Source organism: Bradyrhizobium sp. JR4.1 (genome assembly GCF_040548605.1).
GTDB lineage: Bacteria > Pseudomonadota > Alphaproteobacteria > Rhizobiales > Xanthobacteraceae > Bradyrhizobium > Bradyrhizobium canariense.
This window is the reverse complement of sequence record NZ_JBEPRY010000025.1, coordinates 1-114,266: the sequence shown is the minus strand read 5'-3', so window position 1 is coordinate 114,266 and position 114,266 is coordinate 1. Positions and strand designations below refer to the sequence as shown.

General features: G+C 64.1%; 102 protein-coding genes and 1 pseudogene (1 of these 103 running past the window's edge). 60 read left to right on the top strand and 43 right to left on the bottom strand.

Annotated elements, in window-relative coordinates:
• From ABIB90_RS33865 to ABIB90_RS33855, 3 genes are all read right to left on the bottom strand, one after another.
• Positions 1-848: the 5' portion of an ABC transporter permease gene (locus tag ABIB90_RS33865; RefSeq protein ID WP_007593845.1), read on the bottom strand. It extends 121 nt beyond the left edge of the window; only the first 848 of its 969 coding nucleotides appear in the window; it begins with the start codon at positions 846-848; its stop codon lies beyond the left edge, outside the window.
• On the bottom strand, positions 849-1,829 hold the full coding sequence (locus ABIB90_RS33860; protein WP_007593842.1) for an ABC transporter permease: 981 nt from the start codon (positions 1,827-1,829) through the stop codon (positions 849-851).
• A gap of 101 nt (positions 1,830-1,930) precedes the next feature.
• The gene (locus tag ABIB90_RS33855; RefSeq protein WP_219682695.1) at positions 1,931-3,532 is read right to left on the bottom strand and encodes an ABC transporter substrate-binding protein; all 1,602 of its coding nucleotides are present in this window, start codon (positions 3,530-3,532) and stop codon (positions 1,931-1,933) included.
• A gap of 306 nt (positions 3,533-3,838) precedes the next feature.
• On the opposite strand from ABIB90_RS33855, the gene ABIB90_RS33850 reads away from it, so the two are divergent.
• From ABIB90_RS33850 to ABIB90_RS33825, 6 genes are all read left to right on the top strand, one after another.
• The gene (locus ABIB90_RS33850) at positions 3,839-4,096 is read left to right on the top strand and encodes a DUF6489 family protein (RefSeq protein ID WP_007593837.1); all 258 of its coding nucleotides are present in this window, start codon (positions 3,839-3,841) and stop codon (positions 4,094-4,096) included.
• Positions 4,096-4,896, top strand: coding sequence for an esterase/lipase family protein (locus ABIB90_RS33845; RefSeq protein ID WP_354163023.1), 801 nt, complete (start codon positions 4,096-4,098; stop codon positions 4,894-4,896). Before ABIB90_RS33850 ends, ABIB90_RS33845 begins: the two co-directional genes overlap by 1 nt.
• Positions 4,897-4,942: 46 nt before the next feature.
• Positions 4,943-6,493, top strand: coding sequence for a WS/DGAT/MGAT family O-acyltransferase (locus ABIB90_RS33840; protein ID WP_354202239.1), 1,551 nt, complete (start codon positions 4,943-4,945; stop codon positions 6,491-6,493).
• Positions 6,494-6,503: 10 nt separating this feature from the next.
• Positions 6,504-7,499: an alpha/beta fold hydrolase gene (locus ABIB90_RS33835; RefSeq protein ID WP_354163016.1), complete on the top strand. Its 996-nt coding sequence runs from the start codon at positions 6,504-6,506 to the stop codon at positions 7,497-7,499.
• Positions 7,500-7,630: 131 nt separating this feature from the next.
• A complete protein-coding gene (locus ABIB90_RS33830) occupies positions 7,631-10,864 on the top strand; it encodes a bifunctional cytochrome P450/NADPH--P450 reductase (RefSeq protein WP_354202238.1) in 3,234 nt (1,077 codons plus the stop codon).
• A 127-nt stretch (positions 10,865-10,991) separates the two neighbouring features.
• Positions 10,992-11,666, top strand: a complete 675-nt coding sequence (locus ABIB90_RS33825; protein ID WP_354202237.1) for a spermidine synthase — start codon at positions 10,992-10,994, stop codon at positions 11,664-11,666.
• 100 nt (positions 11,667-11,766) lie between these two features.
• Here the strand turns inward: ABIB90_RS33825 and ABIB90_RS33820 are convergent, their stop codons facing one another.
• Positions 11,767-12,231: a nuclear transport factor 2 family protein gene (locus tag ABIB90_RS33820; protein WP_007593825.1), complete on the bottom strand. Its 465-nt coding sequence runs from the start codon at positions 12,229-12,231 to the stop codon at positions 11,767-11,769.
• A 149-nt stretch (positions 12,232-12,380) separates the two neighbouring features.
• Positions 12,381-13,295: an alpha/beta fold hydrolase gene (locus tag ABIB90_RS33815; RefSeq protein WP_354202236.1), complete on the bottom strand. Its 915-nt coding sequence runs from the start codon at positions 13,293-13,295 to the stop codon at positions 12,381-12,383.
• Between the two features lie 170 nt (positions 13,296-13,465).
• Here ABIB90_RS33815 and ABIB90_RS33810 point away from each other — a divergent pair, with 170 nt between their 5' ends.
• From ABIB90_RS33810 to ABIB90_RS33735, 16 genes are all read left to right on the top strand, one after another.
• Positions 13,466-13,849 carry a hypothetical protein gene (locus ABIB90_RS33810; RefSeq protein WP_354163004.1) on the top strand — a complete coding sequence of 128 codons (384 nt, stop codon included), beginning with the start codon at positions 13,466-13,468 and terminating at the stop codon, positions 13,847-13,849.
• Entirely contained in the window at positions 13,846-14,928 is a 1,083-nt protein-coding gene (locus ABIB90_RS33805) for a PHA/PHB synthase family protein (RefSeq protein ID WP_007593822.1), read from the top strand. The genes ABIB90_RS33810 and ABIB90_RS33805 overlap by 4 nt, the downstream gene beginning before the upstream one ends.
• Positions 14,925-15,518: a GNAT family N-acetyltransferase gene (locus tag ABIB90_RS33800; RefSeq protein WP_354163000.1), complete on the top strand. Its 594-nt coding sequence runs from the start codon at positions 14,925-14,927 to the stop codon at positions 15,516-15,518. Before ABIB90_RS33805 ends, ABIB90_RS33800 begins: the two co-directional genes overlap by 4 nt.
• A gap of 203 nt (positions 15,519-15,721) precedes the next feature.
• Entirely contained in the window at positions 15,722-16,177 is a 456-nt protein-coding gene (locus ABIB90_RS33795) for a phasin (RefSeq protein ID WP_354162997.1), read from the top strand.
• Positions 16,178-16,346: 169 nt separating this feature from the next.
• Positions 16,347-17,633 (top strand): DUF445 domain-containing protein, encoded by a 1,287-nt coding sequence (locus ABIB90_RS33790; RefSeq protein WP_354162994.1) that lies wholly within the window; start codon positions 16,347-16,349, stop codon positions 17,631-17,633.
• Between the two features lie 200 nt (positions 17,634-17,833).
• Entirely contained in the window at positions 17,834-18,604 is a 771-nt protein-coding gene (locus tag ABIB90_RS33785; RefSeq protein ID WP_354202235.1) for an esterase/lipase family protein, read from the top strand.
• Positions 18,605-18,830: 226 nt separating this feature from the next.
• The gene (gene paaX / locus ABIB90_RS33780) at positions 18,831-19,697 is read left to right on the top strand and encodes a phenylacetic acid degradation operon negative regulatory protein PaaX (protein WP_354162988.1); all 867 of its coding nucleotides are present in this window, start codon (positions 18,831-18,833) and stop codon (positions 19,695-19,697) included.
• Between the two features lie 76 nt (positions 19,698-19,773).
• A complete protein-coding gene (paaA, locus tag ABIB90_RS33775; protein ID WP_354202234.1) occupies positions 19,774-20,766 on the top strand; it encodes a 1,2-phenylacetyl-CoA epoxidase subunit PaaA in 993 nt (330 codons plus the stop codon).
• Positions 20,767-20,777: 11 nt separating this feature from the next.
• Complete coding sequence (paaB, locus tag ABIB90_RS33770) at positions 20,778-21,065, top strand: 1,2-phenylacetyl-CoA epoxidase subunit PaaB (RefSeq protein WP_007593808.1); 288 nt, start codon at positions 20,778-20,780, stop codon at positions 21,063-21,065.
• A gap of 130 nt (positions 21,066-21,195) precedes the next feature.
• Positions 21,196-21,972, top strand: a complete 777-nt coding sequence (gene paaC / locus ABIB90_RS33765; protein WP_354202233.1) for a 1,2-phenylacetyl-CoA epoxidase subunit PaaC — start codon at positions 21,196-21,198, stop codon at positions 21,970-21,972.
• Positions 21,966-22,469, top strand: coding sequence for a 1,2-phenylacetyl-CoA epoxidase subunit PaaD (paaD, locus tag ABIB90_RS33760; protein WP_219682680.1), 504 nt, complete (start codon positions 21,966-21,968; stop codon positions 22,467-22,469). The genes paaC and paaD overlap by 7 nt, the downstream gene beginning before the upstream one ends.
• A gap of 2 nt (positions 22,470-22,471) precedes the next feature.
• Positions 22,472-23,554: a 1,2-phenylacetyl-CoA epoxidase subunit PaaE gene (gene paaE, locus ABIB90_RS33755; RefSeq protein WP_354162978.1), complete on the top strand. Its 1,083-nt coding sequence runs from the start codon at positions 22,472-22,474 to the stop codon at positions 23,552-23,554.
• A gap of 55 nt (positions 23,555-23,609) precedes the next feature.
• Complete coding sequence (gene paaI, locus ABIB90_RS33750; protein ID WP_354162975.1) at positions 23,610-24,059, top strand: hydroxyphenylacetyl-CoA thioesterase PaaI; 450 nt, start codon at positions 23,610-23,612, stop codon at positions 24,057-24,059.
• Between the two features lie 28 nt (positions 24,060-24,087).
• The gene (gene paaK / locus ABIB90_RS33745; RefSeq protein WP_007593800.1) at positions 24,088-25,419 is read left to right on the top strand and encodes a phenylacetate--CoA ligase PaaK; all 1,332 of its coding nucleotides are present in this window, start codon (positions 24,088-24,090) and stop codon (positions 25,417-25,419) included.
• Between the two features lie 181 nt (positions 25,420-25,600).
• Entirely contained in the window at positions 25,601-26,605 is a 1,005-nt protein-coding gene (locus tag ABIB90_RS33740; protein ID WP_354162969.1) for a quinone oxidoreductase family protein, read from the top strand.
• Between the two features lie 2 nt (positions 26,606-26,607).
• On the top strand, positions 26,608-27,666 hold the full coding sequence (locus ABIB90_RS33735) for a YeeE/YedE family protein (protein ID WP_354202247.1): 1,059 nt from the start codon (positions 26,608-26,610) through the stop codon (positions 27,664-27,666).
• On the opposite strand, the gene ABIB90_RS33730 is transcribed toward ABIB90_RS33735, so the two are convergent.
• Positions 27,645-28,559, bottom strand: a complete 915-nt coding sequence (locus ABIB90_RS33730; protein WP_354202232.1) for a DMT family transporter — start codon at positions 28,557-28,559, stop codon at positions 27,645-27,647. The two genes, ABIB90_RS33735 and ABIB90_RS33730, sit on opposite strands and share 22 nt — an antisense overlap.
• Positions 28,560-28,660: 101 nt before the next feature.
• Here ABIB90_RS33730 and pdxR point away from each other — a divergent pair, with 101 nt between their 5' ends.
• A complete protein-coding gene (gene pdxR, locus ABIB90_RS33725) occupies positions 28,661-30,091 on the top strand; it encodes a MocR-like pyridoxine biosynthesis transcription factor PdxR (protein WP_354202231.1) in 1,431 nt (476 codons plus the stop codon).
• Positions 30,092-30,101: 10 nt separating this feature from the next.
• Here pdxR and ABIB90_RS33720 read toward each other — a convergent pair whose 3' ends face one another.
• From ABIB90_RS33720 to ABIB90_RS33700, 5 genes are read right to left on the bottom strand one after another with little or no spacing between them, the layout of a single operon-like run.
• Positions 30,102-31,325, bottom strand: a complete 1,224-nt coding sequence (locus ABIB90_RS33720; protein ID WP_354202230.1) for a bifunctional alpha/beta hydrolase/OsmC family protein — start codon at positions 31,323-31,325, stop codon at positions 30,102-30,104.
• A 26-nt stretch (positions 31,326-31,351) separates the two neighbouring features.
• Positions 31,352-32,014, bottom strand: coding sequence for a sulfite oxidase-like oxidoreductase (locus ABIB90_RS33715; protein WP_354162954.1), 663 nt, complete (start codon positions 32,012-32,014; stop codon positions 31,352-31,354).
• Between the two features lie 3 nt (positions 32,015-32,017).
• Positions 32,018-33,340 carry an MFS transporter gene (locus tag ABIB90_RS33710; protein WP_007593785.1) on the bottom strand — a complete coding sequence of 441 codons (1,323 nt, stop codon included), beginning with the start codon at positions 33,338-33,340 and terminating at the stop codon, positions 32,018-32,020.
• Positions 33,341-33,373: 33 nt separating this feature from the next.
• The gene (locus tag ABIB90_RS33705; protein WP_007593782.1) at positions 33,374-34,597 is read right to left on the bottom strand and encodes a cytochrome P450; all 1,224 of its coding nucleotides are present in this window, start codon (positions 34,595-34,597) and stop codon (positions 33,374-33,376) included.
• A gap of 57 nt (positions 34,598-34,654) precedes the next feature.
• Complete coding sequence (locus ABIB90_RS33700) at positions 34,655-34,864, bottom strand: ferredoxin (RefSeq protein ID WP_219682671.1); 210 nt, start codon at positions 34,862-34,864, stop codon at positions 34,655-34,657.
• A 135-nt stretch (positions 34,865-34,999) separates the two neighbouring features.
• Between ABIB90_RS33700 and ABIB90_RS33695 the strand changes: the two genes are divergently transcribed.
• Complete coding sequence (locus ABIB90_RS33695) at positions 35,000-35,647, top strand: TetR/AcrR family transcriptional regulator (protein ID WP_007593778.1); 648 nt, start codon at positions 35,000-35,002, stop codon at positions 35,645-35,647.
• Here ABIB90_RS33695 and ABIB90_RS33690 read toward each other — a convergent pair.
• From ABIB90_RS33690 to ABIB90_RS33675, 4 genes are all read right to left on the bottom strand, one after another.
• Positions 35,644-36,294, bottom strand: coding sequence for an aspartate/glutamate racemase family protein (locus ABIB90_RS33690; RefSeq protein WP_354202229.1), 651 nt, complete (start codon positions 36,292-36,294; stop codon positions 35,644-35,646). The two genes, ABIB90_RS33695 and ABIB90_RS33690, sit on opposite strands and share 4 nt — an antisense overlap.
• A 148-nt stretch (positions 36,295-36,442) precedes the next feature.
• Complete coding sequence (locus ABIB90_RS33685; RefSeq protein ID WP_007593774.1) at positions 36,443-37,456, bottom strand: amino acid ABC transporter substrate-binding protein; 1,014 nt, start codon at positions 37,454-37,456, stop codon at positions 36,443-36,445.
• Between the two features lie 12 nt (positions 37,457-37,468).
• The gene (locus ABIB90_RS33680) at positions 37,469-38,818 is read right to left on the bottom strand and encodes an aspartate aminotransferase family protein (protein ID WP_354202228.1); all 1,350 of its coding nucleotides are present in this window, start codon (positions 38,816-38,818) and stop codon (positions 37,469-37,471) included.
• Between the two features lie 3 nt (positions 38,819-38,821).
• On the bottom strand, positions 38,822-39,694 hold the full coding sequence (locus ABIB90_RS33675; protein ID WP_007593762.1) for a MurR/RpiR family transcriptional regulator: 873 nt from the start codon (positions 39,692-39,694) through the stop codon (positions 38,822-38,824).
• 86 nt (positions 39,695-39,780) lie between these two features.
• Here ABIB90_RS33675 and ABIB90_RS33670 point away from each other — a divergent pair, with 86 nt between their 5' ends.
• Both ABIB90_RS33670 and ABIB90_RS33665 read left to right on the top strand, forming a co-directional pair.
• Complete coding sequence (locus ABIB90_RS33670) at positions 39,781-40,968, top strand: amino acid ABC transporter permease (protein WP_219682667.1); 1,188 nt, start codon at positions 39,781-39,783, stop codon at positions 40,966-40,968.
• 2 nt (positions 40,969-40,970) lie between these two features.
• Positions 40,971-42,077 carry an amino acid ABC transporter permease gene (locus ABIB90_RS33665; RefSeq protein WP_354162940.1) on the top strand — a complete coding sequence of 369 codons (1,107 nt, stop codon included), beginning with the start codon at positions 40,971-40,973 and terminating at the stop codon, positions 42,075-42,077.
• Positions 42,078-42,156: 79 nt separating this feature from the next.
• Here the strand turns inward: ABIB90_RS33665 and ABIB90_RS33660 are convergent, their stop codons facing one another.
• The 3 genes from ABIB90_RS33660 to ABIB90_RS33650 all read right to left on the bottom strand — a co-directional run bounded on the left by ABIB90_RS33660 (position 42,157) and on the right by ABIB90_RS33650 (position 44,611).
• Positions 42,157-43,575, bottom strand: a complete 1,419-nt coding sequence (locus tag ABIB90_RS33660) for an amidase (protein WP_354162937.1) — start codon at positions 43,573-43,575, stop codon at positions 42,157-42,159.
• A gap of 113 nt (positions 43,576-43,688) precedes the next feature.
• On the bottom strand, positions 43,689-44,465 hold the full coding sequence (locus ABIB90_RS33655) for an SDR family oxidoreductase (RefSeq protein WP_027568933.1): 777 nt from the start codon (positions 44,463-44,465) through the stop codon (positions 43,689-43,691).
• A 5-nt stretch (positions 44,466-44,470) separates the two neighbouring features.
• Complete coding sequence (locus ABIB90_RS33650) at positions 44,471-44,611, bottom strand: hypothetical protein (protein WP_198288235.1); 141 nt, start codon at positions 44,609-44,611, stop codon at positions 44,471-44,473.
• 11 nt (positions 44,612-44,622) lie between these two features.
• Between ABIB90_RS33650 and ABIB90_RS33645 the strand changes: the two genes are divergently transcribed.
• Positions 44,623-45,696, top strand: a complete 1,074-nt coding sequence (locus ABIB90_RS33645) for a tartrate dehydrogenase (RefSeq protein WP_007593753.1) — start codon at positions 44,623-44,625, stop codon at positions 45,694-45,696.
• A gap of 167 nt (positions 45,697-45,863) precedes the next feature.
• On the opposite strand, the gene ABIB90_RS33640 is transcribed toward ABIB90_RS33645, so the two are convergent.
• The 4 genes from ABIB90_RS33640 to ABIB90_RS33625 form a co-directional block, all read right to left on the bottom strand.
• Entirely contained in the window at positions 45,864-46,937 is a 1,074-nt protein-coding gene (locus tag ABIB90_RS33640; protein ID WP_354202227.1) for a malate/lactate/ureidoglycolate dehydrogenase, read from the bottom strand.
• A 121-nt stretch (positions 46,938-47,058) separates the two neighbouring features.
• Positions 47,059-47,970 carry an NAD(P)-dependent oxidoreductase gene (locus ABIB90_RS33635; protein WP_354202226.1) on the bottom strand — a complete coding sequence of 304 codons (912 nt, stop codon included), beginning with the start codon at positions 47,968-47,970 and terminating at the stop codon, positions 47,059-47,061.
• Positions 47,971-47,982: 12 nt separating this feature from the next.
• Complete coding sequence (locus ABIB90_RS33630; RefSeq protein WP_354162921.1) at positions 47,983-49,233, bottom strand: Zn-dependent hydrolase; 1,251 nt, start codon at positions 49,231-49,233, stop codon at positions 47,983-47,985.
• 78 nt (positions 49,234-49,311) lie between these two features.
• Positions 49,312-50,229, bottom strand: coding sequence for a LysR family transcriptional regulator (locus ABIB90_RS33625; RefSeq protein ID WP_007593745.1), 918 nt, complete (start codon positions 50,227-50,229; stop codon positions 49,312-49,314).
• A gap of 120 nt (positions 50,230-50,349) precedes the next feature.
• On the opposite strand from ABIB90_RS33625, the gene ABIB90_RS33620 reads away from it, so the two are divergent.
• The 6 genes from ABIB90_RS33620 (at position 50,350) to ABIB90_RS33595 (ending at position 55,930) form a co-directional block, all read left to right on the top strand.
• The gene (locus ABIB90_RS33620) at positions 50,350-51,165 is read left to right on the top strand and encodes a putative hydro-lyase (RefSeq protein WP_354202225.1); all 816 of its coding nucleotides are present in this window, start codon (positions 50,350-50,352) and stop codon (positions 51,163-51,165) included.
• 89 nt (positions 51,166-51,254) lie between these two features.
• A complete protein-coding gene (locus tag ABIB90_RS33615; RefSeq protein WP_354202224.1) occupies positions 51,255-52,499 on the top strand; it encodes an ABC transporter substrate-binding protein in 1,245 nt (414 codons plus the stop codon).
• 153 nt (positions 52,500-52,652) lie between these two features.
• Positions 52,653-53,531, top strand: a complete 879-nt coding sequence (locus tag ABIB90_RS33610) for a branched-chain amino acid ABC transporter permease (RefSeq protein ID WP_007593739.1) — start codon at positions 52,653-52,655, stop codon at positions 53,529-53,531.
• Positions 53,531-54,514 (top strand): branched-chain amino acid ABC transporter permease, encoded by a 984-nt coding sequence (locus ABIB90_RS33605; RefSeq protein ID WP_007593738.1) that lies wholly within the window; start codon positions 53,531-53,533, stop codon positions 54,512-54,514. The genes ABIB90_RS33610 and ABIB90_RS33605 overlap by 1 nt, the downstream gene beginning before the upstream one ends.
• The gene (locus ABIB90_RS33600) at positions 54,511-55,242 is read left to right on the top strand and encodes an ABC transporter ATP-binding protein (protein WP_354162913.1); all 732 of its coding nucleotides are present in this window, start codon (positions 54,511-54,513) and stop codon (positions 55,240-55,242) included. The genes ABIB90_RS33605 and ABIB90_RS33600 overlap by 4 nt, the downstream gene beginning before the upstream one ends.
• Positions 55,226-55,930 carry an ABC transporter ATP-binding protein gene (locus tag ABIB90_RS33595; RefSeq protein ID WP_354162910.1) on the top strand — a complete coding sequence of 235 codons (705 nt, stop codon included), beginning with the start codon at positions 55,226-55,228 and terminating at the stop codon, positions 55,928-55,930. Before ABIB90_RS33600 ends, ABIB90_RS33595 begins: the two co-directional genes overlap by 17 nt.
• 204 nt (positions 55,931-56,134) lie before the next feature.
• Here the strand turns inward: ABIB90_RS33595 and otnC are convergent, their stop codons facing one another.
• Positions 56,135-56,803 carry a 3-oxo-tetronate 4-phosphate decarboxylase gene (gene otnC, locus ABIB90_RS33590; protein ID WP_007593729.1) on the bottom strand — a complete coding sequence of 223 codons (669 nt, stop codon included), beginning with the start codon at positions 56,801-56,803 and terminating at the stop codon, positions 56,135-56,137.
• A 103-nt stretch (positions 56,804-56,906) separates the two neighbouring features.
• Between otnC and ltnD the strand changes: the two genes are divergently transcribed.
• The 7 genes from ltnD (at position 56,907) to ABIB90_RS33555 (ending at position 68,268) form a co-directional block, all read left to right on the top strand.
• Positions 56,907-57,824, top strand: a complete 918-nt coding sequence (ltnD, locus tag ABIB90_RS33585) for an L-threonate dehydrogenase (protein WP_354162905.1) — start codon at positions 56,907-56,909, stop codon at positions 57,822-57,824.
• Positions 57,825-57,838: 14 nt separating this feature from the next.
• On the top strand, positions 57,839-58,621 hold the full coding sequence (gene otnI, locus ABIB90_RS33580) for a 2-oxo-tetronate isomerase (protein WP_354202223.1): 783 nt from the start codon (positions 57,839-57,841) through the stop codon (positions 58,619-58,621).
• The gene (otnK, locus tag ABIB90_RS33575) at positions 58,618-59,907 is read left to right on the top strand and encodes a 3-oxo-tetronate kinase (RefSeq protein ID WP_354202222.1); all 1,290 of its coding nucleotides are present in this window, start codon (positions 58,618-58,620) and stop codon (positions 59,905-59,907) included. Before otnI ends, otnK begins: the two co-directional genes overlap by 4 nt.
• Positions 59,908-60,075: 168 nt before the next feature.
• The gene (locus ABIB90_RS33570; protein ID WP_354202221.1) at positions 60,076-61,767 is read left to right on the top strand and encodes a methyl-accepting chemotaxis protein; all 1,692 of its coding nucleotides are present in this window, start codon (positions 60,076-60,078) and stop codon (positions 61,765-61,767) included.
• A 273-nt stretch (positions 61,768-62,040) separates the two neighbouring features.
• Complete coding sequence (locus ABIB90_RS33565; protein ID WP_354202220.1) at positions 62,041-63,735, top strand: methyl-accepting chemotaxis protein; 1,695 nt, start codon at positions 62,041-62,043, stop codon at positions 63,733-63,735.
• A 164-nt stretch (positions 63,736-63,899) separates the two neighbouring features.
• A complete protein-coding gene (locus tag ABIB90_RS33560) occupies positions 63,900-67,079 on the top strand; it encodes an efflux RND transporter permease subunit (protein WP_354202219.1) in 3,180 nt (1,059 codons plus the stop codon).
• A complete protein-coding gene (locus ABIB90_RS33555) occupies positions 67,066-68,268 on the top strand; it encodes an efflux RND transporter periplasmic adaptor subunit (protein WP_219682654.1) in 1,203 nt (400 codons plus the stop codon). Before ABIB90_RS33560 ends, ABIB90_RS33555 begins: the two co-directional genes overlap by 14 nt.
• Before the next feature lie 103 nt (positions 68,269-68,371).
• Here the strand turns inward: ABIB90_RS33555 and ABIB90_RS33550 are convergent, their stop codons facing one another.
• The gene (locus ABIB90_RS33550) at positions 68,372-69,889 is read right to left on the bottom strand and encodes an acetyl-CoA acetyltransferase (protein WP_354202218.1); all 1,518 of its coding nucleotides are present in this window, start codon (positions 69,887-69,889) and stop codon (positions 68,372-68,374) included.
• 117 nt (positions 69,890-70,006) lie between these two features.
• Positions 70,007-71,140 (bottom strand): nitronate monooxygenase, encoded by a 1,134-nt coding sequence (locus tag ABIB90_RS33545; protein WP_354202217.1) that lies wholly within the window; start codon positions 71,138-71,140, stop codon positions 70,007-70,009.
• Between the two features lie 304 nt (positions 71,141-71,444).
• Here ABIB90_RS33545 and yghU point away from each other — a divergent pair, with 304 nt between their 5' ends.
• Positions 71,445-72,326: a glutathione-dependent disulfide-bond oxidoreductase gene (yghU, locus tag ABIB90_RS33540; RefSeq protein WP_354202216.1), complete on the top strand. Its 882-nt coding sequence runs from the start codon at positions 71,445-71,447 to the stop codon at positions 72,324-72,326.
• Between the two features lie 137 nt (positions 72,327-72,463).
• On the opposite strand, the gene ABIB90_RS33535 is transcribed toward yghU, so the two are convergent.
• The 3 genes from ABIB90_RS33535 to ABIB90_RS33525 form a co-directional block, all read right to left on the bottom strand.
• On the bottom strand, positions 72,464-73,741 hold the full coding sequence (locus ABIB90_RS33535) for an acyl-CoA dehydrogenase family protein (protein ID WP_354202215.1): 1,278 nt from the start codon (positions 73,739-73,741) through the stop codon (positions 72,464-72,466).
• A gap of 274 nt (positions 73,742-74,015) precedes the next feature.
• A complete protein-coding gene (locus tag ABIB90_RS33530) occupies positions 74,016-74,396 on the bottom strand; it encodes a VOC family protein (protein ID WP_027516798.1) in 381 nt (126 codons plus the stop codon).
• A gap of 109 nt (positions 74,397-74,505) precedes the next feature.
• Positions 74,506-75,285, bottom strand: a complete 780-nt coding sequence (locus ABIB90_RS33525; protein ID WP_354202214.1) for an SDR family NAD(P)-dependent oxidoreductase — start codon at positions 75,283-75,285, stop codon at positions 74,506-74,508.
• Positions 75,286-75,452: 167 nt separating this feature from the next.
• Between ABIB90_RS33525 and ABIB90_RS33520 the strand changes: the two genes are divergently transcribed.
• Genes ABIB90_RS33520 through ABIB90_RS33510 form a run of 3 tightly spaced genes read left to right on the top strand, consistent with a single transcriptional unit; the run spans position 75,453 to position 77,618 of the window.
• Complete coding sequence (locus ABIB90_RS33520; protein ID WP_354202213.1) at positions 75,453-76,241, top strand: enoyl-CoA hydratase/isomerase; 789 nt, start codon at positions 75,453-75,455, stop codon at positions 76,239-76,241.
• A 10-nt stretch (positions 76,242-76,251) separates the two neighbouring features.
• Positions 76,252-77,238 carry a phosphotransferase family protein gene (locus ABIB90_RS33515; RefSeq protein ID WP_219683978.1) on the top strand — a complete coding sequence of 329 codons (987 nt, stop codon included), beginning with the start codon at positions 76,252-76,254 and terminating at the stop codon, positions 77,236-77,238.
• 2 nt (positions 77,239-77,240) lie between these two features.
• Positions 77,241-77,618 (top strand): DUF6285 domain-containing protein, encoded by a 378-nt coding sequence (locus tag ABIB90_RS33510; protein WP_354162868.1) that lies wholly within the window; start codon positions 77,241-77,243, stop codon positions 77,616-77,618.
• 161 nt (positions 77,619-77,779) lie between these two features.
• Here the strand turns inward: ABIB90_RS33510 and ABIB90_RS33505 are convergent, their stop codons facing one another.
• Entirely contained in the window at positions 77,780-78,559 is a 780-nt protein-coding gene (locus ABIB90_RS33505) for an enoyl-CoA hydratase-related protein (RefSeq protein ID WP_354202212.1), read from the bottom strand.
• A 209-nt stretch (positions 78,560-78,768) separates the two neighbouring features.
• Here ABIB90_RS33505 and ABIB90_RS33500 point away from each other — a divergent pair, with 209 nt between their 5' ends.
• Positions 78,769-80,043: an acyl-CoA dehydrogenase family protein gene (locus ABIB90_RS33500; RefSeq protein WP_247288630.1), complete on the top strand. Its 1,275-nt coding sequence runs from the start codon at positions 78,769-78,771 to the stop codon at positions 80,041-80,043.
• 196 nt (positions 80,044-80,239) lie between these two features.
• Here ABIB90_RS33500 and ABIB90_RS33495 read toward each other — a convergent pair whose 3' ends face one another.
• Together ABIB90_RS33495 and ABIB90_RS33490 are read right to left on the bottom strand one after the other, a co-directional pair.
• Positions 80,240-81,817: a fatty acid--CoA ligase gene (locus ABIB90_RS33495; RefSeq protein ID WP_354202211.1), complete on the bottom strand. Its 1,578-nt coding sequence runs from the start codon at positions 81,815-81,817 to the stop codon at positions 80,240-80,242.
• Between the two features lie 218 nt (positions 81,818-82,035).
• The gene (locus tag ABIB90_RS33490; protein WP_027516806.1) at positions 82,036-82,908 is read right to left on the bottom strand and encodes an SDR family oxidoreductase; all 873 of its coding nucleotides are present in this window, start codon (positions 82,906-82,908) and stop codon (positions 82,036-82,038) included.
• A 116-nt stretch (positions 82,909-83,024) separates the two neighbouring features.
• Here ABIB90_RS33490 and ABIB90_RS33485 point away from each other — a divergent pair, with 116 nt between their 5' ends.
• From ABIB90_RS33485 to ABIB90_RS33475, 3 genes and pseudogenes are all read left to right on the top strand, one after another.
• Complete coding sequence (locus tag ABIB90_RS33485; RefSeq protein WP_354202210.1) at positions 83,025-83,834, top strand: crotonase/enoyl-CoA hydratase family protein; 810 nt, start codon at positions 83,025-83,027, stop codon at positions 83,832-83,834.
• A gap of 140 nt (positions 83,835-83,974) precedes the next feature.
• Positions 83,975-85,518: pseudogene (locus ABIB90_RS33480) on the top strand (acyl-CoA synthetase).
• 171 nt (positions 85,519-85,689) lie between these two features.
• Positions 85,690-86,094 (top strand): YccF domain-containing protein, encoded by a 405-nt coding sequence (locus ABIB90_RS33475; RefSeq protein ID WP_007593693.1) that lies wholly within the window; start codon positions 85,690-85,692, stop codon positions 86,092-86,094.
• 899 nt (positions 86,095-86,993) lie between these two features.
• Here ABIB90_RS33475 and ABIB90_RS33470 read toward each other — a convergent pair.
• The gene (locus ABIB90_RS33470; RefSeq protein WP_354202209.1) at positions 86,994-87,911 is read right to left on the bottom strand and encodes an NADP-dependent oxidoreductase; all 918 of its coding nucleotides are present in this window, start codon (positions 87,909-87,911) and stop codon (positions 86,994-86,996) included.
• Positions 87,912-88,256: 345 nt separating this feature from the next.
• Entirely contained in the window at positions 88,257-88,880 is a 624-nt protein-coding gene (locus ABIB90_RS33465; protein WP_219683987.1) for a TetR/AcrR family transcriptional regulator, read from the bottom strand.
• A 125-nt stretch (positions 88,881-89,005) separates the two neighbouring features.
• On the opposite strand from ABIB90_RS33465, the gene ABIB90_RS33460 reads away from it, so the two are divergent.
• The 3 genes from ABIB90_RS33460 to ppc all read left to right on the top strand — a co-directional run bounded on the left by ABIB90_RS33460 (position 89,006) and on the right by ppc (position 94,315).
• On the top strand, positions 89,006-89,884 hold the full coding sequence (locus ABIB90_RS33460; protein ID WP_354202208.1) for an SDR family oxidoreductase: 879 nt from the start codon (positions 89,006-89,008) through the stop codon (positions 89,882-89,884).
• A 190-nt stretch (positions 89,885-90,074) separates the two neighbouring features.
• Positions 90,075-90,557, top strand: coding sequence for a cupin domain-containing protein (locus ABIB90_RS33455; RefSeq protein WP_007593682.1), 483 nt, complete (start codon positions 90,075-90,077; stop codon positions 90,555-90,557).
• Positions 90,558-91,525: 968 nt separating this feature from the next.
• Positions 91,526-94,315: a phosphoenolpyruvate carboxylase gene (ppc, locus tag ABIB90_RS33450; RefSeq protein ID WP_354202207.1), complete on the top strand. Its 2,790-nt coding sequence runs from the start codon at positions 91,526-91,528 to the stop codon at positions 94,313-94,315.
• A 117-nt stretch (positions 94,316-94,432) separates the two neighbouring features.
• On the opposite strand, the gene ABIB90_RS33445 is transcribed toward ppc, so the two are convergent.
• From ABIB90_RS33445 to ABIB90_RS33430, 4 genes are all read right to left on the bottom strand, one after another.
• The gene (locus ABIB90_RS33445) at positions 94,433-95,545 is read right to left on the bottom strand and encodes an SMP-30/gluconolactonase/LRE family protein (protein WP_354162842.1); all 1,113 of its coding nucleotides are present in this window, start codon (positions 95,543-95,545) and stop codon (positions 94,433-94,435) included.
• A gap of 131 nt (positions 95,546-95,676) precedes the next feature.
• On the bottom strand, positions 95,677-96,591 hold the full coding sequence (locus ABIB90_RS33440; RefSeq protein ID WP_007593675.1) for an SDR family oxidoreductase: 915 nt from the start codon (positions 96,589-96,591) through the stop codon (positions 95,677-95,679).
• A gap of 170 nt (positions 96,592-96,761) precedes the next feature.
• On the bottom strand, positions 96,762-97,901 hold the full coding sequence (locus tag ABIB90_RS33435; RefSeq protein WP_354127668.1) for a thiolase C-terminal domain-containing protein: 1,140 nt from the start codon (positions 97,899-97,901) through the stop codon (positions 96,762-96,764).
• A gap of 3 nt (positions 97,902-97,904) precedes the next feature.
• Positions 97,905-98,318 carry a Zn-ribbon domain-containing OB-fold protein gene (locus ABIB90_RS33430; protein ID WP_354162838.1) on the bottom strand — a complete coding sequence of 138 codons (414 nt, stop codon included), beginning with the start codon at positions 98,316-98,318 and terminating at the stop codon, positions 97,905-97,907.
• 173 nt (positions 98,319-98,491) lie between these two features.
• Here ABIB90_RS33430 and ABIB90_RS33425 point away from each other — a divergent pair, with 173 nt between their 5' ends.
• The 4 genes from ABIB90_RS33425 (at position 98,492) to alkB (ending at position 102,088) form a co-directional block, all read left to right on the top strand.
• Positions 98,492-99,841, top strand: a complete 1,350-nt coding sequence (locus tag ABIB90_RS33425) for an amidase (RefSeq protein ID WP_354202206.1) — start codon at positions 98,492-98,494, stop codon at positions 99,839-99,841.
• Positions 99,834-100,520: a DUF2848 domain-containing protein gene (locus ABIB90_RS33420; RefSeq protein WP_219684726.1), complete on the top strand. Its 687-nt coding sequence runs from the start codon at positions 99,834-99,836 to the stop codon at positions 100,518-100,520. Before ABIB90_RS33425 ends, ABIB90_RS33420 begins: the two co-directional genes overlap by 8 nt.
• 158 nt (positions 100,521-100,678) lie before the next feature.
• Positions 100,679-101,425, top strand: coding sequence for a 2OG-Fe(II) oxygenase (locus tag ABIB90_RS33415; protein WP_354202205.1), 747 nt, complete (start codon positions 100,679-100,681; stop codon positions 101,423-101,425).
• A 9-nt stretch (positions 101,426-101,434) separates the two neighbouring features.
• A complete protein-coding gene (gene alkB, locus ABIB90_RS33410; protein ID WP_198288297.1) occupies positions 101,435-102,088 on the top strand; it encodes a DNA oxidative demethylase AlkB in 654 nt (217 codons plus the stop codon).
• A 127-nt stretch (positions 102,089-102,215) separates the two neighbouring features.
• On the opposite strand, the gene ABIB90_RS33405 is transcribed toward alkB, so the two are convergent.
• The 6 genes from ABIB90_RS33405 to hpaH all read right to left on the bottom strand — a co-directional run bounded on the left by ABIB90_RS33405 (position 102,216) and on the right by hpaH (position 108,612).
• Positions 102,216-103,844 carry a thiamine pyrophosphate-dependent enzyme gene (locus ABIB90_RS33405; RefSeq protein WP_354202204.1) on the bottom strand — a complete coding sequence of 543 codons (1,629 nt, stop codon included), beginning with the start codon at positions 103,842-103,844 and terminating at the stop codon, positions 102,216-102,218.
• Between the two features lie 25 nt (positions 103,845-103,869).
• Positions 103,870-104,739: a fumarylacetoacetate hydrolase family protein gene (locus tag ABIB90_RS33400; RefSeq protein ID WP_354202203.1), complete on the bottom strand. Its 870-nt coding sequence runs from the start codon at positions 104,737-104,739 to the stop codon at positions 103,870-103,872.
• Between the two features lie 3 nt (positions 104,740-104,742).
• Entirely contained in the window at positions 104,743-105,726 is a 984-nt protein-coding gene (gene hpaD, locus ABIB90_RS33395; RefSeq protein ID WP_354202202.1) for a 3,4-dihydroxyphenylacetate 2,3-dioxygenase, read from the bottom strand.
• A 125-nt stretch (positions 105,727-105,851) separates the two neighbouring features.
• The gene (hpaE, locus tag ABIB90_RS33390) at positions 105,852-107,390 is read right to left on the bottom strand and encodes a 5-carboxymethyl-2-hydroxymuconate semialdehyde dehydrogenase (protein ID WP_354202201.1); all 1,539 of its coding nucleotides are present in this window, start codon (positions 107,388-107,390) and stop codon (positions 105,852-105,854) included.
• Positions 107,383-107,781: a 5-carboxymethyl-2-hydroxymuconate Delta-isomerase gene (locus tag ABIB90_RS33385; protein ID WP_354162823.1), complete on the bottom strand. Its 399-nt coding sequence runs from the start codon at positions 107,779-107,781 to the stop codon at positions 107,383-107,385. Before ABIB90_RS33385 ends, hpaE begins: the two co-directional genes overlap by 8 nt.
• Positions 107,782-107,811: 30 nt before the next feature.
• Positions 107,812-108,612 carry a 2-oxo-hept-4-ene-1,7-dioate hydratase gene (gene hpaH / locus ABIB90_RS33380; RefSeq protein WP_354202200.1) on the bottom strand — a complete coding sequence of 267 codons (801 nt, stop codon included), beginning with the start codon at positions 108,610-108,612 and terminating at the stop codon, positions 107,812-107,814.
• A 110-nt stretch (positions 108,613-108,722) separates the two neighbouring features.
• On the opposite strand from hpaH, the gene hpaR reads away from it, so the two are divergent.
• From hpaR to ABIB90_RS33355, 5 genes are all read left to right on the top strand, one after another.
• Positions 108,723-109,241, top strand: a complete 519-nt coding sequence (hpaR, locus tag ABIB90_RS33375; RefSeq protein WP_007593660.1) for a homoprotocatechuate degradation operon regulator HpaR — start codon at positions 108,723-108,725, stop codon at positions 109,239-109,241.
• A 242-nt stretch (positions 109,242-109,483) separates the two neighbouring features.
• Complete coding sequence (locus tag ABIB90_RS33370) at positions 109,484-110,260, top strand: HpcH/HpaI aldolase family protein (RefSeq protein ID WP_354202199.1); 777 nt, start codon at positions 109,484-109,486, stop codon at positions 110,258-110,260.
• Positions 110,261-110,430: 170 nt separating this feature from the next.
• The gene (locus tag ABIB90_RS33365; protein ID WP_354127661.1) at positions 110,431-111,954 is read left to right on the top strand and encodes a UxaA family hydrolase; all 1,524 of its coding nucleotides are present in this window, start codon (positions 110,431-110,433) and stop codon (positions 111,952-111,954) included.
• Positions 111,955-112,140: 186 nt separating this feature from the next.
• Positions 112,141-112,662 (top strand): PAS domain-containing protein, encoded by a 522-nt coding sequence (locus ABIB90_RS33360; protein WP_354202198.1) that lies wholly within the window; start codon positions 112,141-112,143, stop codon positions 112,660-112,662.
• Complete coding sequence (locus ABIB90_RS33355) at positions 112,640-113,944, top strand: methyl-accepting chemotaxis protein (RefSeq protein WP_354202197.1); 1,305 nt, start codon at positions 112,640-112,642, stop codon at positions 113,942-113,944. The genes ABIB90_RS33360 and ABIB90_RS33355 overlap by 23 nt, the downstream gene beginning before the upstream one ends.
• The last annotated feature ends 322 nt before the right edge of the window (positions 113,945-114,266 follow it).

Here is a 114,266-nt window from a genome sequence, read left to right as displayed (position 1 = left end):
TAGTTGTTGCCGATGCGGATCAGCGTGCCCAGCGATGGCATGGTCTCGGGCATCCCCGAGCCGAGGAACGACAGCGTCGCCTCGGTGATGATGGCGAGCGCGAGATTGATGGTGGCGATGACGAGAATCGGCCCCATCGTGTTCGGCAGCACGTGGCGCAACATGATCACCGGAGCGGGCAGGCCAATGAGCTGGGCGGCGGCGACATAGTCCTTGTTCTTCTCGACCATGACGGAGCCGCGCACGGTGCGGGCATATTGCACCCAAAAGCTCAACCCGATCGCGAAGACCAGGACAGCCAGCATGCTCATCTCGTCGAGCTTGTTGCCGAAGACCGATTTGGCGATGCCGTTGATCAGCAGCGCGATCAGGATCGCCGGGAATGAAAGCTGCACGTCGGCGATGCGCATGATCAGCCCGTCGACGGCACCGCCGAAATAGCCGGCCGTCAGCCCGAGCAGGATGCCGATCGCGCCGGAGAAGACGACGCCGAGCACGCCGACAAGAAGCGAGATGCGCATGCCGTAAAGGATCGCGGACAATACGTCCCGGCCTTGTTCGTCGGTGCCGAGCAGGAACGGACTCTGGCCGTCGGAGGTCCATAATGGCGAAATGCGCGAGTTCATCAGCTGGAGCTGCGCCGGGTCGAAGGGATTCTGGACCGACAGCACCGAGGCGAGGATCGCGACCAGGAAGAACAGCAGCGTCACCGCCGCTGCGACCATGGTGATCTTGGAGCGGCGAAATGAATAGAACAGATCGCTGTCGAGCGCACGTTTGAACCAACCCGGCGCGTCGGCGCGCGGGCCGCGTTCTTCGACCTTGTGCGGGACGACGGCTTCGCTCATTCAATGTGCCCGGCTGATCGTCGAGCGCAGCCGCGGATCGACGATGGTGTAGAGGATATCAACCACGAGATTGATGGTGACGAAGATCAGGGACACCATCATCAGATAGGCGGCCATGATCGGGATATCGACATTCTGCACGGCCTGCACGAACAGCAACCCCATGCCGGGCCACTGGAACACGGTCTCGGTGATGATCGCAAATGCAATTACCGAGCCAAATTGCAGGCCGGCCACCGTGATGACCGGGATCAGCGTGTTGCGCAGCGCATGACCGTAATGGATGGCGCGGGTGGTGAGGCCGCGGGCACGGGCGAAGCGGATGTAGTCGGTGCGCATGACTTCGAGCATCTCGGTGCGGACCAGGCGCATGATCAGCGTCATCTGGAACAAGCCCAGCGTGATCGAGGGCATGATCAGCGCCTTCAGTCCGGACAGCGTCAGCAGACCCGTCGTCCACCAGCCGATATGCACGACGTCGCCGCGCCCGAACGAGGGCAGCCAGCCGAGCGTCACCGAGAACAGGTAGATCATGAGAATGCCGATCAGGAAGGTCGGCAGCGAGATGCCGATCAGCGAGATCGCCTGGAACGCGTGTGTGAGCCAGCTGTCGCGGCGAAGCGCCGAATAGACGCCCATCAGGATGCCACAGAGCATCGCGAAGATGGTGGCGCAGATCGCGAGCTCCAGGGTCGCGGGCATCCGCTCCATCAGAAGATTGCTGACAGGCAGGCGGAATTGGTAGGAGACGCCGAACTTGAACTGCGCAGCGTTGCCGATATAGCGGCCGAACTGCACGATCACGGGATCGTCGAGGCCGAGCGATTTGCGGATCGCGGCACGTTCGGCGCCCGACGTGTCCATCCCGACCATCTGGTTCACGGGATCGCCGGCGAAACGAAACATCGAGAAGGAGATGATCCCGACGGCGATCATGACACCAATGGCCTGAATGGCCCGGCGCAGTGTGAAAGCGAGCATCTGTTCCTTTCACATTTCTTCAGTGGCACGCATCATTGCGTTAGCCCGAAATAGCAAGTCCCGGAAGCCAGGGCTTCCGGGACTTCACAACTTGTCGACACCTACTCGTCCTGCTTGGTCGCCCAGTAGAGCATGACCATGTTGTCCGCACGCTGGGTCAACTTCACCTTCTTCGAGACGCCCCAGGCGAGCGCCTGCTGGTGCAGCGGGACGTAGGCCCAGTCCTTCATCGAGACCTCGAAGGCCTGCTTGATCAGGAGATCGCGCTTGCCCGTATCGGGTTCCACGAGAACCTTGTCGGCGAGCTCGTCGAACTGCTTGTTGCAATAGCCGGCGAGATTGGCTTCGCCGCGGTTCGGATCCTTGGGATCGTCCCGGCAGCCCATGATGTCGTGCAGTACGTTATGGGAGTCGAGCGTATCCGGGGTCCAGCCCAGCATGAACAGCGAAGTCTTGTAGCCGCCGGGCTTCAGCACCTTGGCGAAATACTGGGCCTTCGGCTGCGCCAGCAGGTCTACCTTGATGTTGATGCGGGCGAGCATGCCGACGACCGCCTGACATATCGCGGCGTCATTGACGTAGCGATCGTTCGGGCAGTCCATCGTCACCTCGAAACCATCAGGATAGCCGGCATCCGCCAGGAGCTTCTTGGCGGCGTCAGGATCGAGCTTCGGCCGGGTGAAGTCCTTCGACAGCGAAAAGATCTCCGGCGCAACCATCAGCGCGGACGGTGTGGAGAGCCCGCGCATGACGCGATTCTTGATCAAATCGATATCGATTGCCCGGTAGACAGCTTCGCGGACGCGAACGTCCTTGAACGGGTTCTTGCCCTTGACGTTGGAGTACAACAGCTCGTCGCGCGCCTGATCCATGCCAACGAAGATGGTGCGGAGCTCGGGCCCCGTCAGCACGGTGGCGTTCGGACTCGCTTTCACGCGCTCGATATCTTGGACCGGAACCGGCTCGATCACGTCGACCTCGCCGGACAACAGCGCCGCGACACGCGTGGCCGGGTTGGCGATCGGCGTGAAGACGATCTCCTTCAGATTATGTTCCGGCTTGCGCCACCAGTTCGGATTGGCCTTGAAGACGGTCTTCACGCCCGGCTGATGGCTTTCGATCGTGAAGGCGCCGGTGCCGTTCTCATGGAGCGAGGCGTAGCTCGGGGTCGTCGCGGCGGCAGGCGTCGGTGCCGTCGCATCGTTCGCCTCTGCCCATTTCTTGTCCATGATGTACCAGGTCGCCCACAGCGCCGTCAGGATGGGATTGGGCGAGGTCAGGACGAAATCGACGGTGTAATCGTCGATCTTGACCACCTTGGCATCGGCGGGAACGCGGCTCTGGAAATTCGAACCTTTCGCCCGCACGCGCTCGGCCGAGAACACCACGTCGTCCGCGGTGAACGGGTCGCCGTTGTGGAATTTGACGTCCTTGCGGAGGTGAAAGCGCCAGCGTGTCGGCTCCGGCGTCTCCCAGCTTTCGGCGAGTGCCGGGACGATCTTCAGGTCCTTGCCGCGGGCAACCAGGCCCTCATAGACATGACCGAGATGCGCACTGGTGGTCGACTCGTTCAGCGTGTACGGGTCGAGCGACTTGAGCTCACCCTGGTTGGCGTAGCGCAGCGTCTGGCTCGACGCCGGCGAGACCGCCCACGCAAGCATACTGGCGAGCGTCGCCGCAAACAGACTTCGTCCGACTGACATTCTTGACCTCTCCACTCGCCCGCACCGTCATTTTTGATTGTTCGGCGGGGCTGATCGAACCATGTTGCCCAGAGTTCTCGACCCGTGCAAGCGCCATTCCAGCAAGGAACGCGCCAAGTTGCACCGCTGTGCAGCAATGCTGACCGGCATTGACGGGTGGATGGGCGCGGACGCGGCTGATTTTTTGATTGACCATATCCGCCGATCGGGGAAGCCGGTGGCTGGCACCGCCCTCAGGTCGCTTGCGTTGCACACCGTCTCGCGGCGATACTGCGGACGGCCGCTCGAATCTCATCTGGAGGGGACATGAAAGTTAACATCGAAATCGATTGCACCCCCCTCGAGGCCCGCCAGTTCATCGGATTGCCGGATCTGGCACCGATGCAGACGGCGGTGATGGACAAGCTGCAGCAGCAGGTTCTGAGCAACATCGACAAGGTCTCGCCGGAGTCGCTGATCCAGAGCTGGTTCACCTTCGATCCAAAGCTCGCCGAGCGGTTTCAGGACATGTTCGTCACCATGGCCGGCCTCGGCGGCACCCGCAGCGGCGACAAGAAGAAATAATGCCGCCCGGTCCAGACGGGCCGCAGACCCCGGGCCGGCTTCGTCCGCCCGGCCTTGCTTTGCTGCTCGCCGAAGCCCGTGGGTTGCTCGAACTCAACGCCAGCCTGCTGCTGTCGCCGGTCCTGATGCGGGCGCCCAAAGGCGATGGCCATCCGGTGCTGGCGCTGCCGGGCTTCCTCGCCAGCGACCTCTCGATGGCGCCGATGCGGCGCTATCTCAGCGAGCTCGGCTATGAGGCACATGCCTGGCGGATGGGCCGTAATTTCGGCGGGTTCGGACGGATGCGGGATTCGTTGCGCGCCCGTCTCGCCGAAATCCATGCTGCGAGCGGACGCAAGGTCAGCCTGGTCGGATGGAGTCTGGGCGGCGTCCATGCGCGCGATCTCGCGCTGCAGGCGCCCGACATGGTCCGCAATGTCATCACGCTCGGCAGCCCTTTTGCCAATGACATACGAGCGACCAATGCGACGCGGCTCTACGAGATGATGTCCGGCGAGCGTGTCGAGGATTTCGCCGAGCTGCGGGAGGCGATCGCGGGCGATCTTCCGGTGCCGGCGACGTCGATCTATTCGCGCGCCGACGGCATCGTGAACTGGCGGACCTGCCTGCTGCGTCCCTCCGACCGCGCCGAGAACATCGAGGTGCATCTGGCGAGCCATATCGGGCTTGGGGTGAACCCCGCGGCGCTGTGGGCCGTGGCAGACCGCCTTGCGCAACCGGAGGGAGAGTTCTGGCCATTTGACAGGGCAGGGCCGTTTGCCATTGCATATGCCCCGCCGGAACAGGCAGTATCGGCCTGACGAGAAGCGCCGCCTAAGGCGCCCGTCAAATACTCGGGAGGGAACCATGGCTGACGGTAAGAAACTGTCGTCGCTGGACGCGTCGTTTCTCTATCTGGAAACGCCGGAAATGCCGATGCATGTCGGGAGCATGGCGATCTTTCGCCTGCCGGACGACTACAAGGGCGACTTCTTCGAAGATTTCAAGGCGATGATCGTCTCGCGCCTGCACGTCGCGCCGATCCTCAAGGCGCGCCTGGAGAAGGCGCCGCTCGACATCGATCATCCCTCCTGGGTCGAGGACGAACAGTTCGACATCGATCGTCACATCTTTCGCGCCAGCCTGCCGCAGCCGCGCGACCGCGCCACGCTTGAGCGCATCGTGGGCTGGATGCACGCCAAGCTCTTGAACCGCGCCCGCCCGCTCTGGGAGTTCTACGTGTTCGAGGGCATGAAGGACAACGAAGTCGGGCTTTATTCGAAGATGCATCATGCCGCCATCGACGGCGGCGCCGGTGCGGCGCTGACCAACATGATCTACGATATCTCGCCGATCCCGCGGAAGGTCGATCCGCAGACCGCGGGAGCGAAGCCCGGGCAAGAGCCGCGCGACATCGCGGCGAACCTGGTCGATTCCTACCAGCAGCTCTTCACCCAGCCGCTCGATGCATCTGCGGCCGCGAAGAACCTGCAACTGCCGCGCACCGGCAAGAGTGACATCGGTTCAATCCTGTTCGACAATGCGATGTACCAGATCGAGAGTGCGGTACGCTTCGCCGGCAACATCCCGACCATGGTCAAGAGCGTCTCGGACGTGCTCGGCAAGATATCCGATCCAAAATCGCGCGAGAGCCTCGCCAGCATGGTGTCGCCACCGACCATGCTCAACAAATCGATCTCGTCCGAGCGCAGCTTCGCCGGCGTCTCGATCTCGCTGTCGCGATCCAAGGCGCTGGCCAAGCAGGCCGGCGGCAAGCTCAACGATGTCGTGCTGGCCCTCGCCTCCGGCGTGGTCCGGCGCTACCTGCAGCAACACGGAACGCTGCCGGCGAAGTCCTTGACCGCTGCCGTGCCGATCTCGCTGCGCGAGGAGGGCAACACCGAGGCCAACAACCAGGTGTTCGGCATGATCTGCTCGATCGCGACCAACATCGACGATCCCAAGGCGCGGCTGGAAACCATCATCGCGCAATCGACCAAGTCCAAGGAGATGTCGCATCCGCTGCGGGCACTGATGCCGCAGGTCTCCAATATCTCGATGCTGGGCGCGCCGATCATTGTTCAGATCATGGCGCTGCTCTACAGCCGCTCCGATTTGTCGAATGTGCTGCCGCCGGCTGCGAACATCACGGTGTCCAACGTGCCGGGGCCGAGGCAGACGCTCTACGCCGCGGGCGCGGAGCTGTTGCACATCTTCCCGGTGTCGATCTCGACGCACGGGCAGGCGCTCAACATTACGGTGCAGAGCTATCGCGACCAGCTCGATTTCGGCTTCATCGTCGGCGCCAACATCATTCCGCACGTGCAGGTGATGTGCGACATGCTGCCGGAGGAGTTTGCCGCGCTGGAGGCTGCCTATGCTTCGCCCGCGGCGGACATCAAGGGCGCCGCTGAGTAGGAATGTTCCGATGATTGAAATGCCACCGCTCAAGTTCGTGCAGACGAACGGAATCCGCATGGGCTATTACGAGGCGGGCCCGGTCACGGACAAGCCGCCGATCGTGCTGTGCCATGGCTGGCCCGAGCTTGCTTTCTCCTGGCGTCACCAGATCAAGGCGCTGAGCGAGGCCGGCATCCGCGTGATCGCGCCGGACCAGCGCGGCTACGGCGCGACCGACCGGCCAGAGCCGGTCGAGGACTACGACATCGAGCACCTGACCGGCGATCTGGTCGGATTGCTCGACCATCTTCAGATCGACAAGGCGATCTTCGTCGGCCATGACTGGGGTGGCTTCATCGTCTGGCAGATGCCGCTCCGGCACATCGACCGGGTCGCCGGCGTGGTCGGCATCAATACGCCTCATACCAACCGCGCCTGGGCTGATCCGATCGAGCTCCTGCGCGCGCGCTTCGGCGAAAAGATGTATATCGTGCAGTTCCAGGACCCGGCGCGTGAGCCTGACAGGATCTTTGGCAGCCGCGTCGAGCAGACCTTCGATGCCTTCATGCGCAAGCCCGTACCGCGCCCGGCAGATGCTCCGGCGGAGGAAGTCGTCGCGGGTGTCGGTGCTTCGCCGCGACTGAACCTGGCATTCCCGCAGATGATCGCAGGCTACGATGCGAAGCACGATCCGCGCACGCCGATCCTGTCGCCGGAAGAGAAAAAGGTGTTCGTCGACAATTTCACCAGGACAGGCTTCACCGGCGGCATCAACTGGTACCGCAATATGTCCCGCAACTGGACGCGCGCCGAAGGGCTCGATCATACGGTGCGCGTGCCGTCGCTGATGATCATGGCCGAGAACGACGCGGTGTTGCCACCGTCTTCTGCCGATGGCATGGACAAGCTGATCCCCGATCTGGAAAAATATCTGGTCCGCGACAGCGGCCATTGGACGCAGCAGGAGAAGCCGGAAGAGGTCAGTGCGAAGCTGATCGAATGGCGTAGAAGGCGGTTTGGCTAGCTGATCATTGCGAACTCGTCATTGCGAGGAGCGAAGCGACGAAGCCAATTCAGTCTGCCTCCGCGGACATATTTCTGGATTGCTTCGCTTCGCTTGCAATGACGACATTGAAGCAGGGGGACTACATTTCGATGTCATCCAAGAACCGTCTGGACCCGATCCCGCAGCCGCCGACCAAGCCGGTGGTCGGCAACATGCTGTCACTGGATTCGGCCGCGCCGGTGCAGCATCTGACCCGGCTTGCCAAGGAGCTGGGGCCGATCTTCTGGCTCGACATGATGGGCTCGCCGATCGTGGTCGTCTCCGGCCACGATCTCGTCGACGAGCTCTCGGACGAGAAGCGCTTCGACAAGACAGTGCGCGGTGCATTGCGGCGGGTGCGCGCGGTCGGCGGCGACGGCCTGTTCACCGCCGACACCAAGGAGCCAAACTGGAGCAAGGCGCACAACATCCTGCTCCAGCCCTTCGGCAACCGCGCCATGCAATCCTATCACCCGAGCATGGTCGACATCGCCGAGCAGCTCGTGGGCAAGTGGGAACGGCTCAATGCCGACGACGAGATCGACGTCGTCCATGACATGACGGCGCTGACGCTGGATACGATCGGCCTGTGCGGCTTCGACTACCGCTTCAATTCGTTCTACCGGCGCGACTACCATCCCTTCGTCGAGTCGCTGGTGCGCTCGCTCGAAACCATCATGATGACGCGCGGCCTGCCGTTCGAGCAGCTCTGGATGCAGAAGCGGCGCAAGACCATGGCCGAAGACGTCGACTTCATGAACAAGATGGTCGACGAGATCATTGCGGAGCGCCGCAAGGGAGGCGAGGCGACCGACGATAAGAAGGATATGCTTGCGGCGATGATGACCGGGGTCGATCGCTCGACCGGCGAGCAGCTCGACGACGTCAACATCCGCTATCAGATCAACACGTTCCTGATCGCGGGCCACGAGACCACCAGCGGCCTGTTGTCCTGCACGCTGTATGCGCTGCTCAAGCACCCCGACATTCTCAAGAAAGCCTATGACGAGGTCGATCGCGTCTTCGGTCCCGACGCCAACGCGAAGCCGACTTATCAGCAGGTGACGCAGCTGACCTACATCACCCAGATATTGAAGGAGGCGCTGCGGCTGTGGCCGCCGGCGCCGGCCTATGGCATCTCGCCGCTGAACGACGAGACCATCGGCGGCGGCAAGTACAAGCTCCGGAAAGGCACGTTCACCACCATCCTGGTGACCGCTCTGCATCGCGATCCCTCGGTCTGGGGTCCGAACCCCGACGCGTTCGATCCGGAGAATTTCAGCCGGGAGGCGGAAGCCAAACGGCCGATCAACGCCTGGAAGCCGTTCGGCAATGGCCAGCGCGCCTGCATCGGCCGCGGCTTCGCCATGCACGAGGCCGCGCTCGCGCTCGGCATGATCCTCCAGCGCTTCAAGCTGATCGACCACCAGCGCTACCAGATGCATCTGAAGGAAACGCTGACGATGAAGCCGGAAGGCTTCAAGATCAAGGTCCGTCCGCGCGCCGATCGCGAGCGCGGTGCCTATGGCGGACCTGTGGCGGTGTCGTCGGCACCGAAGGCACCGCGCCAGCCCACCGCGCGGCCCGGCCACAACACGCCGATGCTGGTACTCTACGGCTCCAATCTTGGGACCGCCGAGGAGCTGGCGACGCGGATGGCCGACCTGGCCGAGATCAACGGCTTTGCCGTGCATCTGGGGCCGCTCGACGATTACGTGGGCAAGCTGCCGCGGGAAGGTGGCGTGCTGATCATCTGCGCCTCCTATAACGGCGCGCCGCCGGACAATGCGACGCAATTCGTCAAATGGCTCGGCGACGAGCTGCCGAAAGATGCGTTTGCCAATGTGCGCTACGCCGTGTTCGGCTGCGGTAACAGCGACTGGGCTGCGACCTACCAGTCGGTGCCGCGCTTCATCGATGAGCAATTATCGGCGCATGGCGCGCGCGCGGTCTATCCGCGCGGCGAGGGCGATGCGCGCAGCGATCTCGACGGCCAGTTCCAGAAATGGTTCCCGGCGGCCGCCCAGGTCGCGACCAAGGAATTCGGCATCGACTGGAATTTCACCCGGACCGCGGAGGACGATCCGCTCTACGCGATCGAGCCGGTCGCGGTGACCGCCGTCAACACCATCGTCGCCCAGGGCGGCGCGGTGGCCATGAAGGTGCTGGGCAATGACGAGCTTCAGAACAAGGCCGGTTCCAATCCGTCAGAGCGTTCGACGCGCCACATCGAGGTGCAGCTGCCATCCAACATCAACTACCGCGTCGGCGATCATCTGAGCGTGGTTCCGCGCAACGACCCGACGCTGGTGGATTCGGTTGCCCGTCGCTTCGGCTTCCTGCCGGCCGACCAGATCAGGCTTCAGGTCGCCGAAGGCCGCCGCGCGCAATTGCCGGTCGGCGATGCCGTGTCGGTCGGCCGTCTGCTCAACGAGTTCGTCGAGCTCCAGCAAGTGGCGACGCGGAACCAGATCAAGATCATGGCCGAACACACCCGCTGCCCGGTGACCAAGCCGAAGCTGCTGGGCTTTGTCGGCGATGAGGCTGAGCCACTCGAGCACTATCGCGGCGAGATTCTGGCCAGGCGAAAATCGGTGTTCGATCTGCTGCTCGAATATCCGGCCTGCGAATTGCCGTTCCACGTCTATCTGGAAATGCTCTCACTACTGGCGCCGCGTTATTATTCGATCTCGTCCTCGCCGTCGGTCGACCCAGTTCGTTGCAGCGTCACGGTCGGCGTGGTTGAAGGACCGGCCGCCTCCGGCCGCGGCACCTACAAGGGTATCTGCTCGAACTACCTCGCCAATCGACGCGCGGGCGACGTGATCCATGCAACCGTGCGTGAGACCAAGGCCGGCTTCCGGCTCCCGGACGATCCATCCGTGCCGATTGTCATGATCGGCCCGGGCACGGGACTGGCGCCGTTCCGCGGCTTCCTCCAGGAGCGCGCTGCGCGCAAGGCCAAGGGCGCCGCGCTCGGCCCGGCCATGCTGTTTTTCGGCTGCCGGCATCCCGACCAGGATTTTCTCTACGCGAACGAGTTAAAGGCGTTGGCAGCAAGCGGCATCACCGAGCTGTTCACAGCGTTCTCACGAGCGGAGGGCCCGAAGACGTATGTGCAGCACGTCCTCGCGGCGCAGAAGGACAAGGTCTGGCTGCTGATCGGGCGGGGCGCGATCGTCTATGTCTGTGGCGACGGCAGCAAGATGGAGCCCGACGTGAAGGCGGCGTTGGTCGCGATCCATCGCGAGAAGAGCGGCAGCGATGCCGCCACGGCCGCGCGCTGGATCGAGGAGATGGGCGCGAAGAACCGGTATGTGCTGGACGTGTGGGCGGGAGGGTAGGCCGGTTCGTAGCCCGGATGGAGCGCAGCGAAATCCGGGGCGATTTTTCCTCACGCGCGCTTCCCGGATTGCGCTTCGCTCCATCCGGGCTACGAAGCTACGAAGGAAATCGTGTTAAAGGTTCCGCATGATTCCCTGGGAAAAGATCGACACCGCCAAAATCCCCGGCTCCGATGAAGAGCTTCGCCTGATGCGGCGAGGCAAGGAGTTTTCCATCAAGCTGGGCACCAACGAGTTGATGAACAACCGCCTCTCGGGCTCGGAAGCCGCGCTCGCCACGCTCGCAGCGAAGCAGATCGAGACGGTCGCAAAACCTGTCGTCCTCATCGGGGGCCTGGGCATGGGTTTTACTCTGCGTGCGGCGCTGACCGTGCTCGGAAGCAAGGCGAAGATTGTGGTCTCCGAGCTCGTGCCGGCGGTGGTCGCCTGGGCGCGGGGCCCGATGGCGGCGGTGTTTGGTGACAGTCTCGATGATGCCAGGGTGAGCATACGGGAAACCGACGTTGGCGAAATCATCCGGGCGCAGCGGTCGGCATTCGATGCCATCCTCCTCGACGTCGACAACGGGCCAGAAGGGCTGACCCGGAAGGGCAATGATGCGCTCTACAATGCGAGCGGATTGAAGGCAGCGAAGACGGCGCTGCGGCCGGGAGGCGTGCTCGCGGTCTGGTCCTCGGGGCCCAACCCGGCCTTCACCAAGCGGCTCGACAGCGCCGGCTTCGAGGTCAACGAAGTCAATATCCGCGCTACCGGAAGAGGCGGTGGCGCACGTCACGTGATCTGGATGGCCAGGAAGAGCTAGGCGGCTATTTGTAACCCGGATGAGCGCAGCGAAATCCGGGACGGTCGATCCGCGCAAGAACCCGGATTGCGCTGCGCTCCATCCGGGCTACGGCTCCGAGCTAGAACATCGTGTTGTTGTTCGCCGGATTTTCCGGGATCGGTTGAACGACGTCCCAGTGTTCGACGACCTTACCGTTCTCCAGCTTGAAGATGTCGACGATCGCGTTGCCCCTGCTGCCGGGCTCGCGAACCGCGTGAACGTGCAGGATCACGTAGTCGCCATCCACGAAGCTGCGCTTGATCTCGCTGTGCGAGTTCGGGAATTTCTCCCGGAGGAAGCCGATGAATTTTCGGAAGCCGTCCGGACCATCTGCCGCGTTTGGGTTGTGCTGGACGTAGCGGTCGCCGACATGGGCGAGGGCTGCATCGGCGTCCTTTTGGTTGAGCCCCTTCTCGTAGAACGCAAGCACAGTTTTGCGATTGGCTTCTTCTTGCGCGCTACCCGCCATCGCGACGCCACCGGCGAGGGACAGCGTGAGGACTGAAGCGGCGACGATTGCGGCTGACCGGACGATGAGATGCATGTGAACTCCGAGAGGCCGCAGCCTCTTTGTTGGCGAGTGAGGTTCTCGGCGATTGAAGGACGCCTGTATAGCTTTCGTTCCGGCACGCGTTAAGAGAGTAACCGGCAGCTCACATGGTCACCGCGAGGAGACCTTCTGTGCCGATCAATCTACGCCGCCTGCGCCGCTGCGCCATGCGCGTGCTTGGCGATGGCGCCGATGATCTCCGGCCAGAACCGCATCGGCAGCGCGTGGCCCATGCCGTCGATCATCAGCAGCTTGGCGCCCGGAATTGACTCTGCCGTGTCCCTGCCGCCCTCGGGGCGGACCAGCGGATCGACGGTGCCGTGGATCACGAGCGTCGGCGTCTTGACGCCGTGCAGCCGCTCCTTGCGGCTGCCGGAGGCGAGCACGGCGCGGAGTTGCCGGCCGACGCCGGCCGGATTGAGCCCCCGCGCGAACACGCGCTCGGCACGACCGGGATCGAGCGCCTCTTCCTCCGGAAAGGACCCGGCCCGCAACACGTTCCAGGTTTGGCCGTAACGGGCGATAAACTCCTCCTTGCTGCGCGGCGGCGGCGCCATCAGCATCGCGGCGGCCTCACGCGTCGGGGGCGGCACGCGCGGATTGCCGGTCGTCGACATGATCGATGTCAGTGAGCGCACGCGCTCGGGAAACGACAACGTCACTTCTTGCGCAATCATGCCGCCCATGGACGCCCCGACCAGATGCGCCGACTTGATGCCGAGTGCGTCCATCAGCCCGACCGTGTCTTTCGCCATGTCGATCAGCTTGTAGGTGGCCGCAACGGGAATCCTGAAGAAGCGGAGCTTCAACAGCTCGAGCGGCGTCAGACGCTTGCCGCCTGCGAGATGGCTCGACTTGCCGATGTCGCGATTATCGAACCGGATGACGCGAAAGCCGCGCGCGGCGAGCTGCTCGCAGAACGCATCGTCCCAGTGGATCATCTGGGCTCCTAACCCCATGATCAGCAGCAGCGGCTCGGCACTGTCGTTGCCGAAAGTCTCGTAACAGATGTCGATGCCGTTGGCGTGGACGGTTTGCGGCGGCTGATAGGCGTTCACGGGTGCGTTCCCTCGGCTTTTGATCAGTGCTGTATCGCACGGTTTCTCCTCGCGATGAAGCCGCGTCCGCGACACCGGACCCGCTGCTTGCCGGTTGACCGGCACCGCGCAACGGTGTGGTATGGCGAAAAAGGAAGGGCATCGAAGCTCTCGATCTCAGGAGGACGCCGATGACCGACAAGAGCAATGACCCCGTTGCCATGTGGCAGAAGATGATTGGCGAGATGGAGAAGGGGTTCAACTCCTTCGCCAATCAGGCCATGTCGTCGCCCGAGTTTTCGCAAGCCGTGAACCGAGCCGGCGGCGTTGCTGCAGGTGCTCAGAAGCAGCTCGGCGACCTCATGGAGAAATATCTGGTCTCCATGAATCTGCCGAGCCGGGACCAGGTCACCGGCCTTGCGGAACGGCTGCAGTCCATCGAAGGACAGATCGGTGAGATCAAGTCGATGCTGAGCCAGATGGCGGCAAGTTCCGGCATTTCTCAGGGCTCCGATACTGCATTGCGCCCGCCGCGCACCAAGCGGCCGCCATCAGAAGGCGGAGAGCAGACATGAATGCACCCGCCGGATTAGACTTCGCAGGGATCCCGGAGCGCATCCAGTCCGAGGTGCAACGCGCCATCCAGCGCAGCATCAAGGGCGTCGAATATTTCTCGACGTCCGGTCCCACGCTCGGCTCGACGCCGAAGGACGTGCTGCATTCGCGCGGGACGATGAGCCTCTACCATTATCGGCCGATGTCCGACGAGATCTATCGAATTCCGATCTTGATCGTGATGGCGACCACCAATCGCGGTTACATTCTCGACCTCGTGCCCGGCCAGAGTTTCATCGAGTTCCTGTTGAAGCGCGGCTACGACGTTTACATGCTCGACTGGAGCGCGCCACGGCCGGAGGAGAAGAGCCTCCGCATGGAGGACTATGTCCTCGACTTCATCCCGGACTGCATCCGCCGCGTGCAACAGGATTCCGGCGAACAGGACGTCTCCGTCATCGGCTATTGCTTCGGCGGCGTGCTGTCGCTGCTCTACGGCTCGATCCACAGAGACGGGCCGATGAAGAATTTGATCTGCTTCACCACGCCGATCGACTTTCGCGAGATGAAGCTGTTCTCGAACTTCTCCGACCGTCGCTATTTCGATGTCGATCGCCTCGTCGACAGCGTCGGCAACGTGCCGCCCGAGATGATCCTGTCGTCGTTCGAGATGCTGCGCCCAGCCTCGCGTACCGTCAGCCAGATCCAGCTCTGGGAAAACATCTGGAACGACGAGTTCGTCAAATCCTACCGGATGTTCGACCGCTGGGCGACCGACACGCTGCCGCTGGCCGGCGAGTATTTCCGCACCATCACCAAGGACCTGATGTGGGACAACAAGCTGTTCAACGACACCATGTCGGTCGGCGGCCGTGCGGCGAAGCTCGAGGACATCAAGGTGCCGTTCCTGCATGCGGTCGCCGAGCATGACCACATCGTGCCGTATGAGGCAGCAAAGCACCTGATCGCCAAGATCGGGTCCGAGGACAAGGAGGAGGTGATGCTGAAGGGCGGTCACGTCTCGCTCGTCGCCGGCGCCAATGCGGTGAAGCGGCTATGGCCGAAACTGGATTCCTGGCTGGGGAAGAGATCGACATGAGTGAGCAGCGTTCCTATCCGCGCCACGTGAAGACGGACGCCGGCGATATCGAGATCCGCCTGATGTCGCCGGCGGACGAAGCCGCGGTGCTCGCCTTCGGCAAGGGCCTGCCGACCCACGACCTGTTGTTCCTGCCGCGCAACATCAGTGAGCCGAAGGTGCTCTCCGCCTGGGTCAAGGAGATTGAGCGGGGCGCGATCACGAGCCTGCTCGCGGTCAGGGGCGGCGCGGTCGTCGGTTGCGGCACGCTGGTGCGCGACCCGCACTCCTGGTCGCCCCATGTCGGCGAGATCCGGATGGTGGTTTCGCTCGACGTGCGCGGAAAGGGGGTGGGACGGACGCTGTCGCAGGAGACCTTCGCACTCGCGCTCGGCGCCGGCCTCGAAAAGCTCTCGGTCCAGATGACGGTCGATCAGCAGGCGGCGATCACGCTGTTTGAGAGCCTCGGCTTCAAGGCCGAGGCACTGTTGCGCGATCATGTCCGCGACGTCGACGGCAAGACCCACGATATCGTCGTGCTCGGGCACAACATCGCGCAGGTCCAGGCCCAGATGGAGGCCTATGGGCTGCCTGGCGCCGTCCAGCACTGAGAACCTCTGAGCGGGTCCCCGGGAACCCGGATGGTCAGGGAGGCGCCAGATTGCCTCTCATTAAGGCCGTTCACAGTTTCGTGATATCGCAGTGCAATATGGATATTGCATCGCACAATTAACTATGCCATATAAGCCGTGCCCCGGGCCACAACCGGACGGGGTGAGCCCATAGCTCAACCAATGAGGATGGAGAGACCCCAATGACCACCGAAACCAACACCGCTTTCGAAGGCTTCAAGGACGCGTTCAAGAACATCCAGAACCTGGAAGTTCCCGAGGCCGCCCGCGAGTTCGTCAAGAAGTCCGCCAATACCGCCAAGGACCGTGCTGCCGAGGTGTTCGCGGGCTCCGAGCGCGTGACTGCCGCCGTCGAAAACGCGGTGACCGAGTCCGTCACCGAAGCCGGCAAGATCAGCCGCAACATCCAGCAGGCGATCTACGAGGACGCCGACGCGTTCTTCGCGGGCATCGACAAGCTCGCGTCCGCCAAGTCGTTCAGCGAAGCTGTCGAGATCCAGTCCGGCCTGCTCCGCGCCCGCGGCGAAGCGTTCGTCTCGCGCGCCAAGGCGACCACCGACTATTTCGGCAAGCTCGCCGCCAACGGTGCGAAGTCCGCTCAGGACAATTTCGCCAAGGTCTACAACAAGACCGCCTGATCTGCCTGAGACGAAAAACTGAATTTGAGGCCCGCTTCGGCGGGCCTTGTTTTTTGCGCCGCGTCATCATCGGTCGTCATTCCGGGGCGCCCAAAGAGCGAACCCGGAATCTCGAGATTCTGGGTCCGGTCCTGCGGACCGTCCCGGAATGACGTAACCTTGGTGAATCATGACTCCACCCGCCACCTTCTCCTTCGATTCCCCCGGCGACGCAGAACGCGCGGCCGAATTGCGCCGCGTGAAAGCGCTGGCGACGCTGGTGCTGGGCTCGACGCTTGTCCTGTTCGTCGTCGCGAAATGGCTGCTGCCCGTGCATCCCGTGTTCGGATTCATCGCAGCCTTCGCCGAAGCCGCGACCATCGGCGGGCTCGCCGACTGGTATGCGGTGGTCGCGTTGTTCAAGCGTCCACTCGGCCTACCGATCCCGCACACGGCGATCATCCAGAGCAACCAGGCCCGTATCGCCGACAAGCTCGGCGAATTCATCCAGGTGCATTTCCTCGAGGCTGCTCCCGTTGAGGCCAAGCTGAACGAGATCGATTTCGGCTCCTTCGTCGCCGACTGGCTGCGCGATCGCAAGCGTAGCGATGACCTCGCGCGCTTTGCGCTGCGCCTGCTGCCGGAGGCGGTTTCTGCGACGGAAAGCTCGGGCCTGATGACCTTCATCCTTCGCCGCATGTCATCGCAGCTCCAGGCGATCGACCTCGCGCCGCTCGCGGCCGGCACGTTGCGCGGCTTCGTTGCCGAGGGACGCCACCAAATCCTGTTCGACGATCTCCTGCGCGTGATGCACGAGACGCTGAACCAGACCGAGACGATGGCGATGATCCGCGAGAAGGTGCGCGCGGAATTGCCGACCCTGCTCAGGCTCTACCGGGCCGACAAATTTCTGGTGAACAAGATCGTGGCCTCCGCCACCGCGTTCTTCAATGAAGTGCGCAGCGATCCCAAACATCCGTTCCGCGGCGAGTTCGACCGCATGGTGCTGAGCTTCGTCGATCGGCTTGGCACCGACCAGGCCTATATCGACCGCATCGACGGTTTGAAGCGCGATCTGCTCGCGCGTCCCGAGCTCGCCGATCTCGCCCGCACCATCTGGGCCAACACGCGGTCCTTCATCGAGCGTAGTGCAAGCGGCGAGACGCAGGTGCTGCAGCATCATCTCGCCGGCATGTGTGTCGCGGCGGGCGAAGCGCTCGCCGGCGATGCCGAGCTTCGCGGCGAGATCAACAAGGGTCTGGTCGCGGTGCTGCGCAGTTTCGTCGCGGACCAGAAGAGCGGCGTTTCGACCTTCATCTCCGACCAGGTGAAATCGTGGGACATGGCGCAGCTGATTTCGCTGATCGAAATCAACATTGGCCGCGACCTGCAATACATCCGCTTCAACGGCTCGCTGATCGGCGGGCTCGCGGGCCTTGGGCTTTACTCCGTAGAATTCCTGCTTCGATTGTTGTGACTTTTGCGTCACGGACGCCAGCATTAACGCGCCGGCCTATTGTGGCCCCGGGTTTCACCCGCTTGAATGTCGGGAACCCGCTGCCTAGCTGATTCATGGTGCGCTGCGGAACGTTCGAAAAGCTGGCGTGTTGGAATTCATACGCATTTGCCGGCCTCGCAGCCGGTGATCTTTTCAGCATTTCTTCCGAGGGACCATTGATGACCGCTACCGCCCAGACGCTGAGCCCGCCGTCTCGTACCCTGATGTTCCTGGAAGGGCGAGCGATCCACGAGTTCGGCGCATTCCTCGGCGCGCTGCCGCTGCTCAGCCTCGCGCCGCGCGGCGATGGGCACCCGGTGCTGGTGCTGCCGGGCCTTGTGGCCTCCGACGGGTCGACGCGCGCGTTGCGCACGTTTCTGTCGGGCAAAGGCTATGCGGTGAGCGGCTGGCGCCAGGGCCGCAATTACGGCCTGCGCGAGGGCGTGCAGCACGCGATGGTGGATCTGGTTCAGGAGCTGAGCGACAGGCATGGCCGCAGGATCAGCCTGGTCGGCTGGAGCCTCGGCGGTCTCTATGCGCGCCAGCTCGCCAAGATGATGCCCGACCGCGTACGCCAGGTGATCACGCTCGGCAGCCCCTTTGCCGGCGATCCGCATTCGACCAATGCCTGGCGCGTCTATGAATGGGCGAGCGGACGGAAGTCCGACGAGGTCGATCCGCAGTTCGGCGGCGATCTCGCCGTTCCGCCGCCGGTGCCGACCACGGCGATCTTCAGCCGCACCGACGGCGTCTGCGCCTGGCAGGGCTGCATGGAGAAGACGGGCGCGCAGACCGAGAGCATCGAGATCGAGAGCAGCCATTGCGGCATGGGGCATCATCCCGCCGCTGTCTACGCGGTGGCTGACCGCCTCGCGCAGAAGGAAGGCCAGTGGCGGCCGTTCGACCGCAGCGGCTGGCGTAGCGTGGTCTATCCCGATCCGCACCGGTAGCGATTTTCTTCACCTCGCCCCGCTTGCGGGGAGAGGTCGGATCGTATCGGAGATGCGATGCGGGTGAGGGGGCTCTCCGCGAGTCCGTCTGTCACTGAGTTTGCCAATGCAGCCCCTCACCCCAACCCTCTCCCGTAAGAACGGGGAGAGGGAGAGGGCACAGCGGAATCGACAACGTCGTTCCCGTCCATTGTCGCAGCCGCATCAAACGCGCTATGCCTCGGGCATGGCGCATCCGCTCTCCCGCATCATCGAGCAGCTCAAGCGCGAGCCGTCGCGCACCGGCTCTATCGTCATCACCGTGTTCGGCGATGCCATCGTGCCGCGTGGCGGCTCGGTATGGCTCGGCACGCTGCTGGAATTCTTCGAGAGCTTGGACATCGACAGCGGCGTGGTGCGTACCGCGATGTCGCGGCTTGCCGCCGATGGCTGGCTGACGCGCGAAAAGGTCGGCCGCAATAGCTTCTACCGCTTGGCTGACAAGGGCCGCCAGATCTTCGGGGCTGCGACACGCCATATCTACGATCCGCCGCCATCCGACTGGACCGGGCGCTTCGAGCTGCTTCTGATCGGCAATGGCGAGGATCGCGACGCTTCGCGCGAGGCGCTCCGCAATGCCGGCTTCGGCAGCCCGCTGCCGGGTGTCTGGGTCGCCCCGTCAGGCGTGGCAGTGCCGGACGAGGCCGCCGGCGCGATCCGCCTTGAAGTCTCGGCCGAGGATGACAGCGGCCGCCGGCTACTTAGTGCGAGCTGGCCGCTGGATCGCACTGCGGACGCCTATCTCAAGTTCATGAAGACGTTCGAGCCGCTGCGCGCCGCAATCGCGCGCGGCAGCGACTTGTCCGAGGCCGACGCCTTCACGGCGCGCGTCCTCCTGATCCACCATTACCGCCGCGTCGTGCTGCGCGATCCGCTGCTGCCCGAAAGCCTGCTTCCGGCGAACTGGCCGGGCAGGGCCGCCCGCGCGCTGTGCGGCGAGATCTATCGCGCGCTGCTTGCCCCATCGGAACAATGGCTTGATGGCCACGGAACCAATGAGAAGGGGCCATTGCCGCCGGCGCGAAAACTGCTGGAACGAAGATTTGAGGCTTGACCGTTATGTTACAGAAATATCTTGCATGAGATAATTCTTGTTATATATTGCCTCTCAATAAAACGGGAGGATGCGCATGTATACCCAGGCGCTGAACACGGCCGAGACCGATGATCGCGGCCTCGAGGATGCGGCCAAGGCTGCGCAGTTCCAGACGCGCATCGATGCCGAGGAGCGCATCGAGCCGAACGACTGGATGCCGGCGGCCTATCGCAAGACGCTGACGCGCCAGATCTCCCAGCACGCTCATTCCGAAATCGTCGGCATGCTGCCCGAAGGCAACTGGATCACGCGCGCGCCAAACTTGCGCCGCAAGGCTGCGCTGCTCGCCAAGGTGCAGGACGAGTGCGGCCATGGGCTTTACCTCTATGCCGCGGCCGAGACCCTCGGCACGTCGCGCGAAGAGCTGGTCGACGCCATGCTCGCGGGCAAAGCCAAATATTCCTCGATCTTCAACTATCCGACGCTGACCTGGGCCGACATCGGCACCATCGGGTGGTTGGTCGACGGCGCCGCGATCATGAACCAGATCCCGCTGTGCCGCTGCTCCTACGGTCCCTATGCCCGCGCGATGATCCGCGTCTGCAAGGAGGAATCGTTCCATCAGCGCCAGGGCTACGAGATCATGCTGACGCTGTGCCGCGGCTCGGACAAACAGAAAGCGATGGCGCAGGATGCCTTGAACAGGTGGTGGTGGCCGGTGCTGATGATGTTCGGCCCGCCGGATGCCACCAGCCAGCACAGCGACACCTCGACGAGATGGAAGATCAAGCGCTTCTCCAATGACGAGCTGCGCCAGAAATTCGTCGATGCCACCGTGCCGCAGGCGCAATATCTCGGCCTTACCATTCCCGATCCCGGCATGATTCAGGACGCCGACGGGCACTGGCGCTACAGCGAGATTGACTGGACAGAATTCAAGGAGGTGCTCGCCGGCAACGGACCGTGCAACCGTGACCGAATGGCCGCGCGCCGCAAGGCGCACGACGAAGGCGCCTGGGTACGCGAGGCGGCAGCTAGCTATGCCGCCAAGCGCGCGCAGCGTCGAACTGCACAAGCGGCAGAGTAGGGGAGATCACGATGGCCACGCCGAACACGCCGCTGTGGGAAGTCTTCATTCGCAGCCGCAACGGGCTCGCGCACAAGCATGTCGGATCGCTGCATGCGAGCGACGCCACCATGGCCCTGCAGGCCGCCCGCGACATCTACACCCGCCGCGGCGAGGGGCTGTCGATATGGGTCGTGCCATCCACCGAGATCACTGCGAGCGATCCCGCCGAGAAGGGCATGATGTTCGAGCCGGCGGAATCGAAGATCTACCGTCATCCGACGTTCTATGAAGTGCCTGAGGAAGTAGGACACATGTAGCTCTTTCTCCTCATGGTGAGGAGCCGCGAAGCGGCGTTGCGAACCATGAAGGCCCGTGACCCGCGGCCCATCCTTCGAGACGGCGCTTCGCGCCTCCTCAGGATGAGGTTGGAACAAGTGGATAGGACAGATGCCCGTCGCGAACATCCAGATCTCTGAAACGCCGCTGGTGCTCTACGCGCTGCGCCGCGCCGACGATGCGCTGATCCTCGGCCACCGGCTGTCGGAATGGTGCGGGCACGCGCCGATGCTGGAAGAGGACATGGCGCTCTCCAACATCGCGCTCGACCTGATCGGCCAGGCCCGCGAGCTCTACACCTACGCAGCCAAAGCCGAAGGCAAGGACAACGACGAAGACAAGCTCGCCTACCTTCGCGATGTCAGGCAGTATCGCAATCTGCTGCTCCTCGAGCAGCCGAACGGCGACTTTGCCCAGACGCTGGTGCGGCAGTTCTTCTATTCCGCCTTCGCCGATCTCTACTGGCGCGCCATGATGACCTCGCGCGATACGACACTCGCGGCCATTGCCGCCAAGTCGGAGAAGGAGAGCGCCTATCATTTGCGGCATTCCTCGGAGTGGATCATCCGGCTCGGCGACGGCACCGACGAGAGCCATGCCCGCGCGCAGGCTGCGATCGATCATCTCTGGGCGTTCACCGGCGAGATGTTTGCCGTCGACGACGGCGAGCGCGCCTTGATCCATGCCGGTATCGCCGTAGACCCAGGGACCTTGTGGGGTCGCTGGCTGACGACACTCTCGGATGTGATCGGCGAAGCAACGCTCAAGCTGCCGCAGAACGACTGGATGCAGCAGGGCGGCCGCGTGGGCCGGCACAGCGAGCATCTCGGCCATCTTCTCTCCCAGCTGCAATCGATACAGCGCACTTTCCCGGGGCAGACATGGTGACGGTGCTGGAGCCCCATAACGAACTGCGCCAACGGGCCTGGGACGCCGCGGCGAGCGTGGTCGATCCCGAAATTCCGGTTTTGACCATCGCCGATCTCGGCGTGCTCCGCGATGTCGTTGTCGACGGCGATCACGTCGAGATCGCTATCACCCCGACCTATTCGGGCTGCCCGGCCATGAATATGATTGCGCTCGAAATCGAGGTCGCGCTGGAGCGCGCCGGTTTCCATCGTCCAAAGGTCCGCACCGTGCTGTCCCCGGCCTGGACCACGGACTGGATGAGCGCAGAGGGCCGCCGCAAGCTTCACGCCTACGGGATCGCGCCGCCGCAGGCTTCGAATTCACGCCGCGCGCTGTTCGGCGAGCAAGCCGTTGTGTGCCCGCAATGCAGCTCGGCGGATACCGAGCTGCTGTCCGAATTCGGCTCCACCTCCTGCAAGGCGCTCTGGCGCTGCAGAGCCTGCCGCGAACCCTTCGATTATTTCAAGTGTCACTGATCATGTCAGCAGCCGCACCACGCTTCCATCGCCTGGCCGTCAACGACCTCCGCCGCGAGGCGTCGGACGCCATATCGCTGACATTCGCCATCCCGGCGGAGCTTGCGACCGACTACGCCTTCACACCCGGCCAATACCTCACACTCCGCACCATGCTGGATGGCGAAGAAGTGCGCCGCTCCTATTCGATCTGCTCCGGGCCCGACGACGGCGAGATACGCATCGCGGTCAAGAAGGTTGATGGTGGCGCGTTTTCGAGCTGGGCAGCGGACGATTTGAAGTGCGGCGACGCGCTGGACGTGATGACGCCCACGGGACGTTTCGGCGTGATCCCCCCGACGGGCGCTAGCCGCATCCATGTCGGCTTTGCCGCAGGCTCCGGCATCACGCCGATCCTTTCGATCGTCAAGGGCACGCTTGCGCGCGAGCCGGACAGCCAATTCTTCCTGTTCTACGGCAATCGCACGACGGACAACATCATGTTCCTCGAGGCGCTCGAAGAGCTCAAGGACCGGTTCATCGACCGGCTCTCGATCTTCCACGTCATCTCCGGCGAGGAACAGGACATTCCGATCCTGCACGGCCGGCTCGACGGCGACAAGGTGAGGGTGCTGCTGCGCTCGCTGGTACCAGCGGAAAGCGTCGACCACGTCTTCATCTGCGGTCCGTCCGGCATGAGCGAGGACATCGAGGCGACCTGCCGAGGGCTCGGCATCGCGGACGAGCGCATCCACGTCGAGCGCTTCGTATCGGAGTTCGGCGGCAAGCCGCGGCCGAAGAAGATCGTTGCGCCGGACGCGCCGCCGAAAGCGATCGCGTCGCTGATCATCGACGGCAAGCGCCGCGACGTGCCGGTCGCCGAGGACGAGGCGATCCTCGATGCCGCACTGCGCGCCGGAATCGATCTGCCCTTCGCCTGCAAGGGCGGCATGTGCTCGACCTGCCGTGCCAAACTGGTGGAGGGCGAGGCGCCGATGGACATCAACTACTCGCTGGAACCCTGGGAGCTGAAGGCTGGCTTTGTCCTGACCTGTCAGGCCAAGCCATCGTCGGAGCGGGTCGTGGTCGATTACGACCACGTTTGACAGTTTTAGCCAGGCAGCAGAACATCGTGTCCAAACAATCGGACGGGAGAAGCGCGTGAACGTCAAAGCCGCCTTGTCGCCCGAGGATGTTGCCCGCGCCTGCGCCAATGCGATGTGGGCGGAGGACGATGCCTCCAAAGGACTCGGCATGGAGATCGTCGAGATCGGACCAGGTTATGCGACGCTCGCCATGACTGTACGGCCGGACATGGTCAACGGCCAGCGCATCGCCCACGGTGGCTTCATCTTCACGCTGGCCGATTCCGCCTTCGCTTTCGCGTGCAACTCGCACAACGACCGCGTCGTGGCGGCGCAGGGCCAGATCACCTTCATCAAGCCGGGCAAGCTCGGCGATCGCCTCATCGCAAAGGCCCGCGAGGTTACGCGCGGCGGCCGCTCCGGCATCTATGACGTGCGAGTCACCGCCGGCGATACAGTCATCGCCGAATTTCGCGGGCATTCGCGGGTCATTCCCGGCAATTGGCTGCCGGCGCAGGATCAATAAAGAAAAGCAATGATACGGGGAAACGAGGATGGCTCTGACGAGGCTCAAGGAAGGTGGCAACACCTATAAGGCCGAGCTGGATGCGCAAGAGCGCGCATCGCGCGACGAGATCATGGCGCTGCAGACGGAGCGGCTGGCCTGGTCGCTGAAGCACGCCTACGACAACGTCGCGCATTATCGCAAGGCCTTCGACGCGGCCGGCGTGCATCCGTCGGACTTTCGAGAGCTCTCGGACCTTGCGAAATTTCCGTTCACGGTGAAGACGGATCTGCGCGACAATTATCCCTTCAACATGTTTGCCGTGCCCCGTGAGAAGCTGGTGCGCGTGCATGCGTCCTCCGGCACGACGGGCAAACCGATCGTGGTGGGTTACACGCAACGCGATATCGACACATGGTCGGACGTGATGGCGCGCTCGATCCGCGCCGCCGGTGGCCGCACCGGCATGATCATCCACAATGCCTATGGCTACGGCCTCTTCACCGGCGGGTTAGGGGTGCACTATGGCGCCGAAAAGCTCGGCTGCACCGTGGTGCCGATCTCCGGCGGGATGACAGAACGACAGGTGCAGCTCATCAACGACTTCCGGCCCGACATCATCACGGTTACGCCGAGCTACATGCTTGCGATCCTCGACGAGTTCAAGCGCCAAAAGCTCGATCCGCGCCAGTGCTCGCTCAAGGTCGGCATCTTCGGCGCGGAGCCCTGGACCAATGCCATGCGCGGCGAGATCGAAGACGCCTTCGACATGGACGCGACCGACATCTACGGTCTTTCCGAGGTGATCGGGCCCGGCGTTGCGCAGGAATGTATCGAGACCAAGGACGGACTGCACATCTGGGAGGATCATTTCTATCCCGAAGTGATCGACCCCGACACCGGTGCGGTGCTGCCCGACGGGGAGAAGGGCGAACTGGTCTTTACTTCGCTCACCAAGGAAGCTTTTCCAGTGATCCGCTATCGCACCCGCGACCTGACGCGGCTGTTGCCGGGCACGGCGCGACCGGGCATGCGGCGGATGGAGAAGGTCACGGGACGTTCCGACGACATGATCATCCTGCGCGGGGTCAATCTGTTCCCGACCCAGATCGAGGAGGTTCTCCTCGCCACCGACTGGTGCGGCGGACATTTCATTCTGGAGCTGACCCGGGAAGGCCGCATGGACGAGCTGACCATCATTGCCGAGGCGCGGCCGGAGAGTTGGGACGGCCGGGGTCTCCTCGACCATGCGAGTCGGATCTCGACGCACATCAAGAACACCATCGGCATCAGCTCCAGGGTGAGCGTGGTTGCGCCGGCCACGCTGGAGCGCTCGCTCGGCAAGGCCAAGCGCCTCTACGACAAGCGGCCGAAGGATTAGGTCTTACCCCTCATGGTGAGGAGGCGCGTAGCGCCGTCTCGAACCATGCAGGCCAGGATGCTGCAATGCGGGCCTTCATCCTTCGAGACGCCGCTGGCGCGGCTCCTCAGGATGAGGGGAGGCAGGTTGACTTGGGTCTCTTCAAGGGCGACAAGGCCCGCGAGAAATCGCGGGTCTTTCCATGTCAACAGCCGTTCCCAAAGCCGTCGACGCGCGCTGCGTGCGCCTCAATGCCAAGGCCGAAAGCGCGGCTATGATCGCGCCGGCGGTCGAGCGTCAGACGCTTGCTCGCGGTCCGAATGATCTGCTGATCGAGATCAAGGCCGCTGCCGTCAATCCCTCCGACGTCAAGGCCGCGACCGGGCTGATGCCCTATGCCGTGTTTCCGCGCACGCCCGGCCGCGATTACGCCGGGGTAGTGATGGACGGGCCGGCCGGTACGATCGGCCGCGAGGTGTTCGGCTCCTCCGGTGATCTCGGCATTCGTCGCGACGGCACTCACGCCAGCCATCTCGTCGTTGAATCCGACGCGGTGGTGGAGAAGCCGAAGACCGTGTCCTGGGAGGAGGCCGCCGGCATCGGCGTGCCCTTTGTCACCGCGATGGAGGGTTTTCGCCGCGTCGGCATTCCAAAGCCCGGCGAAACGGTGCTGGTGTTCGGCGTCAACGGCAAGGTCGGGCAAGCTGCGGTGCAGATCGCGACCTGGCAGGGCGCGCGTGTCATCGGCGTGGTGCGCAAGGCGGAACCTTATGAGGGCCACACCAACGCATCCGTCGAGGTGATCGACGCTTCCGCGACCGACGTCGCGCCACGCGTGCGCGAGTTGACCGACGGTAGAGGCGCCGACATCGTCTTCAACACGGTCGGCGATCCCTATTTCCAGGCGGCGCACAAATCGCTCGCGCTTCGCGGCCGCCAGATCCTGATCGCCGCGATCGACCGCATCGTGCAGTTCAACATCCTCGAATTCTACCGCGGGCAACACACCTATGTCGGCATCGACACGCTCGGCCTGTCGTCGATCGCGACGGGCGCTGTGCTGCGTGACCTCGGCCAGGGCTTCGCGAGCGGGCACCTGAAACCGTTCCCCATCAAGGCGAACGCCGTCTATCCGCTCGAACGCGCGAAGGAGGCCTATGTCGCCGTTGCCGGCTCGTCGCGGGATCGCGTGATCCTGAAGCCTTGATGATGGAATCGTCCACCCAGCTCGTCATCCTCGCCGGCCTCGTCATTGGCCTGGTTTACGGCGCCGTCGGCCTGCTCAGCGGCTTCTGCCTGATGAGCAGCATGCGCGGCTGGCTATCGGACGGGGATGGGCGGTTGGTACGAACCTATGCGCTGGCGATCGCGGTCGCGACCGCAGCGAGCCAATTCCTCGCCGGCAACGGCATGGTAGATCTCGGCAAATCGATCTACCTGCAACAGTCCTTTTCGGTGCCGGTGCTGTTTCTCGGCGGACTTCTGTTTGGCTACGGCATGGTGCTGTCGAACGGCTGCGGTTCGCGCGCGCTGGTGCTGCTCGGTCGCGGCAATCTCCGCTCCTTCGTCGTGGTGGTCGTGCTCGCCGTGGCCGCGCAGATGGCGCTCAAGGGCCTGATCGCGCCGGCGCGCATCGCGCTGGTCCAGGCCTCGCAAACCACGGTCAACGTGAATTCGCTGCCGTCACTGTTGGCCGTGTTCGGTCCGGCTGAAGCGGTTTCGCGCGCGACGGCTGCTGCTGTCGTCGTCGTTGTGCTGATCCTGTTTGCTTTCGCGCACCCAGCGTTCCGGCGTTCGCCCGGCCAGATTGCGGCCGGCGTCATCGTCGGTCTCCTCGTCGCCGGAGGCTGGTTCGTCACCGGCTATCTCGGCGCGGATGATTTCAACCCCGTGCCGGTGACATCGCTCACCTTCGTCGCGCCGATCGCGGACAGCCTGCAATATGCCATGCTCTCGACCGGCCTGACGCTGAACTTCGGCATCGCGACAGTTGCCGGCGTCTTCGCCGGCAGTCTGGTCACCGCGCTTGCGACGGGCCGTTTCCATCTCGAAGGCTATTCCTCGCCACGCCACATGCTGCGATCGGCGGGTGGCGCCGCGCTGATGGGCATCGGCGGCGTGATGGCGTTCGGTTGTTCGATCGGACAAGGGCTCACCGGCGTGTCGACGCTCGCGCTGGGGTCGTTCGTCGCCGTCGCCGGCATCCTGCTCGGCACGACGGCTGGCCTGCGCGGGATGCTGCGCGTTCAGCCTCTCGCGGTGGCCTGACCGCGCAGCAGACGATCGCCGAGCATTGCGAGACCGATGCCGGTAACGATCAGCGCGGCCGCAATCACAAGACTCATGTCGATCGGCTCACCCAGCAGGATTGCAGCGCTGGCGATGCCGACGAGTGGCGTCCCGGTGGTGCCGAGTGACGTCGTCAGCGCCGAGATGCTCTTGTTGACCATCGACATCGCCCAATAGGCCAGCGCCGTCCCGATTAAGCCGGAATACAGGAACAGCAGCACGAGCCTCCACGACCATTCCGCGTGCGGCAGGCCGTGCGTGACGGCCGCCGATCCCGTCAGCACGATCGTCGCCACGAGCACCTGCCAGATCAAAAGCTGGAGCGGGGACGCGATCCAGCGATGCGCGCGGATGTAGATGATGTTCGCGGCCCATGAAATCGCGGCCAGGATGATCATGCCGGCGCCGAGTACGACGTTGGTGTTGGTCCAGTCGATCGATGCCGGATTCAGGATCACGGCAAGGCCGATCAGCCCGAGCAAGGTGCCGGCCAGCTTTGGCGCGGTCAGCGTGTCCTTCCCGAGCAGCGGCGCGGCGATCGCGACCCAGAGCGGCGTGGTGTAGCCCAGCACGATGGCCTTGCTCGCCGGCAGGAAGCGCACACCAGTCGCAACCAGCACCGAGAACACCGTCATGTGCAGCAGTGCGACGCTGAGGATTACCGGAATGTCGCGCCGCTCCGGGATCACCAGATTGTTGCTCAATCCGAGGATCGCGAACAATCCGGCCAGCGCGATCCAGCTCCGGATTGCCGACGTCCACAGGGGCGGGAGGAACTGGACGAGCTGCTTCGTCACCGACCAGTTCACGCCCCAGGCCAGCACGACGATAAGGAACAGGCCGACGGCCGCGCGGGGGGAAAGGGAGTTCATCTCGGAGGTCCTTGAAGCAGTCCAGTCCAGCGAATAGCATCCCGCTTGGCACCTGAAAAAGTGCCAGATCGGAAAGGATTAAGGTGCCAGTTCCGGAAAGCATGATCTCCGCTCTAATCGACCTGAACCGGTCCGACGACGAGGTGCTGGTGGCTCAACTGACGAGCCAGCTCCGAAGCTTGATCGCGACGGGCCGTCTCGGCAAAGGCCGCACGCTGCCGTCGAGCCGCCGGCTTGCGAGCGATCTCGGCGTCTCGCGCAACACCGTCAGCTATGCGTTCGAGCAGCTCGCCGCCGAGGGATATCTCGAAGCCTCGCGCGGCCGCCGTCCGATGGTCACGGTCGACGGGGGCGAGCGCGTCGCAGAGGCGGGCGCCGTCGCATCTCGCATGCGCCCTGGCAAGCCGCGGCTTTCGCCCTGGGCGTCGAGCCTCACGCAGACCGACTGGCCGATGTCTTATCAGGCGCGACTAAGACCCTTGCGTCCCGGGCACGGCGATTTCAGGGAGTTTCCAAACGAGGTCTGGGCGCGTTGCCTGCGCCGCAGCGCCGTGCGCGCGGCGAAGCGCGAGCTCGGACCGGTCAACCGGACGCGCCTGCGCGAGGCGCTGGCGCATTATCTCGCGACCAGCAGGGGCGTGCGCGCGACGGCGGATCAGATCCTGATTCTGCCGAGCGCACAGGCTGCGCTGACCTTGATTGCGGCTGCCCTCATCACGCCCGGTGACGAGGTCTGGGTCGAGGATCCCGGCTATCCCGGCGCCGCCGCCGCCTTCCGCGCGTCCGGTGCGCGCGTGACCGGGATAGGGTTGGATGAGCAGGGCATGCAGCGGATTCCGGGGATGGCGACCCCGACATTGATCTTCATGACGCCGTCGCACCAGCACCCGACCGGTCGCCTGATGTCGCTCTCGCGCCGCACGGAATTTCTTGGCCTGAGCAGGCCCGGCAAGACCTGGATCGTGGAGGACGATTACGACGGCGAATTCCACTACGACAGCCGGCCGGTGCCGGCCTTGCAGGGACTCGATGCCCATGGCCGCGTGTTCTATGTCGGCACGTTCTCCAAAGTCATGACCGCGGACATCCGGCTCGGCTATCTCGTCGTACCGCGGGCCCTGGTCGGTACTCTCGAGATCGTACAGCGGCACATCGGACTGATCGCCGCGAGCCACATCCAGGAGGCGCTGGCCGAGTTCATTGCCGACGGGCATTTCCTGGCGCATCTGCGCCGGATGCGCCGGCTCTATCACGCCCGCCGCGATCACCTCGTGGAGGGACTAGACGGCCATTTGGGCGACGTGCTCTCTGCCGAAGTGCCCCCGGGCGGCATTCAGCTCGTTGCGCGCCTCAAGCGCGGTCGCGCCGATCACACGGCGGTCAGGCGGTTGGTCGAAGCAGGCGTTGAAACGCGTGCCCTGTCTGGCTTGGCGCTGGGCAGGCCGCTCGACCACGGTCTGTTGCTCGGCTTCGCGGCCTGGCGCGAGAGCGAGATCACCGCGGCGCTGCGGACGATGGCGTCGTGCTTCTAGCGCACTCGCGCTATTCCACGGCCTTGGTCACGATGCGGATTTCCGAGGTCAGCGTCCGGTGCACCGGGCACTTGTCGGCGATCTCCATCAATTTCTTGCGCTGCTCGGGATCGAGCGCGCCGTCCATCGCGATGTCGCGCTCGATCTGGTCGAGCATGCCATCGCGCGTCTCGCACTCCGCGCAATCTTTTGCATAGATCTTGGAATGCTTCAGTGAGACGGTAACACGATCGAGCGGCAGCGACTTGCGGTCGGCATAGAGGCGCATGGTCATCGAGGTACAGGCCCCGAGGCCAGCGAGCAGAAGATCATAAGGACCAGGGCCGGCATCCTCGCCGCCGGCGGCGACCGGCTCGTCCGCGACCAGACGGTGCGGTCCAACGGTGACGACCTGGTTGAATTTGCTCTTCCGGGTCTCCTGCACCACGACCCGGCGCGGTGCCTCGGGGAGATCCATCGCCTTCGCAGGTTTCGCCGTGTCGATGTACCGGCTCGCCCAGGCCGCGATCACGTCGGCTGCGTAGAGCGCGTCGGCCGGCTTGGTCAGGAGATGATCGGCATGATCGAGCGAGACGAAGCTCTTGGGATGCCGGGCGGAAACGAAGAGCTTCGTCGCATTATCGATGCCGACGGTATCGTCGAGCGGAGAATGCATGACCAACAGCGCCTTGTGCAGGCCGGTGACGTCCTTCATCAGCTCGTGCTCGGCGATATCGTCGAGGAATTCGCGTTTGATCCGGAACGGGCGTCCCGCAAGCGAGACTTCGACCTCACCTTGCGTGCGAATGTCGTCGAGATGTTCTTTGAACAGGCCGGTGACGTGGGCGGGATCGGATGGTGCCGCAATGGTCACAACCGCCTTGGCTTCCGGGATTTGTCCTGCTGCCGCAAGGATCGCGGCGCCGCCGAGGCTGTGACCGATCAGGATTGACGGCGCCTTGCGGACGCTACGCAGATGATCGGCCGCGCGCACGAGATCGGCCACGTTGGAGGAAAACGTCGAATTGGCGAAATCCCCTTCACTGGAGCCGAGCCCGGTGAAGTCGAAGCGCAGCACCGCGATGCCCTTGGCTGCGAGTGCGACCGAGATGCGTTTGGCGGCCAGCGTGTCCTTGCCGCAGGTGAAGCAATGCGCGAACAGCGCGAAGGCCCCGGGCTCGCCGTCCGGCAATTCGAGCGTGGCCGAAAGCTGATGGCCGCCTTCGCCCGTGAACTGAAAGCGTTCCGTCGACATGGGCTTTCCCCCGTCCTTGCTTGAACCTAATCGTCCGAATAGCGCTGCTCTGCCCAGGGATCGCCGCGATTATGATAGCCGCGGACCTCCCAGAAGCCCGGAGCGTCCTCGGTCAGGAATTCAATCGACTGAACCCATTTGGCGCTTTTCCAGAAATACAGATGCGGCACGACCAGCCGCACCGGGCCGCCATGTTCGTCCGACAATGGCTCACCGGACCAGCTATGGGCGAGCAATGCGTCCTCGGCGGCAAAGTCGTCCAGCGCGAGGTTGGTGGTGTAGCCGTCGTGAGAATGCAACACGACGAAGCGCGCGTCCTGGCGCGGCTGGCAGGCCGCGAGCAGCTCGCGCGTAGCGAGCCCCACCCACTCATTGTCGTAGCGCGACCAGGTGGTGACGCAGTGGATGTCGGAGGTGAACTGCGCCTGGTTCTGGGCGACGAACTCGGCAAAGGTCCAGAACACGGGGTTCTCGACCGCGCCATAGACATCGAGCCGCCAGCGCTCGCGCGAAACCGGCGGCACGACGCCGAGATCGAGCACCGGCCAGTCTTTTGTCAGATGCTGGCCGGGCGGCAGGCGCTGATCTTCCGGTCGCGCGATCTTGCCGGTCAAAAAACGGCCTTCGCGCGCCCATTTCTCCTTGGTGCGCGTCAGCTTGCTGTCGGGCGGCTCGTTGTCTTCGGCCATCGGCTACTCGTGGCGATGCATCGCGGAGGCGTGCTTGGTGTCGCGCATGGTGGAATAGATGATCAGTGACAGGCAGATGACGCCGGCGAGATAGTAGTAGAACCACTCCTCATGCCCGATGCTCTTGAAATAGAGCGCGATCGCGGGCGCCGTGCCGCCGAACATCGAGACGGTGATCGCATAGGGCAGGCCGACGCCGAGGGCGCGGACATTGGTCGGGAACAGCTCGGCCTTCACTACGGCGTTGATCGAGGTGTATCCGGCGACGAACAGCCAGGCCCCGCAGATCAGGATGAACGCGATGAAGGGCGACTTGGTCTCCTTCAGCGTCATCAGCAGCGGCACGGTTGCGAGCGTGCCGGCGACGCCGAAGAAGATCAGCAGCGGTTTGCGGCCGATCTTGTCGGAGATGGCGCCATAGATCGGCTGTAGGATGGTTGCGAAGATCAGCGTGCCGAAGATCACGAAAGTGGTCTGGTCCTCGGTCAGCCCCACCGAAAGCTTGACGAAGGTCTGCATGTAAGTGGTGAAGGTGTAGAACGCGGCGGTGCCGCCGGCGGTCAGGCCGACCACGAGCAAAAGCTCGCGCGGATACTTCAGCAGGTTCGTGATCGAGCCGGTCGGCTTCACCACCTTCTTGGCCTCTTCAAACGCTTCAGTCTCGTGCAGATTGCGCCGCATCACTGCAGCAAAGATCGCGAGCGCAGCACCGATCGCGAACGGGATGCGCCAGCCCCAGGCTCTCAGTTCCTCCGGCGTGAGGAAGATTTTTTGCAGAAGCAGCAGCACGATGATCGCGGTGAGCTGGCCGCCGATCAGGGTGACGTATTGAAAGCTCGAATAGAAGCCGCGGTGCTTGGGGTCGGCGACCTCGCTGAGATAGGTGGCGCTGGCGCCGTATTCGCCGCCGAGACTCAAGCCTTCGATGACGCGGGCGAGCGCCAGGATCACCGGCGCGGCGAAGCCGATCGTGGCGTAGGTCGGCGTCAACGCGATGATCAGGGAGCCGAAGCACATGAAGACGACCGACAGCGTCAGCGAGATGCGCCGCCCGTAATGATCGGCGATATAGCCGAACAGCCAGCCGCCCAACGGCCGCATCAGGAATGTCGCCGCGAATACGACGGCGACATTCAATTGTTGGACGACAGGATCGTTGCCGGGAAAGAAGGCGGGAGCGAAATAGAGCGCGAACGCGGTATAGGCGTAGAAGTCGTACCACTCGACGAGATTGCCGATCGAGCCGATGAAGATCGCCTTGATCCGGCGCTTGGCGTCGGCGACGTCAATATGGTCGGAAGCCGGTCGGGTTATTTGCTCAGTCACGTCCGGCCTCTCGGTATTGCTCTTTGGAGAGGTCTACATCGCCTTTCCAAGCAAAAATGGCAACTGGCGGGGGCCTCTGACGGTTCCCTGTGACCAGGTCACCGTGCCTGCCGGATCGAGGGCGAAGTCCGGAATTCGCTTCAGCCATTCCTCCAGCGCAACCTGCATCTCCATGCGCGCAAGGTTCGAGCCGACGCAGCGGTGGATGCCGAGGCCGAACGCGGCGTGGCGGTTCTCGCGGCGATCAATCACGACCTTGTCAGCATCCGGAAACATTTTCGGGTCACGGTTGGCGGCCGGGAAGGACAGCAGCACCATGTTGCCCGGCTTGACCGGGCAGCCCGAGACCGTTGTCTCCTTGACCACTTCGCGCGCCATCGTCACTGGCGAATAGGCCCGCAGCAGCTCTTCCACCGCGGTCGGGACCAGCCCGGGCTCGGCGACCAGGCGCTCGCGGTCGGCGGGCGTCCGGGCGAGGTGCCAGAGCGAGGAGCCGATCGCGCTCCAGGTGGTGTCGATGCCGGCAATCAGGAGCAGGCGCAACGAGCCCAGCACATGCGAATCCTCGAGCGGATTGCCGTCCTTGTCCCTGGCATTCATCAGGTAGGAAATAAGATCGTCGGTCGGCTTGGTCTTGCGCGCCTCGATGTGGGCGCTGAAATAGACGGTCATCTCCTGCACGGCCTGGAGCAGCGTGTTTTCATCCTTGATGCCAAGTTCCAGGATCATGTGGATCCAGCGGATGAAGAGATCGCTGTCTGTCTCGGGGATGCCGAGCATGTGTGCGATCGCGCGAACCGGAATGTGCTTGGTGTAGCGCTCTGCCGCGTCCAGTCGGTCTTCCGTGATGAAACCGTCGATCAACTCGTTGCAGATCGCGCGCACCCGCGGCTCCAGCTTCTTCATCGCGTCCGGCGTGAACGGCGGCAGCAGCAATTGCTTGGCTGGCTTGTGCACCGGCGGATCGGACGTGATCGGCGGGGCGGAGTTTCTGCTGGTGATCTCCGGTCGAACGTCACGGACGATGATGCGGCGTGAGGAGAAATGCTCACTGTCATTGGCGATCTCGCGCACCGCTTCATAGGTCGTCGGCAGGTAACAGCCGAGGAAGCGCTCGGTATGCACGACCGGGCTTGCGGCGCGCAGCTCGTCCCAGATCGGGAAGGGATCTTCCGTCCATTGCGGATCGGTGTGGTCGAAATCATGGACCCAGTCGGTCACGGGCGGATGGGCGGCGGGCTGGCTGATGTCGGACATCTCGAAATCCCTTGGGGCTCGTGGTCGCGGAAGGCACGCGGGCAGAAGCGAAGCGCGCTACTCCTCGATCACGTCGATTGCGATTTCCGGACAATTGGATTTGGCGAGCCAGGCCTTGTCTTCGAGGCCGGGTGGGACCGTGCCGTCGCCGGCCTCGTGGGCGTTGCCGTATTCGTCGAGCTCGAACAGCTCCGGCGCCAGCGCCTTGCAGCGCGCGTGCCCCTGGCATCTGTCGGGATCGACGTGAACCCTCAGTCGCTCTGTCATGGCGGCTTCCTCGGTCGTGTGCACTCCGGCCCGAAGGCGGCGCGCGCTCCCATTTGCGTTTTTGCTCAAGTTATAGGCTATTACATTCGCGGCAGGCTTCCCCTGTCAAGCGCAAACTTATAGGCTCTGCGCAACATGCGTTCACAACTTGCCCGCAAGCCCGAGAATACCTACCACCACGGCGATCTCCGCGACGCCTTGATCAAGGCCGCGCTGCGCGAAGCCGAGCAGGGCGGGACGGAGGCGATCAGCATCAAGGCGCTGGCAAAGCAGTTGGGTGTCTCGCAGCCGGCGCCCTACCGGCATTTCGCCGATCGCGAGGCGCTGCTTGCGGCGGTGACGGCGGAGGCGTTCCGGCAGCTCAGCGCGCTTCTGCGTGCGGCGATGGCAAAGCCGTCGAAGCGATCGAAGCTGTCGCTGCTGGCGCAGGCGACGCTGGATTTCGGCTTACGCCGCAATGGCATCTACCGCTTGATGTTCGCTTCGCGCACGGTGTCGTGTGCGGCGAAAGGCAGCGAGCTGCACGAAGCGACACGCGAAACGTTTGCGCTCGTGATCGAGGCACTGGAAGCTCCGGCAGTCGATTACCTGCGCGAGCGGCAGGCGCTCAAGATCTGGGCGGCGCTGCATGGGGTGGTGATGCTGGCCGAGCAGGGGCTGTTCACCGGCGAGGCGGCCCATGCCACGCGCGAGGACCTTGTCGAGGATTTTGTCAGCGAAACGAAGGCCGCGCTTGCGGCGGCGATCAAGGGCGCGCGACGCCGGAAAAAGGCCGGCGCTTAAGCCTTCGCCGCCAACAGCTTCATCAGCTTCTCGACGGCGCTGTCAGGCGTGGTCACGACAGGGCGACCGGTAGCTTCTGCAACGAGGGGCGCAGTTGCCGCGATGCTGAACTGCGCGAGCGCGATGACGTCGCAATCGCGCAGATCATGTGAGGCTTCCACGATCAGCTGGTCATGCGTAGCGCGGTCGCCGCGGTCGAGCGCGGCCAGCGCGCCTTCGGCAAGTTTCGGCACGATCTGGACAGAGGCAGGAAATTCCGGCGGCATCGAGGCCAGCGTCGGCGCGAACGTCGAGAGCAGGCCGATACGCCGGCCCATCGTCACTGCCCGCTCGATCATGGCTTCGTTCGGCTTGAGCACCGGCATCGGCGCATGCGCGCGCGCAACCGCCTCGATGCAGGGACCGAAGGCCGAGCAGGTGAACAGGATCGCATCCGCGCCTGTCGCCGCGGCGTAGCGACCGAGCACAAGAAAGCGTTCGGTCATGGCATCATTGAGCTTGCCCTCACGCGCGAGATCCGAAGACAGGCTGTCGTCGAGCAGGTTCATCAGCCGCGCTTCCGGCCACGCCTTCGCGAACGCAGCTTCGATCGGGGCGATGGAATGCTTGAGGGCGTGGATCAGGGCGATGCGAGGGGACGTCGGCATTGAACGTTACTACCTGGTAGATCTCGTGCCCCGGACGCGGCGCAATGCGGAGTATTGCGCCGCAGAGCCGGGGCCCATTGTGGCCGCTGGGTCCCGGCTCTGCGCAGCAGCGTTGCACGCTGCAGCGCGTCCGGGACACGAGAGGCGTTTACTTGAACGGCACCGCGTACATCAAGCCGCCCTTGCTCCAGAGGCCGTTGAGGCCGCGCTCGAGCTTGAGCGGGCTCGCCTTGCCGACATTGCGCTCGTAGATCTCGCCGTAATTGCCGGTGGCCTTGATGGCCGTGACCAGCCATTTGTTGTCGAGCCCGAGCCGGGAGCCGAGATCGCCGGAGGCACCGAGCAGGCGTTGGATCGCGGGCGTCTGCGACTTCGCCATCTCGTCGACATTGCCTTGTGTGACGCCAAGCTCTTCGGCCTCGATCAAGCCGTAATGCAGCCAGGTGATGATGTCGCTCCAGACTTCATCGCCATTGCGGGTGAAGGGGCCGAGCGGCTCCTTGCTGATGGTCTGCGGCAGCACGACGTAGTCGGCCGGGTTCGGCGCCGCGGTCGTCACGGCGCCTGCGAGCGCGGAAGCGTCTTGGGTCATGGCATCGCAACGGCCGCCGAAGAAGGTCTGGTACATGGTGTCGACGCGGTCGAACACCAGCGGCTTCCAGTCGATGCCGTTGGCGCGGCCGTAATCGCCGAGCGTGACCTCATGCGTGGTGCCCTGCGCGACGCAGACGGTGGCGCCCTTGAGGTCCTTGATCTCCTTCACGCCGAGGTCTTTCTTCACCACAAAGCCCTGACCGTCGTAGAAGTTGATTGGGCCTTGCCGCAGGCCCAGCGTGACGCCGCGCAGATAGGTCTGCGTCGAGTTGCGGTAGAGCACGTCGATCTCGCCGGACTGGAGCGCGGTGAAGCGGTTCTGCGCGGTCAGCGAGACGTAACGCACCTTGCTGGCATCGCCGAGCACGCCGGCGGCGAGCGCGCGGCAATAATCGACGTCGAGACCCTTGTAATTGCCTTGCGAGTCCGGCGCGGAGAAGCCGGCAAAACCGGCGCTGACGCCGCATATCAGCGTGCCGCGGCCCTTCACAGTGTCGAGCGTCGCCGCCGATGCGACTACCGTCGATGCCGCGAGCACGCCGGCTATGATAACCACTTTCCTCATCATGTTATTCTCCCCTCAGTGATTGACACGACGCAATACGTTGTCGACAGCCGTGCCGAGCTTGTCGACGATCAGATCGATCTCGTCAGCCGAAACGATATAGGGTGGCGCCAACAGCACGTGGTCGCCACGGACGCCGTCCACGGTGCCGCCGCCGGGATAGCAGCCGAGGCCGTCGGCGAGGGCCTCCGCCTTGATCTTCTGGTTCAGCTTCAGCGCGGGATCGAACGAGGTCCGGCTGCCGCGATCGGCGACAAGCTCGATCGCCCAGAACAGGCCGCGGCCCCTGATGTCGCCGATATGGCGGTGGTTACCGAAACGCTCGGTGAGCCGAAGTTCGAGCTGCTTGCCGCGCTCCTTGACCCGACTGAGCAGGCCGTCCTCGCGGATCACGTCCTGTACCGCGAGCGCAGCAGCGCAAGCGAGGGGATGTGCGAGATAGGTGTGGCCGTGCAGGAAGGCGCCCGAACCTGAGCGGATTGTGTCGATGATCCTGCCGCTTGCCAGCATCGCGCCGATCGGCTGGTAGCCGCCGCCGAGGCCCTTGGCGATCGCCTGGATGTCGGGTGCCACGCCTTCCTGCTCCCATGCATGCGTGGTGCCGGTGCGGCCCATGCCGCACATGACCTCGTCGAGGATGAGCAGGGCACCGTGTCGGTCGCAGATCTCGCGGACCGCCCTGAAATAACCGTCCGGCGCGGTCACGGCACCTGCGGTGGCGCCGACGACGGGCTCTGCGAGGAACGCGGCGACCGTATTGGGACCGAGGCGCTGAAACTCGGCTTCGAGTTCGGCCGCAAGCCGGGCGACGAATTGCGCATCGGATTCGCCATCGTGCTTCTCGTGATAGGCGAAGGCCGGGGTCACGTGGCTGAAGGCGTCGGAGAGCAGCGGCGCATAAGGCGCACGCCGCCAGGCATTGCCGCCGGCAGCCAGCGCGCCGAGCGTATTGCCGTGATAGCTCTGGCGCCGGGCGATGAAATGCTGCCGCTGCGGCTCGCCGCGCTCGATGAAATATTGCCGGGCGATCTTGATGCTGGCTTCGACCGCTTCCGACCCGCCGCTGACGAAATAGGCGTAGGCGAGGCCGCCGGGCTCATGGCCGACCAGCCTCTCGGCCAGCGCCTCGGCCGGCTCGGACGAGAAGAACGCCGTGTGGGCGTACGCCAGTGTCGAGGCCTGCTTCGTCAGCGCCGCGATGACGCGTGGATGCTGGTGGCCAAGGCAAGAGACCGCCGCGCCGCCGGAGGCATCGATCACGCGGCGTCCGTCCTCGGCAAAGAGATAGACGCCTTCGCCGCCGATTGCCTTGGGCGGCGTTTCGCGCAGCGAGCGATGCAGCACGCGGCTGGTGCGAGCGGCCATGGGTCAACCTTTCTCTGATACGTAAGTTGAAGCCGCGGCCAGCCGCGCCTCGGTATTCTCCAGGCGCTTCTTCGCGGCCGTGCCGCCGAGCGAGAACGTCACGGCCGCGAGCGATTGGGCGATCGCAATGGCGCCGGTCAGGCTCGGGAAAAAGCCGGGAGAGGAAGCCGCTTCGAACAGCAGCACGTGGTCGGCGCCTTCAGCCATCGGCGCCGAAGAGCTATCGGCGATCGCGATCAGGGCCGCGCCGGCACGATAGGCGGCCTGCGCGACCCGGACACTGGCATGTGTGTAGGGCATGAAGCCGATGACGATGACAGCTTCGCCGGGCCGGAATGCGCCGAGGTCGAGATCGTCGGGGCCGGACGCGCCGACGAGTTGCACCTGTTCGGGACGAAACAGCCGGAGCTCGTAATTCAGCAGTTCCGCGACGCTGCGGCAGCTTCGGTAGCCGGTGATCCAGATCCGCTTGGCGTCGTGGAGCGCGCGCGCCGCCTCGGCAATCGGCTGGGCCGGGATGCGCGGAAGGCCGGCGGCCTCGGCCTCGAGCTTGTCGGTGACGAGCGCGACATCGGCGTTCGGGCCGTGGCGGCGGCTCCTGGCGCGGCCGGAGAAGGGCGCGATCTGCGAGGGGCGCCGCGCCTCCGTCAACGCCGCGCGCAATTCATCCCAGCCCGAATAACCGATCGCTTTGGCAAGCCGCGTGAACGCGGCGGGATCGGCGCCGGCAACCGCCGCGAGATCGCGCATCGAACGCGTGGTGGCGTCGTAATCGTTGGCCGCGACGAAACGCCCGACCTCCTGCAACCGCATCGGAAGCGATGGCAATGCAATGCGCAGTTCGCTCAGCGGCGAGGATTTCGCGGGCTCGGCCATGAAACATTTGTTGCACAAAGTGGAGTTTGGTGCAACACTTGACGTACGCCGCCGGAAATCGTTGTCTTGAGAAGGATTTTTGTGCTGTGACGTCAGACGCTCCGAGACCGCCGCCGCGCCGTCGCTTCTTCGGCGCTTTCGGACGACGCGAGCTGAAAGGCCTGTTCTGGCAGGCCCTGGTGGTCGGGATCGCAGTCGCGGTCATCGCCTTTCTCTGGTCCAACACGGTCACCAATCTCTCCGCGCGCCGCATTACGACCGGTTTTGCCTTCCTCGGCCGTGAGGCCGGCATGCCCATCTCCGACAGCCTGCTCGCCTACAATCCGAGAGACTCATATCTCTGGGCCTTCGTCGTCGGCATCGCCAACACCCTGCGCGTTGCCGTGATCGGAATCGTGCTTGCAACCATCCTGGGCACGGTGATCGGCATCTCGCGGCTGTCGGCCAATTGGCTGCTGTCGCGGCTCGCCGCGGTGTATGTCGAAACGCTCCGCGACATCCCGCTGCTGCTCCAGCTCCTGTTCTGGTACGTGCTGATGCAGGCGCTGCCGGCAGCGCGCGCGGCATGGCGGCCGATCGAGGGCGTGTTCCTGTCCAATCGCGGGTTGATCCTGCCGGCGATTCCGATCGGGACGCCGCAGCTTTGCGTGCTCGGCGCGGCAGTGTTCGGGCTTGTCGTGTTCTACGTCATCCGGCGGCGGCTCATCGCGCAGCAAATGCGCGACGGCAAGCCGCGGCCGTCCTGGCCTTTTGGACTCGGCTTGCTTGTTGTGCTGCCTGCGGCGGTGTCCGTGCTTCTCGGCGTGTCCTGGACGATCGAATGGCCGGAGTTGCGCGGCTTCAACTTCGTCGGCGGGCTGACGCTCGCGCCGGAATATTTCGCGTTGCTGATCGCGCTCGTCACCTACACCTCGGCCTTCATCGCCGAGATCGTGCGCAGCGGCATCCAGTCGGTGCCGCGCGGCCAGTGGGATGCCGCCAATGCGCTGGGACTGCGCCGGAGCTTCATGCTGCGGCAGATCATCCTGCCACAGGCGCTACGCGTCATCGTGCCCCCAATGACGAGCCAGTACCTCAACCTGACCAAGAACTCCTCGCTCGCGGTGGCGATCGGCTATCAGGACGTGGTCTCGATCGCCAACACGACGTTGAACCAGACCGGGCAGGCGATCGAGGCCATTGCTTTGATCATGGCGGTGTTTCTCACCATCAGCCTCGGCATCAGCTTCTTCATGAACTGGTACAATTCGCGCATCGCGCTGGTGGAGCGCTGACCATGACGGCGATCGCCGACATTCCGGAAGTACCGCGCGCCGCCCGCCGCCCGCAGATCGGCAATCCGGTGCTGCGCTGGCTGCGCACCAATTTGTTCTCGTCTATCCCGAACGGCATTCTCTCGGTCGTGTTGCTGGCAGTGCTCGCAAAGGGCCTCTTTAGCTTCGCGCAGTGGGGCATCGCCAATGCGGTCTGGCTCACCCCGGCGAACGATTCCAGCGCCTGCCGCGCGGTACGCGGCGTCGGTGCATGCTGGGCGATCATCCCCGAGAAATACCGCTTCATCCTGTTTGGCACCTATCCGTTCGACGAGCAGTGGCGGCCGGCGCTGGCGGTGCTGCTGTTCATCGCCCTGTTCTATCTCTCCACCCGCCGCGCCTTATGGCGGCGCGAGCTGGCCTATCTCTGGATCGCCGCTCTCGCGCTGATCAGCATGCTGATGTGGGGCGGCATACTCGGCCTGTCGTTCGTCTCGCAGGACCGTTGGGGCGGCCTCCCGGTGACGCTGATCCTGGCGACCTTTGGTCTGGCTTTCGGCTTCCCGCTCGGCATCCTGGTCGCACTCGGCCGGCGCTCAAAACTGCCGGCGATCCGCTCGCTCAGCGTGCTCTATGTCGAGCTGATCCGCGGCGTGCCTCTGGTCAGTCTGCTGTTCATGGCGAGCGTGATGTTTCCGCTGTTCATGCCGAACGGATTCAACATCGACAAACTCCTGCGCGCGCAGGTCGCGATCATCTTGTTCGCGGGGGCTTATCTTGCCGAAGTCATTCGCGGCGGCCTCCAGGCCGTGCCCCGCGGGCAATACGAGGCCGCCGACGCGCTCGGCCTGTCCTACTGGCGCAAGAACCGGCTGATCGTCCTTCCGCAGGCGATCCGCCACGTCATCCCGCCGCTGGTCAACACCTTCATCGCCTTCTTCAAGGACACCAGCCTCGTCCTGATCATCGGTATCTTCGACCTGCTGACGACGGCCAAGACCGCGATCATCGATCCGGCATGGCAGCAATTCTCCGTCGAAGTCTACATCTTCGTCGCCGCCATCTATTTTGTCTTCTGCTTCGCGATGTCGCGGTATAGCCGGAGCCTGGAGGCGACAAGCGGAAGGTGAGTATCTCTCTTGTCCCGGACAAGGTGCAGCGCGCCGCCGAAGAGGCGCTGCGCCGCGTCCGGGGCACGAGAGTGGGGGCCTAGTTCTTCACCCGCGGATCAATCGGTGTTGTGCCACGCACGCCCAAGATATCCTCCAGCGTCTTCGCGCCGGCGATCACCTGCGCATCAGCGCGCGGAGCCCCGACGACCTGCAGTCCGACCGGCAGGCCCGACGCCGTGAAGCCGCAGGGCAGCGACAGCGCGGGACAGCAGGCGAGCGTGATCGCATAGACGATGCCGAGCCACTCGACGTAATTGTCGAACTTCTTGCCGGCGCATTCGGCGACATAGCGGTGCTCGATCGGGAAGGGCGGCACGATGGTGGTCGGTACCAGCAGCAGATCGTAGCTCTTGAAGAACTCGACCGCACGCGCGGTCATGCCGACGCGCTGCGCCTCGGCGCGTTCGAGTTGCTCGATCGTGAGCTTGAGGCCTTCCTCGATGTTCCAGATCACTTCGGGCTTGAGCAGGTCGCGCTTGGTGCGCAGCAGCTGTGCCTTGCTGATCGCGAAGTCGAACGCGCGCAGCACGTGGAAGCACTCATGCGCCTCGCGCCAGTCCGGATGTGCCTCCTCGACGATGACGCCGGCTTCGGCAAAGCGTTCCGCCGCCTTCCGCGTGATCGCTTTGACTTCGGGATCGACCGGGGTGATGCCGAGATCCGCCGAATAGGCGATGCGCTTCGGTTTGCTGCCTGACTGCGCCGCCGAGAGAAACGAGGTCAACGGCGCCGGCAGCGACAGCGGGTCGGCAGCATAGTCGCCGCTCATGGCATCCAGCAGCAGCGCGAGATCCTCGACGTTGCGGGCCATCGGGCCAACGACGCCGAGATTACGATCGATGGCTGATTTTGGAGTATGCGCGACCCGGCCGATGCTCGGCCGCATCCCCACGACGCCGCAGAAAGCTGCCGGACTGCGCAAGGAGCCGCCCATGTCGGAGCCCTGCGCGAGCCAGGCCATGCCGGTGGCGAGCGCAACGGCTGCGCCGCCTGACGAGCCGGCTGCCGACTTGGACGTATCCCAGGGATTGAGCGTTGCGCCGAACACCTCGTTGAAGGTGTTGGCGCCCGCACCGAATTCCGGCGTGTTGGATTTGGCGTAGACGACCGCGCCGTTACCTTCGAGGTTCTCCACCATGAGGTCGGACTGTTTGGGCACATTGTCCTTGAAGATCGGCGAGCCCTGGGTGTTCAGCACGCCAGCAACGTCGGTCAGATCCTTGATCGGCACCGGCAGGCCTGCGAGTAATCCGCGCGCACCGGCCGGCTTCCGCATCAGCGCCTTTGCGCTATCCCGCGCGCGATCGAAGCACAGCGTCGGCAGCGCGTTGACCTTGCCGTCGACTTCGCCGATACGCTTCTCCAGCACATCCAACAGTTCCAGCGGCGAGACGTCGCCGGACCGCAGCTTGTCGACCACGGCGCAAGCGGTTTCTCGGATCAACTCTTGAGACAACTATTTTACTCCTGTACTTGTTCAAGCGTCATTGCGAGCGCAGCGAAGCAATCCAGTCTGTCAAGGCGGAAAGATTCTGGATTGCTTCGCTGCGCTCGCAATGACGAGATTAATCAACCCCAGCCTGCGCTGATGCCGCCGTCCACCGTGTAGATCACGCCGGACGTGTAGCCCGCGCGATCCGACGCCAGGAACGCCATGAGGTCGCCGATCTCGCGCGCATGCGCAGGCCTGCCGAGCGGCAGGCTCTTCTGGAATTCCTTGTAGCGGCTCTCGTCGCCGAACTGGTGCTTTGCCCGTGTCTTCAGCAGAGTGACGTGACGGTCGGTGCCGACAGGGCCGGGATTGATGCCGACCACGCGGATGTTGTCGGCGAGGCTCTTGCCCCCGAGCGCGCGGGTGAAGGCCATCAGCGCGGCATTCCCGGCGCTGCCGCAAATGTAGTTGGCGTCGAATTTCTCGCCGGCGGCGCCGATATCGTTGACGATCACGCCACCGCCCTTCGCCTTCATCTGCGCATAGATCATGCGCGTGAGGTTGATGTAGCCGAACACTTTCAATTCCCAGGCGTGGCGCCAGGTCGCCTCGTCGATCTTGTCGATGGAGCCGCCGGGAATGTCGCCGGCATTGTTGACGAGCACGTCGATGTCGGCGGCTTCCTTGGCGAGCCGCGTCAAATCCTCGCTCTTGCGCAAATCGACGATGCTCGTGGCGGCATCGATCTGGTGCGCCGAGCGCAAGCGCTCGGCCAGAGCCTTGAGCTGATCGCCGTTGCGGGCGGCGAGGAGGAGATGGCAGCCTTCCTCGGCAAAGGCCTCGGCGGCAGCTGCGCCGATGCCCTTGGACGCGCCCGTGATCAGGACGCGCTTGCCACGCAGATGCAGATCCATGGGAGTCACTCGCAGGAGAGGAACGGGAATAAAATCAGTAGGCGGTCGGCCGCGCCATGGTCAACATTGCAGTGCAGCGTTGCACTGCCGCCGCGTTTGGTCCATTGCAGTGCGGTCAAAAAGGCGGCGGCTGCCGGAGCAATCAAGGACGTTCTCGATGAGCAAGAAACAATACCGGATCGCGGTCATTCCTGGCGACGGCATCGGCAAGGAAGTGATGCCCGAGGGTCTGCGCGTTCTGGAGACCGCGGCGAAGAGGCACGGGGTGTCCCTTCATTTCGATCATTTCGACTTCTCGTCCTGGGACTATTACGAGAAGCACGGCCAGATGATGCCGGACGACTGGAAGGACAAGATCGGCAAGCATGACGCGATCTATTTCGGCGCGGTCGGCTGGCCGGCCAAGATTCCGGATCACGTCTCGCTGTGGGGCTCGCTGATCAAGTTTCGCCGCGAGTTCGATCAGTATGTGAATCTGCGCCCGGTACGGCTGATGCCGGGCGTGCCGTCGCCGCTGGCCAACCGCAAGCCCGGCGACATTGATTTCTGGGTGGTGCGCGAGAACACCGAAGGCGAATATTCCTCCGTCGGCGGCCGCATGTTCCCGGACACCGACCGTGAGTTCGTGACGCAGCAGACGGTGATGACCCGCATCGGCGTCGATCGCATCCTGAAGTTCGCGTTTGAACTCGCGCAGTCGCGGCCGAAGAAGCACCTGACGTCGGCGACCAAGTCGAACGGCATCTCCATCACCATGCCCTATTGGGACGAGCGCGTGGAGGCGATGGCGAAGAAGTTTCCGGGCGTGAAGTGGGACAAGTACCACATCGATATTTTGACGGCGAATTTCGTGCTGCACCCGGATTGGTTCGACGTCGTGGTCGGCTCCAATTTGTTCGGCGACATCCTGTCCGATCTCGGCCCGGCCTGCACCGGCACCATCGGCATCGCGCCATCAGGCAACATCAACCCCGAGGGCAATTTCCCGTCGGTGTTCGAGCCGGTGCACGGCTCGGCGCCCGACATCGCGGGGCAGGGCATCGCCAATCCGATCGGCGCAATCTGGTCCGGCGCGATGATGCTCGAACATCTCGGCGAGAAGGAAGCCGGCAAGTCGATCGTCGATGCGATCGAGCGCACGCTGGCCGAGCGCACGCTCCGCACCAAGGACCTCGGCGGCAACGCCGACACCACGGCTTGCGGCAAGGCGGTCGCGGACATGGTGGATTAAGCAAGCGATCAACCACGGTGTCGTCCCGGCGAAGGCCGGGACCCATTACCCCAGGGAGTAGTTGCGGTACTCGCTGGTAACCGCGAGTCTTCGCCAAACCACTTCCTGTGGTTATGGGTCCCGGATCTGCGCTGCGCTTGTCCGGGACGACACCGGTTTATAATGGCTCAGCCCGCGATCTTCTCGATCGCCGCCTGATCCAGCCCAAACGTTTTCCCAGCCAGCAAAATATCCCGCCAGGTGGTCGGATCGACCGGAATGCCTTCCGCGAGCCGCTTCTTCTTCGTCTCGCGCTCGGGCTCGCCGGCGATCTTCACTTTGTCGATGCCTGGGGCCGGAGGTGAGCCCGTGTGCCATGCGACGAAGCTCTCGACTTCGCGCGCGAGATTCTCGGCGGTGCCGAGCTTGGTCGGATCGATGATGATCGAGAGCATGCCGTTGAGGACGTTGTACTTGCCATCGGACGGACCCTTGACCACCTGCCCGCCGGAGAGCGCGCCGCCGAGGATTTCGCACACCAGCGCGAGTCCCGAACCCTTGTGCTCGCCGAACGGCAGGATGGCGCCGTACGGCGGGATCACGGTGTAGCGCGGATTGGTGGTCGGCTTGCCCTCGTTGTCGATGATGGTACCGGGCTCGAGCTCGACGCCCTTGTTGTGGGCGACGCGGGTCTTGCCCTGCGCGATCCTGCTGGTGGCGAAGTCGAGCACGATGGGGTCCTTGCCCCTGCGCGGGATGCCGACGCAGAACGGATTAGTGCCGTGGCGCCCATCGCTGCCGCCCCAGGGGGCCACGATCGGGCGCGAGATCACGTTGACGAAGTGGATCGAGACCAGCCCATGGTCGATGCATTGCTCGGCCCAGTGGCCGATGCGGCCGATATGGTGCGAGTTGGAGAGGCCGACGAGGCACACGCCGTTGCGCTTGGCCCGCTCGGCCGCCAGCTCCATCGCTTCATGGCCGATCACCTGGCCGTAACCGGTGAGGCCGTCGAGGGTGAGAAGCGGGCCGGTGTCGAGCACGATCTTGACGTGCTGGTTCACGGCGAGGCCGCCCGTGGTGACGCTCTGGACATAGCGCGGGATCATGCCGACGCCGTGGGAATCGTGCCCCTTGAGGTTGGCCTCGACGAGATTGGTGGACACGAGCTCGGCCTCGCGGTCCGTGGAGCCGCCGGCCTTGACGATGGCACTGATGGCTTCGATGAGCGGCTGTGCCTTGATGGTGCGATAGTCGGCCATTGTTGGTGCTCTTATCCCTTTCCAAGATTGCGGTGCGTAGGGTGGGTTAGGCAAAGCCGTAACCCACCTCTTCTGTCTTCGCGAACGTCGAGGGTGGTGGGTTACGCTTCGCTAACCCACCCTACGTTTTCACGATCCGGCGGCAGTGCTCCCACGCCGCATGAATGAGGTTCTCGCTCGCCTCCGGGGTCCGGAACGCCGAATGCGCCGACAACGTTACGTTCGGCAGTTTTGTCAGCGGATGATCGCCGGGCAATGGCTCGATGTTGAAGACGTCGAGGCCGGCATGGCGGATGTGCCCCGACTTCAGCGCATCGATCATGGCGGCCTCGTCGACGACGGCGGCGCGGGCGGTGTTGATGAGGATGACGCCCGGCTTCATCTTCGCGATCATCTCGCGGGTGATCATGCCGCGCGTCTCGTCGTTGAGCAGCAGATGCAGCGATACGACGTCTGCTCTCGCCAACACCGAATCGAGATCGGTGAATTCCACGCCCGGATAGCTCTTCGGCGAGCGGTTCCAGGCGATCACCTTCATGCCGCTGCCCGAGGCAATGCGCGCGACTTCCGCGGCAATACCGCCGAAGCCGATCAGGCCGAGCGTCTTGCCCGTGAGCTGCATGCCGTCTTCGCGCAGCCAGTTTCCGACGCGCATCTCGCGGTCCATCATCGCGATGCCCCGCGCCGAGGCCCACATCAGCGCGATCGCGCATTCCGCAACCGCCGTGTCGCCATAGCCCTTGATCAGGTGCACGGAGATGCCGAGCTCAGCGAGCTCCTCCGGGTTCATGTAGCTGCGCGCGCCGGTGCCGAGGAACACGACATGCTTCAGCCCCGCGCACTTCTTTGCGACATCGGTCGGCAGCGCGGTGTGGTCGACGATCGCGATCTCGGCGCCGTCGAGGATCTCGGGATATTGCTCGGGCTTGATGTCGGGATCCCTGTGGATCCGCACCTTGGGATCGCCCGGTTGCTCCAGCCGCTCCAAGATCACGGCGAGGGCTTCATTGGCGTCGACGAAAACTCCGCGCATGATTCTCTCCGGTCAGGATGCGACGCCGGCGATCGCCAGCACCGTGTGCATGAGGACGTTGGTGCCCGCGGCGCAATCGGGCTGCGTAGCGTCTTCCAGCTCGTTGTGGCTGATGCCGTCCTTGCAGGGCACGAACACCATTGCGGCGGGCATGATTGTGTTGAGATTGCAGGCGTCGTGGCCGGCGCCGGAGGTAATGCGGCGAGAGGAGTAGCCGAGCGTCTTCGCCGCGTTTTCCACCGCTGCAATGAGCTTCGGATCGAAATGCGTCGGCGGCTTGCGCCAGACCAGGTCGATCTTCACCTCGACCTTGCGGCGTGCGGCGATCTCGGCAATCGCGCTACGAAGATCGCGATCGAGCGCGTCCATGATCGCGTCATCCGCGCTGCGGCAATCCATGGTGAAGGCGATCTCGCCGGGAATGACGTTGCGCGAAGGGTTTGCGATCACGGCCTCGCCGATGGTGCCGACTGCCTTCGGCCCGTGCTTCCTCGCAATGGCTTCCATCGCCAGCACGATCTCGGACAGCGTCGCCAGCGCATCGCGCCGCAGCGGCATCGGCGTCGATCCGGCATGACTCTCGAAGCCGGAAATCTTGCCGTCGTACCAAAGCACGCCCTGGCCGGAATCGACCACACCGATGGTCTTGCCTTCGGCCTCCAGGATCGGGCCTTGCTCGATGTGCAACTCGACGAAGCAGCCGAGCTTCTGGAACGCGACCGGTTTGTCGCCGCGATAGCCGATGCCGTCGAGCGCCTGGCCGACGGTGGTGCCATCGGCGTCCTTGCGTGACAGGATGTCGTCAGTGGTGAAGTCGCCGACATAGGCGGCGGAGGCCATCATCGCGGGAGCGAAGCGTGAGCCCTCTTCGTTGGTCCAGTTGACGACGCAGATCGGCGCTTCGGTTTCGATTCCGGCATCGTTCAGCGTGCGGATCACTTCGAGCGCACCGAGCGTTCCCAGGATGCCGTCATACTTGCCGCCGGTGGGCTGCGTGTCGAGATGCGAGCCGATGCCGACGGGCAGCTTCGACATGTCGCGTCCCTTGCGCAGGCCGAACTGCGAGCCGAGCGCATCGGTGTGCACCTCTAAGCCGGCGTCCTCGCAGGCCTTGCGGAACCAGTCGCGCACCAGCTTGTCCTCCGCGCTCAGCGTCAGCCGCCGCACGCCGCCCTTCGCCGTCGCGCCGAACTGCGCGGTCTCGTGGATGGAGCCCCAGAGGCGGGCGGAATCGATTTGCAAATTGGTGGCGGCTCGGGTCATGCGTCAGTCCATCTTAGCTGTCATTCCGCGTTCGCTCTTCGAGCGCCCCGGAATGACGAAAGAAATCCGGCGCCTGTTTCAATGACGCGCCGGCGCGGGCGCGTCAACTGCGAGGCTGCTCTGCGCAATCTGACATGCAAGCTCTGCGACCCGCTCCACCGCCACGACGTCGGGCGAGGCGAGCCAGCTCGCGGTGAATGTCAGCGGCGCGATTTTGAGATCGGTGTCGAGCAGTTGCAACCGCCCGTCTGCGAGCTCGCTCTCGACGATGGCGTCGGGGATCACGGCGATGCCGAGGCCCTCGACCGCCATATGGATCACGGTCGCAAGCGAGGCGGAGGCATGCAGGCGGATCGGCGGCAGCTCCGGCCGGTCGAACACTTCGCGTACGACCTCGTAGGGCCGCGTCTTCCGCGGAAACGTGATGATCGGAAACCGCGCGAGCTCGGCCCGCGTCACCGGTCCATGGCCGAGGCCGAGCGAGGGGCTGGCGAGAAAGCCGATCGGATAGTCGGCGAGGACGCGATTGTGCACGCCGGACGCCGAGAGCGGACCGACGACGAAAGCGAGCTCGATCTCCTGCGCAAGCAGGCGCGCGGTCAGGTTCGGCGTGATGTCGACTTCGATCTCCAGCGACAGGTTCGGATAGACCTCGTTCATGCTCTTCACCAGCCGCGGCAGCCAGGTGTGCACGATGGTCTCGGCGACGCCGAGCCGCATCACGCCGCGCATCGCCGAGCGGTCGCCGATCTCGGCGATCATCGCGGCGCGCAGGCCGATCAGCTTCTCCGCATAGACCATCATCTGCCGGCCGCTCGGCGTCGGCGAGGCCACGCGGTGGTCGCGGTTCAACAGCTTCACCCCCATCTCGCGCTCGAGCTGGGCGATGCGCTGGGAGATCGCCGGCTGGGTGGTGTTGAGGCGTGCTGCGGCGCCGCGAAAGCTGCCGAGCTTCACAACCCAAAGAAACGTCTCGATTGATCTGAAGTCCAGCATTGGAAGGATTTTCCCGTCCGATAAATGAAATTTATCGATATTGATTAGAAAGGAAGATTAGACTTTATAGCACGCGTGGTGTTGGCTTGTCTTTGTCGAGTTTATAGGCAGGTCGATCTCATGACTGTTTTGGTGGCAGTGCAGCAAACTGAAACGCCCGACACCCTCCCGAGCCGCAAGGCGCGGCTCGCCTATCGCGAGGGGCTGGTCGCCTCCACCGCCGGCGTCGCCCCCGGCTTCGTCCAGGGCAATCTGGCGATCCTGCCGGCGGAATATGCCGGCGCCTTCCACCGCTTCTGCCAGCTCAATCCCAAGCCGTGCCCGATCATCGGCATGTCCGATGTCGGCAGTCCGCACATCCCGGCGCTCGGCGCCGATCTCGACATCCGCACCGACGTGCCGCGCTACCGTGTCTGGCGAGACGGCGAAGTCGTGGACGAGCCGACCGATGTGACAAAGCACTGGCGCGACGATCTCGTGACCTTCGTGCTCGGCTGCTCCTTTTCGTTCGAAGAGGCGCTGCTCGACGAGGGCATGCCGATCCGCCACATCGAGCACAATGTGCGCGTGCCGATGTATCGCACCAACATCGCCTGCGGCGAGTCCGGTCCCTTCGCCGGTCCCATGGTGGTGTCGATGCGTCCGTTCAAGCCGGCGGATGCGATCCGCGCGGTCCAGATCACCTCGCGCTATCCGGCCGTGCACGGCGCGCCCGTGCATCTCGGCCATCCGCATCTGATCGGCATCAAGGACATCGCCAAGCCCGATTACGGCGATCCGGTCCCGGTTGGAGAAGACGAGATCCCGGTGTTCTGGGCGTGCGGCGTGACGCCGCAATCGGTCATCAATGCTGCCAGGCTGCCGTTCGCGATCACGCATTCGCCGGGCCTGATGCTGGTGACGGATCTCAAGAACAGGACCATGGCCGTGATTTAGTGGGCAGCGTTTGCTGCTTCTTCGAGCTTTACCGCACCCATCAATCGCTTCATTCGATCAGCCGAAATTCAGTAACAGGGGACTTTGCCATGACGATCACTCGCCGCGACGTATTGTTGGGAGCCACCGCTACGGCCGCGCTCGTGCCGCTGGCAGCGCGCGCACAGACTTCGGAAGTCGTGATCGGCGTGATCTATCCGTTCTCCGGCGGCAGCGCGCAGCAGGGCGTCGATGCGCAGAAGGCCTATGAGACCGCGCTCGAGGTCATCAACAAGGCCACGGATTTCGACCTGCCGCTGGCGAAGGGCGAAGGCCTGCCGGGCCTCGGCGGCGCAAAAGTCCGCCTCGTGTTCGCCGACCATCAGGCCGATCCGCAGAAGGGCCGTGCCGAGGCCGAGCGCCTGATCACGCAGGAGAAGGTCTGCGCCATCATCGGCACCTATCAGAGCGCGGTCGCCGTCACGGTCAGCCAGATCTGCGAGCGCTACCAGATCCCGTTCGTCTCGGCCGACAATTCCTCACCCAGCCTGCATCGCCGCGGCCTGAAATATTACTTCCGCGCCTCCCCGCACGACGAGATGTACTCGGCCGCGATGTTCGACTTCTTCGATGCCTTGAAGAAGAAGGACACCAAGATCGAGACGCTGTCGCTGTTCCACGAAGACACTATCTTCGGCACCGATTCCGCCAATGCCCAGGCCAAGATCGCCGGCGAGCGCGGCTACAAGATCGTCGCGGACATCAAGTATCGCGCCAACTCGCCCTCGCTTTCGGCCGAGGTGCAGCAGCTCAAGAGCGCCAACGCCGACGTGCTGATGCCGTCGAGCTACACCACCGACGGCATCCTGCTGGTGAAGACCATGGCCGAGCTCGGTTACAAGCCGAACGCGATCGTGGCGCAGGACGCCGGCTTCTCCGAGAAGGCGCTCTATGACGCCGTCGGCGACAAGCTCGAAGGCGTGATCTCGCGCGGCACCTTCTCGCTCGATCTCGCGCAGAAGCGCCCGATGGTCGGCAAGATCAACGAGATGTTCAAGACGCGGTCGGGCAAGGATTTCAACGATCTCACCTCGCGTCAGTTCATGGGCCTGATCATCCTCGCCGACGCCATCAGCCGCGCCAAGTCGACGGACGGCGAGAAGATCCGCGACGCGCTCGCCGCCACCGACATCCCGGGCGAGCAGACCATCATGCCCTGGAAGCGCGTCAAGTTCGACGAGATGGGCCAGAACAACGACGCCGACCCGGTGCTGCTGCAATATGTCGGCGGCAAGTTCGTCACCATCTTCCCGCCGCAGGCCGCGATCGCCGAGGCGATCTGGCCGATGAAGTAAGACACGGCGGGCGGGAGCACAGATCGTAGCTCCCGCCCTCATCCTGAGGAGCGGGCGCAGCCCGCGTCTCGAAGGACGAGGGCTGGGCCATCCTTCGAGACGCGCGCGGTGCGCGCTCCTCAGGATGAGGACGTAGTTGGGGGGGACAGACTTTTGACAGCCCAAACCATTATCCAAAGTCTCGCGAGCGGCCTCCTCATGGGCCTGCTCTACGGACTGATCGCCGTCGGCCTCGCGCTGATCTTCGGCCTGATGGACGTCGTGAACTTCGCCCATGGCGAGTTCTTGATGATCGCGATGTATGTGAGCTTCTTCCTGTTCACGTTTTTCGCCATCGACCCCTTGCTGTCGGCGCCGCTGGTGGCCGCTGCCCTGTTCGTATTCGGAGCGGTGGTCTATTTGTTGATCGTGCGCTTCGCCATGCGGGCCAAGGCCAATGCGGGCATGGTGCAGATCTTCTCCACCTTCGGCCTCGCCATCGTGATGCGCGGCCTCGCGCAGTTCTTCTTCACGCCGGATTATCGCAGCGTTCCGCATTCCTGGCTCGGCGGCAAGACGATCTCGATCGCCGGCGTCTTCTTGCCCGAGCCGCAGCTCATGGGCGCGCTGGTTGCGATCCTGGCCTTTGCCGGCCTCTACTTCTTCATCCACCGCACCGATTTCGGTCGCGCGCTGGAGGCCACCCGTGAAGATCCCGGCGCGGTGGCGCTCGTCGGCATCGACAAGAATCGCGTGTTCGCGCTCGGCTGGGGGCTTGGTGCCGCGCTGGTCGGCCTCGCCGGAGCGATCATGGCAAGCTTCTTCTATATCTACCCCGACGTCGGCGCGTCCTTTGCGCTGATCGCCTACGTCACGGTCGCGCTCGGCGGCTTCGGCAGCGTGTTCGGCGCTTTCGCCGGCGGGATCATCGTCGGCCTCGTCGAGGCCACCACCGCGCTGGTGCTGCCACCCTCGCTGAAATCGGTCGGCATTTACGCCGTCTACCTGCTGGTCGTCTTCATCCGGCCGCGCGGCCTGTTCGGATCGATGTGATGGACAAGGATTTTGCCGCGCGGCGCCGCCGCGACCTCATCATCGCCGCGGTGCTGACCGCCCTGGCGGCGCTCGCTCCCCTGTTCATCAAGGACGTCTACGTCCAGAACATCCTGATCCTGACTTTGATGTATGCGGCGCTCTCGCAGAGCTGGAATATTCTCTCCGGCTATTGCGGACAGATCTCGCTGGGACATGCGCTCTATTTCGGCATCGGCGCCTACACCACCGAGCTGCTGTTCACCAAGTTCGGCGTGCTGCCATGGTTCGGCATGCTCGCCGGCGGCGCAGTCGCGGCCGCAATCGCGATGGGGCTCGGCTATCCCTTCTTCCGCCTGCGCGGCCATTATTTCGTGATCGCGACCATCGTCATCGCCGAGATCGGCTTGCTGCTGTTCCAGAACTGGGAATGGGCGGGGGCCGCGATGGGAATCACCATTCCGGTGCGTGGCGACAGCTGGCTGAAATTCCAGTTCATGCGCAGCAAGCTGCCATACTTCTATTTCGCGTTGGTGCTGTGCAGCCTCGCCTGGTTCGTCACCTGGTGGTTAGAGGACTCCAAATGGGGCTTCTGGTGGCGCGCGGTGAAGGACAATCCGGAAGCGGCCGAGAGCCTCGGGGTCGTCGTGTTCAATTCCAAGATGGGCGCGGCTGCCGTCTCCGCTTTCCTCGTCGCCATCGGCGGCGCCTTCTATGCGCAGTTTCTCGCCTATATCGATCCTGAAAGCGTGATGGGGTTCCAGTTCTCGCTGCTGATGGCGCTGCCGGCCGTGCTTGGCGGCATCGGCACCCTCTGGGGGCCCGTGTTAGGGGCTGCGATCCTGATCCCGATGACGGAGCTGACACGCTCCTATATCGGCGGATCCGGCCGCGGCGTCGACCTCATCGTCTACGGCACGCTAATCGTGCTGATTTCGCTCGCCCTGCCGCAGGGTCTGGTGAGCCTGTTCTCTCGTGCGAAGCGGAAGGGAGCCACGCGATGACCCCACTGCTTGAAACCCGCGGCGTCTGGCAGCGTTTCGGCGGCCTCGTCGCCAACAGCGACGTTTCGATTTCGGTCGGCCGCGGCGAGATCGTCGGTCTGATCGGCCCGAATGGTGCCGGCAAGTCCACGCTATTCAATCTCATCGCCGGGGTGCTGCCGCCGACGCAAGGCTCGATCTGGTTCGACGGCGAGGATGTCACCAGCATGCCGGCCGCCGAGCGCTGCCAGCGCGGCGTCGGGCGCACCTTCCAGGTCGTCAAGAGCTTCGAGACCATGACCGTTATCGACAACGTCATCGTCGGCGCTCTCGTGCGCAACACCGTGATGCGCGAGGCACGCCGCAAGGCGCATGAGGTGCTCGAATTCACCGGCCTTGCCGCGCGCGCCAACGTGCTCGCGAGCGACCTCGTGCCGGCCGAAAAGCGCCGCCTCGAAGTCGCGCGCGCGCTTGCGACGCAACCAAAACTTCTGCTGCTGGACGAAGTCCTCACCGGCCTGACGCCGACTGAGGCGCAGACCGGTGTGGCGCTGGTGCGCAAGGTGCGTGACGCCGGCATCACCGTGCTGATGGTCGAGCACGTCATGGAGATCGTGATGCCTTTGGTCGACCGCGCCATCGTGCTCGACCTCGGCAAGGTGCTGGTCGAGGGCAAGCCGACTGAAATCGTTCGCGATCCCAAGGTGATCAGCGCATATCTGGGAGATCGTCATGCTGTCGGTGCGTGAAGTCACGACCGCCTATCAGGGCCTGGTCGCGATCTCCGCGGTCTCGATCGAGGTCCAGAAGGGCGAGATCGTCTGCGTCGCCGGCGCCAACGGCGCGGGCAAGTCGACACTGCTGAAATCCATCGCCGGTGCCGAGCGCCCGCGCTCGGGCACGGTGACGTTCGATGGCAAGCGCCTCGACGGCATGGCGCAGCACCACATCACCGCCACCGGCATCGCCTACGTGCCGGAGAACCGCCGACTGTTTCCGCGCCTCTCCGTGCGAGACAATCTGCGCCTCGGCAGCTATCTCTACCGCGGCGAGGCCGACCGCGAGAGTCCGCTCGATCTCGTGTTCCAACTGTTTCCGCGTCTCTCCGAGCGCCTGGAGCAGCGCGCCGAGACGCTCAGCGGCGGCGAGCAGCAGATGCTCGCCATCGGCCGCGCGCTGATGACGCGCCCGCGGCTGTTGATGCTGGACGAGCCCTCGCAGGGCATCATGCCGAAGCTGGTCGACGAGATCTTCCAGGCCGTGAAACGCATCCGCGACGCCGGCATGACCGTTTTGATCGTCGAGCAGCGCATGGCGGAATGCCTGGAAATCGCCGACCGCGCTTACATCCTGCAAACCGGCCGCGTGCTGATGCAGGGCTCGGCAAGCGAGATCAAAGGCAATCCGGATGTGCGCAAGGCGTATCTGGGGCTGTAGCTGCAAGCACACTGCCGTAGCCCGGATGAGCGAAGCGATATCCGGGGCAAGCGTTCCCGCATGTCGTTGCGCTCATACGGGCTACGATTGCGGGGGCTGTAGCGCCAACCGTCATTGCGAGCGCAGCGAAGCAATCCAGAATCCCTCCGCGGAAAATCTCTGGATTGCTTCGCTGCGCTCGCAATGACGAGGTTAGAGCCGAGCCTAATGCCCGTGCTCCGGCAGCATCAGCCCAAACACCTTCCCCAGATCGTTCACCTGCTCCGGCGACAAATACCGCGGGTTCATCCCGCGCAGCATCAGATACAGCTTCGCCGTCTCCTCCAGCTCCTCCGTCGCGAACACGGCTGCCTCCAGCGTGTCGCCCGCGACGACCGGGCCGTGATTGGCGAGCAGCACGGATGAGTATTTCCCCGCCAGCCCTCTGATCGCATCGGCGACCGCGGGATCGCCGGGGCGGTAATAGGGCACGAGCGCGGTGGCGCCGCATTTCATCAGATAATAGGCCGTCATCGGCGGCAGCGCGGCGCGCGGGTCGATCTCCGGGAGCATCGACAGCGCGACAGAATGGGTGGAATGCAGGTGCACGATCGCTCTTGCGCTCCCGCGCGTGGCGTAGAGCGCATTGTGCAGCGGAACTTCCTTGGTCGGCGCATCGCCCGAAACCAGTCGGCCCTGATCGTCCAGCCGCGACAATTTTGCGGGATCGAGGAAGCCGAGCGAGGCATTGGTCGGCGTCACCAGCCAGCCGCCGCCATCCAGCCTGACGCTGATATTGCCGGAGGAGCCGGGCGTCAGCCCACGTTCGAACAGGGACCGTCCGAAGCGGCAAATGTCTTCGCGCAGCAATGTCTCGTTGCTCATGGCCGTCATGTCCGTTTGTCTCACGCTTTGGCAGCGCGGCCAAGCCGTGTTATTCCGTTGCCAAGCTGCCGCAAAGGGCGGCCCTCCGGGAAACGTCGCAAGGATCAGTTGTATGTCCGCCTCCACGTCACAGAATCAGCGCATCGCCGTCATCGGGCTCGGCTCGATGGGGTCTGGCATGGCGACCTCGCTGAAGCGCGCCGGTCATGTCGTCACCGGCTGCGACGTCTCGGCTGATGCGGTCGCGCGTTTCGTGACGGAGGGCGGCGCCGGCGCCAAGACGCCGGCTGAAGCTGCCAAGGGCGCCGACATCGTCGTCAGCGTCGTCGTCAATGCGGCGCAGACCGAGACGATCCTGTTCGGCAAGGATGGCGTCGCCGAAACCATGGCCAAGGACAGCGTCTTCCTGTCGTCGGCGACCATGGATCCCGACGTGGCGCGGCGTCTCGCCAAGCAGTTGGAGGCGACCGGCCGGCACTATCTGGATGCGCCGATCTCCGGCGGGGCGCAGCGCGCAGCGCAGGGCGAGCTGACAATTCTCGCTTCCGGCAGTCCGGCTGCGTTTGAGAAGGCGCGGCCCGCGCTCGATGCCATGGCCGCAAAGCTCTACGAGCTCGGCGATGCCGCAGGCCAGGGCGCCGCCTTCAAGATGATCAACCAGTTGCTCGCCGGCGTTCATATCGCCGCCGCCAGCGAGGCGATCGCGTTCGCGGCCAAGCAGGGTCTCGATATCCGCAAGGTCTATGAGGTGATCACGGCGTCCGCCGGAAACTCCTGGATGTTCGAGAACCGCATGCCGCACGTGCTCGACGGCGATTACACGCCGCGCAGTGCGGTCGAGATCTTCGTCAAGGACCTCGGCATTATCCAGGACATGGCGCGCAGTGCCAGATTCCCGGTCCCGGTCTCCGCCGCAGCGCTCCAGATGTTCTTGATGACATCAGCCGCCGGCATGGGCCGCGACGATGATGCGTCGGTAGCGCGGATGTATGCGCAGGTCACCGGCGTCAAGCTGCCCGGCGACAAATAGACAAGAGGATTCCCATGCCCCGTTTTGCCGCCAATCTCTCGATGATGTTCACCGAGGTGCCGTTCCCCGACCGCTTCGACGCCGCCGCGGCAGCCGGCTTCACCGCCGTCGAGTTTCTCTTTCCCTATGAGCATCCGGCCGAGGCGGTCGGCGAGCGGCTCAAGCGCAACGGCTTGACCCAGGCGCTGTTCAACCTGCCGCCGGGCGACTGGAATGCCGGCGAGAAGGGTTTTGCGGCACTTCCGTCGCGATTCCCCGAGCTCAAGGCGAGCCTGGAGACCGCGCTGCCCTACGCCAAGGCGACCGGCGTCAAGCGGCTGCATTTGATGGCGGGCATCGCCAACCGCGGCGAGCGCGTCGCGATCGAGGCGTTCTACAAATCGGTGACGTGGGCCGCCGAGTTCTTCGCGCCGCACGGCATCGACATCGTGCTCGAGCCGATCAATGCGCGCAACGTGCCCGGCTATTTCCTCAACGATTTCGGCTTCGCGCGCGACCTGATCCAGGAGCTGCGGCTTCCGAACCTGAAACTCCAGTTCGACATCTATCACTGCCAGATCATCCATGGCGACGTCACGATGCGGCTGCGCGAGATGATGCCGGTGATCGGCCACATTCAGATCGCCAGCATCCCCTCGCGCAACGAGCCTGACGGCGAGGAGCTGAACTATCCGTTCCTGTTCGACGAACTCGACCGGCTCGGCTATGCCGGCTTCGTCGGCTGCGAATATAATCCGCGCGGCAAGACCACCGACGGCCTTGCCTGGTTCAGGCCTTATGCGGGAGTGAAGCCGTGACACTTGCAGCGAAAATATCTCTTGGCTGCATTGCCGACGACTACACCGGCGCCTCCGACCTCGCCAACACGCTGACGCGCGCCGGCCTGCGCACGGTGCAGACCATCGGCGTGCCCGCGGACGATCTCGCGCTGCCCGAAGTCGACGCTGTCGTGGTGTCCTTGAAGAGCCGCTCGATCGAGGCCGGCCTTGCCGTGTCGCGCTCGCGCGCGGCTGACAAATGGCTGCGCGGCCGTGGCGCCGGCCACGTGCTGTTCAAGATCTGCTCGACCTTCGATTCCACTGATGCGGGCAATATCGGCCCCGTGATGGACGCGCTGCGCGCCGATTGCGGCGAGGCGACCGTGCTGGTGACGCCGGCCTTCCCGGAGACCGGCCGCACCGTCTACCAGGGCAATCTGTTTGTCGGCGCCGTGCCGTTGAACGAGAGCCCGCTGAAGGACCATCCGCTCAATCCGATGCACGATTCCAACCTGGTGCGCGTGCTGGCGCGCCAGAGCAAAACGCAAATCGGCCTGGTCGATCTCGCCACCGTCACGCGCGGCGCGGATGCCGTGCGGACGCGGCTCGCCGAACTTGCGGGCAAGGGCATTGGCGCGGCGATCATCGACGCCGTGTTCGACCGCGACCTTGAGACCATCGGCCTCGTCGCTGTCCAGCATCGGCTGTCGGTCGGCGCCTCCGGCATGGGCCTTGGGCTGGCGCGGGCGCTGGTGGCGACAGGCAAGGTCACATCGACAGCGGCGAGCAGCGAGGCGGGGGCGGCGGTCGGCGGATCGGCGGCGTGCCTTGCCGGAAGCTGCTCGCAGGCGACGCTTCAGCAGGTTGCCAATGCCGAGCGTGTCATGCCGGTGCTGCATCTCGATCCGGGCCGTATTACTACGGGCGAGGACGAGGCGCAGCGCGCGCTGGCCTGGGCGAAACCGCGACTGGCCGACGGTCCGGTCCTGATCGCATCGAGCTCGACGCCGGATCAGGTCGCCGCGCTCCAGGCGCGCCATGGTCGCGACGCGGCCGGTCACGCCATCGAGCAGGCGATGGCCGATATCGCCGAGGGTCTGGTGCTGGGCGGGGTGAAGCGCCTGGTCGTCGCCGGCGGGGAGACATCCGGCGCCGTGGTCGACCGGTTGAAGATTCCCGGATTTCTCGTGGGAGTAGAGATCGCAGCCGGCGTCCCGGTGCTGCGTGCAGTCGGTGCTGAAAAAGGCGACATGTTGCTCGCCTTGAAGTCCGGAAATTTCGGCGGCGCGGAGTTTTTCTCCGACGCGCTTGGGCTCATGCGCTGAGCGCAGGGCATTCTTAGCTGCCTGTTCATTTGTTTCAGGCTCGGTACTCGTGCGGAGTCGTTATTAACATCTGCTCAGGTGCTCTGGTGTTTGATTTCGGTACTGCTCCTTTTGGTTGATTCGTAAAATTCCGGACGCGCCGCCGCGCCAGCACAAAGAGACCCGATTATGCTCGCCACCATTTCCATTCGCGCCAAGATCATCAGTGTCGTGGCGTTCCTGCTGGTCGCGATGGCCGGCATGGGTCTGCTCGCCGTCATGAAGATGCGGTCGATGAATGCCAATACCACCGAAATCACGACGAGCTGGATGCCCAGCGTGCGGGTGCTGGGCGAGCTCCGGGCATCAGTCATCACCTACCGCAACGTGGTTCGTCAGCACATGCTGTCGGAAACCCTTGAAGACAAGCTCGCCAACGAGAAGACGGCCGGCACCGTCATCGAGGCACTGGCCAAGGCGCGCAAGAGCTACGAGCCGATGATCACCTCTCCGGAGGAACGGAAGCTCTACAACGATTGGGCCAAGCTCTGGGACGACTATAAGAAGGGCACCGAAGACGTCATGGCGCTCTCGCGCAAGGAGGCCGGCAAGGTCCCGCATGAGGCCCAGGAGCTGAACACCAAGACGGTCAACAAGATCGGTCTCGAGGCGGACGCGATCCTGACGAAGGACATCGAGCTCAATACCAAGGGCGGAGACCAGGCCGCGCAGGACGCTGCGGATAGCTACAATTATGCCTTCATGCTGGTCTCGATCATCCTCGGCGCGGCCGTCGTCGTCGGGATCGGCGTCGGCTTCTACCTGGTCCGGGACGTCTCCAGCGGCATCAACTCGATCATCGAGCCGATGCAGGCGCTGGGCAAGGGCGAGCTTTCCGCCGAGGTTCCGCATCGCGGTGAGAAGACCGAGATCGGCGCCATGGCCGACGTGCTCCAGATCTTCAAGGAAGCGCTGATCGCCAAGAAGGCCGCCGACGAAGCCGCCGCGGCCGATGCCGAAGCCAAGATCGAGCGCGGCCGCCGCGTCGACAACATCACCCGCGATTTCGAAACGATGATCGGCGAGATTGTCCAGACCGTGTCGTCGGCCTCGACCCAGTTGGAGGCCTCCGCCTCGACGCTGACCTCGACCGCCGACCGCTCCCAGCGGCTGGCGACCACGGTTGCCGGAGCGTCGGAGGAAGCCTCGACCAACGTGCAGTCGGTCGCCTCGGCGACCGAGGAGATGGCTTCATCGGTAAGCGAGATCAGCCGCCAGGTGCAGGAATCGGCGCGGATGGCGGGCGATGCCGTCGGCCAGGCGCGCTCCACCACCGAGCGCGTCAGCGAACTCTCGAAGGCGGCTTCGCGCATCGGCGACGTCGTTGAGCTCATCAACACCATCGCCGGCCAGACCAACCTGCTGGCGCTGAATGCGACCATCGAAGCCGCACGTGCCGGCGAAGCCGGCCGCGGCTTTGCGGTCGTCGCCTCCGAGGTGAAGGCGCTCGCCGAGCAGACCGCGAAGGCGACCGGTGAAATCGGCCAGCAGATCTCCGGCATCCAGGCGGCGACCAACGACTCGGTCGGCGCCATCAAGGAGATCTCGTCGACCATCGAGCGTCTGTCGGAGATTTCCTCGGCGATCGCGGCGGCCGTGGAAGAGCAGGGCGCCGCGACCCAGGAGATCGCCCGCAACGTCCAGCAGGCGGCGCAGGGCACCCAGCAGGTCTCATCCAACATCACCGACGTGCAGCGCGGCGCAACCGAGACCGGCACGGCCTCCTCGCAGGTTCTGTCGGCGGCACAGATGCTGTCCAACGACTCGGGCCGGCTCAAGACCGAGGTCAGCAAGTTCCTGACCAACGTTCGCGCGGCGTAGCTACGTCCGCGCGGCGTAACGACGGACGCGCGAGGTGTAAACTCCCGCGTCAAAATCCATTGACGAACGAGCGGCGCCTCAAGCGCCGCTCTTTTTTTTCGAGCGCCGGTAGCCTGATGTCGGTAGCAGGTACCATCATGTGGGTTCCGCGGAAGTGGACGGGTTGCCTCCTTCATCGATAGTTAAATTCGGCTTACGAGAATGGTCACAAGGACCGCCGGTAGCAGCCCTGATTGGAATCGCCGCTCATTTCATCCAACTTTTGGGGCTCGCATGCGCAAGAACTTACCCGTCACCGATGTCGAATATTCCGTCAGCGATGAGACGCTGATCGTCTCCCGGACTGACCTCAAGGGCAAGCTCACCTACTTCAATGACGACTTCCTTGCTGCAGCCGGCTTCACGTCCGCGGAGCTGATGGGCCAGCCGCACAACATCGTCCGTCACCCCGACATGCCGCCGGAGGCATTCGACAATCTCTGGGACACGCTGAAGGCCGGCAAGCCGTGGCTCGGCGCGGTGAAGAACCGCCGCAAGAACGGCGATTTCTACTGGGTGCTGGCGACGGCATCGCCCATTCGCGAGAACGGCCAGGTCACGGGCTTTACGTCGATCCGCACCAGATTGCCGGCCGATCAGCGCAAGCTGGCCGAAGAGGTCTACGCTGCAATCCGCGAGAAGAAGCCGCATGGTTATCGCGTTGACGCCGGCATCATCCGCCGCCGCTCGCTGCTCGACCATTTTGCGATCTTCACCAGAACGCTGAAGGCGCGCCTGGTCACCACGATGGCGCTGCAGCTGCTGTTCGTGCTTGGGCTTGGCATCGGCGGCGCGCTCTCGACCGGCGGCACGACCAGCCTGAGCCTGGCGCTGCTGGCCGTCGCCGGCGCTGCCGTCCTCGGCTTCGCCGGCTTGACGACCATGCGCGCCGTCCAAGGCCCTATGCAGCAGCTCAACGAAACCTTGGTCAACCTCGTCCAGGACAAGCTGGACAACCGCATCCTGATCCAACGTGACGACGAGATCGGCGAGGCGCTGCGCAACCTCCAGACCGTGCAGACGATCATCCGCTTCAGCCGCGACGAGGTGCAGGCGGTGCAGCGCCGTGCCGAGGGACAGCGCAAGGCCGACATGACAAAGCTTGCCGACGGCTTCGAGGCCGCGGTCGGCGAAATCGTCGAGACCGTGTCCTCGGCGGCGACCGAACTCGAGGCGTCGGCCTCGACGCTGACCTCGACCGCCGGTCGGGCGCAGGAATTGGCGACGGTGGTCGCGTCCGCCTCGGAAGAAGCCTCCACCAACGTCCATTCAGTGGCGTCGGCCGCCGAAGAGATGTCCTCCTCGGTGCGTGAGATCAGCCGGCAGGTGCAGGAATCCGCCCGGATCGCCGGGGAGGCCGTCAGCCAGGCGCAATCCACCACCGAACGGGTCAGCGAATTGTCGCGGGCGGCGTCCCGGATCGGCGACGTCGTCGAGCTCATCAACGCCATTGCAGGTCAGACAAATCTGCTGGCGCTGAATGCGACGATCGAGGCGGCTCGTGCCGGCGAAGCCGGCCGCGGCTTTGCGGTCGTTGCCTCGGAGGTGAAGGCGCTCGCCGAGCAGACGGCCAGGGCCACCGGCGAAATCGGCCAGCAGATCGGCGGCATCCAGACGGCCACGCAGGAATCGGTAGGTGCCATCGGCGAGATCAGCGGCACGATCGCCCGCCTGTCGGAAATCTCCTCGGCGATTGCGGCGGCGGTGGAGCAGCAGGGTGCGGCGACCCAGGAGATCGCTCGCAACGTGCAGCAGGCGGCCCAAGGCACCCAGCAGGTGTCGTCCAATGTCGGCGAGGTCCAGCACGGTGCTTCCGAAACCGGCTCGGCGTCCTCGCAAGTGTTGTCGGCCGCCCAGATGCTGTCGCGCGACTCGAGCCGCCTCAAGCTCGAAGTCGGCAAGTTCCTGGACTCGGTCCGCGCCGCATGAGGCGGCCGCATGGCCGCAGTGCGTGTTCCGCAGTGCGGTAGCACGGAAGTGAATGCAGGAAGCCGCCGGAGATTGGTGTTTCCGGCGGTGCTCGGGTAAAGGGAGGAAGGGATCCCCGTGGGGGCGGATTCCGTATCCTCGCTTGACCTGGAATTTCCCGGCGAATGATTGCTCTGGTCCGTATTGCCCTGAGCCGGCCCTACACGTTTGTCGTGCTCGCGCTCCTGCTCCTGATCATCGGACCGCTGGCGGCGCTGCGGACGCCGACCGACATCTTCCCGGACATCCGCATTCCCGTGATCGGCGTGGTCTGGCAGTACACCGGCCTGCCGCCCGACCAGATGTCGGGCCGCATCACCACGCCGTTTCAGCGCGCGCTGACCACGACGGTCAACGACATCGAGCACATCACCGCCAATTCCTATAACGGCTTTGGCATCATCAAGATCTTCTTCCAGCCGAACGTCGACATCCGCACCGCCAATGCGCAGGTCACCGCGATCTCGCAGACGCTGATCAAGCAGATGCCGCTGGGCGCGACGCCGCCTCTGATCCTGAATTACTCCGCCTCCACCGTGCCGATCGTCCAGGTGGCGCTGTCGGGTGACGGGCTGACCGAGCAGAACCTCGCCGATATCGGCATCAACCAGCTCCGCACGCCGCTGGTCACCGTGCCGGGTGCTGCGATCCCGTATCCCTTCGGCGGCAAGCAGCGCCAGATCCAGATCGACCTCGACCCCACCGCGCTCCAGGCCCGCGGCCTGTCCGGCCAGGACGTCGCCAATGCGCTGGCTGCGCAGAACCTGATCACGCCTGTCGGCACCCAGAAGATCGGCACCTTCGAGTACAACATCCAGCTCAACAATTCGCCGCTGAAGATCGACGAGCTCGGCAATCTGCCGATCAAGACCGTCAATGGCGCGATGGTCTATGTGCGCGACGTCGCGACTGTGCGGGACGGCAATCCGCCGCAGACCAACATCGTCCATGTCGACGGCAACCGCTCGGTGCTGATGATGGTGCTGAAGGCGGGCGCGACCTCGACGCTCGACATCATCGCCGGCATCAAGCAGAAGGTGATCGACGTCAAGGACCAGCTGCCGGACGCGCTCAAGATCGGCTTCATCGGCGATCAGTCGGTATTCGTCCGCGGCGCCATCGAAGGCGTCGCGTTTGAAGGCGTGATCGCGGCGCTGCTCACCAGCGTCATGATCCTGCTGTTCCTCGGCAGCTGGCGCTCGACCGTCATCATCGCGGTCTCGATCCCGCTCTCCGTGCTCGGCGCCATCATCATGCTGTCGGCGATCGGCGAGACGCTGAACATCATGACGCTCGGCGGCCTGGCGCTCGCGGTCGGCATTCTCGTCGACGATGCCACCGTCACGATCGAGAACATCAACTACCATCTGGAGCAGGGCAAGCCGGTCGAGCAGTCGATCCTCGACGGCGCCAACCAGATCGTGACACCGGCCTTCGTCTCGCTGCTCTGCATCTGCATCGTGTTCGTGCCGATGTTCTTTCTCACCGGCGTGGCGCGCTTCCTGTTCGTGCCGATGGCGGAAGCGGTGATGTTCGCGATGATCTGGTCGTTCCTGCTGTCGCGCACGCTGGTGCCGACCATGGCGAACTACTTGTTGCAGGCACATGTCCATCACGAGGACGGCCCGCCGAAGTCGCGCAATCCGCTGGTGTGGTTCCAGCGCGGTTTCGAGGCCCGCTTCGAGCGCATTCGCGGCGGCTACCACAATTTCCTCGGGCTCGCGCTCGCGCACCGTCCGGTGTTCGTGATCGGCTTCCTCTGCGTGGTCGGCGCGTCGTTCGCGCTGGTGCCGTTCCTCGGGCGCAACTTCTTCCCGGCGGTCGATGCCGGCAACATCCTGATGCACGTCCGCACCCAGGTCGGCACCCGCGTGGAGGAGACCGCGAACCAGCTCGCCGACGTGCAGAAGGCGATCCGCAAGCTGATCCCGGGCGAGATCGAAACGCTGACCGACAACATCGGCATGCCGATCTCCGGCATCAACATGACCTACAACAACACCGGCGTGATTGGCCCGCAGGATGGCGACATCCAGATCAAGCTGAAGGAAGGCCACAAGCCGACCGAGGAGCATGTGCGCGTGCTGCGTGAGCAACTGCCGCGGCTGTTGCCCGGCGTCAGCTTCGCCTTCCTGCCGGCCGACATCGTCAGCCAGATCCTGAACTTCGGCGCGCCGGCGCCGATCGACCTGCAGATCCGCGGCGCCAATCTCAGCGCCAACTTCGCTTATGCCAACAATCTGCTGGCCAAGGTCCGCAGGATTCCCGGCGTCGCGGATGCGCGCATCCAGCAATCGCCGAACAATCCGACCTTCAACATCGACGTCGACCGCACCCGCGCGCAATATGTCGGCCTGACCGAGCGCGACGTCACCAACAGTCTCGTGGTCAACCTTGCCGGCTCCTCGCAGGTAGCGCCGACCTACTACCTCAATCCTGATAACGGCGTGTCCTATTCGATCGTGATGCAGACGCCGCAATACCAGATGGATTCGCTCAGCGCGCTGCAGACGCTGCCGATCACGGCCGCCGGAAATTCGCAGTCGCCGATCCTCGGCGGCATCGCCGACATCAAGCGCTCGACCTCGAGCGCGGTGGTCTCGCAATACGACATCCAGTCGATGGTGCAGATCTTCGCCACCACCTCGGGCCGCGATCTCGGTGCGGTCGCGACCGACATCCGCCAGGTGATCGCCGACACCGCCAAGGAGGTGCCGAAGGGCTCTTCCGTGGTGCTGCTCGGCCAGGTGCAGACCATGAACAGCGCCTTCACCGGCTTGTTGTTCGGCCTGCTCGGCGCGGTCGTCCTGATCTATTTCCTGATCGTCGTGAACTTCCAGTCCTGGTCCGATCCGTTCGTGATCATCACGGCGCTGCCCGCCGCACTCGCCGGCATCGTCTGGATGCTGTTCGCCACTGAGACGACGCTGTCGGTGCCGGCGCTGACCGGCGCCATCATGTGCATGGGCGTTGCCACCGCCAACAGCGTGCTCGTAATCTCGTTCGCGCGCGAGCGCTACGAAGAGCTCGGCGATCCCATCGCCGCGGCGCTGGAAGCCGGCTTTGTCCGGTTCCGCCCGGTGCTGATGACCGCGCTCGCCATGATCATCGGCATGGCGCCCATGGCCCTGGGGCTCGGCGAGGGTGGCGAGCAGAATGCGCCGCTCGGCCGCGCCGTGATCGGCGGCCTGATCTTTGCAACCTTCGCCACGCTGATGTTCGTTCCCGTGGTGTTCAGTATGGTACACAAGAAGCAAGGCGGCAAAGCCGCCGCCCCTTTGGAGACTCCGCATGTCGCCCACTGAATCCCGCTCCCCGGTGTCGCACCGGAAACTGGGCATTTTCGGCGTGGTGGCGCTGATCGCGGCGGGCCTGGTCGTGGGCACCGGCATCCGCGCGCGCGAGGAGCAGGGCTCCAAACTGAAGGCATGGACCGATGATCAGGCTGTTCCGAGCGTCGCGGTGACGCTGCCTAATGCCAAGGCTCTCAATACGACCATCGACTTGCCGGGCCGTCTCGAAGCCTATTATCGCGCGCCGATCTTTGCCCGCGTTCCCGGCTATCTCAAGAGCTGGAGCGCCGACATCGGTGCGCGGGTGAAGGCCGGTCAGGTGATCGCCGAGATCGAGGCGCCCGACCTCGACCAGCAACTGCTTCAGGCCCGCGCCGACCTCGCCAGCCAGCAGTCCAGTGCCAGGCTGTCGGAAGCCACCCTCAACCGCCGCAAGACGCTGGTCGCCTCCAACTTCGTCTCCGCGCAGGAGATCGACGAGCGTACCGCCGATCTCTCCAACAAGAACGCGGCGGTTCGCTCGGGCCAGGCGAATGTCGAGCGCCTCGAAGCGCTGGCCGGTTACAAGAAGATCACCGCTCCGTTTGACGGTGTGGTCACGGCGCGCGACACCGACGTCGGTGCGCTGATCAATTCGGGCGGCGGCTCGGGCCCGGCGATGTTCGTGGTCTCCGACATCACCAAGCTGCGCGTCTACATCAACGTGCCCCAGAACTACGTGCCCGCGATCAAGATCGGCGCCAAGGCCGCCATTGTGCTGCCGGAGTATCCGAACCGGACCTTCCAGGCGACGGTGGAAGCCTCCTCGCAGGCGGTTGACGTCGCCTCCGGCACGACGCGCATGCAACTTGGTCTCGACAATTCCTCGGGCGAGCTGATGCCGGGCGGCTACGCCAGCGTGAAGCTCAACCTGCAGCGCGACTCCGCGCCGCTCAGCATTCCCGCCAGTGCGCTGATCTTCAACGGCAGCGGCCTGCGCGTCGCAACCGTCGGTCCGGACGACAAGGTCCTGTTCAAGGCCGTGACCATCGCCCGCGACCTCGGCCGCGAGATCGAGCTCGCCTCGGGAATTGCAGCGGACGACCGCGTCATCACGGCACCACCGGACGGCCTTTCCGACGGCGATCAGGTCCGCGTGACCGGCACTGGTGCCAAGGGCAAGCCGGCGACGGCGTCGGAGACGCAGGCGCCGAAGGGGTAGGGTGAGTTTGAGGGTGGGTTAGCCGAAGGCGTAACTCACCACTGTTCGTCTCCGCGCAAGCAAAAGAGGTGGGTTACGCCTTCGGCTAACCCACCCTACGAGACTACGCCACGCGCCACTCCGGAACGCCATCCGCGGCCATCGTGATCTCGCCAAGCGAACCCACCGGCGTGCGGTCCATGTTCAGCACTTGCGCCAACGTCGCCGTGTCGCCCGCGGGAATCCGCGCCAGCGTGCGCCTGTCGTCTTCCGTGCGCAGCATCACCACGCCATGCTCGACATCGCCACTGCGGCCATAGAGCACCGTAGAGCTCTCGACCTTGCCCATGCCGCTCGGCTCCGTCACGAACTCCGGCACCGCGCGCTTGTTGCGGTCCGCCGCCGCCTGCACGCTCGTCTCCTGTGCCAATGCTTCACGCGGCGGCGCCTTCGACACCACCAGCGCATGATGCTTGGTGACGAAGCCGCCCTGGCCGTAGAGCAGGCCGAGCTTGGCGCCGTCGCGCAGGCGCCGCACCATCGCGCAGGCCGCATGGGTCATGTAGGTGTTGAGCGGCGCCCCGAAGAAGGTGAGGCCGCCTGTTACGGTCGGCTGCACGTCCGCACCCAGGCCCAGCGTCCGCCGCGCCATTTTGGGCACGCACGGGAAGCAGCTATAGAGCTCGATCGCGTCGAAATTCTTGCCGTCGCCGTCGGCGAGATCCATCACGGCCTTCAAAACGGCGTTCTGCGAATGGCTCTCGTAAAACTGGTCGCGCAAAAGATAGTCGCGCGGTTCCTCGGCCGAGGCGCCGCCGAGCGGGTAGACGAGCTTGTCCTCGGCGATGCCTGCCGCACGCGCCCTGGCGAGGCTGGTGAGCAGCAGCGCGCCGCCCATGTTGACGCTAGGGTTGGCAACCATGAGCTTGTTGTAGGGCCAGGCGATCAGGCGGTTGTCCGCGGTCGGCGTCGTGATTTCGTCGGGCGCATAGCGCCGCTTCAGCCAGGCATTTGGATTTTGCGCGGCGGCTTCTGAATAGCGCGACCACAGCACGCCTGACTCCGCCATCGCTTCGCGCGGCGTCTGGTCCCAATACGCCGAGGAGGCGGCCTCGTAGAATGGATACACCGTGACGGGCCGGAACACCCCGAGCTTCTGCGCCAGCGGCTTCTGATACGCTGCGCCGCGTTTCGGCTCCTCGACGTCATGGGCGAACGGCGTCCATGGCAGCTTCGCGCCGGCGCGCTCCGCCTTGGTCGCCGTCGACTGTGCCTCCGCGCCGCAGACAGCGGCAACACTGCATTCACCGCGCGCAATGCGCTTTGCTGCCTCGTGGATATAGCGGATCGGGCTCTCGCCGCCGACGGGGCCGTAATAGCAATGCGCGGGCGAGATGCCGAGTCGTTGCGCCAGCAACTGCTCCGGATCGCGATAGCGCCAGCTCAGGAAGTTGACGACGTCGAGCGATTGCACCTCCCCGAGCAGCTTTGCGCCGGCGTCTGCTTCCGCGCGCAGCAAGGCCTGTTCGAGCAGGTCCAGCGGCTCGAGGCCCTCGGTGATCTCCTTGGGGCGGTCGACGATCTCGCCGATGCCGACGATGACGGGGATGCGGTCTTCGGGGGTATTCTTCTGGTCTGTCATGCTTCAATTCACGATGTCAGTTGTTTCGTCATTGCGAGCGTAGCGAAGCAATCCAGGATCTTTCCGCGGTGATAGTCTGGATTGCTTCGCTGCGCTCGCAATGACGGTGTGTGGCAATCACTCCGCGACCAGCGCATTCATGTGCTCGACGGCTTCGGCGAACTCTTCCTTGAACTCCTGCACCACCGCGCCGGCCGACTTTACGCTGTCGATCAGCCCGACGCCCTGGCCGACGAAGTAACTCACGAGATCGCGCGCCTTCGCGTTGCCGCTCGCAGCTGCACGATCGATCGAGTGGAAGGCGTCGCGGCTGATGACACTCTGCAGCGGCATCGGCAATGCGCCGGGGCTCTCGGGTGCGCGGTCCCAGGCGTCGGTCCAGACCGAGCGAAGCTGCCGTGCCGGTTTCCCGGTGCGGCCCTTCGAGCGGATCGCATCGCGCGACGATGCCGCGATCATCTTCTCGCGAAAGATCTCCGTGGTCTCGGACTCGACGGTGGCAAGCCACACCGAGCCGGTCCAGGCACCTGCGGCACCCATCGCCATGCAGGCTGCCATCTGCCGTCCCGTCATGATGCCGCCGGCCGCCAGCACCGGCACGTCGCGGATCTTCTTGATCGCCTTGATCACCTCGGGCACCAGCACCATGGTCGAGACCTCGCCGCAATGGCCGCCGGCCTCGGTGCCCTGGACCACGAGGATATCGACGCCGGCCGCGACCTGGCGCAGCGCGTGCTCCTTGGCGCCGACCAGTGCTGCGACCGGCACGCCGTGCTTCCTGCCCATCTCGATCATGGCCTTCGGCGGCACGCCCAAGGCATTGGCGATCAGGCGGATCGGGTGCTTGAACGAGACCTCCAGCAGCTCTAGCGCGGTCCTGCCATCGAACGGCTGCGGCTGGTTGTCGGCGACCTCGGTGGTCGTGAGTTCGATGTCGAATTTCTTCAGGAGATTGCGCGTGTAGTCGCGGTGCTCCTGAGGCACGCGCGCTTCAAGGCTCTTCCAGGTGACGTCCTTTTCGCCCGAGGTCGAGATGTTTTCGGGGATCAGCACGTCGACGCCGTAGGGCTTGCCGTCGACGTGATCGTCGATCCATTTCAGCTCGCGCTCCAGCGTATCCGGCGTGTGCACGGTGGCACCTAACACGCCAAAGCCTCCGGCCCGGCTGACGGCGGCGACGACATCGCGGCAATGGCTGAAGGCGAGCAGGGGGAAATCGATGCCCAGCATGTCGCAGATCGGCGATTTCATCGTTCCCTCCGGCGGGCCTTCGCGTTGCTGTTGTCGCAATCTTGAGCGAAGGCTCATCGACGCTAGACCATCGTCTTGCGCTATGCCAATCCGGATTTGGCGACGCATCTTGCGTGCACACGCCGTGTTACGCGAAGCCGCACGCATGGCTCGACAGATGCGGCCTCTGGTGCAGGTCGTCCTCGGCAACGTCGGATGCATGACGCGGCCTCGAGGCCCGCGCCGGACGCAGGGCCGGCAGGGCTTGCCATCGGCCGTCCGTGGGCTAATTAATGCAGACGCATCTTTTCGCCGGAGCCCCCTCATGACCGACACCCCCGCCTACGTGCCGCCCAAAGTCTGGACCTGGAACAAGGAGAACGGCGGGCAGTTCGCCAGCATCAACCGTCCCATCGCCGGTCCCACTCACGACAAGGAGCTGCCGGTCGGCAAGCATCCCTTCCAGCTCTATTCGCTGGCGACGCCGAACGGGGTCAAGGTCACCGTGATGCTGGAGGAGCTTCTGGCGCTCGGCCACAAGGGCGCGGAATACGACGCTTGGCTGATCAGAATAGGCAACGGCGACCAGTTCGGCAGCGGCTTTGTCGACATCAATCCGAATTCCAAGATCCCGGCGCTGATGGACCGCTCCGGCCCGGAGCCGATCCGGGTGTTCGAGTCCGGCTCGATCCTGTTCTACCTCGCCGAAAAGTTCGGCGCCTTCCTGCCGAAGGACATCAAGAGCCGCACTGAAGCGATGTCGTGGCTGTTCTGGCAGATGGGCAGCGCGCCCTATCTCGGCGGTGGCTTCGGCCACTTCTACGCCTACGCGCCGACCAAGATCGAATACGCCATCGACCGTTTCGCGATGGAGACCAAGCGCCAGCTCGACGTGCTCGACCGCCGGCTCGCCGACAACGAATATCTCGCCGGCAGCGACTACAGCATTGCCGACATGGCGGTGTGGCCCTGGTACGGCGCGCTCGCCAAGGGGCTGGTCTATGGCGCGGGCGAATTCCTCTCCGTGCAGGACTACAAGCACGTGCAGCGCTGGACCGACCAGATCGCCAAGCGTCCGGCCGTCAAGCGCGGCCGCATGGTCAACCGTGTCTCCGGCGATCCCGCCAGCCAACTGCACGAGCGGCATGACGCCAGCGACTTCGAGACCAAGACGCAGGACAAGGTCGGCGAGGCTGCCGCGTCGTAGGCGCATCGCTGAACATCGCAGTATTGTAGGGTGGGTTAGCGCTAGCGTAACCCACCTCTTTCGCTTCCCCGGAGACGAACAGTGGTGGGTTACGCTTCGCTAACCCACCCTACGGCAGGGCCGCGCTTGGCGAGACCTCACGCCATGCTCAGCTCGTGGCGTCCCACCACCATCCAGTGCACCTCGTCCGGACCATCCGCGAAGCGCAGGTGGCGGACGTCCTGATACATCTCGGCGAGAGGGGTCCAGTGCGAGATGCCGGTGGCGCCGTGCATCTGGATCGACTGGTCGATGATCTTGCAGGCGCGCTCCGGCACCATGGCCTTGACCATGGAGACCCAGACACGAGCTTCCTTGTTGCCGAGCACGTCCATGGCCTTGGCGGCCTTCAGCACCATCAGCCGCATCGCCTCGATCTCGCAGCGCGCCTGCGCGATGATCTGCATATTGCCGCCGAGATGGGCGATCTTCTTGCCGAAGGCTTCACGGGTGAGGCCACGCTGCACCATCAAATCGAGCGCCTTCTCCGCCTTGCCGATGGTGCGCATGCAGTGATGGATGCGGCCCGGGCCTAGCCGAAGCTGCGAAATCTCGAAGCCGCGGCCTTCGCCGAGCAGAATGTTCTCCTTGGGCACGCGCACGTTGTTAAAGCGCATGTGCATGTGGCCGCGCGGCGCGTGGTCCTGGCCGAACACATACATGGGACCGAGCACCTCGACGCCGGGCGTGTCGCGCGGCACCAGGATCTGCGACTGCTGCTTGCTCGGCGCCGCATCCGGATTGGTCTTCACCATCACGATGAGGATCTTGCAGCGGGGATCGCCGACGCCGGAGATGTAATACTTCTCGCCGTTGATCACCCATTCGTCGCCGACGAGCTTGGCGGTGGTCGAGATGTTCTTGGCATCGGAGGAGGCGACGTTCGGCTCGGTCATGACATAGGCCGAGCGGATCTCGCCGTTCATCAGTGGCTTCAGCCACTTCTCCTTCTGCTCCTTGGTGCCGACGCGCTCCAGCACCTCCATGTTGCCGGTGTCAGGCGCCGAGCAGTTCATGCTCTCCGAGGCCAACGGGCTCTTGCCGAGCTCGGATGCGATATAGGCGTAGTCGAGATTCTTCAGGCCCTGGCCGGTCTCGTCGTCGGGCAGGAAGAAGTTCCAGAGGCCTTCCTGCTTGGCCTTGTTCTTGGCCTTCTCCAGTACCTCGAGCTGCTTCGGCGTGAAGCTCCAGCGGTCTTGTTTCCCTTCGCCTGCCTTGGCGAATTCGATCGACATCGGTTCGACGGTGTCGCGGATGAACTTCCTGACGTGATCATAGAGCGGCCGGACCTGGTCCGACATCCTGAGGTCGTTGAGCTCGTCGCCGGGATTGAGGGTGTAGTTGGTGGTGCGGGGAATATAGGTGTGTCTTGTCATTGTTCCTCCCGGGGTCGCTGAGATCGCGTTGAGCCGGAGAATAGTCGCAGCGTCGGCAAAGTGCGAGCGCGCATTTTCTAGAGCGAGCCATGCCATGCGATGGAATATCGCAGGGCGTTTGAAATGTTGTTTGAATGGGACGGTTGCCGCGAGCGCTGCTGTCATCGCCCGCGAAGGCGGGCGATCCAGTACTCCGTGACGGACATGATTGAATCGAGAAGCCGCGGCGTACTGGATTCCCCGCCTTCGCGGGGAATGACAGTGTTTGCTGTGGCTAATTCGCCATCCGATGCATGGCGCAGATCTTATTGCCGTCGAGGTCGCGCAAATACGCGATATAGAGGTTGACGCCGGGGCCTTGGCGGATGCCGGGAGGATCTTCGCAAGGAACGCCGCCGGCGGCGATGCCGGCCGTATGCCATGCATTGACCTGCTCCGGCGAGTTGGCGGCAAAGCCGATGGTGCCGCCATTCGCAGGCGTCGCCGCTTCGCCGTTGATAGGCTTGGTCACCGAGAACACGCCGGTCTTGGTGATGTAGAAGATGCGATGGCCGTCGACCCGCGCCGGCCGCACCTCGAGCGTGGACAGCAAATTGTCGTAGAAGGCCTTGGCCTTGTCGAGGTCGTTGGTGCCGATCATCACGTGTGAAAACATTTTGCCCTATTTTCCTCATCTTGTAGCCCGGATGGAGCGCAGCGTAATCCGGGTCTTGTTTGCTTTTGGCCGTTCCGGATTGCGCTGCGCTCCATCCGGGCTACGAGAATCAAAACGCCGTATAGCCGCCGTCGATCACGAACGTATCCGCGGTGTGGTACGACGACGCCTTGCTCATCAGATACACTGCGATGCCGCCGAAATCGCTGGCTTCGCCAAAGCGGCGCACCGGAATGCGCGGCATCACGTTTGCGACGAATTTCTCGTTGGCCATCAGGCCCGAGGTCATGTCGCTCTTGATCCAGCCGGGCAGGATCGCGTTCGCGGTGACGCCGTGGCGCGCCAGCTCAACGCCGAGCGCGCGCACCAGCGCGTTGATCGCGGCCTTGGTCGCCGCGTAGTGCTCGTTGCGGGCGGTACCGAAGATCGAGGCGAGACTCGAAGTCGCCACCAGCCGACCGAAGGGATCGCCCGCATTGGCGCGCTCGGTCATGTGTTTTGCGGCCGCCTGGAACGCGTGGAACACGCCGTCGAGATTGGTCGCAAACATCCCACGCCATTCCTCTTCGGTGCGTTCGATGAAGGAGCGCCGGCCGCCGCCGCCGATGCCGGCATTGGCGAAGCAGCCGTCGACCCGGCCGAACATGTTGAGCGTGGCCTTCATCGTGGCATTGACCGAGGCCGGGTCGGTGACGTCGCAGACCCGCGCGTCGACCTTACCTGATAGCCCCGCCAGGCTAGCGGCAGCGCTGCTGTTCTTGTCAGGATTGCGACCCCAGATCGAGACGTTGCAGCCCTGGCCGGCGAGCGCCTGCGCGATGCCTAGCCCGATGCCGCCATTGCCGCCGGTGATCACGGCGACCCGTCCCGAAAGGTCGAAAAGGTTCATGGCGCGTTTCCTGTTTTTTTGGCATGCGCGCACCAGCCGCTGCGCGCAAGATTGCTTGCTATGCTCTGATCACCATGGACAAGACCGTGCCAAAAATCAAATATGCGCCCCGGCAAAAGTAATTCCGGTCTGCGAAACTGGCGCAGGCCGCAACTCACGAGGAAACCATGCAGTTCAAACACGTCACGCTCGATCTCGATGGCTCGGTCGCGATCCTCAAGCTCGACCACCAGGAGGTGATGAACGCGGTCTCCGTCGACATGCTGGGCGGTCTCGCGGAAGCGCTCGACACGATCGAGGAGAAGAAGGACGAGGTGCGCTGCGTCGTTCTCACCGGCGCGGGGCGGGCGTTCTGCACCGGCGCGAATCTCCAGGGCCGCAACAACCAGTCGAAGAAGACCAAGGCCGGCCTGACGCTTGAGACCGGCTTCCATCCCTTCCTGCGTCGCATCCGCAATCTGCATTGCCCGATCGTGACCGCGGTCAACGGCCCCGCGGCCGGCGCCGGCATGAGCTTCGCGCTGCTCGGCGACATGATTTTATGCGCGCGGTCCTCTTACTTTCTTCAAGCCTTCCGCCGTATCGGCCTGGTGCCGGATTGCGGCTCGACCTGGCTCTTGCCGCGGCTGATCGGCAAGGCGCGCTCGATCGAATTGTCGCTGATGGGCGAGCGGCTCCCAGCCGAGAAGGCGCTGGAATGGGGCCTCGTCAACCGCGTCTATGATGACGGCGTGCTGATGGAGGAGGCGATGAAGCTCGCGGATGACCTCGCCAGCGGCCCGACGGTCGCGCTGTCGCTGATCCGCAAGCTCTACTGGGACAGCCCGGAAAATTCCTTCGAGGATCAGCTCAATCTCGAATTCCAGTGCCAGCTCCGCGCCGGCGACACGGATGATTTCCGCGAAGGCGTCGGCGCCTTCCTGGAGAAGCGGCCGGCCAAATTCAACGGCAGGTGATCAAGGGCAAATGATCGAGGCCGAACTCTCCCGCAGCGTTGCGCGCTGGTGCCCGGGCGCAACTGGTGTCGCTGGCGTGGCAAGACTGTCCGGCGGCGCCAGCCAGGAGACCTGGCGCTTCGACATCGTGCATCCCGATGGGCCGATCGGTGCGATCCTGCGCCGCTCGCCGAAGGGGTATGGCGCGGCGCCGACGCGCGCGGCAGGACTCGGTGCGGAAGCGCAGCTGATGCAGCTTGCCTATGAGGCCGGCGTGCCGTCGCCGCGCGTGATGCATGTGCTCGTGCCGGACGACAATCTCGGCACCGGCTTCATCATGCAGCGGGTCGAGGGCGAGACCATTGCGCGCAAGATCCTGCGCGACGACGAGTTCGCGGCGACGCGGCCGCTTCTCGCGCGGCAGATTGGCGAGGTGCTTGCGAAGCTGCACGGGCTGCCGCGGGACAAATTGCCCGAGCTGCGCAGCCGGTCCGCGACCGAGGAGATCGCCGAGTTCGAGCGCGATTATCGCAGCCTGGACTGGCCCAAACCCGTGTTCGAGCTGGCGCTGCGCTGGCTGCGCGACCACGATCCGGGTCCTTCGGCCGAGACGACGCTGGTGCACGGCGATTTCCGCAACGGCAATCTCATCATCGGCGCAGACGGCGTGCGCGCGGTGCTTGACTGGGAGCTCGCTCATCTCGGCGACCCCATGGAGGATCTCGGCTGGGTCTGCGTTAATTCCTGGCGTTTTGGCGAGATCGACAAGCCCGTCGGCGGCTTTGGCTCGCGTGAGGAGCTGTTCGCCGGCTATGAGGCGGCTGGGCGGAAGGTCGATCCATCGCGTGTCAAATTCTGGGAAGTGATGGGCACGCTGCGCTGGGGCATCATGTGCGGCGGCATGATGCAGCGATTTCGAGAAAGTCCGGACCATTCGATGGAACGCGCCATGATCGGACGCCGTGCCTCCGAGACCGAGATCGATCTGTTGCGGCTGCTGGTGCCGCGGGGGAGTTGACCATGCAGGACGAGCCGACCCCGATCGAGCTGACCAAGTCAGTCGCCGATTTCCTCCGCAACGATATCGCGCCGCTGATCTCCGGCCACCAGGCTTTCAAGCTGCGCGTCGCCATCAATATTCTCGATCTCGTGACACGGCAGTTGACGCTGGAGGAGGGGAGCGATGCCGCGGAGGTGGACCGGTTGCGCGCGTTGCTCGGCATGGACGGCGCGGTCACCGACCTCAACCGCGCACTCGCCGAGCGCATCGCCAAGGGCGAGGTCGATCTCGCAACGCCGGGCCTTGCCGAGCATCTGTGGCAGACGACCATGGATAAGCTTGCCGTGGATCAGCCGAATTATGCCTCGTACAAGCGGGAGCTGTCGCGCGGCGGGTAAGCGGCGCCACATTCTCCGCGGTCATCGCCCGCGAAGGCGGGCGATCCAGTATTCCAGAGACGGCAGCGATTGAGCCGAGAAGCCGCGGCGTACTGGATGCCCCGGTCAAGCCGGGGCATGACACCGGTGGCGTTGGGAGCCGTGACGGGCCGATCGACCCTTCACTTCCCTATCCATTTCGGCGGCCGCTTCTCCGCAAACGCCTTCGGGCCCTCGATGTAATCCTGCGAGGCCGCCATCGCCTTCACCGCCGGATACTCGCGCTGCTCCTCGATCGCCTGCTCCAGCGACACGCCGAGGCCCTTCTGGATCGCCTGCTTCGAGGCCCGGATCGACATCGGCGAATTCTTGGTGATCATCTCAGCCCAGCGCAGCGCGGCCGTGAGCGCCTCGCCCTGCGGCACCACCTCATTGACGAAGCCGAGTTCGAGACCCTCTTTGGCGCTGACGTGGCGCGCGGTGAGGATCATGCCCATGGCGCGCTTCAGCCCGATCTGGCGCGGCAGCCGGTGCAGGCCACCGGCGAGTGCGGCGAGGCCAACGCGCGGCTCGGGCAGCGCGAAGGTCGCGTTCTCCGAGGCAATGATGAGGTCGCAGGCCAGCGCGATCTCGAAACCGCCGCCCATGGCCACGCCATTGACCGCAGCGATGATCGGCTTGTCGCAGTCGAAGCGCGCGGTGAGGCCGGCAAAGCCGCCCTTGTCCCAGCCGCGCTTGCCGCCGGCCGCCTGCCACTTCAGATCGTTGCCGGCGCAGAACGCCTTGTCGCCGCTGCCTGTGACGATCGCGATCCACTGCTCGGAATCGGCGAAGAAATCGTCAAACACTTTGTTGAGCTCGAAATGCGCGTCGGTGTGCAGCGCGTTGTAGACCTCGGGCCGCGACAGCGTGACGATCGTGATCGGCCCCTTGCGTTCCACCTTTGAGAATTTCAGCTCCATGCTCGCTCCCGCAGTTTCTCGTGAAGGAATATTGCCGGAATACTACCGCGCCACCGCGCTAGAGCACCATCGAATTGCGCAATGCGCCCTGCGCATCCGGTACGCCTCCCATTGCTTGACTTGGCGACGCTCTTCTCACCTTAATCGTGCGAAGCAAAGCTGCGCCCAGCGCCTTAACGCAAAACGAAAAAAACACCCGGGAGAGAGCCGTGGATTTCTCATTGCCTGCCGATCTCGTCGCCTATCTCGCAGAGCTCGACCGTTTCATCGAACGCGAGATCAAGCCGCTGGAAGAGGCCGATGATAATATCCGCTTCTTCGATCATCGTCGCGAATGGGCCCGCACCGATTTCGAGAATGGCGGCCTGCCGCGCCACGAATGGGAAGCGCTGCTGCGCAAGGCCAAGGATCTCGCGGACGCGGCCGGTCATTTGCGATTTCCGGTGCCGAAGCAATATGGCGGGAAGGATGGCTCCAATCTCTGGATGGCCGTGATCCGCGAGCACTTTGCCGCCAAGGGTCTCGGCCTGCACAACGACCTCCAGAACGAGCATTCCATCGTCGGCAACTTCCCCGTCGCTACCATGCTCGATCGCTACGGCCGCGACGACCAGAAGGCGATGATCGACGGCTCGATCAAGGGCAAGTATCGCATCACCTTCGGCCTGACCGAGCCAAATCATGGCTCCGACGCCACCCATATGGAAACGCGCGCGGTGCCGGCGACCCGCGACAACGTCAAGGGCTGGATCATCAACGGCGAGAAGATGTGGACGACCGGCATGCACGTCGCCACGCATTGCGCGCTGTTCGCGCGCACCAGCGGCAATGACGGCGATGCCCGCGGCATCACCTGTTTCCTGGTGCCGGCGAAGAGCCACGGCGTGAAGATCGAAGAGTACATGTGGACCTTCAACATGCCGACCGACCACCCCCGCGTCAGTTTTACGGATGTGTTCGTGCCGGAGGACGCGCTGTTCGGCGAGGTCGGGCGCGGCCTGTCGCTGGCGCAGTGTTTTGTCCATCAGAACCGTATCCGGCAGGCGGCGAGTTCGTTGGGAGCGGCGGTCTACTGCATCAACGAGAGCGTGAAATATGCGCGCGAGCGAAAGCCGTTCGGCAAGGCACTGGCCGAGAACCAGGCGATCCAGTTCCCACTGGTCGAGCTGGCGACGCAGGCCGAGATGCTGCGCCTGTTGATCCGCAAGACCGCCTGGGAAATGGACAAGCTCACTGAGGAGCAGATCGAGCGCACGCTCTCCGACCGCGTCTCGATGTGCAACTACTGGGCAAACCGCCTCTGCTGCGAATCCGCCGACCGCGCCATGCAGGTCCACGGCGGCATGGGCTATTCACGCCACAAGCCGTTCGAGCACATCTACCGCCACCACCGCCGCTACCGCATCACCGAAGGCAGCGAGGAGATCCAGATCCGCAAGGTGGCGGGATTTTTGTTCGGCTATATGGGGCCGGGGAAGCATTAGCTGTTATCGCGAGCGAAGCGATCCAAAGTCTTTCCAGAGAGACAGTCTGGATTGCTTCGTCGCAAGGGCTCCTCGCAATGACGGAGGAGAGAGGCGCGCATCCGCCTCCACACCGTCATTGCGAGCGAAGCGAAGCAATCCAGAGATGTCGCCATGGACGGAGCTCCCGATTGCACCATCGCTTCTCGCAGTCGGCCTAATTCACCCTTCTATCCTTCCCCGCCCAATACGGCTCGCGCAATTGCCGCCGCAAAATCTTGCCTGACGGATTGCGCGGCAGCGCCGGCAGGAACTCCACGCTCTTCGGCGTCTTGAACCCGGCGATGCGCTCGCGGGTGAAGTTGATGATGTCGGTGGCGGTCGCCTGCTTGCCCGGCTTCATCACCACGACGGCCTTCACCGCCTCGCCCCATTTGTCGTCGGGTATGCCGATCACGGCAGCTTCCGCGACGTCGGGATGATCGCACAGCGCGCTCTCGACTTCGGCGGGATAGATGTTCTCCCCGCCGGAGATGATCATGTCCTTGATGCGGTCGTGGATGTAGAGATAGCCGTCTTCGTCCATGTAGCCGGCGTCACCGGTGCGCAGCCAGCCGTCGCCGCGCAGCGTCGCGGCGGTCGCTTCCGGCAGGTTCCAGTAGCCTGCCATGTTGGAGCCCGAGCGTGTCGCGATCTCGCCGACCTCGCGCGGCGGCAGCGGCTTGCCATCGACATCGAGGATCGCGATCTCGACGCCCGGCAGCGCCTTGCCGGCCGAGCGCATCCGCTCCAGCCCCTCGATATGATCCTCCGGCGGCAGCGCGACGATGGTGCCGGTGGTCTCGGTCATGCCGTACATCTGCACGAAGCCGCATTTGAAGATCTCGATGCATTCCTTCAGCAGCGCCGCCGGTATCGGCGAGGCGCCGTACAGCATGTATTTCAACCGCGAGAAATCGACAGTCCTCGCGCGCGGCTGCCGCACCACGAACTGCATCGCGGCGGGCACCATGAACAGCTTTGTGATGCCGGACTGCTCGAAGAAATCCAGCACCTTGGTTGGATCGAACTCGCGCGCGATCACGCCGCGGGCGCCGTGATAGAGCCCCATCACGCCCCAGCCGGATCCGCCGATGTGGAAGATGGGCATCGCCACCAGCGACACGTCGTCGGTCGACCACCGGTTCCATTCAGGCTTGTCCTCGGCATTGCCGGTTTGCACGAGGTTGAGGAAGTTCGCATGCGACAGCATCGCGCCCTTCGGCTTGCCCGTCGTACCCGACGTATAGAGCTGAATCGCGATGTCCTTCGCGTCGATCGGCACCTTGGGATCATCGCCACTCTGTGCATCGCGCCAAGCTGTAAAATCCTGCCATTCCGGCGCGCCACCTTCGGTGGTGATGACGCTGCGCACGCCCGGCAACTGGCCCTTGATCTGGCGGACCAGGGCGATGAACTCAGGTCCCACGAACAGCACCGGCGCTTTGCAGTCGCTCACGATGAAGGCGACCTCGGGGCCCGCGAGCCGCCAGTTCACGGGCGCCATCACCACGCCGGCCTTCATGGCGCCCATCAGCAGCTCGAAATAGATGTCGCTGTTCTTGCCGAGATAGGCGATGCGCTCGCCGCGTCCCACACCCATCGCGATCAGCGCGTTGGCCACTTTATTCGTCTTGACGTCGAATTCGGCAAAGCTGGTGACGCGGCCTTCGAACTCGAAGGCGATCGCGTTGCCGCGGCTCTTGGCGCGCTCGCGCACCATGTCGGCGAGATTGGCCAATGGCTGTGTGGTCATGTTTCTCCCATACCGTCTTGTTCTTATGCTGCGGAGTGTGGCGTCATCCGCAGGGGAAGACAAGACGGGGGAGGTACGCCATGGCTTCAACGTCGTCGTCCTGGCGAAAGCCAGGACCCATAGCCACAAAACGCAATTTGGCGAAGACTGGCCATGACCAATCTTCGCCAAAAAACATTCGGTGGGAATGGGTCCTGGCTTTCGCCAGGACGACTACGTCACCCCCGCTTCGCCCGGTCCTTCTCGTTCTGCGCCATGATGCTCTCGCGCGCGGTTTTCCAGTCGTCGTCGCTCCAGTCGCGGAGCTGGTAGAAATTGCCGCCCATGGCGAGCGCCTGGGCGCCGTCCATGGCGATGGTCTCGCCACTGATCCAGTCGCAACCGCCGGAGATCAGGAACACGGCGACATTCTGCAATTCCTCCATGGTGCCGACGCGGCCCATCGGGTTCATCGCCTTGGTGCGCGCGCCGGCTTCGTCGCCGGGCTTGATGCGCTTGCTCATGCCCTCGGTCGGGATCTCGCCCGGCGCGATGGTGTTGAGGCGGATGCCGTAGCGCCCCCATTCGGTCGCGAGCGACATCGTCATGGCGTGGATCGCCGACTTGCTCATCGCCGACGGCACCACGTAAGGCGAGCCGTTGCGCACCCAGGTCGTGGTGATCGAGACGACGTTGCCGGGCTGCTTCAACGCGATCCAGCGCTTGCCGACCGCTTGCGTCACATAGAACGTGCCGTGCATGACGATGTTGGCGACGGCGTCGAAGCCGCGCGGCGACAGTTCCTCGCTGCGCGAGATGAAATTGCCGGCGGCGTTGTTGATGAGGTCGGTGAGGGGGCCGTCGCGAAAGATGGTCTCGATCATCTCCTCGACCGCGAGCGCGTTGCGGATGTCGACGCCGTGGCTGCTCACGCGGCCGCCATACTCGGCCATCAGCTCGGTCGCGGTCTCGTCGCAAACGATCTTGCGCCGGCCGCAGATGTGCACCTCGGCGCCGAGCTGGAGGAAGCGCGCCGCCATCGACTTGCCGAGCCCGGTGCCGCCGCCGGTCACGAGGATGCGCCGTCCCGCCAGAAGATTTTCCTTGAACATGGCTGTTTTCCCCGTTGCGATTGTCGATTAATTGATCGATTGACTAAATCCGGCCGCCGTCGTCCTGTAAAGCGGCACCGAACAAGAACAGCAGGGAACCAGGGGAGAATTCATTCATGGAAGAGCGCGTCTCGATCTCGATCTCGGAAGGCGTCGCCGATGTTCGGCTGGTGCGCGCGGACAAGATGAATGCGCTGGATCAGGCCATGTTCGAGGCCCTTGTCGCCGCAACCGACCGGCTTTCAAAGGACAAGAGCGTGCGCGTTGTCATGCTGTCCGGCGAAGGACGCGCCTTCTGCGCCGGTCTTGACATGGGGCGTTTTGCCGCCATGAAGGAGAAGGGCGGCAACGGAATTCCGGGTGGCGAAAATCGCGATCTCACCAAGCGCACGCATGGCCAGGCGAATTTTGCGCAACAAGCGGTATGGGGCTGGCGCCAGCTTCCGGTGCCGGTGATCGCGGCGATCCAGGGCGTCGCCTTCGGCGGCGGCTTCCAGCTCGCGCTCGGCGCCGACATGCGCTTCCTCACCCCGGATGCGCGGATGTCGGTGATGGAAATCAAATGGGGCCTGGTGCCCGACATGGCGGGCACGCCGATCCTGGCTTCACTCGTGCGCGACGATATCTTGCGCGATCTCACCTACACCGGCCGCATCTTCTCCGCGCAGGAGGCGATGGCTTACGGTCTCGCCACGCGCATCTGCGACGACCCGCGCGCGAGCGCCCTCGACGTCGCGCGCGAGATCGCGGGAAAAAGCCCCGATGCGATCCGCGCCGCCAAACGCATGCTCAACAATCTCTCGGTCGATCCAGGCCCCGCACTGCTCGCCGAGTCCGTCGAGCAGCAGAAGCTGATCGGCAGTGCGAACCAGACCGAGGCGGTGCGCGCCAATCTGGAGAAGCGCGCGCCGAAATTTGCGGATTGATTGCCTGTCGTTCCGGGATGGTCCGAAGGACCAGACCTCAGGTGCGCAATTGCGCACCGGAGAACCTCGAGATTCCGGGTTCGGCTCTTCGAGCCGCCCCGGAATGACGGCGATGAACACCAACCAAAGAAAAACCAACAATGAGCGAAACGTCAAATTTCCTCGGCATCGTCTCCGGTGAGCGCAGCCGCTCCCATGCCGAGGTCGCTGATCGTGCCGATCGCATCGCCTCGGGCCTCAGCCAAATCGGCGTCAGGCAGGGCGATTGCGTCTGCATGTTGATGCGCAACGACATTGCCTTCTGGAAGCTGCCTATGCCGCGATGCGGCTGGGCGCCTACGGTGTGCCGATCAACTGGCACTTCAAGCCGGAGGAGATCACCTACATCCTGAACGACACCGGCACCTCCGTGCTGATCGGCCATGCCGACATGCTGCATGCCTTGCGCGATGCGATCCCGAAAGGCGTCACCGTGCTCAGCGTGCCGACACCGCCGGAGATCCTGTCCAACTACAAGATCGATTCCGATCATCTGAAGACGCCGGACTTTGCGATCGATTTCGAACCTTGGCTCGCACAGCACCAGCCCTATGACGGCCCGATCGTGCCGCAGCCCATGAACATGATCTACACCTCGGGCACGACAGGCCATCCCAAGGGCGTACGGCGCAATGCACCGACGCCGGAACAGGCGGCCGCCGGCGAGCGCATGCGCGCGATGATCTACGGGCTGAAGCCCGGCGCCCGCACGATCCTGCCGGGTCCGCTCTATCACTCCGCGCCGAACTCGTTCGGCATCCGCGCGGGAAAACTCGGCGGTGCACTGGTGCTGATGCCGCGCTTCGAGCCCGAGGAATTTCTCGAGCTGATCGAACGCTACAAAATCGACACCATCTTCATGGTGCCGACCATGTTCATCCGCCTGATGAAGCTGCCGGAGGAGGTGCGCAAGAAGTACGATGTGTCCTCGCTGCGCCATATCATCCATGCCGCCGCGCCTTGTCCGGCGGACGTCAAGCGCGCCATGATCGAGTGGTGGGGGCCGGTGATCTACGAATTCTACGGCTCGACCGAATCCAGCGCCGTCACCTTCGCCACCTCCGAGGATGCGCTAAGGAAACCCGGCACCGTCGGCAGGATTTCGCCCGGCGCCGAGCTGCGCTTCATCGGCGATGACGGACGCCTGCTGGGCGTGGGCGAGATCGGCGAGATCTATTCGCGCATGGCCGGGATGGCCGATTTCACCTACCACAACAAACCGGAGAAGCGCGCCGAGATCGATCGCGACGGCTTCATTACCTCCGGCGACGTCGGCTATATCGACGAAGAGGGCTACGTCTTCATATGCGACCGCAAGCGCGACATGGTGATCTCGGGCGGTGTCAACATTTACCCGGCAGAGATCGAGTCGGTTCTGCATGCCGTGCCCGGCGTGCATGATTGCGCGGTGTTCGGCATTCCCGACGCAGAATTCGGCGAGACCTTGATGGCCGTGGTCGAGCCCCAGGCGGGCATCACGCTCGACGCCGTCGAAATCCGCGCCCGGCTGAAGGCCTCGCTCGCCGACTACAAGGTGCCAAAACACATCGAGATCCGCGCCGGGCTGCCGCGCGAAGATTCCGGCAAGATCTTCAAGCGCCGCCTGCGCGATCCCTATTGGGAGCAGGCGGGACGGAAGATCTGACGGTGCGTAGTGCGTAGCCCGGGTGAGCGAAGCGATACCCGGGATAATAAGCCCCGGATGTCGCTTCGCTCATCCGGGCTACACACGCCCGTGAATTCGTGAGCGGCTTCGTCGACCGCAACCTCGCTCATCGTGCTATACTCACGGGATCACCGTCTCGCGGATCATCCCATGGCTCCCGTTTCCATCCTGCTCAACCTGCTCTGGATCCTCATCGGCGGCGCCTGGATGGCGCTCGGCTGGCTGATCGCCGCGGTCATCATGGCGATCACCATCATTGGCCTCCCGTGGGCGCGGGCAGCGTTCAACATCGCGGTCTACACGCTGATGCCGTTCGGCTCGCGGGCGGTCAGCCGCTATGAGGTCACCGGTGTCGAGGATGTCGGCACCGGCCCGCTCGGGGTGATCGGCAACATCATCTGGTTCGTGCTGGCTGGCTGGTGGCTGGCGCTCGGCCATCTCCTCACCGCCTTGGCCCTCGCGATCACCATCATCGGCATTCCCTTCGCCTGGGCCCACCTCAAGCTCGCGGGCATCGCGCTCTGGCCGATCGGCAAGGTGATCGTGCCGGCTTAGGGGAACTCGTAAGCGTCCCCGCGGCACATCCTTCGAGACGCCCGCCGTTGGCGGGCCCTCAGGATGAGGGCGGAACACGTGGCTCCACCTGCAACGAATCCCGACGCAACTCAGCCTCATCCTGAGGAGACCGCGAAGCGGTCGTCTCGAAGGACGAGGCGCTTGCTCAGCTCGTAAGACGGGTAGAGCGCCAGCGAAACCCATCAATCCGTCCGCCGATGATGAAGCATGATGGGTTTCGCAAGGGCTCAACCCATCCTACGCGCTGATTCGAAGTGGACCACGACTGCTTTCGACCGGGCGTAGGTATCCTGCCCCTCGGCAATGCGTCAGATTCATTGCAACTTTTTCCCGGCTTCATTGTTGAAGATCGGGAGCGAACGCGGCCGCAATGTGCCGCGTGGGCTGGCCCTTGGCTCATTCTTATCGGGAGGCGATTGCATGAAGTGGCTTTGTTTGATCGGCTTTGTGGCGGGGGGCGTTGCTTTAATACCCTCACCTTCTGCTTCGGCGATGCCCGCTGCCAAGCCGGACGCGCTGGGCGCGTCACAGACTGCCACTATCGAGGTCAAGGGCGGCCACGGACACGGCGGTGGCCACGGCTGGGGTCATCACGGCGGCCGTGGTCATCATTACGGTTGGGGCAGAGGCCGAGGTCATCATTATGGCTGGCGGCACCATCACCACTGGTGAGCGTCACGATTGTCCCGAGATCGGAGTTGGTACCGATGTTAATACGGACCGCGAAGCACATCCGGGAGCTTGAGGACCAACCAAGCTCGTAGGATGGGTAGAGCGTGAGCGAAACCCATCAAACCGTCCGCCGATGACGAAGCATGATGGGTTTCGCAAGCGCTCGGCCCATCCTGCACGCGGCGTGCATCAATGCGCATGCGCCCTCAGGGACGAACGCGAATGATCGTATTCCCCTTGCGTCGCCTGGTCGGATTTAAGGCGGCGACGGCATCGTCGAACATCGAGACGTTGCCGATGTTTGTCCGCAATCGTCCGTCCCGCACCCGCTGGACGATCTCACTCAGTTGGGCACGATCGGCCTCGACGACAAAGTCGACCGCCAGGCCGTCGGAGGGTCGCGCCTCTGCGGGCCCGACGATGGTGACCAGTGTTCCTCCGGCTCGAATCAATGCTGCGGACCGCTTCTGGATGTCACCGCCGATGACATCGAACACCAAGTCGACTTTGCCGATGTCTTCCAGGGCATCGTTGTCGAGGTCAACGAACTCCTTCGCGCCGAAGTCGAGCACTGTCTGACGGTCGGCGGCGCGTCCAGAGCCGATGACGTGGGCGCCGGCCTCTCGTGCGAGTTGCGTCACCATCGACCCGACTGCGCCGGCCGCGCCGTGTGCGAGCACGCTTTGCCCCGCCTGAAAGCGGCCGTGCTGGAACAGCCCTTGCCATGCCGTCAGGCCCGAGATCGGCAGGCTTGCGCCCACTGTGAAGTCGACGTCGCCCGGGAGCGGCGCGAGATTGCGTGCCTCGATCGCCACATACTCGGCGAGCGTGCCGTCGCGATACCAGTCCGCGAGGCCAAACACCCGCTGTCCTACCGACAACCCCGTAGTGCCATATCCGAGAGCGGTGACCACTCCAGCCAACTCGTGCCCAGGGATCGACGGTGTTCGGTCACGCTCGAGGCGATCGGTCCAGGTCGAGGGCCATGTCAGCTCGGTCGGAACAAATCCCGACGCATGAACCCGAACAACGACGTCGTTTATCGATGCCTGCGGCTCGGGCCGCTCCACCAGCTTCATCCCGGCCGTTCCCGCGGCCCGTTCCGTTACAACGATCGCCTTCATGGGATTATCTCCTCGGTCATTGTCTCTTGATGCAACTGTTGCAGGCAGCGTAAGCACAACGGCTATCCACAAACTGCCGGGCAGTGTGGAAGTGTCCGCGATCTGCGCTGTCTGCATTGACCGGCTCGTACTGAGACTGCCGATCGGGTTCGCTTCGGTCGCGGTACTAGCAGCTAGATGCGTCGCGCCTGGTCATGAAACCAGTACCAAGATTGCAAATTCTGGCTGTACCAAGCGCATTCAGACGGCGCTTAGCTTGAGCGCGTAGGATGGGGAGAGCGCCAGCGGCCCCCATCGATCCGTCCGCCAGTGACGAACCAGGAAGAGTTTCGCAAGGGCTCCAGATTAAGACGACGATGCGATCCCTTGTTCCAACAACACTCTGGCTGCCTCGCGGTTAGCCTCGACGATGGCGGGATCACGCGTTGACTGTGCGATCACGAGCGAGCCTTCGAACAGCGACAGGATCTGGATCACGGCCCTTTCGGGTTTGCTCAATGACAAGGGCTCAACGAGTGACGCAACGAAGTCGTGCAACTTTGTAAAATACGCTGCGATGGTCGCCTCTACGCCCGGGGAGTTTGCCTCCGGGCCGAATTCGGCCATTCCTTTGGCGAACGGACAGCCGCGGAACGAAGGCGCAAGGAGCGGTTGTTCGAGTGCGTCGAAAACAGCGAGAACGCGCTCCACTGGCGTGAGACCGGCTCGCTCGGTGGAGGTCGAAAGCATCTGAAACCAGACGGCGCTCTTGTAGCGCAGATAGGTGGCGATGAGGTCGGCCTTCGAGGGAAAGTGCTTGTAGAACGTCATCTTGGCCACGCCGCTTTCGGCGATGATCCGGTCGATTCCGACGGAGTTGATGCTGAACCGGTAAAACAGGTCTGACGCCGTCTTCAAAATGCGCTCGCGCGGGGCGAGCGCATCGAGCGGTTGAATATCCACGTCCACGAAATCAAGCACCGTGCCCATCGATCGTCCTTAACCGAGCCGTTTACGTCGCTGGACAGACTATTCTGTCCATTTAAGGATTGCAAAGACATACAGGTCTGTCTATAGCTCCATTGTCCTCTTGGATTTGAGAGAAAGATCGTGAGATGAGCGGAAAAGTTGTGGTTGTGACGGGTGCAAGCAGTGGTTTTGGAAAACTCACCGCCTTGGAGCTCGCAAAGCGGGGTCACACGGTGATTGCTGCCATGCGCGAAGTCGCAGGAAGAAATAGCCGTGTTCGCGACGAGCTTGTCGAAGCGGCAAAGGCTGAAGGGCATGCGCTCCAGGTCCTCGAGATGGACGTCGCCGACGAACAATCCGTCAACGTCGCGATCGCGGATGTCATCCGGCAGCACGGCAGGGTCGATGCCCTGGTCAACAACGCGGGAATGATGCCCGTCGGCGTCACGGAAGCCTATACCGTCAAGGATATCGAACCGCAGTTCGCCGTGAACTTCTTCGGCGCCGTTCGCACCGATCGCGCCGTTCTGCCGCACATGCGGGCCGCCGGCAGCGGCGTCCTCATCCATGTCACGTCGCTCATGGGTCGGGTGGTCTTCCCGTTCTTCGGTGTCTATTCCGCCAGCAAGTTCGCGCTCGAAGCCCTCGCGGAAGCCTACCGCTACGAGCTTTCGAGCTTCGGCGTGGATTCGGTCATCGTCGAGCCAGGCCCGTTCCCGAGCAACCTTCTTCCATCCAGCCCCGAACCCTCCGACCACGCCGTGCTGAAAACCTATGGCGATGTCGCGGCGATCCCGGGTCAGATCAAGCAGCACTCCAACGATGGAAACGATCCGCAGAATCCGCCGCAGCCCCAGCTCGTCGCGAATGCGATCGCGCAGCTGGTCGAGGCCACGGAACGGCGGCCTCTGCGGACGGTCGTGATGCCCGAAGGCATGGATCTCGGTGTCCAGCGGCTGAACGAGGCCGTCGCCCCGATTCAGAACGACCTTCTTCGCGCGCTCGGCATGGCGAGCATGATTTGACGCGAAGGCGATAAGCACACTGTACAGCTCGTAGGAAGGATAGAGCGTGAGCGAAACCCATCACCGTCCGCCGATGACGAAGCATGATTGGTTTTGCGAGCGCCCCATCCTACGCGTGCTGACGACCCATGGCAGAGAAAGACCACTTGGAGTAGAGTAGCGGCGCCGGATATTTTCAACGGAGCCCGAGATGTCCTTTCTCAAGTTTGGGATCGGTTTGTTGGCCGTCCTTGCGACGAGTGGATTTTGTGCGGCCCTCGCGGAAGATAATTCACTTGAATACAAGCGCGTGACGGCGACCGAACTGAAGTGGAGCCCGCTGCTTTCGATGCCTAAGGGGACGCAATCGGCGGTGCTACACGGCAATCCGGGCAAGCCGGGCCTCTATACCGTTCGACTCAAAGTACCGGCGAATTCCAAAATGCCTGTGCACTCTCACCCCGATGAACGCGTTCGCGTCATCATTTCGGGGACGTACTATTCTGCGCTGGGCGACAAGGTCGATGCATCGAAGCTCCTGAGCTTTCCCCCCGGTACGTTTTCGCACGTGCCGCCAAAAGTGTGGCAGTTTGCGGAAACCAGGGACGAAGAGGTGATCTTCGAGATTACCGGGATTGGACCGACAGGCATCGACTATTTGAACGCCGAGGATGATCCTCGAAAGCAAAAATAACGTTGGTCGACCTGCCGAGCGCTTCAGCACTCGTAGGATGGGTAGAGCAAGCGCTCTACCCATCCTACGCGGCCCAAGGCAGAGCCGGATGGCTCTCTCACACCATAGCCATGTCCGCTCGTGGCAGTGGGTGGGGCGCTCAGTCGACGCCGAGCACACCACCCTCGCGTTGCCCGACAAGCAAAACACGCCACATGCAGGTCAAGCACCGGGCCGTCGAATATTCTGATTGACCGAATTATTCTCTTCGGGTAAACCGCAGTCATCCCGGCCCGCCAGAAGGGGCGTTTCGCGATCGTCACAATACGCAGGCCGGGAGGCGATGGACGCGGCAGCGCCGGCGCGTGACGAGGTGGCAGGGCGGGCGACCCCTGTGAGCCATCGCGATCTGCGCGAACGACCCGGCGCTGTCACATCGGTTCTTTTCGGCTTCGGTGGCGAGCACGCGCAAGCTTCCGGATGTCCGGGGAGGGACGTCCGCGGACGGCAAAAGCGTGTGGTCCTGACGCCCGGGGTCTGTGCGTCAAGGCTTGCGGTGATGTGCGGCCCGACCGGGTGCGCGCATCGATCATCCGCAAGGCGACGGGGGCAATAGTGCATCGCTTCCCGGGGAGAGCGCGCCATAAGCCGTAAAACCATCGCGCAGGGAAGGCCGGATGTTCCGGCATCACCTGTGGTCACCCCCGCGTGCGTTTTTCGCGTGCGGACCCTGGGTGCCAGCCGGCGCCCGGCCTTCCCTGCGCCCTTTCTTCGCGATGAGGGCGAAACGGACAGCAAAACTCGGGCGCTCGCGCCGCGAGACCGCGGACGTGTGCAGTGACGAGTTGCAGGCAAATCTCTCGTGCCGGGGACTCCAATGGCGTCGGCGGTGTGCGCCGCCACCAAGTTCACCTTGCACTGCGGTAGAAGAATATCGCACACTCGACCGGGCCGGGGAGCCATAGGGAGCTCTACAAGGGGAGCGAGCCATGTCCCTCCAGACATTACCATCCGACACCGCCGATCAGCGCCCCAACCGTCCCGAGGATGTCCAGGCGCTGGAGGCGGACGCGCGGATGCGGGACGACATCCGCCTGCTCGGGCGCATCCTCGGCGACACCGTGCGCGACCAGGAGGGCGCCGAATTGTTCGATCTGGTCGAGCGCATCCGCCAGACCTCGATCCGATTCCACCGCGATGAGGACCGGCTCGCCCGCCGCGAGCTCGAGCAGATCCTCGACAGCATGTCGACCTCGGAGACCGTGCGGATCGTCCGCGCCTTCAGCTATTTCTCCCACCTCGCCAACATCGCCGAGGATCAGAACAACATTCGCCAGATGCGCGCCAACAAGGGCGGCGGCTCCGGCGTGCTGGCCGAGACCCTCGCCCATGCGAGGGCTGCGGGCATCGGCGCCGATGCCCTGCGCAACTTCTTCAAGAGCGCGCTGGTCAGTCCGGTCCTGACCGCGCATCCGACCGAGGTCCGCCGCAAGAGCACCATGGACCGCGAAATGGAAGTCGCAGCCCTGCTCGATCGTCGCGAGCGCGTCGCGCTGACGGCGGAGGAGGCCGCCGCCAGCGACGAGCAGCTCCGCCGCGAGGTGCTGACGCTGTGGCAGACCAATCTGCTGCGCCGGACCAAGCTCACCGTGCTCGACGAGGTCGCCAACGGCCTGTCGTTCTACGATTACACGTTTCTCCGCGAGGTGCCGCGGCTGGTCAACACGCTGGAGGACCGGCTGGAGGAGGGCGGCGAGCAGGCGGCAGGCGAGCTCGCTTCGTTCCTGCGCATGGGCAGCTGGATCGGCGGCGACCGCGACGGCAATCCCTTCGTCACCGCCGACGTGATGCGCGGCACGCTGCGGCTGCAGTCGAGCCGGGTGATGCAGTTCTATCTCAATGAGCTGCACGTGCTCGGCTCCGAGCTGTCGATCGCGGCGCATCTCGCCGACGTGTCCGAGGAGTTGCGCACGCTGGCGGAGCGCTCGCCCGATACCTCGCCGCACCGGAGCGGCGAGCCCTATCGCCTCGCGGTCTCCGGCATCTATGCGCGCCTGACCGCCACGGCTGAAATGCTTCAGGTCGAGATCACGCGGCGGCCAGTCGGCAAGGGCGCTCCCTATGACAGCGTCGGGGAGTTCAAGGCCGATCTCGACGTGCTGCACCGCTCGCTGATCTCCAACAACGCCGGCGTCATCGCCCGCGGCCGGCTGCGGCTGCTGCGGCGTGCGGTGGACTGCTTTGGATTCCATCTGGCCCGGCTCGACATCCGCCAGAACTCGGCGGTGCACGAGCGCACCATTGCTGAGCTGATGGACGCCGCCAACCCCGGCATGTCGTATCTCGCGCTCGGCGAGGACGCGCGTATCTCCCTGCTCACCAACGAGCTGCGCTCGACGCGCTCGCTGGTGTCGCCATTCGTCAAGTACAGCGACGAGACGATGGGCGAGCTCAACGTCTTCCATGCCGCAGCAGAAGCGCATGCGAAGTTCGGCTCGGACGCCATTCCCCAGTGCATCATCTCGATGTGCAAAAGCATGTCCGACATGCTCGAGGTCGCGGTGCTGCTCAAGGAAGTGGGGCTGGTGCATCCCTCCGGGCGCAGCGCCATCAACATCGTGCCGCTGTTCGAGACCATCGAGGATCTGCAGGCTTCCAGCGCCATCATGGACCGCATGCTCTCGCTGCATGATTATCGCCGGCTGGTCGACAGCCGCGGCAGCGTGCAGGAGGTGATGCTCGGCTACTCTGACAGCAACAAGGATGGCGGCTTCGTCACCTCGGGCTGGGAGCTCTACAAGGCCGAGATCGGGCTCGTCGACGTGTTCGAGCGCCACGGCGTGCGGCTGCGCCTGTTCCATGGCCGCGGCGGTTCGGTCGGCCGCGGCGGCGGGCCGAGCTACGATGCGATCATCGCCCAGCCCGGCGGCGCGGTGAACGGCCAGATCCGCATCACCGAGCAGGGCGAGATCATCTCGTCGAAATATTCCAACGCCGAAGTCGGCCGCAACAATCTGGAGATCCTTGCCGCCGCGACGCTGGAGGCGAGCCTGCTGCATCCGCGCCAGAGCGCGCCGCGCCGCGAATATCTGACCGCGATGGACGAGCTTTCAAACCTCGCCTTCAAGGCCTATCGCGGCCTCGTCTACGAGACCGACGGCTTCGTCGATTATTTCTGGGCGTCGACCGTCATCAACGAGATCGCGACACTCAACATCGGCAGCCGTCCGGCCTCGCGCAAGAAGACTCGTGCGATCGAGGATTTGCGCGCCATCCCCTGGGTGTTCTCCTGGGCGCAATGCCGCCTGATGCTGCCCGGCTGGTACGGATTCGGCAGCGCGGTCGAGCAATGGATCGCGGAGCATCCCGACAAGGGCATGCCGTTCCTCAAAGAGCTCTACAAGGAATGGCCGTTCTTCCGCATGCTGTTGTCGAACATGGACATGGTGCTGGCCAAAAGCTCGATCGCGATCGCCTCGCGCTATGCCGAGCTCGTGCCGGATGAGGCGCTCCGCGAAAAAATCTTCGGCCGCATCCGCCGCGAATGGCATTCCTGCATCGAGACGCTGCTGGACATCATGGGCCAGGACCGGCTGCTGCAGAGTAATCCGCTGCTGGAGCGCTCGGTGCGCCACCGCTTCCCCTATCTCGACCCGCTCAACCACGTGCAGGTCGAACTGCTGAAAGAGCACCGCGCGCAGAACCCGGACGAGCAGGTGCTGCGCGGGATTCAACTGACCATCAACGGGATCTCGGCGGGGCTGAGGAATACGGGATAAGGCGACCCACCCTCGTCATGCCCGGGCTCGTCCCGGGCATCCACGTTCTCAGTGCCGCGGTTCAAGTCGTGGATGGCCGGGACAAGCCCGGCCATGACGCGTCGTGAGAGCACGGCCTCAACAGAAATGCGCGCCCTGCGTCTCCACATAGACCGCATAGAGCGACTGGCTCGCGGTCATGAACAGGCGGTTGCGCTTCTTGCCGCCGAAGCAAACGTTGGCGCAGGTCTCGGGCAACAGGATCTGCCCGATGCGCGCGCCGTCGTTCGGCGCGAACACCTGCACGCCGTCATAGCCCGGTCCGACCCAGCCGGCGCCGACCCAGATGTTGCCCTCGGTGTCAACGCGCAGCCCGTCGGGGAAGCCTGATTTGCCGTCGAGCTTCATGTCGATCAACTTCTTCGGGTTCGACAGCTTCGCCCCGTCGATATCGTAGGACCACACCACGTTCTCGGCTTGCGGATAATGCGTGATGCCGGTGTCGCAGACATAGAGCTTCTTGTAGTCGTGACTGAAAGCGATGCCGTTCGGCTTGAACGGCTCGTCGGCCACCTTCGCGACCTGGCCGCTCTGCGGATCAATGCGATAAACCGCTTCCTTCTGATACGGCTGCAGCGAGCCGGTATTGGCAAGCTTGCCCTCATAGATGCTGATCGCGCCGTAGCCGGGATCGGTGAACCAGATCGCCTTGTCGTTGGGATGCACCACCATGTCGTTCGGGCCGTTGAGCGGCTTGCCGTTGGCCTGTTCGGCCAGCGACGTCACCGAACCATCATGCTCGTAGCGGACGAGGCGGGTGCGCTCGGCGCTGATCTGGCGGCCCTCGGTGTCGAACGAGTTGCCGTTGGCCTCGTTCGACGGCTTGTGGAATTGCTCGGAGATATGGCCGTCGTCGTCGAGATAGCGCAGCTGCCGGTTGGCCGGGATATCGCTCCAGACCAGATATTGTCCCTGCGCATTCCATGCCGGTCCTTCCGCCCACAGGCAGCCGGTATAGAGCCGCTTGATCGAGGTGTTGCCGACCTTGGCCTTGAAGCGCTTGGGGTCGATGACGACGATGTCGGGGTCGGGATAGCGCTGCGGCTCGGCATTGGCGCCGAAGTCGCGGGCGTCGGCGTTCGAGGCGAGCAGGGCAGACGCGGCGACAGTCGCGGCGCCCTTGAGCAGCGTGCGGCGGGCGAGGCCGCTGCTTGCAGTCGTGTCGTCGGAGTTGGTCAGTATTCTTGTCATGGTTTCCTCCCAAAATTGTGTTGGGAGGAAATGATCCGCCAGCAATCGGGCGTAAAGCGGAGCGATCTCCGGAGTAAGATAACCGGAGATCGCAGGGCAGAGATGCCGCAAATGCGGTCCGACGGGATTCCTTACACGGGATCCCAAGGGAAGATGTCGGCGGAGCGGTCGAGCTTGTAGAACGATCCCTTCAGCGCCGGCATGCCATGTTCCGCGATCGACTGCGGCGTCCAGCCTTCGCTCCGGTGCACCGAGCGCAGCGGACGGTTCTGGCTGAACAGGAACAGCTCGTTCATGCGTGCCCCAAAGATCTGCCCGGAGACGTCCTTGGCGGCATCGGAGAGCAGATAGGCGCAGACCGGCGCGATCTTCTCCGGGCCCATCTGCTTGATCTTCTCGACGCGCGCCTTCTCGGCTTCGGTCTCGGTCGGGATGGTGCCGATCATGCGGGTCCAGGCGAACGGCGAGACGCAATTGGAACGGACGTTGAAGCGGCCCATGTCGAGCGCGATCGACTTCGACAGGCCGACGATGCCGAGCTTGGCGGCGGCGTAGTTGGCTTGTCCAAAGTTGCCGATCAGGCCGGAGGTCGAGGTGAAGTGCACGAACGATCCGGACTCCTGCTCGCGGAAGATCCGCGCCGCCGCGTGGCTGACGTAGAACGAGCCCATCAAATGCACCTTGATGACGGCCTCGAACGCTTCCACGCTCATCTTGTGGAAGATCATGTCGCGCAAAATGCCCGCATTGTTGACCACGCCGTCGAGCCGCCCGAAATGATCGGTCGCGGTCTTCACGATCTTGCTCGCGGGGATGGCCTCGGCCACCGACTCGAAATTGGCAACCGCGGTGCCGCCGCGCTTCTTGATCTCCTCGACCACTTCCTCGGCGGGCGCGGCGCTCGTGCCGGCGCCGTCAGCGGCGACGCCGGGATCGTTGACGACGACCTTGGCACCCTCGCCAGCGCAGAGCAGCGCGATCTCCCGCCCGATGCCGCGGCCTGCGCCGGTGACGATGATGACCTTGTCTTGCAGTGATTTCGTCATTTGGGTTCTCCTGTTGTCTTACCTCGCCCCGCTTGCGGGGAGAGGTCGGATCGCATCGAAGATGCGATCCGGGTGAGGGGGGACTCTCCGCGAGTCCGAGTGTGTGGAAGCAGCCCCTCACCCCAACCCTCTCCCCGTAAGAACGGGGAGAGGGAGAGGCGAGCAGCTCATTACCTCTCGTTCGTAAACACGATCGTGCCCGACGCGGCGAACATGCCGCCGACGCCGTGACACACCGAAATCTTCGCATTCGCGACCTGCGCTGGCGCAATACCGCGCATCTGCCGCACGCTCTCCTGAAGCGCATACATGCCGTACATGCCCGAATGCATGTAGCTCAAGCCGCCGCCATTGGTGTTGAGCGGCAGCTTGCCGCCTGGCCGCGTGTTGCCGTCGGCGATGAACTTGCCGGTCTCCTCGTGCGGCATGAAGCCGAGATCGCCGAGGCCGAACAGCGGTAGATGCGCAAACGCGTCGTAGATCATGAGATGGTCGACGTCCTTGTGCGCGATACCAGCCTCCTTGAAGGCGAGGGGACCGGCGGTCTTGAACGCGCGCGAGGAGTTGAACGTCTCCATCTGGCTGACCATCGGCGTCTCCACGCTCTCGCCGGTGCCCATGATGTAGACGGGCTTGCGCGGAAAATCCCTGGCGCGGTCCGCCGAGGTCAGGATCAGCGCGCCGCCGCCGTCGGTGACGAGGCAGCATTGCAGCAGGCGGAACGGATAGGCGATCATGCGCGAGTTGAGGACGTCGGCGACCGTGATCGGATCCTTCATCATCGCGCGCGGATTCTTGGCCGCCCATTCCCGCTGCACCACCGCGACCGAGGCGAGTTGCTCGTGCGTGATGCCATAGGTCTTCATGAAGCGCAGCACGGGAATCGGGAACATGCTGGGCGGGCCGTAGACGCCAAACGGCGCCTCGAACTGGCCTTGCAGGCTGTCGGGGGGAATCGAGCGCGGCGCCTTGCCGATCATCGACTTGCCGCTCTCGGCATGGGTGATCAGCACGGTCTTGCACAGGCCGGCCTCGATCGCAGCCGCGGCATGGCGGACGTGCAGCATGAAGGAGCAGCCACCGACCGAGGTGCCGTCCACCCAGGTCGGCTTGATGCCGAGGTAGTGGCAGACCTGCTGCGGCGTTTCGACCGCGGTGGCGAAACCGTCGATGTCCGACAGCTTCAGGCCGGCATCGGCGATGGCATTGAGCGCCGCATCCGCGTGAAGCTGGAGCTGCGAGGCGTTGGGGATGACACCGAGCTCGGTGGTCTCGGCCGCGCCGACGACGGCAACCTGGTTGCTGCGCATGGTCTATCCCTTCGCCGGACGGAATACGGGGAGGGTGACCTTATCGTCGAGCGCCTCGAAGGCGACCTCGAGTTTCATGTCGAGCTCGAGCGCCTCCGGTGTCTGCGGGCAGTCGATGATGTTGCTCATCATCCGCGGACCCTCGTCGAGCTCGACTACCGCGATCGCGTAAGGCGGCGTGAAGCCGGGCGCGGCGGGACGGTGGTTGATCACGTAGCTGTAGAGAAAGCCCTTGCCGCCCGCCTTGAAGATGCTGACCTTGCGCGAGGCGCAGGACGGGCAGAACGGGCGTGGCGGGAAATAGACATGCGCGCAGGCGTCGCAGCGCTGCAGGCGCAACTCGCCCGCCTTGGTGCCGTCCCAGAAATGCTGGGTCTCCGGCGTCGGTTTCGGTCGCGCGCGCTGCGGTTCGGCCATCTCGGCAGGTCCTCCCAAGGCCAAGCTAAGCCCGGCTGTTGCGATCTTGATGCGACAATCGACCATGGCGCGTCAACGGTCCAGCAATGCGCATGCATGCCATCATGCGCACAATGCTTGTGTCGAAGTGAGGCAGCGCTATACATTGCGCGCAAATATTCCGTGAGACAGACATGCCCGATTTTTCGACACTGAAGAAGCTCGCCGAAGACCTCGAAAGCGGCCGCACCAGCTCCCGCAAGCTGGTCGAGGCTTGCATCGCCAAAATCGCCGATCCGGCCGGCGAGGGGCAGCGTGCCTTCATCCATGTCGACAAGGATGCCGCGCTTGTGGCGGCGGATGCGATGGACGGTTTGCGCAAGGCGAAGGCGGCGCCGTCGCGCTACGCCGGTATCCCGGTCTCGATCAAGGATCTCTTCGACATCAAGGGCCAGGTGACGCGCGCCGGCTCCCGCGCGCTCGACGATTCCTCGCCGGCCGAACAGGATGCCCCCACGGTGGCGCGGCTGCGCAAGGCCGGCTTCGTCGTGATCGGGCGCACCAACATGACCGAGTTCGCCTATTCCGGCATCGGCATCAATCCGCATTACGGCACGCCGAAGGGCGCCTGGAACCGGGCCGAGGGCCACGTGCCCGGCGGTTCGTCTTCGGGTGCCGCGGTCTCCGTGCTCGACGGCATGGCGCATGGCGCGCTCGGCACCGACACCGGCGGCTCCTGCCGGATTCCGGCAGCCTATAACGGCATCGTCGGCTACAAGCCGACGCAGCGGCGCGTGCCGCTCGACGGGGCTGTGCCGCTGTCGTTCTCGCTCGATAGCATCGGGCCGCTGGCACGATCGGTCAGTTGCTGTGCCATTCTCGACGCCGTGCTCGCCAACGAGCCGATCGCCCCGCTGAAGCCTCGCCCGGTCAAGGGCATGCGGCTGGCGGTGCCGACCACGATCGCGCTCGACGACCTCGATGCGGCCGTGGCCGGGACATTCGAGCGGGCGCTCAAGAGCCTTGCCGATCACGGTGCGATCATCGAGCGCATCGAGATGGCCGAATTCCACGACATCGGACCGATGAACGCCAAGGGCGGCTTTGCGGCTTCCGAAAGCTATGCCTGGCATCGCTACCTCCTCACGTCCAAGGGCGACGTCTACGATCCCAGAGTCTCCGTGCGCATCATGCGCGGCGAGGCGCAGAGCGCGGCGGACTACATCGATCTTCTCAACGAGCGCCGCTCGCTGATCGCCCGCGTCAATGCGCGCATCGCTCCCTATGACGCGCTGGTGCTGCCGACCACCGCCAACACGCCGCCGAAAATTGCGGATCTTGCCGACGACAAGGCGTTCACCAGGGAAAACCTGCGGGCGCTCCGCAATTGCACCCTGATCAACATGATCGACGGCTGCGCCATCTCGCTGCCTGCGCATCGCGAGGGCGAGATTCCGGTCGGCCTGATGCTGGCGGGCGCGGGCGGATCGGACCGCCGTATCTTCGAGCTTGCTGCCGGCATGGAGGCCGTAATTCGTGTTTGACCTGACTTTCACCGTCGACGCCCAGGACACCACCACGCCGCTGACGCTGGCGATCGACCAGATGGTCATCGCCGGCTGGACCGGCCGCGATCCGGTCGCGCGCGACAAGCACATTGCCGAGCTGCAGGAGATGGGTATCGCCCCGCCAGCCTCGACGCCGATCTACTATCGCGCCTCGGCGCGGCGCCTGACAATGGAAGACAGCATCGAGTGCACTGGCGGCGATTCCAGCGGCGAGGTCGAGTTCGTGCTGATCGGCTGGCAGGGTCGCATTTTCGTCGGCTGCGGCTCCGACCACACCGACCGCAAGGTCGAGGCCTACAACGTCACGGTGTCCAAGCAGATGTGCGACAAGCCGATCTCCTCAACGCTGTGGGAGCTCGAGGACGTCATCGGCCATTGGGACAGGATGATCCTGCGCTCCTGGGCCACCATCAAGGGCGAGCGCGTGCTCTACCAGGAGGGCACGCTCGACGCGATGCTTCCGGTGGTTGACTTGATCGCGCGTGGCTTCGAGAGTGGAAAATTCCCCGACGGCTGCGCCATGTTCGGCGGTACGTTTGCGGCGAAAGGCGGTATCCGCCCCGCCGACCGTTTCGATTTCGAGCTGGAAGATCCCGTGCTGAGGCGGACGATCAAGCACGGCTACGACGTGGTGACGCTGCCGGTGAGGGGCTAAGGTCTCTCCGCACCGTCATTGCGAGCGAAGCGAAGCAATCCAGACTGGTTCTGCGCAGGGATTCTGGATTGCTTCGTCGCAAGCGCTCCTCGCAATGACGGGGAGAGAGTCGGAAATCGGGTGGCAGAGGGCGGGGCGGTCTTGCGAAAGTCGGAGCCATGACAGCAACAGCACGAAAATCGCCTCAATCTCCGGCAGCCGACCCCGCCGCCCATGTCGATACCCTCGACTGGCCCCAGATCACCGCCGAACTCGACACGCACGGCTGCGCTGTCCTGAAGGGCCTGCTCACGCCGGACCAATGCCGCGCCGTCGCCGCGCTCTATCCCGACGACGCCAACTTCCGCAGCCGCATCGTCATGGGCCGCCACGGCTTTGGCCGCGGCGAGTACAAATATTTCTCCTATCCGCTGCCCGACCTGATCGCGCAGTTGCGCCCGGCGCTCTATGCGCATCTCCAGGGCGTCGCCAACCGCTGGAACGAGGCGATGGGGATCGACATCCGCTATCCCGCCGAACACGCGGCGTTCCTGAAGCGCTGCCACGAGGCCGGCCAAGCGCGGCCCACTCCGCTGCTGTTGCAATATGAAGCCGGCGATTTCAACTGCCTGCATCAGGATCTCTATGGCGAGCACGTGTTCCCGCTGCAGGTCGCGATCCTCTTGTCCGAGCCCGGCCGCGATTTTGCCGGCGGCGAGTTCGTGCTGACCGAGCAGCGCCCGCGCATGCAGTCCCGTGCCGAGGTGGTTCCGCTCGCGCAGGGCGACGCGGTCGCCTTCGCTGTGCATCACCGTCCGGTGCAGGGGACACGCGGCACCTACCGCGTTAATCTCCGCCATGGCGTCAGCCGGATTCGCTCTGGCCAGCGCCACACGCTGGGTGTGATCTTTCACGATGCCAAATAAGCGCTGCCGCTGATGGCGGATTTGTTCGATAGCGTCGCCGAAGCCCAGCCGTCGCGCGAGGAGATCGCCGACGGCGCCGTGCTGTTGCGCGGCTTCGTCAAGCCGATCGAAAGCGAGTTGATCGAAGCCGTGCGCGCCATCGTGGCGCAGTCGCCGTTCCGCCGCATGACCACGCCCGGCGGTCATTTGATGTCGGTCGCCATGACCAATTGCGGCGAGCGCGGCTGGATCACCGATCATACCGGTTACCGCTATGATCCGATCGACCCGAAAACCGGTGCGCCATGGCCCGCCATGCCGTCCGTGCTGCGTGATCTCGCCGGCCGTGCGGCCGAGCAGGGCAGTTTCAAAGACTTCGCGCCCGATGCCTGCCTCGTCAACCGCTACGAGCCCGGCACGCGGCTGTCATTGCATCAGGACAAGGACGAGCTGGATTATTCGGCGCCGATCGTCTCGGTCTCGCTCGGCCTGCCCGCGACGTTCCTGTTCGGCGGCATGGCACGCAACGACAAGCCGCGTCGCTTCCGGCTCGTCCATGGCGATGTCGTAGTCTGGGGCGGACCGTCACGGCTTGCCTATCACGGCGTAGCGCCGCTCGCCGATGGCGAGCATGCGCTGCTCGGGCGCACGCGGGTCAATCTGACCTTCCGCAGGACGCGCTAGTCGATCTCCTCATCCTGAGGAGCGCGCCAGTTGGCGCGCGTCTCGAAGGATGAAGGCCGAGCTGCAGCAGCGGGGCCTTCATGGTTCGAGACGGCGCTCACGCGCCTCCTCACCATGAGGATCGTCATCACGGCTTCGGCGGGTGAATGAACGCCCACGGGCTGACTTCCGAATCCCGCGTCACTTCCACCGAGATCAGATACGGCCCGCCATGGGCCAGCGCCGTCTCCATCGCCGCCTTGAACTGGTCCGGCGCGGTGACGCGTGCAGCCGCGACGCCAAAGGACTCCGCGAGCTTGACGAAATCCGGATTGACCAGATCGGACGCCACCACGCGGCCGTCAAAACGTTCGCGCTGGTCGCGGCGGACATTGCCGTAGGCGTTGTTGTTGAACACCAGCGTCACCACGCCGATGTTGAACTGCACGGCGGTGGCGAGCTCCTGCACCCCGAACATGAAGCCGCCATCGCCGGTGATCGCCACCACCGGCTTGTCGGGATTGGCGACCTTGGCCCCGAGCGCGGTGGGGAAGCCCGAGCCGAGCGTGCCCTGATAGCCTGACGTGATGAAGGTGCGCGGTTCGTAGATCGGAAAACCGTACCAGGAGGCGAAACCGAACTGCGACAATTCATCGGTCACGATCGCGTTCGCCGGCAGCACCTCGCGCAGGATGTTGAGATAGGCCATCTGCGGCTGGATGCGCTGGATCTCGGCTTGGGCCGTCGCAGTCGCCTCGCGGATGTCTCCCCGCCGGCCGCTGGTCCTCGCATAGCCGGCCTTCTTCACGGCTGCGACGAGATCGGCCGTGCCGGCTTCGGCGTCGGCGACGATAGCGACATCGGAGGCGAGCCGGCGCATCTCGGCCGGATCGATATCGACACGAATGGATTTCAGCCCCTTCGGCTGATACGGCCAACGAAAGCCCGATGCCGGCAGCTCGGCGCGCGTACCGATTGCGATCATCACATCGGTTGTCGGCCACAGCTTGTAGGCCGCCGCCATGGTCAGGCCGAGCTCATGCGCATTGGAGACGATGCCGCGGCCGCTGCGGAAGGCGACGACAGGCGCGTCGATCATCTCGGCGAGTTCGAGAATCTCCTCGCGCGCTTCGATCGCGCCGCTGCCGACGAAGATCATCGGCGCCTTGCTGTTCCTGATCAGCGCGGCCGCCTGCTTGATCATATCAGGATCGGGCCGCGGCGCGGGCAAGGGATCCAGCACCTGTGCGGCGGCCGTGTCCGCGCGCTGGGTGAAGACGTCCCAGGGCATCTCGACCGAGGCGGGGCCGCGCCGTCCGGACGTCATCTCCTGGAAGGCGCGCGCAACCGTGGTTGGCGCGTTGCCGGGATATTCGATGCGGTCCGCCCATTTCACATAGGTGCGCAAGGTCGCGAGCTGGTCCGGCATCTCGTGCAGATGGCCGCGGCCCTTGCCGAGAAATTGCGTCGGCACCTGACCGGTGACGCACAGCACCGGCTCGTTGCAGCCGAAGGCGGTGAGCAGTGCCGCGCTGGCGTTGAGCACGCCGGGACCGGGCACCACGCTGAACACGCCGGGCCTGCCGCTGGAGCGCGCATAGCCGAATGCCATGTAGCCGCAGGCCTGCTCGTGCCGCGCGCCAATCACCTTGAGCTGCGCCTGGTGGAAGGCGTCGAACAGGCCGTAGACCTGCGCGCCGGGCAGTCCGAACACGGTGTCGACGCCGTGGGCGACAAGGCCGCTTACGATCGCTTCGCCGCCGGTGAGGGTGGTCATGGCACTATTCCATTTCAATCAATGTTCAGGCTTCGTCGACGACGCCGTTGCGTAAGGTTCCGATGCCCTCGGCCGCGACTTCGATAGCGTCACCAGGCTTTAGATAACGCGGCGGATCGAACCGTGCGCCGGCGCCGGTCGGCGTGCCCGTGACGATGATGTCGCCGGGAACGAGCGTTGCGAAGATCGAGATATAGCTGATGAGATAGCGGAACGGAAACATCAGCCTGCTGGTGCGGTCGTCCTGCCGCAGCTCGCCGTTGACATGCGTGGTGAGGCGGATGTCGGCGACCTGCGATTCCTGCGTGTAGGGCACCAGCCACGGGCCGAGGCTGCCGCTGGAATCGAAGTTCTTGCCCTGCGTGACATTGAACTTGGCATGGCGCAGCCAGTCTCGCACCGAGCCTTCGTTGCAGAGCGTCAGCGCGGCGATGTAGTCGAGCGCAGAACTTTCAGCAATGTGCCGGCCGGCCTTGCCGATCACCAGCACGATCTCGCCCTCATAGTCGAGCTGCGCGGAGGCGCGAGGGCGCACCAGCGGCGTGTCGTGGCCGACGAAGGAGCGCGGCGAGCGCATGAACATGCTCGGATATTTCGGCGCGTCCTGGCCGTCCTTGTACTCGGCATTGCGATCGGGATAGTTGACGCCGATGCAGATGATCTTTTCCGGCGCGGGCACCGGCGGCAGCCAGATGATGTCACCGAGCGCGTGATCGGGGGGGCGGCTGGCGGCCTCCTCGGCGAGGCTCGCGAGCTTTCCTGCGGCGATCACCTCGCGCAGCGTGGGATAGTCTTTGCCGTGGCGCGCCGAGAGATCGACGATGCCGCCGTCGACGACGGCGCCGTAGCGGATTGCACCCTTGACGGAATAGGTCGCGAGGCGAGGGAGTGTCATTGCTTAATCCGCCACCAGCACGTCGGCCACGAACTTCGGCTCACGCACGGCTTGCCCGGAGAACGGCGAGCCCTGCTCGAACCAGGAGCGCGGGGCGGGCGCGCCCCACAATGTCTGGCGGCGCGGATCGCGCAGCGACCAGCGCAGCGGCTCGTGGTCGTGATCGCCGGTGAAATAGTCGCTGGTGTAGAGCTCCAGACGGTGTCCATCGGGATCGCGAACATAAAGGAAGAACGCATTCGAGATGCCGTGGCGGCCGGGACCACGCTCGATGTTCTTCACGAAGCCTTGCGAGGCCATGACGTCGCAGAGGTGGATGATGTTCATCGCCGTCGGCGTCCAGTACGCGAAGTGGTGCAGCCGCGGGCCCTTGCCGTTGGTGATGGCGAAATCGTGGACATTGCCCTTGCGATGCATCCAGGCCGCGGCGATGCGCCCGTTCGGTCCGTCCTCCTCGGCGTATTCGGTGAGGCGAAAGCCGAGCCGGGCATAGAATTCGACAGTGTCCTGCACTTCGGCTGCGAACACGTTGAAATGGTCGAGCCGCTGCGGATGGCAACCCCTGTAGAGGTCGTAGCGGCGCAGCAGATGCGGCCGCCGGTCCATCGATGCATACAGCTCGATCTGGAAGCCGAAGGGATCGGTGAACTGCAGCGTCCGGCCCTGGAAGGGCTGATCGGCGAAGGCGTAGCCCAGGCCGTTCTCGGACAGGAACTTTGCGGCCTTGTCCAGATCCCCGTCATTGCCGACCTTGAAACCGAGCCGGTTGCAGGCAGGCGCCGCCGCCTTGCGCAACACCAGTGAGTGATGCTGATGTTCCTCAGCGGCGCGCAAATAGACGACCTTGTCGTCGGCGTCCTCGACATGCAGGCCGACAACGCTTTCATAGAACTCGCGGCTGAGCTTCAGATCGGTCACGTCCAGCACGGCGTGGCTGGAGCGGATGATGTTGAACGGCGGCTCGAAGATATGTTGCGGTACGGGCATTGCGTTTCCCCTCTCGGCCCTTGTCATTCCGGGGCGCGGAGCGCGAGCCCGGAATCCATTCTTCCACTAACTCTGCTGCGCGATGGATTCCGGGTTCGGCTCTTCGAGCCGCCCCGGAATGGCAGTTAAATTCCCAGCTTCTGAATCTTGTGCGTGCCCCGCGCCAGCGAGACGTGCTTGGTTTCCATGTAGAAGTCGAACGAATAGTCGCCGCCGTCGCGGCCGATGCCTGAAGCCTTCATGCCGCCGAACGGCGTCGGCAGATGGCGGACGTTTTCCGAGTTCAGCCAGATCATGCCGGCCTCCAGCGCATCCGCGACACGCAACGCGCGGCCGACATCGTTGGTCCAGACATAGCCGGTCAGGCCGTAGCGAATGTCGTTGGCGATATCGATCGCGTCTGCTTCGTCCTTGAAGGGCAGCACGGTGAGGAAGGGGCCGAACACCTCTTCCTGCGCCACGCGCATCTTGCCGTGTGCGCCGGTCACCAAAGTCGGCTCGACATAATGTCCGCCACCCGGGCCGTCATAGGCCTTGCCGCCCACGGCAATCGTCGCGCCGTCCTGGCGCGCGACATCGAAATAGGAGCAGACTTTTGCCAGGTGCCGCTCGTGGATCAGCGGCCCGATCTCGGTGGCGGGATCGAGGGGATGACCGACCTTCAGCGCCTTGACGCGCGCTGTCAGCTTCTCCACGAATTTCTCCGCGATGCCGGCTTGGATCAGCAGGCGGCTCGACGACGTGCAGCGCTCGCCGTTGAGCGAGTAGATCATGAACACGACGGCATCGAGCGCGCGGTCGAGATCCGCGTCGTCGAACACGATCACCGGGTTCTTGCCGCCGAGTTCGAAATGCACGCGCTTCAGGGTCGGCGCGCCCTGAATCATGATCGCGGATCCCGTCGAGCTTTCGCCGACGAAGCCGATCGCCTTGATGGCGGGATGCTCGGTCAGCGCCTTGCCGGCCTCTTCGCCAAAGCCGTGCACGGTGTTGAGCACGCCGTCGGGCACGCCGGCTTCCTTGACGAGCTTCGCGAGAATAGCCGCCGTGATCGGCGACCACTCCGCCGGCTTGTGCACGACGGTGCATCCCGCCGCGAGGGCAGGCGCGATCTTCCAGGTCGAGAGCATGAACGGCGTATTCCACGGCGTGATAACGCCGACCGGGCCGATCGGCACGCGGGTCGAGACGTTCCAATGCTCGTCGCTCGGCGTGTTCTGGCCGTCGCGCGCCTCGCCGCATCGATCGGCAAAGAAGCGGAAGTTCTCGGCGGCGCGGATCGCAGCCTTGGCCATGAAGCGATAGGCCTGGCCGGTGTCGATGCATTCGAGCACCGCGATGTCCTCGGCATTGTCCTCGATGGCGTCGGCGACGCGATGCAGCAGCTTCTTCCGCATCGCTGGGCCCATGTCGCGCCAGGATTTGAAGGCGAGGGCGGCAGCGGTGGCGGCGCGATCGACGTCCTCGGCATTGCCGCGGGCGACGCTCGCGAGCGTGGCGCCGTCGACCGGCGATTTCGTCTCGAAGGTCTCGCCCGAGATTGACGGCACGATCTTGCCGTCGATCATGTGGCCGATGCCGTCTGCACGCAGCCTCTTCAGCAGCGGCGCGACGCGGTCGCGGTTGGCCTGGAACACATCGGTTTTCGGCGTGGGCTTATCCATGGGCGGCCTCCGCTTTCAGGGCGTCGTGGATGTTGTTGCGCTTCCAGCTCGTGTCCTTGTCGTTGATCTGCATGTCGAACGAGAGCGCGAATTTCGAGCTTGCGAAGACGGGATCGAGATGGCGGGAGAGCGCCTGGAAGATTTGCTCGCCGGCTTTCTTGCGGGTGGCAAGTTCACGGCCTTCGCCGATGCGCAGCACCATGTCGAGAAAGCCGTAGTCCTGCCGCGCGTCCGCAATCGCATAATGCTCGCATCTGACGGCGCGGACGCGGATGCCCCCGAGCGGGAAGATGCCGGTCTCGACCGCCGCCTTGCGCACCACCTCGCACGCCGCGCCGATGTCGAGGCGGTCGTCGAGATTGGCCGAATATTCGATCGTGAAATGCGGCATCGCGGTTTCACTCCCTGTTTTTTTGTTCGTCTAGGCGAAGTAGCAGCTCACCGAGCCGTAGGCGCCATAATCGGCTTGAATTGTGTCGCCCTTGCGGGTCTCGATCGGACGGATGAAGGAGCCGGCCAGCACGATTTGTCCGGGCTCGAGCGCAAGGCCAAGCGGCGCGATCTTGTTGGCGAGCCAGGCAACAGCCGTTGCGGGATGATTGAGCACGCCGGCGGCAAGGCCAGTCTCTTCGAGCTGGCCATTCTTGAAACAGAGCGCGCCGATCCAGCGCAAATCGGCATCCAGCGGGCGGATCGGCCGTCCGCCGAGCACGATGCCGGCGTTCGCCGCGTTGTCGGCGATGGTGTCGAAGATCTTTCGCGTCGCCTTGGTCCGGGGATCGACGCGCTCGATCCGCGTGTCCAGAATCTCCAGCGCCGGCACCACGAAGTCGGTGGCGTTGAGCACGTCGAATAGCGTGCAGTCGGGGCCCGCGAGGCGCTTGCTCATGACGAAGGCGAGCTCGGCTTCCACGCGCGTCGCGATGAAGCGCTCCGTCGGGACGAGGCCACCATCGGCAAAGAACATGTCGTCGAGCAACACGCCGGAATCCGGCTCGTTGATCCCAAGCGCGCTCTGCATCGCCTTCGAGGTCAGGCCGATCTTGTGTCCCCTGACGATGCGCCTCTCGGCGATCTTGATATCGACCCAAGCCTTCTGAATCGCGTCAGCGATGCTGATGTCGGGGAAGTCCTGCGAGAGCTGCCGGATCTGCGTACGGGTCTTCTCCGCCTGGTGCAGACGGTTCGCGCAAGCTCGGATATCGTCGTTTGAAAGCGCCATGTGTAATCTTACAGATCGTAGTGCCGGAAGATACTTAACATGTTAAGTGAATGCGTCAAACACAATTTGGCTTGCTGCACTGCAAACGTTTCGCGGCTTGAAAGGGCGTCATGACGAAGAGACCGGCTGATCCCGCGAACGGAAGCGAGCCCGCCGTGCGGCAGGTGCCGATGCGCGACTTCTCGCGCTCGCTGCCGATGTCGTTGCTGCGGGCACGCGAAGCGGTGATGCGGCAATTCCGTCCCTCGTTGCGTGAGCATGGCCTGACCGAGCAGCAATGGCGTATTCTGCGCGCGCTCGCGGCAATCGACACGGTCGAGGTCACGGAACTCGCGCGCACGGCGTTCCTGCTCGGACCGAGCCTGTCGCGCATCCTGCGCGATCTGGAGGCGCGCAGCCTGATCGAGCGCAAGACCGCGAAGGCGGACCAGCGCCGCAGCATGGTTTCGATCTCGGAAAAAGGCGTGAAGCTGATGGCCTCGGTGGCGCCGTCCTCCGAAGCGATCTATGCGGAGATCACGCGACGCTTCGGCGCACGCAAGCTCGTCGAGTTGCAGGAGATGCTCGGCGAACTCGAACAGAGTCTCGCAGGGCTCGGCGCAAGCGAGGAGGCAAGTGCCGAGGAGTGAAAGCAGATATGCGCAAGCGCGTAGCGACAGCAATGGACATTGACGCGCTTTTTCGCTCAAAGTGCCGCCCAAGCCGATAGCTCGAAAATCGGCGCGCCGGAACGGATAGCGCCGTCTTTGCCAAGTGAAACCTTGCGTCATCGCGAGCGTAGCGCGGCAGTCGGGTTCGCGCTAATAACGGCATCGTGCTGTCGCGGCGCTCGTCATGGTGACGAAGGTCCAAAACAAAGAAGGAAGGCAACGTGGCGAACAAGGTCAAGGAAATCTGGAAGTCGGGCAAGGCCGTAGTCAACGCGTGGCTCGCGATTCCCTCCGGCTTCTCGGCCGAGATGATCGCGCAATGCGGCTTCGACAGCGTCACCGTCGACATGCAGCACGGCGTGCAGGATTATCTCTCGATGGTGCAGTGCTTCCAGGCGATGGACAAGCACCCGATCACGCCGATGGTCCGCGTGCCCTGGAACGAGCCCGGCATCATCGGCAAGGTGCTCGATGGCGGCGCCTATGGCGTGATCTGCCCGATGGTCAACACGCCGCAGGAAGCCAGGAACCTCGTCTCCTATTCCAAGTACCCGCCGAAGGGCGTGCGCTCCAACGGACCGATTCGCGCCGGCATGTACGGCACCGCGGGCTCCTACCAGAAGACGGCCAACGACGACATCGTGCTGCTGCCGATGATGGAGACCAGGACCGCGGTCGAGAACATGGAAGCGATCTTCGACGTCGAAGGCATCGACGGCGTCTATATCGGCCCGTCCGACCTCGGCTTCTCCTACGGCCTCGAACCGAAGCTCGATCGCACCGAGCCCGAAATCCTCGCGATCTACGAGAAGATCGTCAAGGAGTGCGGCAAGCGCGGCCTCAACCCCGGCATCCATTGCAGCGGCGCCGAAGGTGCCGCGCGCGCCGTCAACATGGGCTTCAAGCTGGTGACGCTGTCGAACGAGGTCGGTCTGATGACGACCTACGCCAAGATGCAGGTCAACGCCACCCGGAAGGATTCCGGCGGCAAGGCCTGATCTCTCTCTGTGTCCCGGACGCGGTGCGGCGCGTAGCGCCGCTCCGCAGAGCCGGGACCCAGAAGCCAGTGAAGCACATTACGTAAACAACTGGGGCCCCGGCTCAGCAGCGCACCGTTTCACGCTGCGCTGCGTCCGGGGCATGATAGTTTCGATACTGGAGACATCCCATGACCATCAGCCCCGTCATTCGCCTGCATCCCGATGATGGCGTGCTGATCGCGCGCGCAAGCCTGCCGCCGGGAACATCGGTGGCCGACGGCGTGACCACGGTCGAGCGCATTCCTTCCGGCCACAAGGTCGCGATCAAGCCGATCGCAGTCGGCGAGCCGGTGATACGTTATGGCCAGATCATCGGGTTTGCGACGGTGCCGATCGCGCCGGGCCAGCACGTGCACGTGCAGAATTGCGGCATGGGCGATTTTGCCAAGGACTATGCCTATTGCGCCGACGTCAAGCCGACGCCGAATTTCGATCTGCCGGCGAGCTTCGAAGGCATCCGCCGTCCGGACGGCCGCGTCGCCACGCGCAACTATATCGGCATCCTCACATCGGTGAATTGCAGCGCGCATGTCGCAAGCCTCGTCGCCGACGTGTTCAAGAAAAATCCGTTCACCGGCGACAATCCGCTGGCCGACTTCCCGAATGTCGACGGCGTGGTCGCGCTGACCCACAAGACCGGCTGCGGCATGACGCAGAACGAGCCGCTAGCTCTGCTCCGCCGTACGCTCGGCGGCTATGCGCGGCACGTGAACTTCTCCCACGTCATCGTGCTCGGCCTCGGCTGCGAGGTGAACCAGATCGGCGGCCTGATGGAAGAGCAGAAGCTCGCCGGCCGTCTGCGAGCGATGGACATCCAGGAGGTCGGCGGCACCCGCAAGACGGTGGAGGCGGGCATCGCGTTCGTGCGCGAGGCGCTCGCGGAGTCCAACAAGGTCAAGCGCGAATCCGTACCGGTGAGCGAATTGACCGTGGCGCTGCAATGCGGCGGATCGGATGGCTATTCCGGTGTCTCCGCCAACCCGGCGCTCGGTGCGGCCAGCGATCTCATCGTGCGTCACGGCGGCACCGTGATCCTGTCGGAGACGCCGGAGACCTATGGCGCCGAGCATCTGCTGACGCGCCGCGCCGTCAGCCGCGAGGTCGGCGAGAAGCTGGTCGATCTCATGCGCTGGTGGGACGAATACACGACGCGCGAAGGCGCCGAGATGAACGCCAATCCGAGCCCGGGCAACAAGGCCGGCGGTCTCACCACCATTTTGGAGAAGTCGCTCGGCGCGATGGCGAAGGCCGGCACCACCAACCTCGTCGAAGTGCTGCGCTACGCCGAACCCATTACCAAGAAGGGTTTCGTCTTCATGGACACGCCCGGCTACGATCCCGTTGCCGCGACCGGGCAGGTCGCCGGCGGCGCCAATCTGGTCTGCTTCACCACGGGCCGCGGCAGCGTGTTCGGCTGCAAGCCGGCGCCCTCGATCAAGCTCGCCACCAACACGCCCATGTACAAGCGCATGGAAGAGGACATGGACGTCAATTGCGGCACCATCCTCGAAGGCGAGGAGAGCGTCCAGCAGTGCGGCCAGCGCATTTTCGATCTCATCCTCAAGACCGCGTCCGGACAGCCGACCAAGAGCGAGAGTTTTGATTTCGGCGGCGCCGAGTTCGCGCCATGGGTGCTGGGCGCGACGATGTAACCTCGTTGTTGCGCGCCGGCGGTAGCCCGACACTACAAGCGATGCTCCTAAGTAATGATACGGAGCCGTCAAGTGATCACGGGGGTTCCCGCGGTCACACCTGATTAACATCTTCTGCCGTAATCCCTGGGAGGATGCGAGCTCCACTCATTTGGAGCGTTCGCCCTTCGTGAGGATTCGTCAACGATGACGCGTGCGATACGGCCGACCGGCGTGGAAAATCTCCTCGGAGAGGAGGAGCTGATCGTGTCGAAGACCGACCTCAAGGGCCGCATCACCTACGCCAACGATGTCTTCATCCGTATGGCGCAGTACTCCTGGAAGGAGCTGATGGGCGCCCCCCACAGCCTGATCCGCCACCCTGAGATGCCACGCTCCGTCTTCAAGCTGCTGTGGGACACGCTTCAGTCCAGGCAGGAGATCTTCGCCTACGTCGTCAACCTCGCCAAGGACGGCAGCCATTACTGGGTGTTCGCCCACGTCACGCCGACATTCGACGAGCGTGGCAATATCGTCGGCTATCACTCCAACCGTCGCAGGCCCGATCCTGCGCAGATCGAGCGTATCAAGCCGATCTACAAGACGCTGTGCGCGGAAGAGGCGCGGCATGCCAATGCCAAGGACGGCATGCATGCGAGCTTCGAGGCGATGGTCGGGCTGCTCAAGCAACAGGGTGTCGGTTACGATGAATTTGTGCTCTCTCTCTAAAGCGCAGGGAGCGACCGCGCTCGCATCCGTTCTTGCCGTCGTCGCGTTCGTGCTCTCGCTCGCCGGTACGACCGGAGTTTCCGGCGCGGCGTTGCTTGGCGTTACGGTCGTGCTGCTCGTCTATGCCGTCTGGTGCCAGCACCGCACGGCGGTGGCCGTCGACGAGGTGGCAGACGTGTGCCGCAAGGCCGCAGGTGGCGACCTCGAGGCGCGCATCCTCAGCATCCGCCAGGCCGGACGGATCGGCGCCATTCAGAAGTCGGTCAACGACATGCTCGACATCACCGATGCCTATTTGCGGGAAGCTTCGGCGTCGATGGACTATGCAAGCCGCGGTAAATATTTCCGCAAGATCCTCGCGCGCGGATTACCCGGCTCGTTTCGCCGTTCAGCCACCGTCATCAATTCCGGCACCGACAGCCTCGGCCGTCGCGTGGTCGAGATCGCGGACCTCGCAAAGCAGTTCGGCACCCATCTCGACCAGGTCGCCGGCACTCTGATGGGCGCGGCAACCGATCTCGAATCCGACGCCGGCCAGATGGCGGCGGCGGCCGAGAAGACCAGCCGACAGACGTCCGGCGTGCTCAGTGCGTCCGACCAGGCCTCGCGCAACGTCGCCACCGTCGCCAGCGCCGCAGAGCAGCTCGCATCATCGATCGCCGAGATCAGCCGGCAGGTGGCCGGTTCGACCACGAGCACGGGGCGGGCGGTGAACGAAGCCAATCGTGCCGGCAGCGAGATTCGCATGCTTGCGGATGCAGCGATGCGGATTGGCGACGTGGTCAAGCTGATCAGCGAGATCGCCGAGCAGACCAATCTCTTGGCGCTCAACGCCACCATCGAGGCCGCGCGGGCAGGCGAGGCCGGCCGCGGCTTCGCCGTGGTCGCATCCGAGGTCAAGAGCCTCGCCAACCAGACCGCGAAGGCGACCGAGGAGATCAGCGCCAAAGTCGGCGAGATGCAGCAATCGACCACCAATTCGGTCGCCGCCGTCGAGGCAATCGCGCAGACCATCACCGAGATCAACGGCATCACCGCCTCGATCGCGGCCTCGATCGAGCAGCAGGGTCTCGCCACCCGTGAGATCGCCCGCAACGTCCAGGAAGCCTCGGCCGGTACCTCGCAAATGTCCTCCAACGTCACCGGCATCGGCGAAGCCGCCGCCGACACCGGCCGTGTGGCGAGCCGCGTCAACAGCGCCTCCGAACGCGTCCATGGCGAGGTCGAGACGCTCCGGCGCGAGGTGACGCAATTCCTGCAACGGCTGACGTCAGCGGCGTAGGGCCTTCGATGCAGATGCACTCTGCTAACCCTCTCCGCTTGTGGGAGAGGGTGGCTCGCCGCTCAGCAGGGAGACGGGCGAGGGGTCTCTCTCCGCGCGCACCTCTCACGCCGGAATTCGCGGAGACGTACCCCTCATCCGGCGCTTCGCGCCACCTTCTCCCACAAGGGGCCTGTTGCGTAATCCGTCAATTGTGATTCTCTAAGGCAAAGCCTTGGAGGAATGATGATGGCGGTGAAGCAGACGGGGCAGCCGAGTTTTATTGAGGCTTGGCTCCCGAAGGGAGCAGGTGCCAATGCAGCGCTGGATCGGCTGTCGGGGT

Excerpts from the sequence above, each read along its gene's own strand:
- paaC (WP_354202233.1), top strand. The coding sequence starts at position 21,196 with ATGCCCGTCGCGAACATCCAGATCTCTGAAACGCCGCTGGTGCTCTAC.
- ABIB90_RS33510 (WP_354162868.1), top strand. The coding sequence starts at position 77,241 with ATGCAGGACGAGCCGACCCCGATCGAGCTGACCAAGTCAGTCGCCGAT.
- ABIB90_RS33835 (WP_354163016.1), top strand. The coding sequence starts at position 6,504 with ATGATTGAAATGCCACCGCTCAAGTTCGTGCAGACGAACGGAATCCGC.
- paaD (WP_219682680.1), top strand. The coding sequence starts at position 21,966 with ATGGTGACGGTGCTGGAGCCCCATAACGAACTGCGCCAACGGGCCTGG.
- ABIB90_RS33425 (WP_354202206.1), top strand. The coding sequence starts at position 98,492 with ATGCCCGATTTTTCGACACTGAAGAAGCTCGCCGAAGACCTCGAAAGC.
- ABIB90_RS33785 (WP_354202235.1), top strand. The coding sequence starts at position 17,834 with ATGACCGCTACCGCCCAGACGCTGAGCCCGCCGTCTCGTACCCTGATG.
- ABIB90_RS33735 (WP_354202247.1), top strand. The coding sequence starts at position 26,608 with ATGGAATCGTCCACCCAGCTCGTCATCCTCGCCGGCCTCGTCATTGGC.
- ABIB90_RS33665 (WP_354162940.1), top strand. The coding sequence starts at position 40,971 with ATGACGGCGATCGCCGACATTCCGGAAGTACCGCGCGCCGCCCGCCGC.
- ABIB90_RS33805 (WP_007593822.1), top strand. The coding sequence starts at position 13,846 with ATGAATGCACCCGCCGGATTAGACTTCGCAGGGATCCCGGAGCGCATC.
- ABIB90_RS33415 (WP_354202205.1), top strand. The coding sequence starts at position 100,679 with ATGACAGCAACAGCACGAAAATCGCCTCAATCTCCGGCAGCCGACCCC.
- ABIB90_RS33385 (WP_354162823.1), bottom strand. The coding sequence starts at position 107,781 with ATGCCGCATTTCACGATCGAATATTCGGCCAATCTCGACGACCGCCTC.
- ABIB90_RS33840 (WP_354202239.1), top strand. The coding sequence starts at position 4,943 with ATGGCTGACGGTAAGAAACTGTCGTCGCTGGACGCGTCGTTTCTCTAT.
- ABIB90_RS33830 (WP_354202238.1), top strand. The coding sequence starts at position 7,631 with ATGTCATCCAAGAACCGTCTGGACCCGATCCCGCAGCCGCCGACCAAG.
- ABIB90_RS33565 (WP_354202220.1), top strand. The coding sequence starts at position 62,041 with ATGCGCAAGAACTTACCCGTCACCGATGTCGAATATTCCGTCAGCGAT.
- ABIB90_RS33505 (WP_354202212.1), bottom strand. The coding sequence starts at position 78,559 with ATGGAGCTGAAATTCTCAAAGGTGGAACGCAAGGGGCCGATCACGATC.
- ABIB90_RS33430 (WP_354162838.1), bottom strand. The coding sequence starts at position 98,318 with ATGGCCGAACCGCAGCGCGCGCGACCGAAACCGACGCCGGAGACCCAG.
- ABIB90_RS33850 (WP_007593837.1), top strand. The coding sequence starts at position 3,839 with ATGAAAGTTAACATCGAAATCGATTGCACCCCCCTCGAGGCCCGCCAG.
- ABIB90_RS33740 (WP_354162969.1), top strand. The coding sequence starts at position 25,601 with ATGTCAACAGCCGTTCCCAAAGCCGTCGACGCGCGCTGCGTGCGCCTC.
- paaB (WP_007593808.1), top strand. The coding sequence starts at position 20,778 with ATGGCCACGCCGAACACGCCGCTGTGGGAAGTCTTCATTCGCAGCCGC.
- ABIB90_RS33645 (WP_007593753.1), top strand. The coding sequence starts at position 44,623 with ATGAGCAAGAAACAATACCGGATCGCGGTCATTCCTGGCGACGGCATC.
- ABIB90_RS33860 (WP_007593842.1), bottom strand. The coding sequence starts at position 1,829 with ATGCTCGCTTTCACACTGCGCCGGGCCATTCAGGCCATTGGTGTCATG.
- ABIB90_RS33355 (WP_354202197.1), top strand. The coding sequence starts at position 112,640 with ATGAATTTGTGCTCTCTCTCTAAAGCGCAGGGAGCGACCGCGCTCGCA.
- ABIB90_RS33530 (WP_027516798.1), bottom strand. The coding sequence starts at position 74,396 with ATGTTTTCACACGTGATGATCGGCACCAACGACCTCGACAAGGCCAAG.
- hpaD (WP_354202202.1), bottom strand. The coding sequence starts at position 105,726 with ATGCCCGTACCGCAACATATCTTCGAGCCGCCGTTCAACATCATCCGC.
- ABIB90_RS33630 (WP_354162921.1), bottom strand. The coding sequence starts at position 49,233 with ATGACCCGAGCCGCCACCAATTTGCAAATCGATTCCGCCCGCCTCTGG.
- ABIB90_RS33405 (WP_354202204.1), bottom strand. The coding sequence starts at position 103,844 with ATGACCACCCTCACCGGCGGCGAAGCGATCGTAAGCGGCCTTGTCGCC.
- ABIB90_RS33460 (WP_354202208.1), top strand. The coding sequence starts at position 89,006 with ATGAGCGGAAAAGTTGTGGTTGTGACGGGTGCAAGCAGTGGTTTTGGA.
- ABIB90_RS33855 (WP_219682695.1), bottom strand. The coding sequence starts at position 3,532 with ATGTCAGTCGGACGAAGTCTGTTTGCGGCGACGCTCGCCAGTATGCTT.
- hpaE (WP_354202201.1), bottom strand. The coding sequence starts at position 107,390 with ATGGATAAGCCCACGCCGAAAACCGATGTGTTCCAGGCCAACCGCGAC.
- ppc (WP_354202207.1), top strand. The coding sequence starts at position 91,526 with ATGTCCCTCCAGACATTACCATCCGACACCGCCGATCAGCGCCCCAAC.
- ABIB90_RS33545 (WP_354202217.1), bottom strand. The coding sequence starts at position 71,140 with ATGAAATCGCCGATCTGCGACATGCTGGGCATCGATTTCCCCCTGCTC.
- ABIB90_RS33570 (WP_354202221.1), top strand. The coding sequence starts at position 60,076 with ATGCTCGCCACCATTTCCATTCGCGCCAAGATCATCAGTGTCGTGGCG.
- ABIB90_RS33655 (WP_027568933.1), bottom strand. The coding sequence starts at position 44,465 with ATGGATCTGCATCTGCGTGGCAAGCGCGTCCTGATCACGGGCGCGTCC.
- ABIB90_RS33720 (WP_354202230.1), bottom strand. The coding sequence starts at position 31,325 with ATGTCGACGGAACGCTTTCAGTTCACGGGCGAAGGCGGCCATCAGCTT.
- otnI (WP_354202223.1), top strand. The coding sequence starts at position 57,839 with ATGCCCCGTTTTGCCGCCAATCTCTCGATGATGTTCACCGAGGTGCCG.
- paaA (WP_354202234.1), top strand. The coding sequence starts at position 19,774 with ATGTATACCCAGGCGCTGAACACGGCCGAGACCGATGATCGCGGCCTC.
- ABIB90_RS33475 (WP_007593693.1), top strand. The coding sequence starts at position 85,690 with ATGGCTCCCGTTTCCATCCTGCTCAACCTGCTCTGGATCCTCATCGGC.
- ABIB90_RS33635 (WP_354202226.1), bottom strand. The coding sequence starts at position 47,970 with ATGCGCGGAGTTTTCGTCGACGCCAATGAAGCCCTCGCCGTGATCTTG.
- ABIB90_RS33825 (WP_354202237.1), top strand. The coding sequence starts at position 10,992 with ATGATTCCCTGGGAAAAGATCGACACCGCCAAAATCCCCGGCTCCGAT.
- ABIB90_RS33820 (WP_007593825.1), bottom strand. The coding sequence starts at position 12,231 with ATGCATCTCATCGTCCGGTCAGCCGCAATCGTCGCCGCTTCAGTCCTC.
- ABIB90_RS33810 (WP_354163004.1), top strand. The coding sequence starts at position 13,466 with ATGACCGACAAGAGCAATGACCCCGTTGCCATGTGGCAGAAGATGATT.
- ABIB90_RS33790 (WP_354162994.1), top strand. The coding sequence starts at position 16,347 with ATGACTCCACCCGCCACCTTCTCCTTCGATTCCCCCGGCGACGCAGAA.
- ABIB90_RS33595 (WP_354162910.1), top strand. The coding sequence starts at position 55,226 with ATGCTGTCGGTGCGTGAAGTCACGACCGCCTATCAGGGCCTGGTCGCG.
- ABIB90_RS33360 (WP_354202198.1), top strand. The coding sequence starts at position 112,141 with ATGACGCGTGCGATACGGCCGACCGGCGTGGAAAATCTCCTCGGAGAG.
- ABIB90_RS33435 (WP_354127668.1), bottom strand. The coding sequence starts at position 97,901 with ATGCGCAGCAACCAGGTTGCCGTCGTCGGCGCGGCCGAGACCACCGAG.
- ABIB90_RS33365 (WP_354127661.1), top strand. The coding sequence starts at position 110,431 with ATGACCATCAGCCCCGTCATTCGCCTGCATCCCGATGATGGCGTGCTG.
- ABIB90_RS33695 (WP_007593778.1), top strand. The coding sequence starts at position 35,000 with ATGCGTTCACAACTTGCCCGCAAGCCCGAGAATACCTACCACCACGGC.
- ABIB90_RS33615 (WP_354202224.1), top strand. The coding sequence starts at position 51,255 with ATGACGATCACTCGCCGCGACGTATTGTTGGGAGCCACCGCTACGGCC.
- ABIB90_RS33440 (WP_007593675.1), bottom strand. The coding sequence starts at position 96,591 with ATGACGAAATCACTGCAAGACAAGGTCATCATCGTCACCGGCGCAGGC.
- ABIB90_RS33600 (WP_354162913.1), top strand. The coding sequence starts at position 54,511 with ATGACCCCACTGCTTGAAACCCGCGGCGTCTGGCAGCGTTTCGGCGGC.
- ABIB90_RS33495 (WP_354202211.1), bottom strand. The coding sequence starts at position 81,817 with ATGACCACACAGCCATTGGCCAATCTCGCCGACATGGTGCGCGAGCGC.
- hpaH (WP_354202200.1), bottom strand. The coding sequence starts at position 108,612 with ATGGCGCTTTCAAACGACGATATCCGAGCTTGCGCGAACCGTCTGCAC.
- ABIB90_RS33625 (WP_007593745.1), bottom strand. The coding sequence starts at position 50,229 with ATGCTGGACTTCAGATCAATCGAGACGTTTCTTTGGGTTGTGAAGCTC.
- ABIB90_RS33680 (WP_354202228.1), bottom strand. The coding sequence starts at position 38,818 with ATGGCCGCTCGCACCAGCCGCGTGCTGCATCGCTCGCTGCGCGAAACG.
- ABIB90_RS33525 (WP_354202214.1), bottom strand. The coding sequence starts at position 75,285 with ATGAACCTTTTCGACCTTTCGGGACGGGTCGCCGTGATCACCGGCGGC.
- ABIB90_RS33445 (WP_354162842.1), bottom strand. The coding sequence starts at position 95,545 with ATGACAAGAATACTGACCAACTCCGACGACACGACTGCAAGCAGCGGC.
- ABIB90_RS33550 (WP_354202218.1), bottom strand. The coding sequence starts at position 69,889 with ATGACAGACCAGAAGAATACCCCCGAAGACCGCATCCCCGTCATCGTC.
- ABIB90_RS33705 (WP_007593782.1), bottom strand. The coding sequence starts at position 34,597 with ATGTCCGACATCAGCCAGCCCGCCGCCCATCCGCCCGTGACCGACTGG.
- ABIB90_RS33700 (WP_219682671.1), bottom strand. The coding sequence starts at position 34,864 with ATGACAGAGCGACTGAGGGTTCACGTCGATCCCGACAGATGCCAGGGG.
- ABIB90_RS33470 (WP_354202209.1), bottom strand. The coding sequence starts at position 87,911 with ATGAAGGCGATCGTTGTAACGGAACGGGCCGCGGGAACGGCCGGGATG.
- paaX (WP_354162988.1), top strand. The coding sequence starts at position 18,831 with ATGGCGCATCCGCTCTCCCGCATCATCGAGCAGCTCAAGCGCGAGCCG.
- yghU (WP_354202216.1), top strand. The coding sequence starts at position 71,445 with ATGACCGACACCCCCGCCTACGTGCCGCCCAAAGTCTGGACCTGGAAC.
- ltnD (WP_354162905.1), top strand. The coding sequence starts at position 56,907 with ATGTCCGCCTCCACGTCACAGAATCAGCGCATCGCCGTCATCGGGCTC.
- ABIB90_RS33490 (WP_027516806.1), bottom strand. The coding sequence starts at position 82,908 with ATGTTCAAGGAAAATCTTCTGGCGGGACGGCGCATCCTCGTGACCGGC.
- ABIB90_RS33690 (WP_354202229.1), bottom strand. The coding sequence starts at position 36,294 with ATGCCGACGTCCCCTCGCATCGCCCTGATCCACGCCCTCAAGCATTCC.
- pdxR (WP_354202231.1), top strand. The coding sequence starts at position 28,661 with ATGATCTCCGCTCTAATCGACCTGAACCGGTCCGACGACGAGGTGCTG.
- ABIB90_RS33455 (WP_007593682.1), top strand. The coding sequence starts at position 90,075 with ATGTCCTTTCTCAAGTTTGGGATCGGTTTGTTGGCCGTCCTTGCGACG.
- ABIB90_RS33640 (WP_354202227.1), bottom strand. The coding sequence starts at position 46,937 with ATGGCCGACTATCGCACCATCAAGGCACAGCCGCTCATCGAAGCCATC.
- ABIB90_RS33400 (WP_354202203.1), bottom strand. The coding sequence starts at position 104,739 with ATGACACTCCCTCGCCTCGCGACCTATTCCGTCAAGGGTGCAATCCGC.
- ABIB90_RS33675 (WP_007593762.1), bottom strand. The coding sequence starts at position 39,694 with ATGGCCGAGCCCGCGAAATCCTCGCCGCTGAGCGAACTGCGCATTGCA.
- ABIB90_RS33845 (WP_354163023.1), top strand. The coding sequence starts at position 4,096 with ATGCCGCCCGGTCCAGACGGGCCGCAGACCCCGGGCCGGCTTCGTCCG.
- ABIB90_RS33715 (WP_354162954.1), bottom strand. The coding sequence starts at position 32,014 with ATGGCCGAAGACAACGAGCCGCCCGACAGCAAGCTGACGCGCACCAAG.
- ABIB90_RS33555 (WP_219682654.1), top strand. The coding sequence starts at position 67,066 with ATGTCGCCCACTGAATCCCGCTCCCCGGTGTCGCACCGGAAACTGGGC.
- ABIB90_RS33515 (WP_219683978.1), top strand. The coding sequence starts at position 76,252 with ATGATCGAGGCCGAACTCTCCCGCAGCGTTGCGCGCTGGTGCCCGGGC.
- ABIB90_RS33520 (WP_354202213.1), top strand. The coding sequence starts at position 75,453 with ATGCAGTTCAAACACGTCACGCTCGATCTCGATGGCTCGGTCGCGATC.
- ABIB90_RS33465 (WP_219683987.1), bottom strand. The coding sequence starts at position 88,880 with ATGGGCACGGTGCTTGATTTCGTGGACGTGGATATTCAACCGCTCGAT.
- ABIB90_RS33620 (WP_354202225.1), top strand. The coding sequence starts at position 50,350 with ATGACTGTTTTGGTGGCAGTGCAGCAAACTGAAACGCCCGACACCCTC.
- hpaR (WP_007593660.1), top strand. The coding sequence starts at position 108,723 with ATGACGAAGAGACCGGCTGATCCCGCGAACGGAAGCGAGCCCGCCGTG.
- paaE (WP_354162978.1), top strand. The coding sequence starts at position 22,472 with ATGTCAGCAGCCGCACCACGCTTCCATCGCCTGGCCGTCAACGACCTC.
- ABIB90_RS33685 (WP_007593774.1), bottom strand. The coding sequence starts at position 37,456 with ATGATGAGGAAAGTGGTTATCATAGCCGGCGTGCTCGCGGCATCGACG.
- ABIB90_RS33560 (WP_354202219.1), top strand. The coding sequence starts at position 63,900 with ATGATTGCTCTGGTCCGTATTGCCCTGAGCCGGCCCTACACGTTTGTC.
- otnC (WP_007593729.1), bottom strand. The coding sequence starts at position 56,803 with ATGACGGCCATGAGCAACGAGACATTGCTGCGCGAAGACATTTGCCGC.
- ABIB90_RS33535 (WP_354202215.1), bottom strand. The coding sequence starts at position 73,741 with ATGACAAGACACACCTATATTCCCCGCACCACCAACTACACCCTCAAT.
- paaK (WP_007593800.1), top strand. The coding sequence starts at position 24,088 with ATGGCTCTGACGAGGCTCAAGGAAGGTGGCAACACCTATAAGGCCGAG.
- ABIB90_RS33730 (WP_354202232.1), bottom strand. The coding sequence starts at position 28,559 with ATGAACTCCCTTTCCCCCCGCGCGGCCGTCGGCCTGTTCCTTATCGTC.
- ABIB90_RS33605 (WP_007593738.1), top strand. The coding sequence starts at position 53,531 with ATGGACAAGGATTTTGCCGCGCGGCGCCGCCGCGACCTCATCATCGCC.
- ABIB90_RS33485 (WP_354202210.1), top strand. The coding sequence starts at position 83,025 with ATGGAAGAGCGCGTCTCGATCTCGATCTCGGAAGGCGTCGCCGATGTT.
- ABIB90_RS33795 (WP_354162997.1), top strand. The coding sequence starts at position 15,722 with ATGACCACCGAAACCAACACCGCTTTCGAAGGCTTCAAGGACGCGTTC.
- ABIB90_RS33800 (WP_354163000.1), top strand. The coding sequence starts at position 14,925 with ATGAGTGAGCAGCGTTCCTATCCGCGCCACGTGAAGACGGACGCCGGC.